The organism is Vicinamibacterales bacterium (genome assembly GCA_036496585.1).
Lineage (GTDB): Bacteria > Acidobacteriota > Vicinamibacteria > Vicinamibacterales > 2-12-FULL-66-21 > JAICSD01.
The window spans coordinates 1-87,214 of sequence record DASXLB010000017.1 but is presented as its reverse complement, the minus strand read 5'-3'; the positions used below and the strand labels follow the sequence as shown (position 1 = coordinate 87,214).

The 87,214-nt window shown below is 67.2% G+C and carries 90 protein-coding genes and 3 pseudogenes; 21 read left to right on the top strand and 72 right to left on the bottom strand.

The features are described 5' to 3' along the window. Together VGI12_05600 and VGI12_05595 are read left to right on the top strand one after the other, a co-directional pair. A partial coding sequence (locus tag VGI12_05600; GenBank protein HEY2432131.1) for an OmpA family protein occupies positions 1-527 on the top strand: 527 nt, incomplete at its 5' end. Positions 528-608: 81 nt separating this feature from the next. Next, positions 609-1,613: a HEAT repeat domain-containing protein gene (locus tag VGI12_05595; protein ID HEY2432130.1), complete on the top strand. Its 1,005-nt coding sequence runs from the start codon at positions 609-611 to the stop codon at positions 1,611-1,613. 80 nt (positions 1,614-1,693) lie between these two features. On the opposite strand, the gene proS is transcribed toward VGI12_05595, so the two are convergent. Beyond that, positions 1,694-3,166 carry a proline--tRNA ligase gene (proS, locus tag VGI12_05590; GenBank protein ID HEY2432129.1) on the bottom strand — a complete coding sequence of 491 codons (1,473 nt, stop codon included), beginning with the start codon at positions 3,164-3,166 and terminating at the stop codon, positions 1,694-1,696. 74 nt (positions 3,167-3,240) lie between these two features. On the opposite strand from proS, the gene aroB reads away from it, so the two are divergent. Continuing rightward, positions 3,241-4,281: a 3-dehydroquinate synthase gene (aroB, locus tag VGI12_05585; GenBank protein HEY2432128.1), complete on the top strand. Its 1,041-nt coding sequence runs from the start codon at positions 3,241-3,243 to the stop codon at positions 4,279-4,281. A 25-nt stretch (positions 4,282-4,306) separates the two neighbouring features. Here aroB and VGI12_05580 read toward each other — a convergent pair whose 3' ends face one another. From VGI12_05580 to VGI12_05470, 23 genes are all read right to left on the bottom strand, one after another. Next, a complete protein-coding gene (locus tag VGI12_05580; GenBank protein HEY2432127.1) occupies positions 4,307-5,680 on the bottom strand; it encodes a sigma-54 dependent transcriptional regulator in 1,374 nt (457 codons plus the stop codon). 8 nt (positions 5,681-5,688) lie between these two features. Continuing rightward, positions 5,689-6,270: a hypothetical protein gene (locus VGI12_05575; GenBank protein HEY2432126.1), complete on the bottom strand. Its 582-nt coding sequence runs from the start codon at positions 6,268-6,270 to the stop codon at positions 5,689-5,691. Between the two features lie 38 nt (positions 6,271-6,308). Continuing rightward, a complete protein-coding gene (locus VGI12_05570; GenBank protein HEY2432125.1) occupies positions 6,309-6,890 on the bottom strand; it encodes a hypothetical protein in 582 nt (193 codons plus the stop codon). Positions 6,891-6,893: 3 nt separating this feature from the next. Further along, positions 6,894-7,706, bottom strand: coding sequence for a hypothetical protein (locus VGI12_05565; protein ID HEY2432124.1), 813 nt, complete (start codon positions 7,704-7,706; stop codon positions 6,894-6,896). Then, complete coding sequence (locus VGI12_05560) at positions 7,703-8,119, bottom strand: prepilin-type N-terminal cleavage/methylation domain-containing protein (protein ID HEY2432123.1); 417 nt, start codon at positions 8,117-8,119, stop codon at positions 7,703-7,705. Before VGI12_05560 ends, VGI12_05565 begins: the two co-directional genes overlap by 4 nt. Positions 8,120-8,189: 70 nt before the next feature. Then, a complete protein-coding gene (locus VGI12_05555) occupies positions 8,190-9,461 on the bottom strand; it encodes an ATP-binding protein (protein ID HEY2432122.1) in 1,272 nt (423 codons plus the stop codon). Between the two features lie 109 nt (positions 9,462-9,570). Beyond that, positions 9,571-10,347 (bottom strand): prepilin peptidase, encoded by a 777-nt coding sequence (locus tag VGI12_05550; protein ID HEY2432121.1) that lies wholly within the window; start codon positions 10,345-10,347, stop codon positions 9,571-9,573. Continuing rightward, positions 10,344-11,174: a hypothetical protein gene (locus VGI12_05545; protein HEY2432120.1), complete on the bottom strand. Its 831-nt coding sequence runs from the start codon at positions 11,172-11,174 to the stop codon at positions 10,344-10,346. The genes VGI12_05550 and VGI12_05545 overlap by 4 nt, the downstream gene beginning before the upstream one ends. A gap of 110 nt (positions 11,175-11,284) precedes the next feature. Next, positions 11,285-12,091 carry an ABC transporter permease gene (locus tag VGI12_05540; protein ID HEY2432119.1) on the bottom strand — a complete coding sequence of 269 codons (807 nt, stop codon included), beginning with the start codon at positions 12,089-12,091 and terminating at the stop codon, positions 11,285-11,287. Further along, positions 12,088-13,032: an ABC transporter ATP-binding protein gene (locus VGI12_05535; protein HEY2432118.1), complete on the bottom strand. Its 945-nt coding sequence runs from the start codon at positions 13,030-13,032 to the stop codon at positions 12,088-12,090. The genes VGI12_05540 and VGI12_05535 overlap by 4 nt, the downstream gene beginning before the upstream one ends. Before the next feature lie 58 nt (positions 13,033-13,090). Further along, positions 13,091-14,281, bottom strand: coding sequence for a vitamin K epoxide reductase family protein (locus tag VGI12_05530; GenBank protein HEY2432117.1), 1,191 nt, complete (start codon positions 14,279-14,281; stop codon positions 13,091-13,093). Positions 14,282-14,301: 20 nt separating this feature from the next. Further along, entirely contained in the window at positions 14,302-17,100 is a 2,799-nt protein-coding gene (locus VGI12_05525) for a YfhO family protein (GenBank protein HEY2432116.1), read from the bottom strand. After that, a complete protein-coding gene (locus VGI12_05520) occupies positions 17,073-19,517 on the bottom strand; it encodes a YfhO family protein (protein ID HEY2432115.1) in 2,445 nt (814 codons plus the stop codon). The genes VGI12_05525 and VGI12_05520 overlap by 28 nt, the downstream gene beginning before the upstream one ends. Next, positions 19,514-20,032 carry a prepilin-type N-terminal cleavage/methylation domain-containing protein gene (locus VGI12_05515; protein HEY2432114.1) on the bottom strand — a complete coding sequence of 173 codons (519 nt, stop codon included), beginning with the start codon at positions 20,030-20,032 and terminating at the stop codon, positions 19,514-19,516. The genes VGI12_05520 and VGI12_05515 overlap by 4 nt, the downstream gene beginning before the upstream one ends. 91 nt (positions 20,033-20,123) lie before the next feature. Beyond that, positions 20,124-20,645, bottom strand: a complete 522-nt coding sequence (locus tag VGI12_05510; GenBank protein ID HEY2432113.1) for a prepilin-type N-terminal cleavage/methylation domain-containing protein — start codon at positions 20,643-20,645, stop codon at positions 20,124-20,126. Between the two features lie 296 nt (positions 20,646-20,941). Next, entirely contained in the window at positions 20,942-21,454 is a 513-nt protein-coding gene (locus VGI12_05505) for a prepilin-type N-terminal cleavage/methylation domain-containing protein (protein ID HEY2432112.1), read from the bottom strand. Positions 21,455-21,667: 213 nt separating this feature from the next. Beyond that, positions 21,668-22,183 (bottom strand): prepilin-type N-terminal cleavage/methylation domain-containing protein, encoded by a 516-nt coding sequence (locus VGI12_05500; GenBank protein HEY2432111.1) that lies wholly within the window; start codon positions 22,181-22,183, stop codon positions 21,668-21,670. A gap of 131 nt (positions 22,184-22,314) precedes the next feature. Next, a complete protein-coding gene (locus VGI12_05495) occupies positions 22,315-23,778 on the bottom strand; it encodes a sigma-54 dependent transcriptional regulator (GenBank protein ID HEY2432110.1) in 1,464 nt (487 codons plus the stop codon). Continuing rightward, positions 23,778-25,586: an ATP-binding protein gene (locus tag VGI12_05490; GenBank protein ID HEY2432109.1), complete on the bottom strand. Its 1,809-nt coding sequence runs from the start codon at positions 25,584-25,586 to the stop codon at positions 23,778-23,780. Before VGI12_05490 ends, VGI12_05495 begins: the two co-directional genes overlap by 1 nt. 25 nt (positions 25,587-25,611) lie before the next feature. Continuing rightward, on the bottom strand, positions 25,612-26,826 hold the full coding sequence (locus tag VGI12_05485) for a type II secretion system F family protein (protein HEY2432108.1): 1,215 nt from the start codon (positions 26,824-26,826) through the stop codon (positions 25,612-25,614). A 36-nt stretch (positions 26,827-26,862) separates the two neighbouring features. Beyond that, positions 26,863-27,999: a type IV pilus twitching motility protein PilT gene (locus tag VGI12_05480; protein ID HEY2432107.1), complete on the bottom strand. Its 1,137-nt coding sequence runs from the start codon at positions 27,997-27,999 to the stop codon at positions 26,863-26,865. Between the two features lie 39 nt (positions 28,000-28,038). After that, positions 28,039-29,847, bottom strand: a complete 1,809-nt coding sequence (gene pilB / locus VGI12_05475; GenBank protein HEY2432106.1) for a type IV-A pilus assembly ATPase PilB — start codon at positions 29,845-29,847, stop codon at positions 28,039-28,041. 69 nt (positions 29,848-29,916) lie between these two features. After that, positions 29,917-30,738 (bottom strand): hypothetical protein, encoded by an 822-nt coding sequence (locus tag VGI12_05470; GenBank protein ID HEY2432105.1) that lies wholly within the window; start codon positions 30,736-30,738, stop codon positions 29,917-29,919. Between the two features lie 160 nt (positions 30,739-30,898). On the opposite strand from VGI12_05470, the gene VGI12_05465 reads away from it, so the two are divergent. The 5 genes from VGI12_05465 (at position 30,899) to VGI12_05445 (ending at position 38,025) form a co-directional block, all read left to right on the top strand. Then, on the top strand, positions 30,899-31,630 hold the full coding sequence (locus tag VGI12_05465; GenBank protein ID HEY2432104.1) for a YIP1 family protein: 732 nt from the start codon (positions 30,899-30,901) through the stop codon (positions 31,628-31,630). Then, complete coding sequence (locus VGI12_05460; protein ID HEY2432103.1) at positions 31,627-32,982, top strand: efflux RND transporter periplasmic adaptor subunit; 1,356 nt, start codon at positions 31,627-31,629, stop codon at positions 32,980-32,982. The genes VGI12_05465 and VGI12_05460 overlap by 4 nt, the downstream gene beginning before the upstream one ends. Continuing rightward, a complete protein-coding gene (locus VGI12_05455; protein HEY2432102.1) occupies positions 32,983-34,209 on the top strand; it encodes an ABC transporter permease in 1,227 nt (408 codons plus the stop codon). Positions 34,210-34,236: 27 nt separating this feature from the next. Then, positions 34,237-35,541: an ABC transporter permease gene (locus VGI12_05450; protein ID HEY2432101.1), complete on the top strand. Its 1,305-nt coding sequence runs from the start codon at positions 34,237-34,239 to the stop codon at positions 35,539-35,541. 153 nt (positions 35,542-35,694) lie between these two features. Next, on the top strand, positions 35,695-38,025 hold the full coding sequence (locus tag VGI12_05445) for a glycoside hydrolase family 3 N-terminal domain-containing protein (GenBank protein ID HEY2432100.1): 2,331 nt from the start codon (positions 35,695-35,697) through the stop codon (positions 38,023-38,025). Positions 38,026-38,103: 78 nt separating this feature from the next. On the opposite strand, the gene VGI12_05440 is transcribed toward VGI12_05445, so the two are convergent. After that, positions 38,104-39,228 carry a glycoside hydrolase family 172 protein gene (locus tag VGI12_05440; protein ID HEY2432099.1) on the bottom strand — a complete coding sequence of 375 codons (1,125 nt, stop codon included), beginning with the start codon at positions 39,226-39,228 and terminating at the stop codon, positions 38,104-38,106. Positions 39,229-39,377: 149 nt separating this feature from the next. On the opposite strand from VGI12_05440, the gene fusA (VGI12_05435) reads away from it, so the two are divergent. After that, entirely contained in the window at positions 39,378-41,471 is a 2,094-nt protein-coding gene (gene fusA / locus VGI12_05435; protein HEY2432098.1) for an elongation factor G, read from the top strand. A 150-nt stretch (positions 41,472-41,621) separates the two neighbouring features. Continuing rightward, a complete protein-coding gene (locus VGI12_05430; GenBank protein ID HEY2432097.1) occupies positions 41,622-42,101 on the top strand; it encodes a GNAT family N-acetyltransferase in 480 nt (159 codons plus the stop codon). Here VGI12_05430 and VGI12_05425 read toward each other — a convergent pair. The 36 genes and pseudogenes from VGI12_05425 to VGI12_05250 all read right to left on the bottom strand — a co-directional run bounded on the left by VGI12_05425 (position 42,064) and on the right by VGI12_05250 (position 62,977). After that, a complete protein-coding gene (locus tag VGI12_05425; protein ID HEY2432096.1) occupies positions 42,064-42,531 on the bottom strand; it encodes a hypothetical protein in 468 nt (155 codons plus the stop codon). The two genes, VGI12_05430 and VGI12_05425, sit on opposite strands and share 38 nt — an antisense overlap. Positions 42,532-42,974: 443 nt before the next feature. Further along, positions 42,975-43,349 (bottom strand): annotated as a pseudogene (gene rplQ, locus VGI12_05420) (50S ribosomal protein L17). 1 nt (position 43,350) lies between these two features. Next, positions 43,351-44,334 (bottom strand): DNA-directed RNA polymerase subunit alpha, encoded by a 984-nt coding sequence (locus VGI12_05415; GenBank protein ID HEY2432095.1) that lies wholly within the window; start codon positions 44,332-44,334, stop codon positions 43,351-43,353. A 154-nt stretch (positions 44,335-44,488) separates the two neighbouring features. Then, the gene (rpsD, locus tag VGI12_05410; GenBank protein HEY2432094.1) at positions 44,489-45,118 is read right to left on the bottom strand and encodes a 30S ribosomal protein S4; all 630 of its coding nucleotides are present in this window, start codon (positions 45,116-45,118) and stop codon (positions 44,489-44,491) included. Between the two features lie 121 nt (positions 45,119-45,239). Next, the gene (gene rpsK, locus VGI12_05405; protein ID HEY2432093.1) at positions 45,240-45,695 is read right to left on the bottom strand and encodes a 30S ribosomal protein S11; all 456 of its coding nucleotides are present in this window, start codon (positions 45,693-45,695) and stop codon (positions 45,240-45,242) included. A gap of 51 nt (positions 45,696-45,746) precedes the next feature. Beyond that, entirely contained in the window at positions 45,747-46,121 is a 375-nt protein-coding gene (rpsM, locus tag VGI12_05400) for a 30S ribosomal protein S13 (GenBank protein HEY2432092.1), read from the bottom strand. Positions 46,122-46,159: 38 nt separating this feature from the next. Further along, positions 46,160-46,273: a 50S ribosomal protein L36 gene (gene rpmJ, locus VGI12_05395; protein ID HEY2432091.1), complete on the bottom strand. Its 114-nt coding sequence runs from the start codon at positions 46,271-46,273 to the stop codon at positions 46,160-46,162. 36 nt (positions 46,274-46,309) lie between these two features. Next, entirely contained in the window at positions 46,310-46,507 is a 198-nt protein-coding gene (locus VGI12_05390) for a translation initiation factor IF-1 (GenBank protein ID HEY2432090.1), read from the bottom strand. 25 nt (positions 46,508-46,532) lie between these two features. Beyond that, positions 46,533-47,300, bottom strand: a complete 768-nt coding sequence (gene map / locus VGI12_05385) for a type I methionyl aminopeptidase (protein HEY2432089.1) — start codon at positions 47,298-47,300, stop codon at positions 46,533-46,535. Next, a complete protein-coding gene (locus VGI12_05380; protein HEY2432088.1) occupies positions 47,297-47,992 on the bottom strand; it encodes an adenylate kinase in 696 nt (231 codons plus the stop codon). The genes map and VGI12_05380 overlap by 4 nt, the downstream gene beginning before the upstream one ends. Then, positions 47,992-49,386: a preprotein translocase subunit SecY gene (gene secY / locus VGI12_05375; protein HEY2432087.1), complete on the bottom strand. Its 1,395-nt coding sequence runs from the start codon at positions 49,384-49,386 to the stop codon at positions 47,992-47,994. The genes VGI12_05380 and secY overlap by 1 nt, the downstream gene beginning before the upstream one ends. A 55-nt stretch (positions 49,387-49,441) precedes the next feature. After that, positions 49,442-49,885, bottom strand: a complete 444-nt coding sequence (gene rplO / locus VGI12_05370) for a 50S ribosomal protein L15 (GenBank protein HEY2432086.1) — start codon at positions 49,883-49,885, stop codon at positions 49,442-49,444. Between the two features lie 74 nt (positions 49,886-49,959). Then, a complete protein-coding gene (gene rpmD / locus VGI12_05365) occupies positions 49,960-50,142 on the bottom strand; it encodes a 50S ribosomal protein L30 (protein ID HEY2432085.1) in 183 nt (60 codons plus the stop codon). 2 nt (positions 50,143-50,144) lie between these two features. Continuing rightward, the gene (gene rpsE / locus VGI12_05360; GenBank protein ID HEY2432084.1) at positions 50,145-50,660 is read right to left on the bottom strand and encodes a 30S ribosomal protein S5; all 516 of its coding nucleotides are present in this window, start codon (positions 50,658-50,660) and stop codon (positions 50,145-50,147) included. A gap of 58 nt (positions 50,661-50,718) precedes the next feature. After that, a complete protein-coding gene (gene rplR, locus VGI12_05355; GenBank protein HEY2432083.1) occupies positions 50,719-51,087 on the bottom strand; it encodes a 50S ribosomal protein L18 in 369 nt (122 codons plus the stop codon). A 119-nt stretch (positions 51,088-51,206) separates the two neighbouring features. Then, a complete protein-coding gene (gene rplF / locus VGI12_05350) occupies positions 51,207-51,746 on the bottom strand; it encodes a 50S ribosomal protein L6 (GenBank protein ID HEY2432082.1) in 540 nt (179 codons plus the stop codon). A 49-nt stretch (positions 51,747-51,795) separates the two neighbouring features. Then, on the bottom strand, positions 51,796-52,203 hold the full coding sequence (gene rpsH, locus VGI12_05345; GenBank protein HEY2432081.1) for a 30S ribosomal protein S8: 408 nt from the start codon (positions 52,201-52,203) through the stop codon (positions 51,796-51,798). Positions 52,204-52,239: 36 nt separating this feature from the next. After that, complete coding sequence (locus VGI12_05340; protein HEY2432080.1) at positions 52,240-52,425, bottom strand: type Z 30S ribosomal protein S14; 186 nt, start codon at positions 52,423-52,425, stop codon at positions 52,240-52,242. Positions 52,426-52,427: 2 nt separating this feature from the next. Further along, the gene (gene rplE, locus VGI12_05335; protein ID HEY2432079.1) at positions 52,428-52,970 is read right to left on the bottom strand and encodes a 50S ribosomal protein L5; all 543 of its coding nucleotides are present in this window, start codon (positions 52,968-52,970) and stop codon (positions 52,428-52,430) included. After that, a complete protein-coding gene (gene rplX / locus VGI12_05330) occupies positions 52,967-53,299 on the bottom strand; it encodes a 50S ribosomal protein L24 (protein HEY2432078.1) in 333 nt (110 codons plus the stop codon). The genes rplE and rplX overlap by 4 nt, the downstream gene beginning before the upstream one ends. A gap of 31 nt (positions 53,300-53,330) precedes the next feature. Next, positions 53,331-53,699 carry a 50S ribosomal protein L14 gene (rplN, locus tag VGI12_05325; protein ID HEY2432077.1) on the bottom strand — a complete coding sequence of 123 codons (369 nt, stop codon included), beginning with the start codon at positions 53,697-53,699 and terminating at the stop codon, positions 53,331-53,333. Between the two features lie 2 nt (positions 53,700-53,701). Beyond that, a complete protein-coding gene (gene rpsQ / locus VGI12_05320; protein ID HEY2432076.1) occupies positions 53,702-53,956 on the bottom strand; it encodes a 30S ribosomal protein S17 in 255 nt (84 codons plus the stop codon). Between the two features lie 3 nt (positions 53,957-53,959). After that, positions 53,960-54,151, bottom strand: coding sequence for a 50S ribosomal protein L29 (gene rpmC, locus VGI12_05315; protein ID HEY2432075.1), 192 nt, complete (start codon positions 54,149-54,151; stop codon positions 53,960-53,962). Further along, complete coding sequence (rplP, locus tag VGI12_05310) at positions 54,148-54,573, bottom strand: 50S ribosomal protein L16 (protein HEY2432074.1); 426 nt, start codon at positions 54,571-54,573, stop codon at positions 54,148-54,150. The genes rpmC and rplP overlap by 4 nt, the downstream gene beginning before the upstream one ends. A gap of 108 nt (positions 54,574-54,681) precedes the next feature. Further along, entirely contained in the window at positions 54,682-55,371 is a 690-nt protein-coding gene (gene rpsC / locus VGI12_05305) for a 30S ribosomal protein S3 (protein ID HEY2432073.1), read from the bottom strand. 145 nt (positions 55,372-55,516) lie between these two features. Then, positions 55,517-55,858, bottom strand: a pseudogene (rplV, locus tag VGI12_05300) (50S ribosomal protein L22). Beyond that, positions 55,858-56,178 (bottom strand): 30S ribosomal protein S19, encoded by a 321-nt coding sequence (rpsS, locus tag VGI12_05295; protein HEY2432072.1) that lies wholly within the window; start codon positions 56,176-56,178, stop codon positions 55,858-55,860. Before rpsS ends, rplV begins: the two are co-directional and overlap by 1 nt. 64 nt (positions 56,179-56,242) lie before the next feature. Further along, complete coding sequence (gene rplB / locus VGI12_05290; protein HEY2432071.1) at positions 56,243-57,067, bottom strand: 50S ribosomal protein L2; 825 nt, start codon at positions 57,065-57,067, stop codon at positions 56,243-56,245. Positions 57,068-57,145: 78 nt separating this feature from the next. Beyond that, the gene (locus VGI12_05285) at positions 57,146-57,436 is read right to left on the bottom strand and encodes a 50S ribosomal protein L23 (GenBank protein HEY2432070.1); all 291 of its coding nucleotides are present in this window, start codon (positions 57,434-57,436) and stop codon (positions 57,146-57,148) included. A gap of 39 nt (positions 57,437-57,475) precedes the next feature. Further along, the gene (gene rplD, locus VGI12_05280) at positions 57,476-58,117 is read right to left on the bottom strand and encodes a 50S ribosomal protein L4 (GenBank protein ID HEY2432069.1); all 642 of its coding nucleotides are present in this window, start codon (positions 58,115-58,117) and stop codon (positions 57,476-57,478) included. A 92-nt stretch (positions 58,118-58,209) separates the two neighbouring features. Beyond that, positions 58,210-58,920, bottom strand: coding sequence for a 50S ribosomal protein L3 (gene rplC, locus VGI12_05275; GenBank protein HEY2432068.1), 711 nt, complete (start codon positions 58,918-58,920; stop codon positions 58,210-58,212). A gap of 2 nt (positions 58,921-58,922) precedes the next feature. After that, the gene (gene rpsJ, locus VGI12_05270; protein HEY2432067.1) at positions 58,923-59,258 is read right to left on the bottom strand and encodes a 30S ribosomal protein S10; all 336 of its coding nucleotides are present in this window, start codon (positions 59,256-59,258) and stop codon (positions 58,923-58,925) included. 83 nt (positions 59,259-59,341) lie between these two features. After that, positions 59,342-61,462 (bottom strand): elongation factor G, encoded by a 2,121-nt coding sequence (gene fusA, locus VGI12_05265; GenBank protein ID HEY2432066.1) that lies wholly within the window; start codon positions 61,460-61,462, stop codon positions 59,342-59,344. Positions 61,463-61,519: 57 nt separating this feature from the next. Continuing rightward, entirely contained in the window at positions 61,520-61,993 is a 474-nt protein-coding gene (gene rpsG / locus VGI12_05260) for a 30S ribosomal protein S7 (GenBank protein ID HEY2432065.1), read from the bottom strand. Positions 61,994-62,030: 37 nt separating this feature from the next. Beyond that, positions 62,031-62,405 carry a 30S ribosomal protein S12 gene (gene rpsL / locus VGI12_05255; GenBank protein ID HEY2432064.1) on the bottom strand — a complete coding sequence of 125 codons (375 nt, stop codon included), beginning with the start codon at positions 62,403-62,405 and terminating at the stop codon, positions 62,031-62,033. Between the two features lie 368 nt (positions 62,406-62,773). Beyond that, positions 62,774-62,977, bottom strand: coding sequence for a CsbD family protein (locus VGI12_05250; GenBank protein HEY2432063.1), 204 nt, complete (start codon positions 62,975-62,977; stop codon positions 62,774-62,776). 260 nt (positions 62,978-63,237) lie between these two features. Here VGI12_05250 and VGI12_05245 point away from each other — a divergent pair, with 260 nt between their 5' ends. The 8 genes and pseudogenes from VGI12_05245 to VGI12_05210 all read left to right on the top strand — a co-directional run bounded on the left by VGI12_05245 (position 63,238) and on the right by VGI12_05210 (position 69,799). Continuing rightward, on the top strand, positions 63,238-63,837 hold the full coding sequence (locus VGI12_05245) for a bifunctional precorrin-2 dehydrogenase/sirohydrochlorin ferrochelatase (GenBank protein ID HEY2432062.1): 600 nt from the start codon (positions 63,238-63,240) through the stop codon (positions 63,835-63,837). Further along, positions 63,834-64,601: a uroporphyrinogen-III C-methyltransferase gene (gene cobA, locus VGI12_05240; GenBank protein HEY2432061.1), complete on the top strand. Its 768-nt coding sequence runs from the start codon at positions 63,834-63,836 to the stop codon at positions 64,599-64,601. The genes VGI12_05245 and cobA overlap by 4 nt, the downstream gene beginning before the upstream one ends. Then, complete coding sequence (locus VGI12_05235) at positions 64,598-65,536, top strand: pyridoxal-phosphate dependent enzyme (protein ID HEY2432060.1); 939 nt, start codon at positions 64,598-64,600, stop codon at positions 65,534-65,536. Before cobA ends, VGI12_05235 begins: the two co-directional genes overlap by 4 nt. Next, entirely contained in the window at positions 65,533-65,988 is a 456-nt protein-coding gene (locus VGI12_05230) for a M67 family metallopeptidase (GenBank protein ID HEY2432059.1), read from the top strand. Before VGI12_05235 ends, VGI12_05230 begins: the two co-directional genes overlap by 4 nt. Continuing rightward, positions 65,985-66,242, top strand: a pseudogene (locus VGI12_05225) (MoaD/ThiS family protein). Before VGI12_05230 ends, VGI12_05225 begins: the two are co-directional and overlap by 4 nt. Further along, complete coding sequence (gene moeB, locus VGI12_05220) at positions 66,243-67,424, top strand: molybdopterin-synthase adenylyltransferase MoeB (GenBank protein ID HEY2432058.1); 1,182 nt, start codon at positions 66,243-66,245, stop codon at positions 67,422-67,424. A gap of 56 nt (positions 67,425-67,480) precedes the next feature. Next, complete coding sequence (locus VGI12_05215; GenBank protein ID HEY2432057.1) at positions 67,481-69,310, top strand: nitrite/sulfite reductase; 1,830 nt, start codon at positions 67,481-67,483, stop codon at positions 69,308-69,310. A gap of 126 nt (positions 69,311-69,436) precedes the next feature. Then, positions 69,437-69,799, top strand: a complete 363-nt coding sequence (locus VGI12_05210) for a cupin domain-containing protein (protein HEY2432056.1) — start codon at positions 69,437-69,439, stop codon at positions 69,797-69,799. Positions 69,800-69,858: 59 nt separating this feature from the next. On the opposite strand, the gene VGI12_05205 is transcribed toward VGI12_05210, so the two are convergent. Beyond that, entirely contained in the window at positions 69,859-70,629 is a 771-nt protein-coding gene (locus VGI12_05205; protein HEY2432055.1) for a BON domain-containing protein, read from the bottom strand. Between the two features lie 156 nt (positions 70,630-70,785). Beyond that, a complete protein-coding gene (locus VGI12_05200; protein HEY2432054.1) occupies positions 70,786-71,421 on the bottom strand; it encodes an O-methyltransferase in 636 nt (211 codons plus the stop codon). An 84-nt stretch (positions 71,422-71,505) separates the two neighbouring features. On the opposite strand from VGI12_05200, the gene VGI12_05195 reads away from it, so the two are divergent. Next, positions 71,506-71,847 carry a PadR family transcriptional regulator gene (locus tag VGI12_05195; GenBank protein HEY2432053.1) on the top strand — a complete coding sequence of 114 codons (342 nt, stop codon included), beginning with the start codon at positions 71,506-71,508 and terminating at the stop codon, positions 71,845-71,847. Between the two features lie 4 nt (positions 71,848-71,851). Next, a complete protein-coding gene (locus VGI12_05190; protein ID HEY2432052.1) occupies positions 71,852-74,506 on the top strand; it encodes an ABC transporter permease in 2,655 nt (884 codons plus the stop codon). A gap of 16 nt (positions 74,507-74,522) precedes the next feature. Here the strand turns inward: VGI12_05190 and VGI12_05185 are convergent, their stop codons facing one another. From VGI12_05185 to VGI12_05145, 9 genes are all read right to left on the bottom strand, one after another. Then, the gene (locus tag VGI12_05185; protein ID HEY2432051.1) at positions 74,523-75,899 is read right to left on the bottom strand and encodes a pyridoxal-phosphate dependent enzyme; all 1,377 of its coding nucleotides are present in this window, start codon (positions 75,897-75,899) and stop codon (positions 74,523-74,525) included. A gap of 21 nt (positions 75,900-75,920) precedes the next feature. Then, complete coding sequence (locus VGI12_05180; GenBank protein HEY2432050.1) at positions 75,921-77,201, bottom strand: M20/M25/M40 family metallo-hydrolase; 1,281 nt, start codon at positions 77,199-77,201, stop codon at positions 75,921-75,923. 392 nt (positions 77,202-77,593) lie between these two features. Further along, complete coding sequence (locus VGI12_05175) at positions 77,594-78,013, bottom strand: hypothetical protein (protein ID HEY2432049.1); 420 nt, start codon at positions 78,011-78,013, stop codon at positions 77,594-77,596. A gap of 1,295 nt (positions 78,014-79,308) precedes the next feature. After that, positions 79,309-79,935, bottom strand: a complete 627-nt coding sequence (locus tag VGI12_05170) for an FISUMP domain-containing protein (GenBank protein HEY2432048.1) — start codon at positions 79,933-79,935, stop codon at positions 79,309-79,311. Between the two features lie 158 nt (positions 79,936-80,093). Further along, complete coding sequence (locus VGI12_05165) at positions 80,094-80,558, bottom strand: GNAT family N-acetyltransferase (protein HEY2432047.1); 465 nt, start codon at positions 80,556-80,558, stop codon at positions 80,094-80,096. Between the two features lie 17 nt (positions 80,559-80,575). Next, on the bottom strand, positions 80,576-81,058 hold the full coding sequence (locus tag VGI12_05160) for a nuclear transport factor 2 family protein (GenBank protein HEY2432046.1): 483 nt from the start codon (positions 81,056-81,058) through the stop codon (positions 80,576-80,578). Continuing rightward, entirely contained in the window at positions 81,055-81,990 is a 936-nt protein-coding gene (locus VGI12_05155; protein ID HEY2432045.1) for a DUF6263 family protein, read from the bottom strand. The genes VGI12_05160 and VGI12_05155 overlap by 4 nt, the downstream gene beginning before the upstream one ends. 3 nt (positions 81,991-81,993) lie before the next feature. After that, on the bottom strand, positions 81,994-84,945 hold the full coding sequence (locus VGI12_05150) for a M14 family zinc carboxypeptidase (GenBank protein ID HEY2432044.1): 2,952 nt from the start codon (positions 84,943-84,945) through the stop codon (positions 81,994-81,996). 116 nt (positions 84,946-85,061) lie between these two features. After that, positions 85,062-86,744 carry an HYR domain-containing protein gene (locus tag VGI12_05145; GenBank protein HEY2432043.1) on the bottom strand — a complete coding sequence of 561 codons (1,683 nt, stop codon included), beginning with the start codon at positions 86,742-86,744 and terminating at the stop codon, positions 85,062-85,064. Positions 86,745-86,862: 118 nt separating this feature from the next. Here VGI12_05145 and VGI12_05140 point away from each other — a divergent pair, with 118 nt between their 5' ends. Beyond that, complete coding sequence (locus tag VGI12_05140) at positions 86,863-87,132, top strand: hypothetical protein (GenBank protein HEY2432042.1); 270 nt, start codon at positions 86,863-86,865, stop codon at positions 87,130-87,132. Positions 87,133-87,214: the final 82 nt, after the last annotated feature.

The following is an 87,214-nucleotide window of genomic DNA, read 5'->3' as shown; positions in this document are numbered from 1 at the left end:
GCGACACGCTTCGTTATCGGTGGACGGCCCCGACAGGCGCGTTCGCCAACCAGACCGACCGCCAGACGCGCTGGACGGCCACGATGCAGCCGGGCCCGGTGGTCGTGACGGTGACCGTGGATGACGGCAAGGGCGGGACGGCAAGCGCGACGACGACGATTCAGGTGACGCCGCCGCCGCCGGTGGTCGAGCTCAACTTCGACGACGTCTACTTCGATTTCGACCGCTCGACGCTGCGTCCGGAAGCGCTGCGCATCCTGGACGACGCCATCACGAAGCTCTCGGCGAACCCGGCGAGGAACATCATCATCGAGGGCCACACCTGCAACATCGGCACGGCGGAATACAACCTCGCGCTCGGCGAGCGCCGGGCCAGCGCAGTGCGGGAATACCTCGCCAGCCGCGGCGTCGGCGCCGATCGTCTGCAGACGGTCAGCTACGGCGAGGAGCGCCCCAAGTACGACAACTCGCGCGAAGAGACGCGCCGGCTCAATCGCCGCGCGGCCCTCGTCGTGCGGGTGCAGTAACCGCCGGGAGCTGCCAGCTCCCGGCTGGCAGCTCCCGCCCGGAACCCGAATAGCCGGTAGCCGGTCGCGCTACCATCAGCCATGCCGATCCAGCGCTCCGCCGGAGACGAGATCCGGTCCCTGCTCGAAGCGCTCGCCGGCTCCAACGACACTCGACGCGAGTCGGCGGTCGCGCGGCTCGCCGTCATCGGACCGCGGGCCGTCGAGCACCTCCTGCAGGGATTTGCGGCGGCTGCTCCACAGACGCGCGCCGGAATCCTCCGCGCGCTGGAGGCCATCGGCGATCCGCGGGCGCTGCGCACCGCCGCCGCAGGACTCCAGGACCCGTCAACGGCCGTGCAGGCGGCCGCCATCGGGGCGCTGCGCGCGCTCGTCGCCGGTGATCGGGCATCCACGGCGCGGGAAGCGTTCGACGAACTGGTCGGCGTCGCGCTGAATCGGGAGCGCGGCGTCGACGTGCGCATCGCGGCGTGGGAAGCGATTCGCGACTCGGCGCAGGACGCGGACGCGGCTGTCCGCGCGGCGCTGGCAACTGATCCCAACCCGGCTCTCCGCGCCGCTGTCGATGGTCCGGCGGCGCCGGCGCCACTCGATGTCTGGAGCGATGCGATCGACGGGCGTCTGCCGCCCCTCGCCGATGCGCTCAGACTGGCCTTCGCCGAGCACCGCGGGACCGCGGGGCTTACCCAACTGCAACGACTGGTCGATCTGGTGCGCGCGCGCGAGCGTGAGGAGACCGATGCGGAGTCGCGCGAGCAGTGGCGCGCCGTCCGCGGCGCGCTGCATCTGGCGCTCGCCGGACGCGGGAGCCGCCTCGCGCTCTACGATTTGCGGGACAGTCTGTTCACCCCGGAGCGGCTGCCGGTGGCGTTTCTCGCCGCGCTCGAAGACGTCGGCGACGCGACCTGCCTCGATGCGCTCGCCGCCGCCTACGAGAGCTCCTCGCCGAGCGGCGACGCCTGGTGGCGCGAGCACCTCGGATCCGCGTTCCGCGCCATCGTCGGGCGCGAAGGCCTCACGCGGCGGCACGCGGTCATCAAGCGGGTGCTGGCGAGGTGGCCGGAGGCAGGCGAGCTGCTGCGCTGAGCCAGCAGTGAGCAGCTGACAGTCAGAGCCTGCACGCCTTTGAGCTGGCAACTGCTGCCGGGCGCGTGCTCACGAGCGCCTCAGTACGACTTTGCGAACCAGGCTTCGGCCGGTGACGGGTTCCCGCACTTCACACAGGTGCCGGTCACGTGCGCGCCAGCGAACGGGATGTTGCGCAGTGTCGCCTGCGTGTCGGTCTTGATCTGCGCCTCGCACTCGGCGCTGCCGCACCAGCCGGCGATCACGAACCCCGGACGCCCTTCCATCACGCTCTTGAACTCGCCATACGACGACACGCGGGTGGTGTGCTCGTCGCGGAATGTCCGGGCGCGCGCGAGGAGTGCCTTCTGGATCTCCTCGAGCTTCGCGGCAAGCACCGGCGCGAGCCCGTCCATCGGTATCGACTCCTTCGTCCGCGTATCGCGGCGCGCCACCATCACGGCGGATTTCTCGAGGTCCTTCGGGCCGATTTCGATCCGAAGGGGCACGCCACGCAGCTCCCACTCGGCGAACTTCCAGCCGGGCGTCTGCGAATCGCGGTCGTCGAGGAAGACGCGAATGCCGACAGCCTCGAACGCCGACTTCAGCTCCCGGGCCTTCGGCAGCACGGTCTCCTGCCAGTTGCCGCGCGGAATCGGTACGATCACCACCTGGTAGGGGGCAATGCGCGGCGGCAGGATCAGGCCGTTGTCGTCGCCGTGCGTCATGATCACGCCGCCGATCAGCCGGGTCGAGACGCCCCATGACGTCGTCCAGGCATGCTGCAGCGACTTGTCGCGTCCCTGGAACTGGATTCCGAACGCCTTCGCGAAATTCTGCCCGAGATTGTGCGACGTTCCGGCCTGCAGCGCGCGGCCGTCGCCCATCAGCGCCTCGATCGAATACGTGCGCGACGCGCCGGCGAACTTCTCGCTCTCGCTCTTCTGACCGTCCATGACCGGCATCGCGAGCTCGGTCTCGGCGCACTCCTTGTAGAGCGCGAGGATCTTCAGCGTCTCCTCTTGCGCCTCCTCGGCGGTCTCGTGCGCCGTATGGCCCTCCTGCCACAAGAACTCAGTCGTCCGGAGGAACGGGCGCGTCACCTTTTCCCATCGGACGACGTTCGCCCACTGGTTGATGAGCATGGGCAGGTCGCGCCACGACTTGATCCACTTGGCGTAGAGCGTCCCGACGATCGCTTCCGAGGTCGGACGAACGACAAGCGGCTCGGCCAGCTCCTCGTCTCCCCCCTTGGTCACCCACGCCACCTGCGGCGCGAAGCCCTCGACGTGCTCCTTTTCCTTCATCAGCAGGCTCGCGGGAATGAACAGCGGGAAGTACGCATTCACATGCCCGGTGGCCTTGAAACGCTTGTCGAACGCCTGCTGGATCAGCTCCCAGATCGCGTACCCGTACGGACGGATCGCCATGCAGCCCTTGACCTCGGTGTAGTCGGCGAGTTCCGCGCGCCGGACGACGTCGAGGTACCACTCGGAGAAGTTCTTCGACTGCGGGGTGATTTCCGTGACCCCGCCCTTACCGTCTCCCTGCCGCTGCTCCGCTTTGTCTGCCATAGCTCTTTGTCCGACGGCCGCCCCCCGATTATCGGGAAATCGGCCTGCAAATCTTTGTTATCGTATCACTCGCCGTGCATCCAGTTCACATCGCGCCGGGCGTCGCCGCGCGCCTGACCTCGCTGCTCGACGAAGTTCGCGTGCCCGACCGCCGGTTCATCGTCAGCAACGCCACCGTCTGGCGTCTGCATGAGGAGGCGTTCTCGGGGGTCACCTCCGAAGAGCCGATCCTGATCCCCGACGGCGAACGTTTCAAGAACGCGCAGACGGTCGGTCGCATCTACGACGCGCTGATCAAGGCGCGCGCCGATCGCTCGAGCGCGATCGTCGCGGTCGGCGGCGGCATCATCGGCGATATGGCGGGATTCGCCGCCGCCACCTATCTACGCGGCGTTCCGGTCGTCCAGGTGCCGACGACGCTGCTCGCCCAGGTCGACAGCGCGATTGGCGGCAAGGTCGGCGTGAACCACGCGCAGGGCAAGAACCTGATCGGCGCGTTCCACCAGCCGGCGTTCGTCGCGATCGATCCGACGCTGCTGGCGACGCTCCCGCGGCGCGAGTTCAGGGCCGGCATGTATGAGGTCATCAAGTACGGCGTCATCGCCAGCCGCCCGCTGTTCGAGCGTGTCGGGTCGTCGATGAAGGCGCTGTTCGCGCGCGACGAGCAGGCGCTGCTGCCGGTGATCCGGGAGTCGTGCGAGATCAAGCTTGCAGTCGTCGCCGAGGATCCGCACGAGCACGGCCGCCGCCGCATCCTCAATTTCGGCCATACAGCCGGCCATGCGCTCGAGGCGGTGACGCGCTATCGCCGGTTCCGCCACGGCGAAGCCGTGGCCTACGGCATGCTGGTCGCCGCCGAGATCGCGGTGACGCGCGGTGCGATGCCGGCCGCCGACCGCGACGCGCTGTCGGCGCTGATCGCCAAGATGGGGCCGCTGCCGGCGGTCGCCGACATACCGATGGCGGAGATTCTCGACGCGATCGGCCACGACAAGAAAGTCGTGGCGGGCACGCTTCACTTCGTGCTGCCGACGGCGATCGGCTCAACGGACGTGGTCACCGACGTCACGACAGACGAGATCGCGCGGGCGCTCACTCGCTGCTGCGGCCTGTGATCGAGCCGCGGCGTGGCGCGGCAGGCTACTCCAGGGCGTGCTCTTTGAGCTTGGCGAGCAGCATCTTGTAGCTGATCTGCAGCAGCTCCGCGGTGCGCCCCTTGTTGCCTTGCGCTTCGGCGAGCACCGCCTGGATCTTCTGTTTCTCGGCCTCGCGGGTGACGCGGCGGATCGCCTCGGCGAGCGTGCCCGAGAGATCGATCTCCTCCCACGGTGACGGCGGTGTCTCGCTCGTGAGCGGCGCCGCGAAGGACAGGTGCAGGTGCCGCGGAAACATCGCGTCCCCTTCGGCGAGGATGACCGCACGCTCGATGCAGTTCTGCAGCTCGCGCACGTTGCCCGGCCAGCCGTAGGTCTGCAACTGGTCCATCGCCTCGGCGGAGATGCCGAGCGGCTTCTTCTTCAAATCGCGGCAGAAGCGCTCCACGAAGTAGCGTGCCAGCACCGGGATGTCCCGCTGCCGCTCGCGCAGCGGCGGTACGGTGATCGGAAAGACCGACAGCCGGAAATAGAGATCCTCGCGGAACCGCTTCGCGGCCACCGCCGCCTTGAGGCCGCGGTTGGTGGCCGCCACCAGACGAACGTCGACCTGCACCGACGCGGTGCCCCCGACCCGCTCGAAGCGCTTTTCCTCGAGCGCCCGCAGGATCTTCGCCTGGAGCGGAAACGGGAGATCGCCGATTTCGTCGAGGAACAGCGTGCCGCGGTGCGCCATCTCGAACTTGCCCGGCTTGCGGGCGGCGGCGCCGGTGAACGCCCCTTTTTCGTAGCCGAAGAGCTCGGTCTCGAGCAGGTTCTCGGGAATCGCCGCGCAGTTGATCGCGATGAACGGCGCGTCGGCGCGCGGGCTCAGCGCGTGCAGCGACCGGGCGAAGAGCTCCTTGCCGGTGCCGCTCTCCCCTTCGAGCAGCACCGTCGCGTCGGTCGAGGCGGCGCGCTGGAGCGCGGCGAACACCCTGCGCAGGGACGGGTCGTCGCCGATGATCTGCGGCGCTCCGCGCCGGACCGCCAGCTCCTCCTTCAGGAGCAGGTTCTCGGCGATGATCCGCCGCTGCTCGAGCGCGCGCGCCACCAGCAACAGCAGATGGTCAGGATCGACGGGCTTGGCGAGAAAGTCCATCGCCCCTTCCTTCATCGCGCGCACGGCGTCCTCGATGCTGCCGTAGGCGGTCATCACGATGACGGGAATGTCGGCGTCGATCTCCTTGGCGGCGCGCAGCACGCCGAAGCCGTCGCCGTCGGGGAGGCGGAGGTCGGAAAGCACCAGGGCGGGTTGCGCCTGCTGCAGCAGCCGCACCGCTTCGGGCTGATCGCGCGCTTCGAGAACGGCGTGGTCCTGCCGCTCCAGCGCGTGCCGCAGCATCGTCCGGAGCGAGTCCTTGTCCTCGACGAGGAGAATCTGATCGCTCAGCGGAGCCAGCCTGCGGGAACGCTCGAACGCCGCGCGTCCTCCTCGATGTCCGCGATCGCCTTCCTGGCCTTCTCGAGATCCAGGTTGACGCGATCGAGTTCAGCCAGCGCCTTCTGGCGCTCGTCGCCGATCTGGGCGCGCTGATAGGGATCGTCGCGCGCCGTGAAATCAGCGGTCAGCCCGTTGATACGCGACTGCAGCGCCTCGCGAAACATCTCTCCCCGCCGCAGATCGTCGCGCGCGGCGGTGATCTTGGCGCGCCAGGCGTTCTCGTCCATCGCCGGCGCGTTGGCGTTCTTGCCGTCGGAATCCTTCGCGTCTTTCTGGTCCTTGGGGTCCTTGGGGTCCTTGACGCCCTGAGCGGACGTGGGGGCGGCCGCAGGCGTGGTCGCCTCGGGCGTGCTGTCGCCCGGAACGGCGATCTTCTTGAGGTCGTCGTTGGTATAGACCTTCGACGCCGGCGCCGCCGCCTTGCGCCGCTCCGCCTCCTTCTTCGCCAGATCACCCAGCGACTGCGCGCAGACGGGAACCGCCAGCGTCAACATCACGCCCGCGATTACGGCGCAAGAACCCTTCATGGACCTTTCTCCTTCGGTATCCATAGTTTAGCACGGCTCTACGGTGTCGCCCGGATCGCCTGCCGCCTCGCCCCGGCCACGCCAGGGCGTATCGACGTCTCGACGGACGCCCGGACAGAACCGGCGCCGAAGGCGGACGCGTGCAGCAGCACACGGCCATCGGGCCCGGCGGCGGTCCATACCGCAACGTAGAAAGGGTGCCGACGCGCGTCGGACGGCACCAGCCGGGATATCGGCCCGTACTCGAACAGGCACCACACCGGACCGGTGAGGCCCGCCGGCGCGGCGCTGTCGCTGTCGGTCTGGCGGCTCGCTGTCAGCCCGAGCAAGTCGATAGTCGAGCCGCCCCACGGGGCGCTCGGCAGAAGGGTCGCGTCGGTGAAGCCGCCCGGAACGGCGCACACCTCGGACAGCGGACCACCGCGTGCGGCACCACTCCAGTCGCCGCGAGTCCGCAGTTGTGCGCTGGACAGCACCACCGCCGCCTGCACCGCATACACCGCAGCCGTGGCCCGCTCGTCGTGCGCGGCAATCATCGACTGGACCGAGCCAAGCAGCGCCAGCGCCACCCCGACACACGTGAGCAAGAGCGCCGCGAAGATCGACGCGATGACCGACACGGGTCAGCCTCCCTGCAGGTTCCGGGGCGCCGCGTCGACGACCACGTCGAGGTCGGGCACGTGCAGCAGCGGGTTCGACGCGACGAACCGCAGGGTGACCCGAACGCGACGCACCCCCATCAACGCGGCATCAGAGGTTCCCGTCACCGTCGACGCGCCGGCCGGGTCGGCGAACAAGGCCACGCTCATCGAGGTCACCCCGTCGAGAACGGGCGCACTGTAGCCGCTCGACTCGTCGCGCCTGATCAACTGCCGCGACACGGGATCGACGCGGTAGGTATGCACGGTGCCGGCGGCGACAGCGCTGTCGGGATCGAGCGCGCACCCGGCCAGCGGCGCCGCCAGCTGCAGCGTGTCGCCGCTGACGCCCGCGACTCGCAGAGCGGTGCGGCATCTGCTGGGCGTGAACGCCATCGCGGATGTGCCCGAAACGAATCCGCAGGCGCTCTGGCCGGTGGGACAGACGGAAGAATCCTGGAGGGCCAGGCTCGTCACGCCCAGAGCAACAGCGAGCGCCGGCCGGCCCTGGGCATTGCGGCTGGTCGTCGTCCACATCGTGATGCCGCCGTCGGGCGACGGCGCGATGGGCGGAAACGTCCGGACGAGCGGCCCCGCCGCCTCGCCGAACTCGATGCCGGCGCCGCAATCCCGGAGTTCGCTCGCCAGCACCTGCAGCGCAACCCGCCCGCGCTGCTGGACGTCGAGGCTCTCGGGCTGACTGCGCGCCAGCGTCTGGCTGGCGAGAACGAGCGAGAGAATCGCGCCACTCAGCAGGACGCCGAGCGTCGCCGACACGATCAATTCGATCAAGCTCACGACGCACCCGCCTCGACGATGGTCGCGAGTTCGATCGTCGATGCCGCCAACGCCGCGGCCGGCAGAGCCCGCACCGTCACCACCGCCACGCCAGGGGCGAACGTCGTCAACGGCGCGATGAGCCAGCGCCGTTCCATCCTGACACCCGACACGGTGATGACGTCCGAAGAGCCGTCGACAGAACGATCGAGGGCGCCGGATGCGCCCGGTGGCGCCGTCCCTCCGGCAATGGTTGCGGCCAGTTCATCCAGCTTGGCCATCGCGGCGGACATCAGCGCGAGCTGCTGCCTCGAGGCGACGTCGTACCGCAGAGCCGCTATCAGGAGCTGCGCGCAGCCGGCCGCGACGGTCACGACGATCGCCGTCGCCACGAGTACTTCGATGAGCGTAAAACCCGATGCGTTGCGTGGCATGCGCGTGCGCCGCTGCAACGCACGCGCCAGCGGAGAATGCAGGACAGCAGAGGGCAGACGTGCGGGAGCGCTATCCGTCAACGTCCGCGAGCGGGAGCGTCACTGTGAACCGAGTGCCCGCGGCGGGTTCCGACTGCACGTTGACGCGGCCGTTGTGGATGACGACGATCTTCTGCACGAGCGCCAGGCCGAGCCCGGTTCCCCTCGCGCGCGTGGTGACGAACGGACGGAAGATCCGCGACGCGATTGCGGGATCGACGCCGGGACCGTTGTCGATCACCGACACGCGCACGAGATGTTGTGAGGGGTCGATCGCGCATTCGACGGCGATGTGGGGCTGCATGTTCGCGTCGACGCAGGCTTCGAGGGCGTTGCGGCACAGATTGCTGAAGGCCTGGCGCAGCAGCACTTCGTCTCCCTGCACCGTCGCGGCGGCGCCTTCGACGACGACGGAGCCGCCGTGCGCGGTGGCCTCCTGGCGGAACTCGTCTGCTGCGCGCTCGACGATCGACAACAAATCTACCGTCCCGAGCACGAGCTCGGCCGGCTTGGCGAAGTTGAGGAAATTGCGGACGATCGCGCCGAGCGCATCGGTTTCGTCGCGGATCCCGATCACGTAGGGGTGCATGTCCGCGGACAGCTTGGCCAGATCCAGCAGACGCGCATAGCCGTGGATCGTCGCCAGCCCATTGCGGAATTCGTGCGCGATGCCCGCCGTCAGCTCGCCGACCTCCGCCAGGCTCTCCTTCAGGCGCAGCTGTTCCTCGAGCTCGACGACGTCGGTGAGGTCGGCGAAGAGACAGATCGCGCCGCCGCGATCGGCCTGCGGATCCGTGATCGGCGACACGGTCACACCCAGGTGGGTCGGTCGCTCCGGGTCGGTGTCGATGCGCACCGTTCGGCGGCGCACCCCCTTCCTGGTGTCGAGGCACTCCTGGATCAGCGCGGCCAGTGGCTGCGCCGTCCGCAGGACGTCGGCGACGTCGCCCACCAGCCCGGCGTCGGACAGGCGAAGCAGCTTGCGTCCGAACGGGTTCAACGCCTGCACCCGCCTGTCCGGTCCGACCACGAGCAGGCCGGACGTGAGGCTGGCGATGATCTCGTCGCTCAGCCGCTCGGAGGCTTCGGCGCGCTCGGCCATCGCCTGCTCGCTGAGCCGCAGGCGGCCAAGCGCCTCCTCCATCGCCTCGGTCATGAATGCGGTTTCGCCGCCCTCCCCCCGGCGCGACTGCGCCAGCTGCCGCGCCGCGGCGAACACGCGCAGGACGGCGAACGCCAGCCCGCCGGCGAGGACGGCGACGATGGCCGTGAGGCCGATGAGGGTGTACGCGGAGATGTTCACGCGGCAGCGCGCGGGCCGGATGGCGGGCGCGCTCCCATTCTAGCGGTTCTCCGGCTGCTGACTGGTTCGGCCGCCGCAGCTGACGGCAGGTCAGCGTGCGACAACCCGATCACAGTTTCGCGAGATACCACGCCAGGATGACGTCGCCGTACAAGCTGGCGGCCAGCGCCGCCGCCGCCAGCATCGTCCCGAAGGGCACGGCGGTCGCCATATTGGCGCGGCGCGTCGCGATGAGCGCGACGGCGACGACCCCGCCGATCATCGTCGACAGGATGAACGTGAGCAGCACGAGCCGCAGTCCCAGCACCGCCCCCACCATCGCCAGCATCTTGACGTCGCCGAAGCCCATCGCCTCGATCTTGCGCAGTCGGAACCACGCCTCGGCAATCACCCAGAGAATCCCGCCGCCGACGACCATCCCGGCCAGCGACATCAGCGGACCGGGCGGCAGGAACAGACTGCTCGCGAACCCGACGACGATTCCCGGCAGCGTGATGCGATCGGGCAGGATCTGATGCTCGAGGTCGATCGCAAAGAGCACGATCAGCGCGCACGCGAACGGAAGGCGTATGGCGAGCAACGGATCCGCGCCGAAGACGAGGCCGTGCCACACGAACACCGCGCACGTGATCGTCTCGACGAGCGGGTAGCGGAGCGCGATCGGCGCCTGACAGGACCGGCAGCGGCCGCCGAGCAGCGCGTAGCTCACCACCGGGAGGTTGTCGCGCCAGGTGAGAGCGTAGCCACAGTGCGGGCAGCGCGAACGCGGGGTGACGACCGACTGCTTGAGCGGCAGGCGGTGGATGCAGACATTCAGGAAGCTGCCGACGCACAACCCGACTACGGCGAGCCCGAGGATCAGGACCGGCGTCTGCAGCGGCGTCATCGAGGCGCCTGCAGCTGCCCGGGCAGCGGGAAGAGATGCGATTCGCGCGCGACGGTGATGTCCCCCGTCGCCGGGTCGATGACGAACGGCGTGCCCGACGAATCGACGGGCAGGGCCGGATGCCGCCCGGCCGCCGTCGCGCGGCGCCACTCGTCCATCACGTCCATCGCGTCGAGCTGCGCGAGCCGCAGCCGCGCGGAATCGCGGAGCCACGGCTCGTCGGCCTGGGCGAGCTGTGTCCACAGGGCGCGCGAACCGGCGCGGTTGCCGCCCTCGGCGAGCGTCACCGCGGCAAGCGGGCGCAGCCAGTTCGGCGCACCGGGTAGCGCGGCGGCTCGCCCGAACAGGTCGGCGGCGCTGTGATAGTCGTGCAGGTGCCAGTAGTAGACGAACCCGAGGTCCTGCATGTACTGCCACTTGTCGGGCTGCGCCTTTAGTCCCTTCTTCAGCAGCGCGATCGCGAGATCCGGGCGTCCGGGGCCGCCGGGGTACGGCTCGCCCAGGAAGATTGCGCCGAAGCGATACGCGATGCCGAAGTACGGATCAAGCGTGGTCGTCAGATCGAGCAGCGGGTACAGCAGCGCGTAGGTGCGGACGTGGGTCGGCGCCGAGAGTCGCTCGCGCCCGAAGTGCTGCAGCGCGCGGATCCAGTACACGTCGGCGGCGAGGCCGCGATATCCAAACGCGAGACGCCTGGCGGCCGCGGGCGAGCGGACATAGAGCAGCTCCGGCTGGTCGGCCTCGGCCGGCGGCGACCAGCGATCCTCGTTGGCGTGCAACACGACCGCCGCCGCCAGACAGACCAGGGCGAGCGCGATCGGCAGCACTGCAGAGCCGACGCGAGTGCGCGCACCGGAGCTGGAGTTCGCGCCGGAGGCGGAGCTCCGGCCTCCACGTCCCGGGCGGGTCTGCGGACCCGGCGCGTCCCGCTCCGCCGTCACTTGAAGTCCCGCCTCGCGAAGATCGCCGAGGCGCCAAAGAGCAGCGCCGCGATGTAGACGAGGGCGTAGAGCGCGCTCGACGCGAGGTAGGCGGCGCTCACCGGCATGCCGTGAACGACCGCCAGCTTTACGTCGAATTTCGAGAAATCGGGCAGCAGATAGTAGGCCACGCGGGCAATCACCGACGCCGCCGGTGCACTGACGACGTCGTCGAAGTGGCGGAGGTCGGCGCTGAACTGTCCGGCGACGTAGACGCCGAGGGTGAAGATGGCCGACAGCATCGGACTCGAATAGCTGGAGAAGAAGACGGCCACGGCCGTGACGACGGCGATGTCGACATAGACGAGGGCCATCGCCTTCAGCAACGCCGGATCCATGGCCGGGGCGTCCCAGGCGCGCTGGACATTCGCCGGCACGCCGCGCGACAGCATGAACAGCACCGCATAGAGCGCGATGGTCATGACGACCGTGTTGACCAGCAGCGTCAGCAGCAGTCCGGCGTACTTGCCGACGATGAACTCGCCGCGGCGGATCGGCTTGGCGAGCAGCGGATAGGCGCTCCGCCGATCGACCTCCTTCGACACGAGGCTGATGCCGACGAAGACCGCGATGAACACGCCGAAGAGCGACGTCGCCGACAGTCCGAGGTCCTTGATGATCTTGACGTCCTGGCCGGCGGTCAGCTGGCCGATGACGATCGACGCGCCGATGAGCACCAGCGCAAACAGCGCCAGGTTGTAGAACACCTTGTCGCGCACCGACTCGCGGAAGACGGCGACGGCGACGACCGACGCCGTCTTCATCGCGCCCCCTCCCCTACTTCCGCGACCCGCCGCACGAACACGTCCTCGAGCGTTTCGCGCACCGGATTCAGCGACACCAGCGTGCAGCCCGCAGCGACCAGATCGCGGAGCATTTCGTCGGGCCGGCCGTCGGGCGCCAGGTCGATGACGTAGCGGCCGCCGGCGACGCCGACGACCTTGCGGGCACGCGCGCGAACCCGCTCGAGCGCCGGCTCCGGCACGTTCGCCATGACCAGTTCCCAGCCCTGGACCTCGAACGCCCGCATGTCGGCCAGCCGCCCCGCCGCCGCGAGCCGCCCCTTGGCGACGATCGCCACCTGGCTGCAGAGCGCCTCGGCGTCCGACAGGATGTGCGAGCTGAAGAAAATCGTCCGGCCGGCGTCGCGCAACTCCAGCATCAGCTCGCGGACGTCGCGGCGACCAAGCGGATCGAGGCCCGACATCGGTTCGTCGAGAAAGATGACGTCCGGCTCGTTGAGCAGCGCCTGCGCCAGCCCGACGCGCTGCAGCATCCCTTTGGAGAACTTGCGCAGCTGGAGACGGCGTTCGGCCCCGATGCCGAGGCGATCCAGGGTACGGCTGATGCGGGCACGCCGCTCGGCCGCCGGCATGCCGAACAGCCGGCCGTAATAGTCGAGCAGTTCGTCGGCGGTCAGGTGATCGTAGAAGTAGGGGTTTTCGGGAAGATACCCGATGCGCCGCCGAACGGCGATGTCGCCGACCGGACGGCCGAGAATCTCAGCTTCGCCGCTCGTCGGAAACACCAGCTGCATGAGCAGCTTGAGCGTCGTGGTCTTGCCGGCGCCGTTGGGACCGAGGAAGCCGAAGACCTCGCCCGCCCCGACCTCGATCGACAGGCGATCCAGCGCCCGGTACGGGCGGGGCCGCCAGAATCCAACGAGATAGTCCTTGGTGAGTTCGTGCGTCCGGATCGCTGTCATCGAGTCTGAACGCTTATCGGCGGGGGGCCGTCCTCGGTGTAACCCGGCGCGCCAGATCTCACTTGGCGCGGGAGAGCTCCAACTGGATGAGCGAATCGAGATACTGCGGCGCGATGCCGCCGGCCGGAAGCGCGCGTCCGTTGATGAAGAAGGTCGGCGTCGAATGCACGTTGAGCGACGCGCCGACGGCGGCGTCGGTCTTCACTTCCTGGATGGCTTTGTCGTAGCCGGCCTGAAAATCCGGGACCTTCGCCACATCGGCCGCCGCCTTGCGCACGGTGTCCGGGCTGAGCTCGTCCTGATGGACGAAGAACCAGTCCCTGATCGTTTCGGCCGTGCCGGAGCGCTTGGCGAGCACGTAGAGCGCCGAGGCGTCGCACGACGCGACGAAGTTGGCGGCGGGCACGCTCGCGTTGCAGTGCGAATTGAGCGGCCAGGTCTTGAAGAGGAACGCGACGTCCTTGGGGTCGCCGGTGTACTTGTCGAGCACCGGCTTCAGCGCGAAATAGGCGTCGCGGCAGTGCGGACACTGGAAATCGGCGAACTCGACGACGAGGACCTTCGACCCGTTGTTGTCATACGGGAAATTGGCGAGCTTTGGCTGGAGGTCCCACCATTTCGCCAGCTCCGTCTTCTGATCGTCGCTGAGCGTCGGGATCGGGCGCGCCTGCGGGCGGTCCGCTTCGCGCGGAAACACCGTCATGCCCCACGAGGCGCCGGCGATGAAGAGCACGGCAACCGCCAGCGCCAGCGGCGTGCCGACGAGCACGCGCATGTCGCGGAGCAACCGGGACGGCAACGAGGACATGGGCACCGAACTGGCTCCTCCGGCCACGACGAACACCCCGACGACGGCGATGTAGGTGGCGACGCATAGCGGGCAGACTTCCTTCAGGACGAAGAACGACGCGTAGGCGAGGTAGAGCACGACGGCCAGGCCGATGGTGGCGCCGGCAAAGACATAGGCGGGTGCGCTGTCCTTGATCGCGCTGCTGCGGCCGCGCGCCGCCCACAGCATCAGGAGCACCCACGTGAAGAACAGCACGCCGCCGACCGCGACCGGAACGCCGGCGACCGAACCGTAGCGGCTCAGATAGGCGGCGCGGCAGCTGACCGTCGCGCTGATGTCGCAGAAGCTGGAATAGTCCGGGTTCTCGATCAGGTTGTAGTGCACGTAGGTCGCCGCCGAGGAGGCCACCAGGCCCAGCAGCGAGAACGCCACCAGCAGTTTCCGGGCGAGCGGAGTCATGGGAACCGCGTCATTTTAGCCTATTTCAGCTCGCGGCCGTGGGAGGGGGCGCCCGACTCGGCCAGGTCCTCTCGAAACGACTTGTCGTCGTCGACGTAGAGGACGCGATCGGCGTTGATCCCGTAGAACGCCGCCCCGCTGGCGCCAGGCTTCAGGGGATCCGCGGTGGCGGCATACCCATCGGCGACCGCCGCGCCGTTGCAGGCGGGCGGCGCGTCGTTGAGCGGCTTGCCCGCCAGATGCAGGCTGTAGCCCGATTTCTCGATCGTCTCCGCGGAGGTCAGGTCCGGGCTCAGGAACGCCGCCCCGGTCACCGGCGATGGCTGCCCGAGCCCCGGCAAGGTGGCGGCGTATTTCAAGTTGCCGCAGGTCATCGAGAACTGCGCCTGCGCGGAGGCAATCGACCGCATCGAGGACAGCGCCGACGCCTCGTTGCCGCGCGCCTGCATGCCACGATATTCGTTGAAGGCGATCGCCAGCAGCACCCCGATGATCGCCAGCACGATCATCAGCTCGATGAGCGTGAAGCCGCGATTGCGGCCGGAATCTGAGGAGACCCCCGCCGGCGCCTGGCGCCGGCGACGCCGGGCCCCGACGAATGCCGAGACGACACCGATCACCGCCACCCCTGACATGGTAAGACCGACGAACAGCGCGCGCGGCCGGTAGCTGAAGCGCACGGTGTGGCGGCCCGCGGTCAGCGGCACCGCGCGGTAGATCGCCGCGGTACGCACGATCGGGACGGGCCGGCCGTCGACGTCGGCCTGCCAGTCGGCCGCGTAGGAATCCCTCAGCACCAGGAAAGATTCGCGCGACACGACCGCCTCGACCGTCACGCGCGACGGCGTGTCCTCCACGATACGCGCTTCACCGGCGCCGTCCGTGTCGGGCAGCCGCGGGTCGAAGAGCGCCTCCCGGTCGCGCGGCTCAGCGGCAAAGGCCACGCGCGCCGCATCGGGATGACACTCATAGACGCGCATGTTCCAATCAGACACGTCGGCGACGACCCGCCAGGACGCCTGGGCCGGGTAGTTGTCATTGGCCACCGGCAGCACGCACCAGCGGACGCCTGAGCGCCGGAGAAAGGCATCCCGCTCCTCGGCCGACGCCTGCTCGAAGCGGCGGACCGTACCCTCGTACTCGGCCGGCCACAGATACGGGAGATCATAGGAAAGCGCTTCGCGCACCCCCCATCCGGAGGGAGCCATCGGCAGGTTGGCGTTGAGCTCCATGCGCCCCTGCACGGCGCTGGCTTCCGCGGGGATCTGCCAGGTCGGCGCGGCGTCGGGATCGCCGGTGTTCATGTAGCCGCGCACGCGGCCGCCAATATAGACGCGCGCCACGCCAGAGGCGCCGGTAAACCAGGCCGGCGGCGTCAGGCGCGCCACTTCCAGGGTCGGGTTCAGACCGCCGTTGGTCACGAGCAGATCCATGCCCGCGACCGCAGCGAGCAGCCACCAGGCGTAGGGCCGGCGCCTGGCGAACGCGGTGAGGGCCGCGGCGGCAAGACACATCCCGCCGGCGCGCAGCGCGAGCGGCGGCGCCACGCGGGTCAGAAACAGGACGCCGGCGTCCACATCTTTCAGGTGCGTGTCGACGGCCAACCGGTAGCACAGGGCCTGCAGCATCTCGGGCCGCGCCAAGAGCGCCAGTGTCGCGACGACAAGCGCCGTACCGATCGCCGCCGCCAGCCAGACGCCCTTCGTGCCAGCCCGCCAGCCGTCGGCTGCCATCACCGCGACGGCAAAGACCGCGAACACGATGTACTTCACCGGGAAGCGGAAGTACATGAGCGGCGGTACGAGACGGCGCAGCAGCGGATAGAGCGGAGTGTAGCCGCCGAGCGCGGCGATCGTGAACGCGACGGCCACGACGATCCAGAAGCCGTTGCGCCGCCAGTCGGCCGCCCCCGCGCACGCCAGCAGCAGCACGAGTGGTCCCACATATAGCGAATAGAAGAAGGGGTCGCGGCCGAAGTTGAGCGCGCCCATCCACGGCAGATCGGCGAGGAAGGCGGTGTAGTAGTCGCCGAAGAGGTGCGGCGCTGCCGCCTCCCACAAGGACAACGGGTGCAGGGACCAGAAATCCGGGGTGGCCAGGGCCGCCCGATGCGCGCTCACGCTGGCGGCCATCGTCGGCACGAGCTGCACCGCCGCGAGCAGCGCGCCGAGGACGAGCCCCCCGAGACACGGGAGCGCGGGCCGCCGCTGCAGGGTCGCGGCCGCCGCCACCACGCCGGTGGCCGCCCACGTCACCGGCTCGCCGCAGAGTGCCTGCAGCCCGAACGCGATCGCGACCGCCGGGAACGATTCCGCGGCGAGCACCCATGGCACGAGCGCCACCGACCACGCGAGATTCGGCGTGTTGAGCATCGACACGACGGGCCCCGACAGCGCGAACGCCACGGCGCCGAATGCCGCTGCCGCGTCGTTCGGCGACGCCGCGCGCTGGAACCGGCGCCGCAGGAACACGAACATCCCGAGCGCGGCGATCGGGAGCGGCAGCGCGATCCAGAGATTGAAGGACACGACGTCGGAGGGAAGCAGCCGCACCGCGACGGTCACGGGCATCATCAGCTGATTCAGCGCATCGGCGATCGCCGACTGCCCCCCGGCCACATACGGATCCCACCAGGGCGCGTGGCCCCCGAACACCGTGTGGCGCAGCCAGAGGTGACGCGACCAGAAGAAGAACGACAGGTCGCGGACATAGAAAATGCGCGACGTCGTCCACAGCCCGAACACCGGCAGAAGCGAGACGGCGAGTACGCCCCACGCCCACCGGGATGGCTTCACCGGCGGCGCCGCTCCACCAGACATGACAGGCCCAGGAGCAGGGCGGTGACCGCGCTGATTTGCGCGCCCAGGTAGAACGCCGACGGGTGATACGTGAAGGAGACGACGTGTGAGCCGCGCGTCAGGTGAACGGCGCGGAACAAGCCGTCGGCGCGAATCATCGGCGCCGGCGTGCCGTCCACCGCTACCCGCCAGTCGGGATTGTAGGTGTCGAGCAGCGCCAGATAGCCGTCGCCCGGCAGGCCGGCGCGGATCACGACGCGGTTGAGGCCGTCTTCGAGGAAGTCGGCCGACTTGGGAACCGGCGCGCCTGGCATACCGGCCGGCGGCGGCGGTCGGTCGCTCACCAGCACACCCGTTGACGGGTCGAAACGCTCCTGGAACATCCCCTGGATCTGCCACTCCACGCTCGGCCCGAGCAGCGCGTCGCCGACGACATAGGCGCGTCGCGCACCGGGGAAGGCGTCGTAGAGATGTTCCTGTTCCGCGCTGACGAGCTGCGCCAGCGGTTTCGCTCCTGGATACGGCGGCGTCGGCAGGACGACGAACCGCGTGCCGACACGCTGCAGATAGCGGAGCCGATCCGCTCTCGGCGCGATCTGGAACCAGCCGCCGGCGCGGGCGAACTCGGTCGGCCACAGCACCGGCAGGTCGAAGGAGAGCGATTCACGGATCGCCGCCCCAGAAGGGTTGAACAGGAACTGGTTGATGATCAGAAAGCGCTGAGTCAGCTCGTCGTACTCGTCGAGATAGCGCGCATAGCGGGGCGCGTCGACGTCGGTGGTGTTGACGTAGCCTTCGAGACGGCCGCCGACGTAGACGCGTTCGTGCGAATCGTGCGGAATCTGTTCGGTCCAGGCAGGGGCGGCGATGAGCCGGGCGTCGATGGTGGGATTGACGCCGGCGTTCGACCCGAGCAGATCGACGACCGCCATCGCGCCGAGCACGCCCAGCGCCAGCCGCCACTCGCGGCGCGCCGAAGCCGCCACCCAGAGCAGGAAGGCGGTGCAGAGCAGTTTCAGCATCAACGCCGAGAACAGCGGCCGGGCGCGGTAGAGGACGAATTCCGCCCCCTGGATCGGGTTGGGCACGTGCGCCCACCGGGCGAGTTCAAAGCAGGCGCGGATCGGCAGCGCCGGCGCGATCAGCACCCACGCGACGAATCCATAGGCGAGCGCCGCGAGCAGGCACGCCGCGACCAGCACGCCGCGCAGCGGACGGCGCGGCACGTCGCGGTCGAGCAGCCATTCGAACGCGAACGCCGCCAGCGTGGCGATGCCGAACGCGCTGAGCGAGAGGTACTTGACCGGAAACCGGAAGCTGCGCAGCGGCGGAATCAGCTCGCGCAGGAGCGGGTAGACCGGCGTGAAGCGGCCGAGCGATGCAATCGCGCATGCCGCGATCACGGCGGTCCAGAAGATGGTGCGTGGACGCCGTGAGATCGCCGCCACCGCGGCCAGCATCGCCACCGGCACGCCGATGTACATGGAGTAGTAGAACGGATCGCGGCCGCTGTTCAGCGCCAGCATCCATCCCGTCTCGCGGAGGTTCGAGTGGAAGAAGTCGCCGAAGAAGTGCGGCACGGCGAGCTCGAAGAGCGCCAGCGGATGAAACGCCCAGAAGTCCACGTCGACCGCCAGCGCGCGCAGCGAGTGACGGCTGGCGTCGAGCAGCGGGACGTACTGAACGGCGGCGAGCAGCACGCCGGCCACTTCGCCGGCCGCGGCGAGCAGCGCAATCTGCGGCCGCCGCCATCGCCCCTCAGGCAGCGCCGCGTAGGCGCCGGCGATCACCAGCGTCGCGGCGAGCGTGACCGGTTCTCCCGCGAGCGCCTGCAGCGCGATCATCAGCGCAAACAGGGCCGTCGCTGCCGCGGTGCCGCGTTCGATCAGCCGCTCGAGCGCCCAGAACACGTACGGCACCGCCGCGACCGACCACGACAGATTCGGAAAGTTGGTCGACGAGACGATCGTCCCCGAGAGGGCGTAGGCGACGGCGCCGAATGCCGCGGCCGACGGTCTCGACTGCCGCCGCAGGAACGCGTACATGCCAAGCCCGGCGAGCGGCACCGGCAGTCCCACCCACAAGTTGTACGCGACCAGCTCCGGCAGGAGCAGCCGGATCGGCAGCGAAGGCAGGTGGAACAGCTGATACAGCGCATCGTTGACCGCCGGCTGCCCGTTGGCGACATAGGGATCCCAGAACGGAAACGTCCCAGACCAGACGGCGTGGCGGAGGAAGAAGAAGCGCGAGCGGAAGGAGAGGACGAGGTCGCGGACGAAGAAGACCCGCGTCAGCGTGAACATGCCGGCCACCGGCAGCGTCGAGACGACGAGCACCAGCAGGACGGGAAGCCAGGAAGCAGACGAGAGCGAGGAAGCGACGCGGCGTCCGTCCGGCGTGGCGTCCGATTGTGCCGTCGGCGTGTCGTGCCGGATCACTGGATGGGGGTGCCTCCTGAGGGAGCCCCCGTGTCGGTCCCGGAGGATCCCGACGCGGTGAGCTGCCACACGGTGCCGGTCGTGTTCGTGAAGAAATACCGGGTACCGGTGCTGGTCGACGTCGGATCGGCCCAGACGTGGAATCCGCTGGCGAGATTGGTCGCGCCGTTACAGGCCGTCAATCCCGAGAGGGTAGCGCCTGACAGCGTCACCGTGTACCCACTCTTGGTCACGACCGGTGCCCGCGCCAGATCCGGACTGAGGAAGGGCGCGCCCCCCGACGGCCCTGAGCCGAGGATATCGAGCGCCGCCGCGTACTTGCCGGCGGCGCAGCTCGCCGAGAAGGTACCTTCGGCACTGGTGACGGCGCGGAGCGATCCGATGGCCCACGCCTCGTTCCCCGAAATCCTCGCTCGCATCAGTCCCGGCACGGCAATCGCCGCAATGATACCGATAATCGCGACGACGATGAGGAGTTCGACGAGCGTGAAGCCGTTCGAGCGGCGCAGTCTCATGTTCGCGGCCAAAAAAAATGCGGACCCTCAGGTCCGCGGGACTCTTCGACTCTGGAGCGGCCCTCCGGTGAAGGCCGCTCCAGGCCTTATCCTACTGGATCGTCGCGCCGCCCGACGGAGACGCCGCGTCGGTGCCGCCGGCACCCATCGACGCCGTGCCCTGCCAGATCGTGCCGGTCGTGTTGGTGAAGAAGTAGCGGGTGCCCGTCGACGTCGAGAGCGGATCCGCCCAGGCGTGATAGCCGGAGGCGAGCGCCGTGGCTGCGTTACAGGCCGTCGCCCCGGTCGCCGCCGTGCCGCTCATCGAGACGCTGTAGCCGCTCTTGCTGACCGTGGTGCCGGAGCTGAGATCGGGGCTGATGAACGCCGACCCGCCCGCAGGACCGCTGCCCAGCGTATCCAGGCCCTGCGCATACAGGCCGTTGGCGCAGCTCGCCGCGAAAGTGGACTGCGCGCTGCTGATCGCGCGAAGTGATCCGATCGCCGATGCTTCGTTACCCGAGATGCGGGCCCGCAGCAGGCCGGGGACCGCGATCGCCGCGATGATGCCGATGATCGCCACGACGATCAACAGCTCGATGAGCGTGAAACCCTTCTGACTACGGACTCTCATTGTGTTGCTCCTCAATTTTGATGACCACGCAGATAACGGGAACGTTGCGCGTGTTGCCCATGGATGAGCAACCGGAGTGCCAGGCAGAGATTCAAGTGGGCATTACGTCCTAAATGACGCAATAACAATGTGTTAGCGCAGTCCTTCCGGACCGGAGCGCGGTGACGTTTTTCGGCGGGTGACAGAGATCGTCAGTTCCGTCTGCCAGAAAATTGTCGAGCCCAAAAGCAAAAGGCAGGACGCCCGCTCATGCGGACGTCCTGCCTCGGGATGACCTCCCGTGAACGCCGAACTGCTTACTGGATGGGCGCGCCGCCCGACGGTGAGGCGGCATCGTTACCGCTCGACATCGTCGCCGTGCCCTGCCAGATCGTGCCCGTGGTATTGGTGAAGAAGTAGCGGGTGCCCGTCGACGTCGACAGCGGATTCGCCCAGGCGTGATAGCCGGAGGCGAGCGCCGTGGCTGCGTTACAGGCGGTCGCCCCAGTCGCAGCCGTGCCGCTCATCGAGACGCTGTAGCCGCTCTTGCTGACGGTGGTCCCCGAGCTCAGATCCGGGCTGATGAACGCCGAACCCCCCGCAGGGCCGCTGCCCAGCGTATCCAGGCCCTGCGCATACAGGCCGTTGGCGCAGCTCGCCGCGAACGTCGACTGCGCGCTGCTGATCGCGCGGAGCGAACCGATGGCCGAGGCCTCGTTACCCGAGATTCGGGCTCGCAGCAGGCCGGGGACCGCAATCGCCGCGATGATGCCGATGATCGCGACGACGATGAGAAGCTCGATGAGGGTAAAGCCCTTTTGGTTCTGCATTGGTCTCTCTCTGTTCCTTTCGAAATTGTCGTTACGCAACAGGAAAGAGCAAGCAGGGTGCCGCCTCGACCATCCACGCCGTAAACGGTCAAACAGTTACGTATCAGCTGCTTAGCACACTAATTCCTTCGGCAGATCCTTCCTGAGTCGTGACGCAAACGGCAGAAGTGACATTTCGCGTCACGACCGCCGGCGACGAAATGTCACAAACCGCTACTGAATGACCGACCCACCGGAAGGCGTACCGGCGTCGGTGCCGGCGGCACCGAGCGAGCTCATGGCCTGCCAGATCGTGCCAGTAGTATTGGTGAGGAAGGATCGGGTGCCGCCGGAGGCCGAGGCAGGGTCGGCCCAGGCGTGAAAACCGGAGGCCAGGTTCGTCGCGCCGTTGCAGGCGGCCGAGCCGGTGGCGGCGGTGCCGGTCATCGAGATGCTGTAGCCGCTCTTGACCACGGTGGTACCGGTGCTCAGGTCTGGACTGATGAAGGCGGACCCGCCCGAGGGACCGCTGCCGAGGACGTCGAGGCCCTGTGCGTAAAGGCCGTTGGCGCAGCTCGTCGCGAACATCGACTGCGCGCTGCTGACGGCGCGGAGCGATCCGATCGCCGACGCCTCATTGCCGGAGATGCGCGCCCGGAGCAGGCCCGGGACGGCAATCGCGGCGATGATGCCGATGATCGCGACGACGATGAGCAGTTCGATCAGGGTGAACCCCTTCTGATTCGTCATGAACACCTCGAGAAATGGTGGAGAGCCCTGGGATCTGGGACGGGGCTCACGGGGCAAACGAGGTGCCGCGGGTGCCGGACGCGCGATGTCTTGGGAAGTGGCTGGAGCGGAGAGACTTGCGTGAACGGGTGTTACTTCAGGTTGTATTTCTTCATGTAATAGCGGAAGGATCGGAAGCTCATCCCGAGCAGCTCGGCGGCCTTCACCTTCACGCCGCCGGAGCGGCGGAGTGCTTCGGCGATGTACTCCCGTTCCACGTGCTGGACGTGCTGTTCGAGATCGAAGCCGTGGTCGAGCGTCGGCCGGCCGATCGGCGGCGGCGCGTCGGACGCGGCGGCCGCGGCGGCGCCGGCGGGCGAAATCACAGCCTGAGCGCGACCCCGCACGGTTTCCGGCAGGCTTTCCGGAAGAATCGACGCCGAACGCTCGAGCGCCACGGCGCGTTCCATCGCGTTCTCGAGCTCGCGGACGTTACCCGGCCACGCGTGGGCGGTCAGACTGGCCAGGGCCTCGCCCGAGATGCCGGTGATCGGCTTGTTCATCTGGGCGGCGAACTTGGCCACGAAGTGCTCCGCGAGCATCGCCACGTCGTCGCGCCGCTCCCGCAGCGGCGGCAGTCGAACCGGAATCACGTTGATCCGGTAATAGAGGTCTTCGCGGAACTGTCCCTCGGCAACCATCTTGGCGAGGTCGCGGTTGGTGGCGGCGATGATGCGGATGTCGGCGTCGATTTCCTCGTTGCCGCCGACGCGGCGGAGCTTGCGCTCCTGCAGCACGCGCAGGACCTTCACTTGCAGCATCGGGCTCATCTCGCCGATCTCGTCGAGGAAGATGGTGCCCTTGTCGGCGAACTCGATCAGCCCCTTCTTGTTGCCGTCGGCGCCGGTGAAGGCGCCGCGCATGTGTCCGAAGAGCTCCGAGTCGAGGAGCGTCTCGGTGAGGGCGCCGCAGTTGACCGCGACGAACGGACGATCGCTGCGCGGCGAGCGCACGTGGATCGCGCGGGCGACGAGCTCCTTGCCGGTACCCGACTCGCCGGTCACCAGAATGGTGCTGCCGGTGCCGGCGATCGTGTCGACCAGCTCGAAGACCTGGCGCATCGCGGCGCTGTTGCCGATGATGTTGGAGAACTGATGCGCCGTGTGCATGGCGCGCTTGAGCAGTCCGTTCTCCTGCTGCAGCCGCCGCCGATCGAGCTCCTTGCGGATGCGGAAGCGCAGCACTTCGGTGTTGAACGGCTTCTCGACGTAGTCGTTGACCCCGAGCTGGGCGACGCCGCGAATCAGATCCGGCGAGCCGTAGGCGGTCACCATGATGGCGATGATCGCGGGATTGACGCTGCGCGCGTGGCGCAGCACCTCGAGGCCGTCCACATCGGGCATGCGGGCGTCGGACACGATCAGATCGAATGGGCGCGCGTTGAGCAGGTCGATCGCGGTGCGGCCGTTCTCCGCAACGGCGACCTCGTGCCCCTCGCGCTTGAGGAGAATCGCCAGCATCTCGCGCATCGAGCGCTCGTCGTCGACGACCAGGATCCGGGCGGAGTCGGCCGGCTTGGAGTCGGCCGGGCGGACGGGCTCGGCGGTGCCGGCCATTACGCCACCCCCGGCCGGCCGGCGGCCAGCAGCTTGTCGTAGGCCGTCTCGGCCGCCACGAGCGGGAAGGCCACTTCCACGGTCGTCCCCTTCCCTTTCTGCGAGGCGACGCGGACTTCGCCCCCGTAGTCGGTCGCGATGCGATGCACGATCGAGAGCCCCAGGCCGGTGCCGCGCGCAAACCCGCCGCGGAACGGTTGGAAAATGCCGTCGAGCTCCTCGGCGGCGATGCCGACGCCGTCGTCCTGCACCGCAATCACCACTTCGCCCGCCGTTCCTGCGGCCCCGTCCGCCGTCTCGTTCCTGGCCGGGATGCCGGCCCGCACCGACAGCCGCAGCGTGCCGCCGTCCGGCATGGCGCGCAGGCCGTTGGTCGCCAGGTTCCAGACGATCTGGCGGATCTGCGCCTCGTCGGCGCGGAAGACCACCGGCTCCGCCGGGACGTCGACGACGATGGCGTGGCGGGCCGTGACCTCGGCGTTGTTCTCGAGCAGCCGGGCCGCATCCGTGACGCTGCGGCGCAGATCGAGGTCGTTCATCGCGTTCCGCTGCGGACGGGCAAAGGCCAGGAAGCTCCGGATGGTGTCGTTGAGCCGATCCGACTCGCGCAGCACGATGTCCATCAACTGGGACTGCTCCTCCGTCAGCGGCAGGTCGGCTCGCAGGATCTGGATCGACCCGGCCATCGAGGCGAGCGGATTGCGGATCTCGTGCGCGATGCCGGCGGCCATCTCGCCGACCGCCGCCAGCCGCTGCTGGACGCGCGCCTCGCGATCGCGCTTCCTCATCTCGGTGACGTCGCGGAACGTGAACAGGAACCCGCTATGGCCGCGCGGCGTGAACAGCGGCGCGGCGGTGATGCCGACCTCGATCTGCCGGCCCTCGGCGCGCTGGAACTCGTATTCCTGCCGCTGCTCGTGCAGCGGCCCGGGCAGCTGCAGCACCTCGAAGGCGTCGCCGCCGACGACGTCGGCGGCGCGCAGGCCGGTGATGGTCTCGGCGGCGCGGTTGAACGTGAGCAGCCGCCCTTCCAGGTCGCTGGTCGCGAGCCCGCTGGTCAAGCTGTCGATGACGTGCTGGTTGAACGCCTGCAGGTCGGCGAGCTGGGTCGAGGCCGCCTCGAGCTGGGCGCCGGTGCGGCGGAGTCCCTCGGCGAGGTAGCCGCTGAGCGCCGCGACGGCGAGATAACCGAACACGTTCAGGCCGACGGTGAACATGGCGACCCGCGGCGGCGGCAACGCGGCGTCGCCGGCCGCGTACTGTGCGATCACGACCCCGCCGAGCATGACCGAGCTCACCACGCCGACCAGCAGGCCGCCCCGCCACGACCGCACCATGCTGGCGGCGATGATCGGCAGCGCATAGAGCGACGAGAAGTAGCTGCTGACGCCGCCCGTCAGGTAGACGATCGCCGAGACGATCAGCGCGTCGCAGGCGACCTGCACATCGATCAGCCAGCGGTGGCGGTCGACGAAGCGCAGGGTCAGCGTCCAGGCGGCGGTCAGGGCATAGGTGAGGCCGATCAGCGCGAAGAACGGATCGATCGGAAAGGCCCCCGGGGTCCGATAGAGGATCAGGCTGGTCGAGCCGAGCAGGACGGTGATCACGGCGGCACGGCCGCCAATCAGCCACAGCAGCTTTCGCCGCAGCTTCATCTGCGCGGCCTCGTCGAGGCGTGCCGCAGGGCCGCGTCCAGCGTCGGGGAGCGCCCCGTACGGCGCGGGCGCCGGCGCGTCGGCGCCCGGACGCGGTCCCGCCGCGCCCCGCTCCGGTGCTGTCCCGCTGCCTACGCTCGTTGTGTCCGCCACTGGCCTCTCGTACTCCCGCCGCCCGCTACGTCAGCTTCGAGATGAGGTCGAAGATCGGCATGTACATCGCGATGACGATGCCGCCGACGATGCCGCCGAGGACCGCGATCATCAGCGGCTCCATCAGCGTCAGCAGGCCGGCGACCGCGGTGTCGACTTCCTCCTCGTAGAACTCGGCGATCTTGGACAGCATCGTGTCGAGCGCGCCGGTGGTCTCGCCGACGTTGATCATCTGCACGACCATCGACGGGAAGACGTTGGTCTCACGCAACGGCGCCGACACGGTCTCGCCGCGCTCGATGCTGGTCCGGGTCTTGAGGATCGCCTCCTCGATGACCGCGTTGCCGGCGGTGCGCGCCGTGATGTCGAGGCCGTCGAGGATCGGCACGCCCGACGACAGCAGCGTCGACAGCGTGCGGCAGAAGCGGGCGACCGCGATCTTGCGCAGGATCATCCCGAGGATCGGCGCCTTCAGCAGGATCGCGTCGATCTGGTGGCGTCCGGACGGCGTGCCGTAGTAGCGCTTGAGGGCGTAGCCCACCAGCCCGAGCGCGACCAGGATCACCGGCCCGTACGAAATCAGGTTGTTGCTCATCGCGATGACGATCCGGGTCGGCAGCGGCAGCTGCGCACCGAGGCCGGCGAACAGCTGCGCGAAGGTCGGGATGACCTTCCACAGGATCGCCGCGACGACGACCGCGGCGATGACGATGACCGCGATCGGGTAGATCATCGCCGACTTGACCTGCCCCTTCAGCTTGACGCTCTTCTCGATGTAGACGGCCAGGCGCTTGAGAATGGTGTCGAGGATGCCGCCCGCCTCGCCCGCCGCGATCATGTTCGAGTAGAGCGCGTCGAACGTCTTCGGGTGCTTCTTCATCGCGTCGGCCAGCGCCGCGCCCGATTCGACGTCGGATCGCACGGTCAGGATGACGTCGGAGAACCCCTTGTGCGGCTCCTGCTTGCCGAGGATGTCGAGACACTGCACGAGCGGCAGGCCGGCGTCGATCATGACCGAGAACTGCCGCGTGAAGATGGCGAGGTTCTTGGAGGGAGCGCTGGTCGCCTTGGCTTTCCCCTTCCCCTCGATCTTGGCGGCGGCCTTGGCCGGATCGATGCGCGTCACGGTGATCTGTTCGCGCCGCAGCGCCGTGACCGCCGCCTCGACCGTTTCGGCGACCCGTTCACCGGTGACCGCCTGTCCGCTCCGCGTTCGTCCGTTATAGGCAAAAGTCGGCATAGATTCTCCGATGTCCAGGGGCCTCGAGCCCGCGATTTACCTCGCCAACGGCGGCCGGCTTGGCAGGCCGGCGCCGGGCCGGTGCATTCCCGCCCCCGCCACCACGCCGGCGCCGCGCGCCATCATCTGCTCGAGCTCGTCTTTCAGCGACGACGCGCTCATCGCCGTCTCGAGCGTGATCAGGCGCTTCGAGTAAAGCGTCACCAGCGACTGGTTCATCGTCTGCATCCCGACCTTTTCCTGTCCGGTCTGCATCGCCGAGTAGATCTGGTGGACCTTGTCGTCGCGGACCAGGTTGCGGATGGCGGGCGTCGGCACCATGATCTCGAGCGCCACGACCCGCCCCTTCGCGTCGGCGCGCGGCAGCAGCGACTGACAGACGATGCCTTCCAGCACCAGCGACAGCTGGGTGCGGATCTGTCCCTGCTGGTGCGAGGGGAACACGTCGATGATGCGGTTGATCGTCTGCGCCGCCGAATTGGTGTGCAGCGTCGCGAAGGTCAGGTGTCCCGTCTCGGCGATGCGCAGCGCCGACTCGATCGTCTCGAGGTCGCGCAACTCGCCGATCAGCACGATATCCGGGTCCTCGCGCAGCGCCGCGCGCAGAGCCATGGCGAAGCCCTGCGTGTCCTGGTGCACCTCGCGCTGGTTGACCAGGCAGCCCTTGTGCTGGTGCACGAACTCGATCGGATCCTCGATGGTCAGGATGTGCTCGTGGCGCTCGGTGTTGATCTTGTCGATCATTGCCGCCAGCGTCGTCGACTTGCCCGAGCCGGTGGGTCCGGTCACCAGGACCAGACCGCGCGGGCGTTCGGCGAGCGTGGCGAGGACCGGAGGCAGCCCGAGCTCGTTGAAGCCCTTGATCTGCTCGGGGATCACCCGATAGACCGCGGCGACGGCGCCGCGCTGGTTGAAGACGTTGCAGCGAAAGCGCGCGATGCCGCGGATCCCGAACGAGAAGTCGAGCTCGAGCGCCTCCTCGAAGCGCTTCTTCTGCTGGTCGGTGAGCACGCTGTAGGCCAGCGACTTGGTGTCGGCCGGCCCCAGCGGCGGCAGGTCGAGCCGCCGCATGTGCCCGTGCACACGGATCTGCGGCGGCGTGTCGGTCGTGATGTGAAGGTCCGACCCGCTGTTCTCGACCAATGTCTGTAAGAGTTCCGGCAACGTCGCCACAATCGCTCCTTCGCTACGTCCTATGCCTGTGTCTGCGTGCTACTTGACCGTCTCCCGCGCCACTTCCTCAATCGTGGTGACCCCGTCCATCACCTTCATGAGCCCGCTGCGCCGCAGCGTGATCATCCCTTCGTCCACCGCCTTGCGCCGCAGCTCGAGCGCCGAGGCGCCGATTAGAATCAGCTCGCGCAGATCCTCGGTGATCTCCATCACCTCGTAGAGGCCGACCCGCCCCTTGTAGCCGGTGTTGTTGCAGCGCTGGCAGCCGCTGCCCTTCTTCGGCACGACCCGTTCGGCTTCCTCCTGCGTGAACCCGGCCTCGACCAGCGCCTTCGGATCGTGCGGGTGATCCTTCTTGCACTCGGTGCACAGGCGCCGCACCAGGCGCTGCGCGCAGATCAGGTTCACCGAGCTCGCCACCAGGAACGGCTCGATGCCCATGTTCATCAGACGGCTGATCGTGCTCGGCGCGTCGTTGGTGTGCAGCGTCGAGAGCACCAGATGTCCGGTCAGCGACGCCTTGACGGCGATTTCCGCCGTCTCGAAGTCCCGGATCTCGCCGACCAGGATGATGTTCGGGTCCTGCCGCAGGAACGAGCGCAGCGCGGCGGCGAAATTGAGGCCGATGTTCTCGCGCACCTGCACCTGGTTGACCCCGACCAGGTTGAATTCCACCGGGTCCTCGGCGGTCATGATGTTGGTTTCCATCGTGTTGATCTTGGCGATCGAGGAATAGAGCGTGTTGGTCTTGCCGCTCCCCGTCGGCCCGGTGACCAGCACCATCCCCCACGGCTTGCCGATCGCCGTCTCGAGCTTCTGCAGCGGCGCCGGCTCGAACCCGAGCTTGGTCATGTCGAGCATGAGCTTGTCCTTGTCGAGCAAGCGCATGACGATCTTCTCGCCGAAGAGCGTCGGCAGGATCGAGACGCGGAAATCGATCTCCTTGGTGCCGCCTTCGCCGTCGCCAAACCGGATCTTGATGCGGCCGTCCTGCGGCAGCCGCTTCTCCGCGATGTCGAGCTTCGCCATGATCTTGAGGCGCGAGGTGATGGCATCGCGGAACTTCATCGGCGGAGCCATGACGTTGTAGAGCAGCCCGTCGATGCGGAAGCGGACCCGGAACTCCTTTTCGTAGGGCTCGATGTGGATGTCGCTCGCCCCCTTCTGGATCGCCGACATCAGCATCAGGTTGACCAGGCGGATGACCGGCGCCTCGCCCCCCTGCCGCTCGAGCGTCGAGACGTCGATCTGCTCGATCTCCTCGAGCATCTCGACGTCTTCGTCCTCGACGCCGGTCGTCTCCTCGAGCGCGCGGGTCACCATCTCCAGGGTGGCGGCGTTGGTGAGGTTCGCCGCCTGCTGCGGCACGACCTCCTTCTTCTTCTTTGCTTCGGAGGGCGCCGGCCGCGGCGGCGGCGGCACGTTGGTCGGGTAGTACTGCGCGATCGCGTCGCTGACCGCGGTCTCCGAGCCCACCACCGGCTCGACGTTGTACCCCGTCATGAACTTGATGTCGTCCATGGCGAAGACGTTGGTCGGGTCGGTCATCGCGATCGTCAGCGTCGCGCCGGCCCGGCTGAGCGGCATGATTTGGTACTTGTGGGCCGTCTCGGCGGGGATCAGCTTGACGATGGCGGGATCGATCTCGAACTGCGCCAGATTGATCGACGGTACGCCGTACTGCTTCGAGAGGAGCGCCGTGATCTCCTCGTCCTTGACGAAGCCAAGCTTGACGAGGTTGTAGCCGAGCTTGCCGCCGCTCGTCTTCTGATACGTCAACACCTCCTGCAATTGCGCAGGGGTGATGCGCTTCTCCTTGAGCAGCAGCTCGCCAATGCGGACGGGCATCCTTCTACTTTCGCTGGAAGCGGCGCTGGGGGGAACGGTTATGGTAGCGCACTGACGATTTTTGTCAAGCTAATAGACGACGCCGATGCCGACACCCCACCCCCGATCACCGTGTGACGACCCGAAACTCGCCTGTCCATCCAGCCGAACCGGTCCAAGAATCCCGTAACTGCCTCCAACGGTGCCGATCGGCGCGGCCAGCGATCCCGCCGTGTCCCAGTGCAGGCCGCCTCGCAGCCACCCGCGAGCGACCGGATGGGCCTCCAGGCCCAGCGCCGCCTCGCGCCAGGCCCCCTCGACCGACGGCGTCTTCGACAAGTCCAGGTCAGCCGCCAGCGTGACGGCGTCGTGGAGGTGCAGCGACACACCCGCCCGGACCTGCCGCAGCAGGCGCACGTCCCCCAGCGACGGTCCCGCAAGGTTGTGCACCACGAGGCCCACCTTGACCAGCGAACCCGAGAACATGACCCCGGCATCCGCGCCGATACCCGTCGCGCCGTTCCCATGCACCACACCGAGTGTGGCTCCCACCGCAACACCCGTATCCCCAATCGACTGGTCGAGCGTCACCCCCCCGTGGTGGACCGGCAGGTTCCCTACGGCGCCGTTTCGGCCGGTCGCCGCCTCGACAGTAGTCACCGTCCGGAAATAGCTCACGCCGAACGGCGGCGAAGACAGCCCGCCAAATGCCGCGGTATGGCCGTCGAGGGTATTGAGATCGAAGGTGATGCCGACGAATGCCCCGGAAGCCAGCCCCGCTGGATTCCAGTAGGCCCCCGTGGCATCATCGGCGACCGCGGTGAACGCCCCACCCATCCCGGCTGCGCGCACGCCGACCGGTTCGGTCTGCGCGGACGCCGGACGCGGCAGCGCCAGGACGAATCCGCACATCAGCAGAGTTAAAGCCCGTCGTTGTCTCATACGTCTGCGCCGGCTGCAGTTATCGCTCTAAGTCTCACATCGCGTGAGAGTTCTGGCGGCCCACCCGGAAACTTTTCGTCCCAGCCCCTCGTATATCGCGTGGTACAATCGCTTGCTTCCATCCACACCCATGACTAACACAGCCCCAGCCACAGGCCTGGCGCCTGCCCCGAAGAATCTGTTCGCGCGATTCGTTGGCATGCTCTTTTCGCCGAGGGCCACGTACCAGTCACTCGTGCCGGCTCCTGTGTGGTTTTCAATGCTGGCGCTGAGCACCGTGCTCATCGCGGGCTTCCAGACCCTGCCGCTGACGACCCCAGCGGGTAAACAGGCAGCGCTCGAGCAGCAGGTGCAGCAGCGGCAGGCATTTGGTATCCAGACGAGCGACGAGGCATACGCGCAGATGGAGAAGATGCAAAACGTGATGCCATACATCACGGGAGGCAGCATCGTCGTCATCTCGCCGATCATCGTCCTGATTTTCACCGGAATCCTGTTCGCCGTCTTCAACGCCGCACTCGGCGGAGAAGCGTCGTTCAAGCAGGTGATGTCGATCGTCGTGCACGCGGGGGTGATCTCGACGGTGTCGGCGGTGCTCTCCGGGACCGTGAACTACTTCACCGGGCGCGTCGGCACGGTGACCAACATGGGGGCGCTGCTGCCCATGCTCCCGGAGAAGTCGTTCGGGTCGCATCTGCTCGGCGCGGTGGATCTCTTCCTCGTCTGGTGGATCATCGTCCTCGCCATGGGCCTGGGCGTGCTCTACAAGCGGCGCACGCAGCCGATCGCGATCTCGCTGCTGTGCGTCTACGCTGTCATCGCATTGGGGATCGCGCTCTTGAAGAGTCGTGGAGGCGCATGAGTACCGGCAAGAAAGTCCTGATCGGCGTGGGGATCGTCGTGATCCTCGGGGCGATCGTGTTCGCGAACGTGAAGTTCAAGCAGCAAACCGGCACGGCGGTCAACGTCGAGGCCGTGCAGAAGCGGGATCTCCAGGCGATCGTCTCGGCGTCGGGCAAGATCCAGCCGCACAATTCGGTCAACATCAGCGCCGACACCATGGGCCGCGTCACCAACCTCGCCGTCGACGAGGGCTACCGCGTGACGAAGGGGCAGTTCCTGATGCAGATCGATCCGAAGCTGCTGGCGATGTCGGTCGACCAGGGCGAAGCGTCGCTGGCGGCGGCGCGCTCGACGATGGAGCAGCTGCGCGTCGCGTCTGACAGCGCCAAGGCCGGGCTGAAGACCGCGCAGGACGCCTACGCGCGCCAGCAGCAGCTGTGGAAGGGCGGACTGACGACGAGAGAGAACCTCGACCTCGCCGAGAACACCCTGCACATGCGGCAGTCCGACGTCGCCTCCGCCGACAAGCAAGTCGAGACGCAGCAGATCCGCATGAAGCAGGAGCAGTCCTCGCTCGACAGCGCCAAGTACACCTTGAGCAAGGTCCGGATCGAGTCGCCGATCGACGGCATCGTCACCAAGCGCAACATCCAGGAAGGGGAAACCGTCGTCGTCGGGACGATGAACAACGCCGGCACGGTGCTGCTGACCATCGCCGACATGTCCGACATCGAGGCGCAGGTGGAAGTCGACGAAACCGACATTCCGAACGTCACGATCGGCCAGAAGGCGAAGATCACCGTCGACGCGATGAACGGCAAGTCGTTCACCGGCCACGTCGTCGAGATCGGCAACAGTCCGATCAGCACCACCGGTACGACGTCGGCGTCGCAGGCGACCAACTTCCTGGTCAAGGTGAAGGTTGACGACGCGATGCCCGACGTACGTCCGGGCTTCACCTGCACGGCGGAGATCACGACGGCGACGCGGAAGGACGCGACCAGCATTCCGATCCAGGCGACAACCGTCCGCGAGATGGTCGTCGACAAGGCGAGCGGCGCCATCGTCCGTGACGACGCCAAGAACGTGAAGGGCCGGGCCGGCGGCACCACGGTCCAGGCGCAGGAACTGAAGCCCGGCCAGGAGCGCAAGGAGCTCGAAGGCGTGTTCCTGGTGAAGGACAGCAAGGCCTTCTTCACGCCGGTGAAGACCGGCATCGCCGGCGAGAAGTATTTCGAGGCGCTGTCGGGCGTGAGCCCCGGCGACCAGGTGATCATCGGCCCGTTCTCATCGGTCCGCGAGCTCAAGGACAACGGGCCGGTGAAGGTCGAGGCGGCGGCGCGCGGCGGTTCGAATTCGACGACCAAATAGATGTTTTACTTCGCGGAATCGGCCGGCATCGCGCTGCGCGCGATCTGGGAGTACAAGCTCCGATCGTTCCTGACCGTGCTCGGGAACATCGTCGCGGTGACCTCGATCATCGCCGTGGTGTCGCTCGTCCAGGGGATGAACCAGTACGTCACCGACACGATCGAAACGAGCGTCGGCGTCGACACGTTCACGATCCAGCGCATGCCGATCATCCGCACGCAGCAGGACGAGGACCGCGTCCGTAACAACCCGCGCATCAAGATCACGGAAGCGGCGGCGATCAAGAAATTCAGCGACAACATCGGCGCGATTGCCGCGCAGGGGAGCTCAGGCGCGTCGATCGTCTTCCGCGGGCAGTCGGTCGACGGCGCGCAGGTGCAGGGCGTGTCGGCCGACTACATCAACTTCGCGACGTTCGACGTCGAGGAGGGGCGGCTGATCAGCCCGGTCGAGATCAACACCATGCGACCGGTGGCGATCATCGGCTGGGACATCGCCGACAAGCTGTTTGGACCGATCGATCCGCTCGACAAGGTCATCAAGGTCGGCAACTACCACTTCCGCGTCGTCGGCGTGCACAAGAAGAAGGGCTCGGCGTTCGGCAACTCACAGGACAACTTCGCGATCATTCCGCTCGGCATCTTCCAGGAGATGTTCGGGGCGCGCAATTTCGGCCTGCAGTTCATGGTCAAGCCGCGCTCGCCCGAACTCCTCAATGCGGCGATCGACGACGCCACGGTGGCGCTCCGCGTCGACCGCCGGCTGCGCCCCAAGGATCCCGACAACTTCGGCCTGTTCACCGCCGACACCTTCCTCGGCATCTACAAGACCGCGACCAGCGGCATCTTCGCCATTCTGATCGGCGTTGTCGCGCTGTCGCTGGTGGTCGGCGGCATCGTCATCATGAACATCATGCTGATGGTGGTCAGCGAGCGGACGCGCGAGATCGGGCTGCGCAAGGCGCTCGGCGCGCGCCGCCGCGACATCGTCTGGCAGATCCTGACCGAGTCGGTGACGCTGTCGACCTTCGGCGGCATCATCGGCACCCTGCTGGGCGCGATCTTCGCCATCGTCATCAGCAAGCTGTCGCCGCTGCCGGCATCCGTGCAGGCCTGGTCGGTCGGCATCGGCATCGGTATCACCGCCGTCGTCGGGCTGTTCTTCGGCATGTACCCGGCGATGCGGGCCGCGCGGCTGGACCCGATCGAAGCCCTGCGCCGCGAGTAGCGGCGCGCCAAGGATGGAGAGGGAGTAATGGCACCCGACCGCACCGGTCTCCTCGCGGAAGTCTTCGTCATGTCGTTCGACACGCTGCGCGGCAACAAGATGCGCAGCGCGCTGACGGTGCTCGGTGTCGTCATCGGCATCACGTCGATCGTCGGCATGACCTCGCTGATCCGCGGCTTCGATCAGTCGTTCCGCGACGCCATCAACACGCTCGGCCCAGACACGATCATCGTGCAGAAGATGGGGGCGCTGTCGTTTTCGTCGGGCAAGAGCTTCATCGAGCTGGGGCGACGCCCCAACCTGACGCGCGAGGACGCGCTCGCGATCGAGCGCGAATGCCCGTCGGTCGCGCTCGTCGACACCTGGCTGGGCGCGCAAGGGGGCTCGCAGTCGCGCATCTACTACGGCCACGAACGCACGCGGCAGGTCGCGATCATGGGGGTCACCGAGAACTGGTCGGCCGTCAACTTCGCCAAGGTCGAAGCGGGGCGCATGTTCTCGCAGGCGGAGATCGATCATCGCCGCCCGGTCATCCTGCTCGGCAACAGCCCGTGGCAGGCGCTCTTCCCCAATACCGATCCGATCGGCAAGATCGTCCGCGTCGGCTCCGAGGCGTTCACCGTGATCGGCGTCCTCGGGCCGCGTCCGAGCCCCGGCAATCTCGGCGGGGCCGACGATCTCGCGATCATTCCGTATTCCACCCACGAGAAGATCTACGGCAAGGTGCTGACCGGCTCGACCCGGTTCACCGGCGGCCAGTTCAACCCGAGCATGCTGCGCACGGCGATGATTGCCGTGGTGCCGCGGGAGGGCGAGCGCGATCAGGCGATGCGCGAAGTCGAAGCGATTATCCGCATCCGACACAACCTGAAGCTCGATCAGCCCAACGACTTCGACCTCGCGACGCAGGACGCGGTGCTGGCCGTGTGGGACCAGATCAGCCAGGCGACGTTCCTGGCGCTGGTCGTCATCTCGTCGATCGCGCTCATGGTCGGCGGCATCGGCGTCATGGCGATCATGATGATCTCGGTGACCGAACGGACGCGCGAGATCGGCGTTCGTAAGGCGCTCGGCGCCCGCCGCCGCGAGATCCTCTGGCAGTTCCTGATCGAGGCGGTGTGCCTGACCTCATTCGGCGGCGTGCTCGGCATCGTCTTCGGCAGCGCCATCGGCCTCGGGGTGCACGCGTTGTCGGGCTTCCCCGTTTCGCTGCCGTGGTGGTCGTTCGCGATCGGCATCGGCTTCTCGGCGAGCGTCGGCATCTTCTTCGGCCTCTTCCCGGCGTTCAAGGCCGCGCGGCTCGATCCGATCGAGGCGCTGCGCTACGAGTAGCCGGCCGCCCATCGCCGGTTAGCCTCGACGGGCCCGCAGCAGGGCGGATCCCGCCGCGCTTCATCGCCAGGCTCAAGCCGCAGCGGCCTGCGCTGGCCTTCGCTGAGTTGCAACTGGCAACCGGCAACCGGCTGCGATAGGCTGCACCCGTACATGCGCGCCCAATCCGCCGTCCTCGTTCTCGCTACCGCTGCGTCTCTGACGCTGTCCGCTCAGTCGGTGCCGCCGTACAAAGACGCCGCACTGCCCGTCGAACGCCGCGTCGAGGATCTCCTCAGCCGGATGACGCTCGAGGAAAAAGCCGCGCAGACGCTTGCCGTGTGGCAACAGAAGCGGCAGCTCGCGGATGCCGCCGGAAACTTCGATCCGGGCAAAGCGGCTCCGATCCTGCAGAACGGCATCGGCCAGGTCACCCGCGTCAGCGACGGCGTCGAGCGGGGCGGCAAGCGCCGAGGCCCGCGCGAGACCGCGGAGTTCGTCAACGCCATCCAGCACTGGGTGATGGAGCACACCCGGCTCCAGGTGCCGGTGATGTTCCACGAAGAGGCGCTGCACGGGCTGGCGGCGATGAAAGGGACGAACTTCCCCGTTCCCATCGCGCTCGCCAGCAGCTGGGATCCCGCGCTGGTCGAACGCGTGATGACGATCGCGGCGCGCGAGGCTCGGGCGCGCGGCGCGCAGCAGGTGCTGTCGCCGGTCATCGACCTGGCGCGCGACCCGCGCTGGGGGCGCACCGAGGAGACCTACGGCGAAGATCCGCATCTGGTCGGGGAGATGGGACTCGCCGCGATTCGCGGCTACCAGGGCCCGATGCCGCTGCTCACGGCCGGACACGTCTTCGCCACTGCGAAACACTTCGCCGCCCATGGACCCAACGAAGGCGGCATCAACACCGCGCCGACGCAAGTGCCCGAACGCGAACTGCGTGAGGAGCTGCTGTGGCCGTTCGAGCGCGCGATCAAGGAGGGCCACGTGATGTCCGTGATGCCCTCCTACAACGAGGTCGACGGCGTTCCCTCGACGGCGAGCCAGTTCCTCCTGCAGCGCGTGCTGCGTCAGGAATGGGGCTTCCAGGGCTTCGTCGTCTCCGACTACAACGCGATCGAGCAGCTCGCCAATCGGCACCATGTCGTCGGCTCGCTCGCGGAGGCCGCGAAGCTGGCGATTTCGGCCGGCGTCGACCTCGAGCTGCCGGATCGACAGGCCTACGCGACGCTCGTCGACGAGGTGAAGGCCGGGCGCATCGACGAACGCCTGGTCACCGACGCGGCGCGGCACGTGCTGACGCTGAAGTTCCTCGCGGGCCTGTTCGAACACCCGTATGCCGATCCAGACGAAGCCGAGCGCGTCACCAACACGCCGGACGCGCAGGCGCTGGCGCTGGAGGCGGCGCGGGCGTCGATGGTGCTGCTCAAGAACGACAACCACACACTGCCGCTCGATCGCTCGAAGCTCAAGCGGATCGCCGTCGTCGGGCCCAACGCCATCGACGTGCACCTCGGCGGCTACAGCGAACAGCCGGGCCGCGGCGTCAGCGTGCTGCAGGGGATCAAGGACAAGACCGGCGCCGGCGTCGAGATCGCGTCGGCGGAAGGGACGCGGATTACCGAGGAGCCGGCGAGCTGGGACCGCAACGAGATCGTCGCCGGGGACCCGGCGAAGAACGCGCAGCGGATCGCCGACGCCGTCAAGATCGCCAGGACCGCCGACGTCGTCGTCGCCGTCATCGGCACCAACGAGTCGACGTCGCGCGAGGCCTACGCCGACAACCATCTCGGTGACATGGCGACCCTGGATCTCACCGGCAACCAGCAGGAGCTCGTCGACCAGCTCGTCGCCACCGGCAAGCCCGTGGTCGTCGTGCTGATGAACGGCCGACCGCTGTCGATCACCAAGGTCGCCGAAAAGGTGCCGGCCATCCTCGAGGTCTGGTACCAGGGGCAGGAGGGAGGGACGGCGATCGCCGATGCCCTGTTTGGCGACGTGAACCCGGCGGGCAAGCTGCCGATCACGGTGCCGCGCACGGTCGGCCAGCTTCCGGTCTACTACGACCGCAAAGCGACGTCGTTCCGGGACTATCTGTTCGAGTCGCGCGCCCCGCTCTATCCGTTCGGTTTCGGACTGAGCTACACGACGTTCACGCTCACCGGGCTGAAGCTCGCCGACCCGACGATCGGTCCCGCCGGACGCACGACCGCGAGCGTGACCGTCACCAACACCGGCACACGCGCCGGCGACGAGGTCGTCCAGCTCTACGTGCACGACGTGATCGCGTCGGTGACCCGGCCGGTCAAGCAGCTCCGCGCCTTCCAGCGCGTGTCGCTGCAACCCGGCGAATCGAAGGTCGTGACGCTGCCGATCGGTCCCGAGGCGCTCTGGCTGATCGATCAGAACATGCAGCGCCGCGTCGAGCCCGGTGACTTCGACATCCTGGTCGGCGACAGCTCGAACACGACGCTCAAAGCGACGCTGACAGTCAAATAGCCACGCCTGTCGCGGCGCGCGGGACACACACGAGAGCCGTACACTCTGGCCTGAGCCTGCTGCGATCCTTCAGCGGCCTCACGACGTACGCACGACCGGCAGCCGCTGGGCCGCCGCCGGCAGCTGCGGAAAGTCGGTGAACGGATCGGTCTGATACCAGTAGGCGCACGAGAAAAAGTTGTCGCCGCGATCGTTGGCATGGCCGTGCTCCATCGTGTGTTTGAGCGAACGCTCGAAGGTCACCGGGTTGTCGCCGTGCCAGCGGTAACAGCAGTAGCGGCCGCCGGTGCGCTCGGCATTGACGATGAGCGGCGCGCCGTACATCTGATGGCCGAAGGGAATCGCGCCGTCGCGGCCGCCGAAGTCCCAACTGCCGAGAAAATAGTCTTCGCTGCCGGTCCCGACGATCGTCGGCTTGGCGCCCTCGTCCACGAAGATCATGTCGTCCCCCTCGCCCCACCAGCCGTTGGCGTTCTGCAGCACGCCAAGCGTCACGCCCATCAAGTGGCCGCGGCCGCGGGTCTCCATGTAGACGTAGTTCTTCGCGCCGTCGGGGTTGAGCTTCGGATCGGGGCCGGCCACCGGCACGCACGGCGCCGCCTGCCGGTATTGCGCGTGGAAGTAGAGGGCGTCTTCCGGCAGCCGCGGCACGCGCATGAAGTCGATGTTCGAGTAGAACGAGCCGACATCCTGGGTGCCTTCGTTCGTCACCGTGAAGCGCGCCGAGCGGCGATACGGCATCGCGAAGTACGCGTTGAGCGACTTGCCGGGCGAGCACGCCAGATAGCGTGACTCGAAGAGGACGTAGCTGCCGAGGTTGAGGCCGAAAAAATCGCCGATCGGCACCTCGACGCACGGTTTGGCGCTGCCGTCCCAGTAGCCGCGCAGCACCAGTTCCTTGAGATGGTCCCCGCTCCGCGCCGCGATCGTGAACCAGATGTGGGTGATGACGCCGGGCCCCTCCTGCGCGAACACCTCCCGCACCGCACCAGCCGGGATCGGCCAGCGGTCGCTGTTGCCGCCGGTGGTGTCATAGCTGGATTGTTTGAGGGAGCGATAGCTCTGCGCCCGCGCGTAGGCAGGGAGAAACGCGAAGTCTCCCGGTGTCTGCTGCGCCTCGACCATGCCGCGAAGGCCGGCCGCCACCCCTCCCGCCGCCAGCACACCCTGCAGGAATCCGCGCCGGTCGCGCTGCTTCGTCATGCGTCACCTCGCGACGGACACTCTACGCTACCTGCCGCCCGCCAGCCACGGGCTGCCTGGCAGCGGATCGCTTGATCCCGTCACGCGGCAGTCATACGATGGCCAATCGGCCGGTCGCTCCGGACCGGCCCCATCGGAGGGCACACCTTATGAAGGTCTATGACGCCGCCAGTCTGCGCAACGTCGCGCTGGTCGGCCACTCCGGTTCGGGAAAGACGCAGCTGGTATCCGCCCTCCTTTACGACGCCGGCGCCGTCAACCGCCTTGGCAAGGTCGACGAAGGGACCTCCGTCACCGATTACGACGAAGAAGCCATCGCGCGCAAGCACACGCTCTCGGCCGGCGTCGCCTACGCCGAATGGAATAGAGCCAAGATCAACTTCGTCGATACGCCAGGCATGGCGAACTTCCTCAGCGATGCCCGGGCCGGGCTGCGTGTCGCCGACGCCGCGCTGGTCGTCGTCGACGGCGTCGCCGGCGTCGAAGTCTCGACCGAGAAAGTGTGGGAGGCCGCGGACGAGCTCGCGCTGCCGCGCCTGATCGTGCTGAACCGAGTCGACCGCGAGCGCGCCAGCCTCGACCGCTCGCTGGTGTCGCTACGCTCCGCGTTTGGCCGTACCGTGATCCCGATTCAGCTGCCGATCGGCGAGGAGAAGCACTTCAGGGGCGTCGTCGATCTGGTGGCGATGAAGGCGCTGACGTTCGCCAACGACGCGAGCGGCAAGCCGGTCGACGGCGCGATCCCCGGTGACATGCTCGGCACCGCCGAAACCGCGCGCGAGGCGCTGATCGAGATGGTCGCCGAAGCCGATGACTCGCTGATGGAGAAGTTCTTCGACGCCGGCACGCTCTCGCAGGAGGACCTGACCGCAGGACTCAAGCGCGGTATCGCGGCGGGGAAGATTTTCCCGGTCGTCCTGACCTCGGCGACGGCGAACGTCGGCATCCAGCCGCTGCTCGACACGATCGTCGCGTGCCTGCCCTCGCCGGCCGAGCGCGCGCTGAAGGCGAAGACGGCGACGGGCGACGAGATCGAGATTCCGGCGCGGGACGGCGGCGCCACGGCGGCGTTCGTGTGGAAGACCGTGGCGGACCCGTTCGCCGGACGGATCACGTTGTTTCGCGTCCTCTCCGGCACGCTCAAGGCTGACGCGACGGTGCACAACGTCACCAGGGACACCCCGGAGCGTCTCGGCCACCTCGCCGTCGTCCAAGGCAAGACCCAGACGAACGTGCCCGAGATCCGGGCCGGCGACATCGGCGCGGTCGCCAAGCTGAAGGAGACGCAGACGAGCGACGTCTTCGGTGAGAAGGGAGCGACAGCGGTACCGCCGATCAGGTTTCCGGAGCCGGTCATCTCCTACGCGATCGAGCCGAAGAGCCGCGGCGACGAGGAGAAGATCAGCACGGCGCTGCACCGGCTGCAGGAGGAGGATCCCACGATCAGCTACACCCGCGACCAGCAGACGAAGGAACTGCTGCTCGCGGGACAGGGGCAGTCGCATATCGAGGTCACCGTGGCCAAGCTGAAGCGCCGCTTCGGCGTCGAGGTGATGCTCAAGCTGCCGCGCATTCCCTATCGCGAGACGATCAGGGCAGCGGTCGAAGCGCACGGCCGGCACAAGAAGCAGACCGGCGGGCACGGCCAGTTCGGCGATTGCAAGGTCCGCTTCGAGCCGCTGCCTGCGGGCAGCGATTTCGAGTTCGTCAACGATATCTTCGGCGGCTCCATTCCGCGCCAGTTCGTGCCGGCAATCGAGAAGGGCATCCAGGACTCGCGGATGCGCGGCTTCCTGGCCGGCTACCCGATGGTCGACTTCCGCGCCAGCGTCTTCGACGGATCGTTCCACGCGGTGGACTCGAGCGAGATGTCGTTCAAGATGGCGGGCTCGCTCGCCTTCAAGGACGGCATGGCCCGCGCGCGCCCGACGCTGCTCGAGCCGGTGATGAACGTAGAGGTCTATGCACCCTCGGACTACGCGGGCGACTTGATGGGCGATCTCAACTCCCGCCGCGGCCGCATCGGCGGCATGGACACGCGCGGCGCCTCGACGATCATCCGCGCCAAGGTGCCGATGTCGGAGATGCTGACCTACGAACAGCACCTCACCTCAGCCACCGGCGGCCGCGGCTCGTATCACATGGAGTTCAATCACTACGAGGAAGTGCCCGCGCACCTGCACGCCAAGATCATCGCGGCGAGCAAGGCCGAGCGCGGCGCGGAGCTGCCGGAAGAAGCCTGATCTCGAGCCCCCGGGCTGTGCTGGCTTCGGCATTCCGTCAATGACGAATGGCGAATGCTGAACGACGAATGACGAATGGGAGGTGCTGAGAGCCGGACCGGAGGGCGATTGGCCTGCCGGGACCGCGGCGATCCGTGGGAGGCTGCGGGCATGACGATCGAGCGTGCCGCCTCACACGATGCGTGGGCCGCTGCGGAACTGCTGATCCGCGAGTATGCCGCCTCGCTCGGCGTCTCGCTCGAGTTCCAGCATTTCGACGACGAGATCACCCATCTCGCGCGAGAGTACGGGCCGCCGCACGGCCTCATGCTGCTGGCGCGCGGGGACGGCGACGATCTCGGCTGCGGCGCTTTGCGCGGGCTCTCCGACGATGCGTGTGAGATGAAGCGGCTCTACGTGCGGCCGGCCGCGCAGTGCCGCGGGATCGGCCGCGCGATCGCGGCGGCGCTGATCGACGAGGGCCGGCGTATCGGCTACCGCCGCATGCTGCTCGACACGCTGCCGTCGATGCACGGCGCGCTGGCCCTCTATCGATCGCTTGGGTTTCGCGAAACCGAGCCGTACCGCTACAACCCGATCGCCGGCACCGCCTTCATGGAGCTGCGTTTCGAAGACGGCCGGGACGGGTGAACACCAGATAGGCCCAGAAGCCCAGCGCGACGATGTTGACGCCGGCGATCCAGCCATGCGCGGCCGGTGACAGCAGATTGAACGACGATCCGATGTCGAAGCCGAATCGGCGCACGGCGTCGCCGGCCAGCAGCCGCGCGCTCGTGCCCATCGAAAACTCGTAGCTCACGCGCCCGGCGCCGGCGATGGGAATCTGGAATGCCAGCAGGCGCGTCACCCAGGACCGGCCGTTCGGCCGGCCGCGCCACAACTGAATAGCTGCCCAGGCGAAGAGCGGCAGCGACAGCGCCGCGGTCGTGTAGGTCGCCGCCTGACCGAGACGCCACGCGCTCGCGGCCAGACGCCAGTTGCCGATCAGGCCGACCACCGATCCGAAGACCAGTATCGCCGCAATAACCCGGGGGGCCGCTCGCCGCGTCTCTTCTGCCATGGGCAACTCTCCGGGAGACAAACCCTGGAGCGCGCGGAAAGTTGCGGAACGGGACAAGAAAAGGCCGGCCGCGCGACGCGCAACCGGCCTCAATGATCAATCGAACAATCCAATCGCCCCTCAGCGATCGCCCGTCCGTGAATCGGCAATCGCCAACGGCAACCGGCAGCCGGCAGTTACGAACCGCCCGCCTTCCGCGGCGCGGTGGTCTTGGCGCCCTTGCCGCGGGTGTCGGCCCTGCCGCCCTTGCCGCGCTCGGGACGAGGAGCCTTCGCCTTCTTGGCCGTCGTTCCTTCGCCGCCTTCGTCCCCTTCGCCGCCTTCGGCTTTCTTGCCGCGCAGGCGATCTGCCGCCGCACGCAGCCGGCCGCCGACGCCCTTCGGCTTCTTCTCCTCGGCGGCGCCGGCCTTCTCGGTCTCCGCGTTGGGGTTGAATTCGCTGCCGACGAGCTCGATCTGCGCCACTTCCGCGCTGTCGCCGCGGCGGTAGCCGAGGCGCAGGATGCGCGTATAGCCCCCCGGCCGCGCCTCGAACCGCGGCGCGATCGTGTCGAACAGCTTGGCCACGACGTCGCGATCCTGGATGTCCCGGAGGACGAGCCGGCGCGCGTGCAGGGTCTTGCCGTTGGCCTCACCGGCCGCGAGGCCGCGCTTGGCGATGGAGATCAGCCGTTCGACGAACGGCCTGAGTTCCTTCGCCTTCGGCACCGTCGTCTGGATGTGCTCGTAGCGGATCAGCCGCTCCGCCTGGCTGCGCAGCATCGCAATGCGATGCTCGGTGACGCGGCCGAGTTTCCGATGTCCAACTCTGTGTCGCATGTTATTCCTGCGAGGCGGCCGCCGGCTGATCCAGGCGCAGGCCGAGGCTCAGCCCCATCGTCGCCAGGATCTCCTTGATCTCGTTGAGCGACTTGCGGCCGAAGTTCTTGGTCTTGAGCATCTCGCCTTCCGTCTTCTGGACCAGCTCGCGGATCGTGCGGATGTTCGCGTTCTTGAGGCAGTTATAGGAGCGGACCGACAGCTCGAGCTCCTCGACGCTCTTGTCGAGGTTCTCGTTCGAGGTGGCCGATGACGTTTCGCTGCCGCCCGTCTCCGACAACTCGGCCGCATCCTCGAGATTGATGAAGATGTTCAGGTGGTCGCGGATCAGCTTGGCCGAGAGCGACACGGCGTCGCGCGGCGTCACCGAGCCGTTGGTCCAGACGTCGACGGTCAGCTTGTCGTAGTCGGTGTTCTGGCCGATGCGGGCGGCCTCGACCAGGTAATTGACCTTCTTGATCGGCGAATGAACCGAGTCGACCGGAATCCACCCGATCCCGAGATCCTCGTCGAAGTTCTTGTCGGCCGAGACGTAGCCGCGGCCGCGCTTGACGCGCAGCTCCATGTGCAGCTTGCCGTGATCCGCCACCGTCGCGATATGCGCGTCTGGCTCGAGGATCTCGATGTCGCCGTCGGCCTCGATGTCGCGGGCGCGCACCTCACCGGCCTTGTCGACGCGCAGATAGAGCGTCTTGGTGGTGTCGGTGTGCAGCTTCAGCGGGATCTGCTTGAGATTGAGGATGATGTCGGTCGCGTCCTCGACCACGCCTGGGATCGGCGAGAACTCGTGCAGCACCCCGTCAATCTTCACCGCAGTGACGGCAGCCCCTTCGATCGACGAGAGCAGCACGCGGCGCAGCGCGTTGCCGACCGTCGTGCCGAAACCGCGCTCGAACGGCTGCGCGTAGAACCGGCCGAATCTGTCCGTCAGAGTCTCGCGCTCGAACTCGAGCCGCTTCGGACGCTGAAAACCTTTCCAGAGCATGGTGACCTTACCTTCATGTATTCGGCCGTCCGATGTTGAACGGCCGCCGGATCTGTCGTCAGCCCCTGCCTCCCACCACAGATCCGGAACGGCTGCGGGCAAGGGCGCTGATCAGTCGGCAGTGGTTGCACTGCCGACTGAAGACTGCCACTGATTACTTGCTGTACAACTCGACGATCAGCTGTTCCTGCACCGGCAGGTTGATCTGCTCGCGCGTCGGCAGCGAGGCGATCCGGCCGCTCATCGTGCCGGCGTCGAACGACAGCCACTCGGGGATGCCGCGTCCCTTGACCTCTTCCATCGCGTGCTGGATGGTCGGGTTCTCCGCGCTGCGTCCCTGCAGGCCGATCACGTCGCCGGCCTTGACGGAGTACGACGGGATGTCGACCTTCTTGCCATTGACGGTGAAGTGCCCGTGGCGCACCAGTTGCCGCGCCTGCGCCCGCGACGTCGCGAGGCCGAGGCGGTAGATCACGTTGTCCATGCGCCGCTCGAGCAGCTGCAGCAGCGTCTCGCCGGTGATACCGCGCGTCCGCTCCGCCGTCTCGAAGTAGCGCCGGAACTGGTTCTCGAGCACCCCGTAGATGCGCTTCACCTTCTGTTTCTCGCGCAGCTGCAGCCCGTAGCCGACCAGCTTCGCCTTGCGCAGCTTGCCGTGCTGCCCCGGCGGCAGGTTGCGCTTTTCGATCGCGCACTTCTCCGTGTAGCAGCGCTCTCCCTTGAGGAAGAGCTTCATGCCTTCGCGCCGGCACAGCCGGCAAACCGCTCCGATGTAACGTGCCATTCTGTTTGTTCCTGTCGCTACCAGTTACCAGTTCGCAGTCTGCAGTCGCCGTTGCCACTCGGATCAGCCGCCTGGACTCATTCCAGCTGCTGACCGGCCCCCGCGAACTGTCAGCCCGAGGTCAGACACGCCGCCGCTTGGGCGGCCGGCATCCGTTGTGCGGAATCGGCGTGACATCCCGGATCGACTTCACGTCGAGGCCAATCGTCTGCAGCGCGCGGATCGCCGATTCGCGTCCGGCGCCCGGGCCCTTGACACGCACTTCCAGCGAGCGCATGCCGAAGGCCTTCGCGGCGTTGCCCGCGGCAATCGCCGCCTGGGTGGCCGCGAACGGCGTGCCCTTCCGCGAACCCTTGAAGCCGATGCCGCCCGCGCTCGACCACGCCACCACGTTCCCCTCGGGATCGGTGATGGTGATCGTCGTGTTGTTGAACGACGCGTGAATGTGCACCAGTCCGTGATGGATGATGCGCTTCTCGCCGCGCTTCTTGAACGTCTTCTTCTTCGGACGCCCGGCGGCCTTCTTGCCGCCGCCTTCGGCGGGAACGTTCGGATCGGCTGCTTCTTGTTTGGCCATAAATATCGTTTTCCAGCTACCAGCTACCAGCTTCCGACTGCCAGCGGGCTCTTACACCGTCTTCTTCTTGGCGATGGCGCCCTTGCGCGGGCCCTTCCGCGTGCGCGCGTTCGTCTTCGTGCGCTGCCCGCGCACCGGCAGGTTGCGGCGGTGCCGCATGCCACGCCAGCTGCCGATTTCCATCAGCCGCTTGATGTTCATCGAGATTTCCTTGCGCAGGTCCCCTTCGACCCCGCCTTGTTCCTCGATGACCCGGCTGATCTTGCGAACGTCGTCTTCCGACAGATCCTTGATGCGCACGTCGGGGCTGACCCCTGACGCGGTCAGGATGTCATTCGAGCGCTTGCGCCCGATCCCGTAGATATACGTCAGACCGACTTCGATCCGCTTGGTCCGCGGCAGATCCACTCCAGCAATGCGAGCCATAAAACACCGTCTCCAGTTACCAGTTTGGCAGTCTGCCGTTATCCCTGACGCTGCTTGTGCTTCTGGTTCGAGCAGATCACCCGCACCACGCCGCGGCGGCGAACGACCTTGCACTTGTCGCAGATTCTCTTGACCGACGCTCGTACCTTCATTTCGCAATCCTTGCCGCCAGGTCCGACGACCCTGGCTTACAGCTTCTCGACAATCCTGCCACGCGTTACGTCGCGCGGGCTCAGCTCCAGGCGAACCCGATCGCCGACCAGCACGCGGATGTAATTCTTCCCCGGCCCGCTCGGCGTATGCGCCGTGATCTGCCGCGGACCCTCGATCTCCACCCGATACTGCCCATAGGGCAGGCTTTCCCGAACGATCCCGACTACCGTCATCGTCGCGCCGGGTCCAGGGACCCGGCTACGGGGTCCGGCCGACCGGCTGCCGCGCCGTCAGAATATCCGGCCCGTTCTTGCCCACGGCGACCGTGTGCTCGAAGTGGGCCGACAGACTGCCGTCCCGGGTCACCGCGGTCCAGCCGTCCGGCAGCACCTTGACCGCGGCCTTGCCCATGTTCACCATCGGCTCGATCGCCAGCGTCATTCCCTCGGCGAGCCGCACCCCGCGGCCAGGCTCACCGTAATTGGCGATCTGCGGCTCCTCGTGCAGCGACGCGCCGATGCCGTGCCCGACGAACTCGCGCACCACCGAAAAGCCGTGCGCTTCCACGTGGCTTTGAATCGCGTGCCCGATGTCGCTGATCCGGCCGCCGACGCGCACCTGCGCAATCCCCTTCTCCAGCGCCTGCCGGGTCACCTGCAGCAGCGCGCTGACCTCGTCGCCCACCGCGCCGACCGGCACCGTGATCGCCGAATCGCCGAAGTAGCCTCCGAGCTTCACTCCCATGTCGAGCGAAATGATATCGCCCGCCTTGAGCGGCGCCCGGTTCGGGATCCCGTGGATCACCTGCTCGTTCGCCGACGCGCACAGCGTCGCGGGATATCCGCGGTAGCCCTTGAACGCGGGCTCGGCCCCGGCCGCCCGTACTTTCTGCTCCGCCGCCGCGTCGAGGTCCGCCGTCGAGATGCCCGGCTCGACCATCGCCGCGAGTTGTTCGAGGACCTCCGCGACCAGCTGGCTGGCGGCGCGCATCTTCTCGATCTCCGCCGGCGATTTGCAGACGATCACAGCGCCGCTCCCGGCGTGATCTTGACCGGCGCCGGCGCCATCGACGCCTCGCGGATCGCCGCCGCCATCGCGACCGTCACGACGTCGGGCGGCAGGTTGCCGTCGATGCGCCGGAACGTCGGCCGCCCGCTGTAGAAGTCGACGATCGGCGCCGTCTGACGGTGGTAGACTCGCAACCGCTCGCTCACCACACCCCCTTCGTCGTCGGTCCGGTGGACCAGCGGCCCGCCGCACTTGCCGCACGCCGTCGTCCACTCGATGAGCGCGTTGACACCGCACTCGCCGCAGATCCGCCGCGCCGCCAGGCGCCGCAGCAGCACCTCTTCAGGCACCACGATGTCGACGACCACCAGCGGCCCGCGTCCCTCCACCATCCGGTCGAGCGCCTCGGCCTGCGGCACCGTGCGCGGAAAGCCGTCGAGCACGAATCCGCGTTCGGTGTCGGTCCGGTGCAGCCGCTCGCCGACGATCCCGTTCACCACCTCGTCGCCGACCAGCTCGCCGCGATCCATCGTCTCGCGCGCCGCGCAGCCGAGCGGCGTGTGCGCGTGCACCGCCTCGCGCAGGATGTCGCCCGTCGACACTTTCGGCAGCCCGTGCGTCCGCGCGAAACGTTCCGACTGGGTGCCCTTCCCGGCCCCGGGCGGGCCGAGCATCACCACGTTCAGCGCGCTCCCGCGCGGCTGGATCACTACTGCCCCCGCCGTCCACGGATGCGCGACTTCTTCATGAAGCCGTCGTAGTGGCGCATGATCAGCTGCGACTCGATCTGCTGCACGGTGTCCATCGCCACGCCGACGATGATCAACAGCGACGTGCCGCCGAAGAAGAACTGCACGTTCATGCCCTGCGTGATGAACGTCGGCAGGTAGGCGTCGAGCGCCGGACCGATGAACGGAATCGGCGCCACCTTGAGGCCGCTGATCAGGAACTGCGGCAGCAGCGCGACGATCGCCAGGTAGACCGCCCCGACCAGCGTGATCCGCGTCAGGATCGTGTCGATGTACTCGGCCGTCCGCTTGCCTGGGCGGATCCCCGGAATGAAGCCGCCGTACTTCCGCATGTTCTCGGCGACGTCATCGGGGTTGAAGATGATCGCCGTGTAGAAATAGCAGAAGAAAATGATCCCGGCCAGATACAGCAGGTTGTGCAGCGGCATGCCGTAGTCGATCTGGTCGACGGCGCGCTGCAGAAACGAGCCGGGCGCCGCCATGCCCTTGATCACCAGCGGAAAGGCCAGGATCGACGAGGCGAAGATGACCGGAATGACCCCGCCGGTGTTGACCTTCAACGGGATGTGGGTGCTGGACCCGCCGTACATCCGCCGACCGACGACCCGTTTGGCGTACTGCACGGTAACGCGCCGGTGGCCGCGCTCGACGAAGATGATCGCCGCCACCACCAGCACCATCATCACCACTAGGATCAGCAGCCGGATCAGGCCAATCTGTCCGAGCCGCATCTGCTCGACCGTCGCCAGCACCGCGTGCGGGAAGTTGACGACGATGCCGGCGTAGATGATGAGCGACATGCCGTTGCCGATACCGCGCTCGGTGATCTGTTCGCCCAGCCACATGATGAACCCGGTGCCGGTCGTCAGCGTCAGCACGGTCATGAACCGGAAGAACCAGCCCGGGTTGTAGACGAGCGGCAGTCCGCCGGCGACGTTCGTCTGGTGCTCGAGATAGAGCGCGATGCCGAGCGACTGCACGACGCTCAGGACGATCGTGCCGTAGCGGGTGTACTGCGTGATCTTTCGGCGCCCCAGCTCCCCTTCCTTCGAGAGACGCTCGAGATAGGGCCAGACGACCGTCAGCAGCTGCAGGATGATCGACGCGCTGATGTAGGGCATGATGCCCAGCGCGAAGATCGTCATCTGCGACAGGTTCTTGCCGGAGAACATGTCGTAGAGGCCGAACATCGAATTCTTCGCCTGGTCGGCGAGCAGCGTCAGCGCCTCGGAGTTCACCCCTGGAGTCGGGATGTGGCCGCCGACGCGATACACCGCGAGCAGACCGAGGGTGAACAGCATCCGCTTGCGCAGATCTGAGACCGCGAAGATGTTCTTGAGCGAATCAGCGAGCATATGAGCTCCGCCGGGTATGAAGACCCGGCCTGCGGCCGGGTTCAACTCCCCGAGCCTACGCCAACACCTCTGCCGTACCGCCGGCGGCGACGATCTTCTCCGCCGCCTTGCCGCTGAACTTGTGCGCGCGCACCGTCAGCTTCTTGCTGATATCGCCGCGCGCCAGGACCTTGATGCCGCCGCTGCGGCCGGCGAGACCGTGCTCGCGCAGCAACTCCGGCGTGACCTCGGTCCCCGCCTCGAACGCCTCGGCGAGCACGTCGAGGTTCACCACCTGATACTCGACGCGGAAGGGATTGTGGAAGCCGCGCTTGGGCACGCGTCGATGCAGCGGCATCTGGCCGCCTTCGAAGCCGCGCTTGTGCTTGAACCCCGACCGCGATTTCGCACCTTTGTGCCCGCGGCTGGCCGTCTTACCGTGGCCAGACCCGTGCCCACGGCCGACCCGCTTCTTGGCATGCTTGGCGCCCTTGGGCGGCCGAAGATTGCTCAGATTCATAGTTGTCTACCCTGTCAATTCCGTGTCCCAATCTACCCCTTCGACGTCGGGCCGTGGGACTCGGGCGTTGGGTGTTACCCCTTTACCTCAACCAGGTGCCGGACCTTGAGAATCATGCCGCGGGTCGCCGGCGTGTCGGCCAGCTCCACGGTGTGATTCAGGCGGCGCAGCCCGAGCCCTTCGACGACTTGCTTCTGCTTCCTGTCGAAGCCGATGGCGCTCTTCTTGAGCGTGATCGTCAGCGTCTTGCCGGCCATCGCTAAACCGCCTGTTCCTGCGGATTGTCGACACCGCGGAGCTTGAACACCGATCCCGGCTCACGCATTTCCTTGAGCGCCTGGAACGTCGCACGCACCACGTTGTGGTGGTTGGCCGAGCCGATCGACTTGGTCAGGACGTTCTGGATGCCGGCCGACTCGACGACCGCGCGGACCGCCCCGCCCGCGATGATCCCGGTCCCGTCGGGCGCCGGCTTGAGCAGCACCTGTCCGGCTCCGAACCGTCCGAGCACCGGGTGCGGCACCGTCGTGCCCTTGAGGGGGACGCGGATCAGCGACTTCTTCGCCGCCTCGATCCCCTTCTTGATCGCCGAAGGCACTTCCTTCGCCTTCCCGACGCCGAAGCCGACCACGCCGTGGCCGTCGCCGACGACGACCAGGGCGCTGAAGCTCAGGTTCTTGCCGCCCTTGACGACCTTGGTGACGCGGCTGATGTTGACCACCGTGTCCTTGAGGTCGAGCTGCGACGCGTCGACTTTTTCTCTCGTTTCGAACATGTAAGTGTCCAGTTTCCTGTTACCAGCTACCAGCTTCCAGCGTTCGGCGAAGCGGGACTCAGAACTCGAGCCCTGCTTCCCGGGCCGCCTCGGCGACCGCCTTGATGCGACCGTGATAGAGGAAGCCACCGCGATCGAACACGACCCGGGTGATGCCCTTCTCCTGCAGCCGCGAGGCGATCGTCTTGCCAAGCGCCTGGGCGCCCTTCAGGTTGCCGCCCTTCGTATCGCTCACGAACATCGGCTTCAGCGACGGCTCGGTGCTGGCCGCCGAGACCAGCGTCGTCCCGCTCATGTCGTCGATGACCTGGGCGTAGATGTGCGACACGCTGCGGAAGACGCGCAGCCGGGGCCGCTCCGGCGTACCGGCGATGCGCTTGCGCTGGCGGAGCGCGATCCGAACTCGGCGGTCTTTCTTGGTCTTGATCTTCATCGTCGTCACCGCCGGACCTCGAGAGCCCGGCCTACATCTTCCTCACCACCGGACCCACACGGTCCGACCTACGCGTATCTGCCGGCCGGGTCTTCAGACCCGCCGCACGAACGCTACTTCGCCCCGGTCTTGCCGGCCTTCTTCTTCAGCACTTCACCGGTGTAGCGGACGCCCTTCTGCTTGTACGGATCCGGCTTGCGCAGCGAACGGATGTCGGCGGCGACCTGTCCGACCAGCTGCCGGTCGATACCGGTGATGGTGACGTGGGTCTGCTTGTCGATCGCGACATCGATGCCGGTCGGCACGTTGAACACCACCGGGTGCGAGTAGCCGAGCGCGAAGTGCACCTGCTTGCCCTTCAGTTCGGCGCGGTAGCCGACTCCAACGATGTCGAGGTCCTTGCGGAAGCCTTCAGTTACGCCCTTGACGGCGTTGGCGACCAGGCTTCGCGCCAAGCCGTGGAACTTGCCGAGAGCGGGATCCTCGCGCAGGGGCTTGGCCTGCAGCTCGTCTCCCGAGAGCTCGAAGCCGATGCCGGGCGGCAGCGCCTGCAGCAGCTTGCCTTTCGGCCCCTGCACTTCGACGGCCCCCTGCTGGACGTTGATTTTCACGCCCTTGGGAACCGCGATCACTTTCTTACCGATTCGAGACATGGTCAGTTACCAGTTCGCAGTTGGCGGTTGGGCGGTTGGCGGCTCGCCGTTACCAGACATTGCAGAGCACCTCGCCGCCGACACCCGCCTTGATCGCGGCCTTGCCGGTCATCACGCCGCGCGAGGTGGTCAGGATCGACGTGCCGAGGCCGGCCAGTACTTCCGGTACTTCGTCGCGGGCGGTGTAGACGCGGCGGCCGGGGCGGCTGACCCGCTGGATCCCGGTGATGACGCGCTCGCCGCGCGGCCCGTACTTGAGGAAGAGGCGCAACGATCCTTGCGGCTCGCCCTCCTTGGGCTCGTTCACCTTGAGGCCCTGGATGTAGCCTTCGCTCTCGAGGATCTTCGCGATCTCGACCTTGAGGCGCGAGAGCGGCATATCGACACGCGGATGACGCGACTGAGTCGCGTTCCGGATGCGGGCGAGCATGTCTGCGATCGGGTCAGTCATAAAAATCAGTATCCAGTTGCCAGTTTGCAGTGCAGTCGGCCGTTACCAGCTGCTCTTCGTCACGCCGGCAATGTCTCCCTCCAGCGCGAGCTTGCGGAAGCAGAGGCGGCACAGGGCGAACTTGCGCAGATAGGCGCGCGGGCGGCCGCAGCGGCGACAGCGGTTGCGCAGCCGGACCTTGAATTTCGGCGACTTCGACTCTTTGGCGATCTTTGCGGTAGTAGCCATGGTTAGTTCGCTCTGAACGGCATGCCGAGAAGCTGCAGCAGCTTGCGCGACTCCTCGTCGGTCTTCGCCGTCGTAATGACCGAGATGTTCATGCCGCGCGCCTTGTCGACCTTCATGTAGTCGATTTCCGGGAACAGCAGCTGATCCTTGAGACCGAGCGTGTAGTTGCCGCGGCCGTCGAAGCCGCGCGCCGACACGCCGCGGAAGTCGCGCACGCGCGGCAGCGCCACCGAGATCAGACGGTCGAGGAATTCCCACATCCGCTCGCCGCGCAGCGTGACCATCGTGCCGATCGGCTGGCCCTTGCGGACCTTGAACTGCGCAATCGATTTCTTGGCGCGCGTCACCACCGGCTTCTGGCCGGTGATCTTGGTCACCTCGTCAGTGCCGGTGTCGATGATCTTGGCGTTCTGCGTGGCCTCGCCGAGGCCCATGTTGACGACCACCTTCTCGATCTTGGGGATCGCCATCACGTTCGTGTAGCCGAACTCCTTCTTGAGCGCCGGTACGACGTCGCTCGCGTATCGCTCTTTCAGGCGGCTCATTTGTCTACGACTCCCTCGCACTTACGGCAGATGCGGACCTTGCGGCCGTCGCCGAGGATCTTGCGGCCGATGCGCGTCGCCTTGCCGCACTCGGGGCAGACGACCTGCACGTTGCTCGCGTGCACCGGCGCCTCACGCTCGATCACCCCGCCCTTGATCTGGCGACCCGGGTTGGGCTTGGTGTGACGCTTGATGATGTTGACGCCTTCGACGACGACGCGGTTCTTGAGCGGCAGGACCTTCAGCACGCGGCCGCGTTTACCGCGGTCCTTGCCGGTCGTCACCAGGACGTTATCGTTCTTCCTGACGGGTGTTTGCAGTCGCGACATAACTTGATTTCCACGAGCCCGCAGGCCAGGCCTAGAGGACCTCCGGCGCGAGCGAGACGATCTTCATGAACTTCCGATCCCGCAGTTCGCGGGCCACCGGGCCGAAGACGCGGGTCCCGATCGGCTCCTTCTGGTCGTTGATCAGCACGGCGGCGTTGCGGTCGAATCGGATGTAGCTGCCGTCCTTGCGGCGCTGCTCCTTGGCCGTGCGTACGATCACGGCCTTGACCACGCTCCCCTTCTTGACGTTCGACTCAGGCGTCGCCTCCTTCACCGAGGCGGTGACGATATCGCCGAGCCGCGCGTAGCGGCCGGTCGAGCCGCCGATCGGGTTGATCACCGCAATCTTCCGCGCGCCGGAATTGTCGGCGACGTCGAGGATCGATCGCATCTGGATCATGGCTAGATCTCCTTCGCCTTCTCGACGATCGAGGTCACCACCCAGCGCTTGCGCGCGCTGAGCGGACGGCTCTCGACGATCGCCACCCGGTCGCCGACCTTGGCCTCGTTCTTCTCGTCGTGCGCGAGGAAGGTCGAGGTCCGCTTCTGTGTCTTGCCGTAGAGCGGGTCGCGCACCTTGCGCTCGATCGCGACCTTGACGGTCTTGTCCATCTTGTCGCTGACCACGACGCCCGTGACGCTAGCCTTCGCACCCATGGCCTACACCGACTCCTTCTCGCGCAGCACCGTCTTGACGCGGGCGCGATCGCGGCGCAGCGTCTTCAGCTTGGCTGCGGCCTCGAGTTGCCCCATCGATTTCTGAATCCGCAGCCGGAACAGCTGGTCGTCGAATTCCTTCTCGCGCTGCCTCAGCTCGTCGGCTCCCAGATCGCGGAACTCGCCGATCTTCATACCGCCTTCTCCTCTGCGAACCGCGTCGCGAACTTGGTCTTGATCGGGATCTTCGCGGACGCCAGCCGCATGGCCTCGCGCGCCTCCTGCTCGGTGACCCCCTCCATCTCGAAGAGGATTCGACCGGGGCGAACGACGCAGACCCACTGCTCAGGCGCGCCCTTGCCCTTGCCCATGCGGGTTTCCTGCGGCTTCTTGGTGATCGGCTTGTCCGGGAACACGCGCACCCAGATCTTGCCGCCGCGCTTGATGAAGCGGGTCATCGCGACGCGCGCCGCCTCGATCTGGCGATCCGTCAGCCAGCACGGCTCGAGCGCCTTCAGCCCGTAGTTGCCGAACGACACGTCCGACCCCCGCCAGGCCTTGCCGGCCATCCGGCCGCGCTGCTGCTTCCGGTATTTCACTTTCTTCGGCATCAACATAGGTGGTTCCTTGCCCTGTCAGCTCTTCGTCCCGACGTCCACTCCCAGGCGTTGCGGATGTCGCGGACGACAACGCAGACGCGGAATCGGCCGTTGGGCCGCCGGGCGCTAGCCGCGAGCTCCTCCGCCGGCCCGGCGAGGCGTCCGATAGTCTTCCTCGCGACCAATGCGGGGAGCGAGTCGCTCGCCCTTGTACAGCCACACCTTGACGCCGATCGCGCCGTAGGTGGTGAAGGCCTGCGCGAAGCCGTAGTCGATGTCGGCGCGCAGCGTCTGCAGCGGCAGCTGGCCGTGCAGATACCACTCCGAGCGGGCGATTTCGGCGCCGTTCAGGCGTCCCGACACGCGCACCTTGATGCCGCGCGCGCCGAAGCGCAGCGCCGATTCCACCGCCTTGCGCATCGCGCGGCGGAACGCGACGCGCTTCTCGAGCTGCATCGCCACCGATTCGCCGATGAGCTGGGCGTCGAGCTCGGGCTTCTGGATCTCCTGGATGTTGATGAACACCTCGCGGTTGGTCCGCTTCTGGATCTCCTGCTTCAGCTTGTCGACCTCCGTCCCCTTGCGGCCGATGATGATGCCCGGACGCGAGGTATAGATGTCGATCTTCAGCTTGTTGGCCGCGCGCTCGATCTCGATCTTGCTGACGCCGGCGTGCGCGAAGCGCTCCTTCAGGCTGTCGCGCAGCTTGAGATCTTCATGCAGCAGCTTCGCGTAGTCCTTGTCGGCGTACCAGCGCGAGCGCCAGGTCTTGTTGAACCCGAGTCTGAAGCCGTGCGGATGGACTTTCTGACCCATTGAAAATCAGTCTCCAGTTACCAGTTACCAGTTAGGCGGTGGCGCGCGCCGCGCGCGTCCGGGGCTTCTTCGCGGGGACGGCCCCCTTCCGGCGAGGACGCGCCGGCTCTTCACCCGGGGTCGCCGCCACCGACACTTTCGACGGCCGTTCCGCCACCTTCACCGTCAGATGCGCGGTCCGCTTGACGACGCGAAAGGCGCGGCCCATCGGAGCCGGGCGGATGCGCTTCTGCGACGGGCCCTGATTGGCGAAGCAGGCCGTCACGTAGAGCCGATCGACGTCGCCGCTGAAGCCATCCTTGCTCTGCGCGTTGGCGATCGCCGAGCGCAGCACCTTCTCGATGTCCTTGGCGATCCCCTTGCGCGCGAAGCGCAGGGTCGCGAGCGCGTGGTTGACGTCGTGGCCGCGGATCAAATCCAGCACCAGCCCGGCCTTCTGCGCCGAGGTGCGCACGTACTTGGCTGTCGCATGCGCTTCGATCGCCATTACGCGCCCGCCTTTCCGGCGCCGGCCGGCGCCGGGGCCGCCACCGCCGCCGCCTTGTCGGCCTTCGTCGTGTGTCCCTTGAACAGCCGCGTCGGCGCGAACTCGCCGAGCTTGTGCCCGACCATGTTCTCGGTGATGTACACCGGGATGAACTTCCTCCCGTTGTGCACCGCCAGCGTGTGCCCGACCATCTCGGGGATGACCGTCGAGCGACGCGACCAGGTCTTGATCACCTTCTTCTCGCCGCCGCGATTCATCACCTCGATCTTCTCGAGGAGCGGGACGTCGACGAAAGGACCCTTCTTGAGTGATCTACCCATGTACTCTCTCCACCACCGACAAATCCGCAGTTCCTGCCGCCAGCCGCCGCCTGCCCACGGCTGGCTACTTCTGTCTCCGCTGCACGATGAACCGATCGGTCCGCTTCGCGTTGCGGGTCTTGTATCCCTTGGTCGGGATACCCCACGGCGTCACCGGGTGGCGGCCTCCCGACGTCTTGCCTTCACCGCCGCCGAGCGGATGGTCGACCGGATTCATCGCGACACCGCGGACATGCGGGCGGATGCCGAGCCACCGGCTGCGGCCGGCCTTGCCGATCGACACGTTCTCGTGATCGAGATTGCCGACCTGGCCGACCGTCGCGTAGCACTCGACGTTGATCTTGCGGGTCTCGCCCGACGGCATCTTCACCGAGGCGTAGTCCCCTTCCTTGGCCACCAGCTGCACGCCCGATCCGGCGCTGCGCGCGATCTGGCCGCCGCGCCCCGGCCGCAGCTCGACGTTGTGGATCAGCGTGCCGAGCGGAATGTTCTTCAGCGGCAGCGCGTTCCCCGGCAGGATGTCGACGCTGTCGCCGGCGATGATCGTCGTCCCGACCGCGAGCCCCACCGGGTGCAGGATGTAGCGCTTCTCGCCATCCGCGTAGGTGAGCAGCGCGATCCGCGCCGACCGGTTCGGGTCGTACTCGACCGTCGACACCGTCGCCGGGATGTCGCGCTTGTCGCGGCGGAAGTCGATCACCCGATAGCTGCGCTTGTGGCCGCCGCCGCGCCACCACGACGTCAACTCGCCGTGATTGTTGCGGCCGCCGGTGCGCTTGAGCGGCTCGACCAGCGGCTTGTGCGGCTCGGTCGCCGTGATCTCGTCGAACGTCTGGACGGTCTGGAAACGGCGTCCCGGCGACGTCGGGTTGTATTTTCTAATCGGCATAGCAATCCGTCGTGCCACTTCCCTGTCCAACCGCCCGATCCCGATACCGGGACCCTGGCGCTGGGCATCGGGACGTGACTACGCGCCCTCCAGGAACTCAGGAATCTTCTCGCCCTCGCGCAGCTTCACGTAGGCCTTCTTCCAGTCGGACCGCTGACCGGAGAAGCGTCCCTGGCGCTTCACCTTGCCGTGCGCAATCGCGGTCCGCACGGCTTCCACCTTCGAGCCGAGCAGCTTCTCGACCGCGCGCTTGATGTCCACCTTCGTCGCGCCGGGCGCCACCTCGAACACCAGCGTGCGTCCGCCTTCGCGGAGCAGCGTGGTCTTCTCGGTGATGAGCGGGCGGCGGATGACGTCTGTCTGCTTCATGTCAGTGTTCCAGCTTTATCGCGTCCGGCTTCCGGCCGTTCAGCCGAGCGACGTCTCCAGCCGCTGCAGGGCGTCGCGCGTCACGATCACCCAGTCGGTGTCCATCACGTCGCGCGCCGTCAGCCGGCCGGTCGCCACCAGCCGCACGCCGGCGATGTTGCGCGCCGAGAGCAGCAGGCCGTCGGCGTGATTGACGTCGATCACCAGCGTCTTGCCCGACGCGCCGAGCGTCTTGAACATCGCCGCCGTCTGCTTGGTCTTCAGGGACCGTGGCGCGGTGTCGGCGCCGCCGAGGCCGAGCGCGTCGACCACCGTCAGCGTGCCGTCGGCGAGCTTGGCGGCGAGCGCCGCGCGCAGCGCCCCCGACTTCACCTTGCGCGGCAGCTGATACTCGTAGCTGCGCGGCTGCGGCCCGAACACGGTGCCCCCCTTGCGCCACAGCGGGTTGCGGATCTCGCCCACCCGCGCGCGGCCGGTGCCCTTCTGGCGCCACGGCTTCTTGCCGGAGCCGCTGACCAGGGCGCGGTTCTTCGTCGCGTGGGTGCCGCGGCGCTCCGCCGCGTTCTCCTGCACGACGGCTTCCCAGATGAGATCGGACTTCACCCGGCCGCCGAATACCGCGTCGTTCAGCTCGAGGCTGCCGACCGTCTCCTTGTTGCTGTTGACCACGTCTATCTTCATCGCATCACCTTGCCGGACCTGAAGGTCCGGCCTACGTCGCAGGCAGGTCCGGCCGACATCGCCTGCAGGCCGGGCTCGACACCCGGCAGACGTTACTTCTTCGGCTTCTTCGCGACCGCGACCTTGGCCGCCTTCTCCACCTGCGGCACGACTTCCTTCTTCGCGGCCACCGCTTTGCGCACCATGACGTAGCTGCCCTCGACTCCCGGCACCGCGCCGCGCACCAGCATCAGATTCTGCTCGCCGTCGATGCGCACGACCTTCAGGTTGCGCACGGTGACGCGGTCGCCGCCCATCCGGCCCGCGGCGCGCATCCCCTTGACGACGCGCGAGGGGAAGGACGACGCGCCGATCGAACCGGGCGCGCGATGGAACATCGAGCCGTGCGTCGCCGCGCCGCCGCGGAAGTTGTGGCGCTTGACGACACCCTGGAAGCCGTGCCCGCGGCTGAGGCCGATGACGTCGACCCGCTCGCCGTCCTTGAACACGCCGCCGACCAGCACCTGGTCGCCGGCCTTGAGCGCCGCCGCCTCACCGCCCGCCACCTGCGTGAATTCGCGGCGGACCCGGCTCGGCGGCACGTTGCCCGCCTTCTTGTAATGGCCGGCGATCGCCTTGTTGACCTTGGCCGGCTTCTCCTCGACCAGGGCGAGCTGGACTGCCTCGTAGCCGTCGCTCTGGGCGTTCTTCGACTGCAGGACGACGCACGGACCCGCCTTGATCACGGTGGCGGGCGTGACCGTGCCGTCCGGCGCGAACACCTGGGTCATCCCAACTTTGCGGCCGATGATTCCGTTGACCATGGCTATTTGTGTTCCTTGCCGAACGCCTTGATCTCGACATCGACACCGGCCGGCAGGTCGAGCTTCATCAGCGCGTCGACCGTCTGCGGCGTCGGTTCGAAGATGTCAATCAGACGCTTGTGGGTGCGCAGCTCGAACTGCTCGCGCGACTTCTTGTCGACGTGCGGCGACCGCAGCACGGTCCACTTGTTCTTCTCGGTCGGCAGTGGAATCGGGCCGGCCAGCCGGGCGCCGGTGCGCCGCGCCGTATCCACGATCTCCGTCGTCGACTGATCCAGCACCCGGTTGTCGTAGGCCTTGAGGCGGATGCGAATCTTGTCGCTAAAGGGTGATGCCATTTCTCGAAATCCTTGTCAGCGTTCGTCTCGACCGGCGGCAACGGCTCGCGTCCTTGAGTGGCGCGGGCCCGTTGCCACCGAAACTAGGTCTTCCCCTGTACCCGCGCCACGACTTCCTCGCTCACGTTGTTGGGCGCCTGCTCGTAGCGATCGAAGTGCATCGAATACGTCGCGCGGCCCTGCGTGCGCGAACGGAGGTCCGTCGCATACCCGAACATTTCCGACAGTGGCACGCGCGCGTTGATGATCTGGGTGCCGCCGCGATCTTCCTGCGACTGGATTTGCCCGCGGCGGCTCGACAGGTTGCCCATCACGTCGCCCATGTGCTCCTTCGGCACGACGACCTCGACGCGCATGACGGGCTCGAGCAGCACCGGCTTCGCTTTCTTGGCGGCGTCCTGGAACGCCATCGAGCCGGCGATCTTGAACGCCATTTCCGACGAGTCGACGTCGTGGGACGAGCCGTCGTACAGCTCGATCCGGACGTCGTCCACCGGATAGCCGGCGAGCACGCCGCGCGTGAGCGCTTCCCGGATCCCTTCCTCGATCGGCTTGATGAACTCCTTCGGAATCGAGCCCTGCGTGGTCTCGTTCTCGAAGATGTAGCCGGTGCCCGGCTCGCCCGGGAAGAGATGAATCTTCACGTGGCCGTACTGGCCGCGGCCGCCGGTCTGCTTGGCGTACTTCATCTCGCCGTCGGCCGGACGGGTCAGCGTTTCCTTGTAGGCCACCTGCGGCTTGCCAACCGTCGCCTCGACGCTGAACTCCCGCTTCAGCCGGTCGACGATGATCTCGAGGTGCAGCTCGCCCATGCCGGCGATGATCACCTGGCCGGTCTGCATGTCGGTCTGGACGTGGAAGGTCGGATCTTCGGCCCGCAGCTTCTGCAGCCCGGCGCCGAGCTTTTCCTGGTCGGCCTTGGTCTTGGGTTCAATCGCCAGCGAGATGACCGGCTTCGGGAAGTCCATCGCCTCGAGCACGATCGGCTTCTTCTCGTCGCAGATCGTGTCGCCCGTCGACACACTCTTCAGCCCGACCGCCGCCGCGATGTCGCCGGCGTAGACTTCCTTGATTTCCTCGCGCTTGTTGGCGTGCATCTTCAGGAGCCGCCCGATGCGCTCGCTCTTCTGCTTGGTCGAGTTGTAGACCGTCGTGCCGGCGGTGAGTACGCCCGAATAGACGCGGATGAAGGTCAGCTGGCCGACGAACGGGTCGGTCATGATCTTGAACCCGAGCGCCGCAAACGGCGCGTCGTCCTTCGCCGGGCGCTCGATGATCGCCTCGGGGCCTTTGTCGGGGTCGAAGCCCTCGATCGCGGGCACGTCGATCGGCGACGGCAGGAAGTCGACGACCGCGTCGAGCAGCAGCTGCACGCCCTTGTTCTTGAACGCCGAGCCGCAAATCACCGGGACGAAGGCTGGCTCCGCCTTGTCGCCCTTGGTGTGCACCGACGAGTTGACGCGCTTGCGCAGCGCGGCCTTGATCTCGTCCTCGGTCACCTCTTCGCCATGGAGATACTTCTCGAGGATCTTGTCGTCCGCCTCGCTGACCTTTTCGATGAGCTGCTCGCGGAAGCGCTTGGCGTCTTCCATCATGTCGGCGGGAATGTCGCCGACGATGAAGTCGGCGCCCATCGTCTCGTCCTTGTAGGTGACCGACTTCATGCGAATGAGGTCGACCACGCCCAGGAACTTGTCCTCGCTGCCGATCGGCAGGTGGAGGGCGACGGGGTTGCCACCGAGCTTGCTGACGATCTGCTCGAACGTCCGCTTGAAGTCCGCGCCGATGCGATCCATCTTGTTGACGAAGCAGATGCGCGGGACGCGGTACTTGTCGGCCTGGCGCCAGACGGTCTCGGACTGCGGCTCGACACCGGCGACCGCGTCGAACACGGCGACGGCGCCGTCGAGCACGCGCAGCGAACGCTCCACTTCGGCGGTGAAGTCGACGTGGCCGGGCGTATCGATGATGTTGATGCGGTGCTCACGCCAGAAGCAGGTCGTCGCCGCCGACGTGATCGTGATGCCGCGCTCCTGTTCCTGCTCCATCCAGTCCATGACCGCCGTCCCCTCGTGGACCTCACCGATCTTGTAGGTGATGCCCGTGTAGAAGAGGATGCGTTCGGTCGTGGTGGTCTTGCCGGCATCGATGTGGGCCATGATGCCGATGTTGCGCGTTTTGGCGAGCGAGGTTTCCCGGGCCATTTCTCAGTTACCAGTCAGCAGTTAAAGTTCGCAGTCGCAGTTCAAAGCCGGCCGTGTCTACCAGCGGTAGTGCGCGAAGGCCTTGTTCGCCTCGGCCATCCGGTGCACGTCTTCGCGCTTCTTCACCGCGCCGCCGCGCAGATTGGCCGCGTCCATCAGCTCGTTGGCCAGCTTCTCGGTCATCGTCTTGCCGTCGCCGCGGTCGCGCGCGAACCCGACCAGCCAGCGGATGCTGAGCGAGAGACGACGGTTCGGATTGACCTCCACCGGCACCTGGTAGTTGCTGCCGCCGACCCGGCGCGACTTCACCTCGAGCGCCGGCTTGACGTTCTCGACCGCCTTCTTGAAGACCTTGAGCGGATCGTCGCCGGTCTTCTCCTGGATGGAGGACATGCTGCCGTACATGATCTTCTCGGCCGTGCTCCGCTTGCCGTCGCTCATCAGCGTGCTGATGAACTTGGTGACCAGCGAGCTGCTGTAGATCGGATCCAACGGAACGTCGCGCTTCGGGATTTCTCTGCGTCTCGGCATATCGTTTTCTTTTCGTGTAGGCCGCTGCTTCTGAGCCCTACGACTTCGGCCTCTTGGCTCCGTACTTCGAACGCCCCTGCTTGCGACCCTGCACGCCGACGGCGTCGAGGGTGCCGCGCACCACGTGGTAGCGCACGCCGGGGAGATCCTTGACGCGGCCGCCGCGAATCAGCACGAGCGAGTGCTCCTGCAGGTTGTGGCCGACGCCGGGGATGTAGGTCGTGACCTCGATCCCGTTGGTCAGACGCACGCGGGCCACCTTGCGCAGCGCCGAGTTCGGCTTCTTCGGCGTCTGTGTGAAGACGCGCACACACACGCCGCGCTTCTGCGGGCTGTTCTGCAGCGCGGGGCTCTTCGTCTTCGTCAGGACCTTCTCGCGTCCCTTGCGCACCAACTGGCTGATCGTCGGCACAGGTACTCCGTCAAAAAAAACACACATCGAAAGAAGGGACGCCCCTTCTTTCAGAGGTTTTGTTGCTCCAGGCCTAGGGCGCCGCATACGCGGCCCGGCACCTGGAACTGACTTACCCTATAAGGTTGAAAGTTGCCCGCCCGGCAATGGGCGAAGCCGTCTGGGATGGGGCTCTAGATAGGGCGTCCTAGAGCCGACCAGAACCTGGGAAATATAACAAACCTCGCCACGGAAGGCAAGCGAACTCAGGGGAAAGGGGCTGGAGCGGCAGGAACGGGGCGGGTGAAGCGACGAGCACAGGACGGGGGCTGGGAGGAGCGGGGGCCCAACCAAGGCCCACCCTTGCCCCCCAGCCCCCTGGTCGCAGCTCAATCCTTGATCTTGTGGGCAACCTCGTGCAGCGCGTCGCCCACCTTCCGGCGGGCTTTTCCGAAGCCTTCCTCGACGTTTCCGGCCGCCTGGTCGGCGATGCCCTCGCCGCGCAGGTCGTCGTCGTCCGTAGCGTTCCCCACGCCTTCCTTGATCTTGCCCTTTAGCTGGTCAACTTTACCGTTGAGTTCGTCTTTGTTCATGCGTCGAACCTCCGCTGACTCTGGTATTCAAACGGCACGACGTCAGCCATATGCGGTGCGAATGGCGTGTTGACACGGGCCGCCGGCTCCTGTACAAGAAAGACAATGCGTCTGGTGGTCTGCGGGGTCTGCTGTTGCTGTTGTTGTCGGGGAGCCGACAGCTTCCAGCCCAGGAGTCCGCACACGCGCTGACGTTTCAGCACCCGAAGGATTCAAACGGCCCGGAAGCCTCATGGTTTCCGGGCCATTTTTTTGTGCACATGACTCTGTTTCCGTTGTTTCTCAAGCTCGAAGGGCGCCGCGTGCTCGTGGTCGGTGGCGGCCCCGTCGCCGCCTCGAAGCTCGCCTCGCTGCGCGCCGCCGGCGCCGACGTGCTGGTCGTGGCGCCGGAGGTCTGTGCGTCGATCCGCGAGACCGACGTCCAGATCGCGCAGCGCCCGTTCGAGGACGCCGATCTGGACACGGCGTGGCTGGTGGTGGCGGCGGCTACGCCGGCCGTCAACGCACGCGTGGCGCGCGCCGCCGAAGAGCGGCAGATCTTCGTGAACGCCGTCGACGATCCGGCAAACGCCTCGGCCTATCTGGGCGGCGTCGTGCGGCGCTCTGGGGTGACGCTGGCCATTTCCACCTCAGGCGAGGCGCCCGCGCTTGCCGGCCTGCTGCGTGAAGGCCTGGATCGGCTGCTGCCCGCCGATCTCGATCGCTGGGGCGAGGCCGCGCGCGACGCCCGGCGCGACTGGAAGGCCGGCCAGGTCCCGATGGCGGACCGGCGGCCCCTGCTGCTCGACGCACTCAACGCGATCTACGACCGTGACGCGGCGTTGACGCCGGCGGCCGGACGCGAGCGGAGAAGCCGATGAGCGGCATCGTGTCGCTGGTCGGCGCCGGCCCGGGCGATCCGTCGCTGCTGACGCGGGCTGCGCTGGCGCGGCTGCGCAAGGCCGACCTCGTGCTGTACGACGCGCTCGTCACGCAGGACGTGCTGCGGCTGGCGCCGCGGGCCCGCCGGTTCCCCGTCGGCAAGCGGGCGCGGCGGCCGAGCATGCGCCAGTCGACGATCAACGCGCTGATGATCCGCGCGGCGAAACGCGGCCAGCGCGTGGTGCGCCTCAAAGGAGGCGATCCCTTCGTGTTCGGCCGCGGCGGCGAGGAGGCGCTCGCCCTGCGCGCAGCCAACATTCCATTCGAGGTCATCCCCGGCGTCACGAGCGCGGTGGCGGCGCCGGCGCTCGCCAACATCCCGTTGACGCACCGCGGCGTGTCGTCGGCGTTCACGGTGATCGCCGGCCACGCGCGCGAGAGCTATGAACCGGTGGTCGCGGCGATTGCGCCGGGCCCGCTGACGCTCGTATTCCTGATGGCGGTGGCGGAACAGCGCGGCATCGCCGAAGCGCTCGTCGTCCGCGGCTGGCCGGCGTCGACGCCGGCGGCGCTCCTCTTTGCCGCGTCACGCGACGAGGCGGAGACGTGGACCGGCACGCTGGCGGATCTGGCCGGCGGCAGGGGCCTCATCGATCGGGAGCGCCCCGGCATGATCGTCGTCGGCGACGTGATCAATGTCCGCGGTCAGCTGGGCTTCCGCGCCACCGACGACGCGATGGACGCCGTGACGGTGCGCCGATGAGCACCGCTCTTCCGATTTCACGTCCATCGGATCTCGGTCATCGGGCATCCGTGCTCGATCTCATCGGTGACACGCCTCTCGTGCGCCTCGAGGCGCTGGAGACCAACGGCTCGCAGATTTACGCGAAGCTCGAATGGCAGAACCCCGGCGGCTCGGTCAAGGATCGCGCCGCGGCCCGGATGATCGTCGAGGGGGAGCGCAGCGGCGCGCTGAGGCCTGGCGGCACGATTCTCGATGCCACGTCGGGAAACACGGGCATCGCTTACGCGATGATCGGCGCGGCGCTGGGCTACCGTGTCCGGCTGTGCGTGCCGGCCAACGTCACGCCGGAACGGCTCCGCATGCTGCGGGCGTTCGGCGCCGATCTGGTGCTCACCGATCCGATGGACGGCTCGGACGGTGCCATCCGCGAGGCGCGCGCCATCCACCAGCGCGAACCGCACCTGTTCTATCCCGACCAGTACAACAACGAGGCCAACTGGCGCGCCCACTACGACACGACGGGCCTCGAGATCTGGCGTCAGACCGAGGGCGCGGTCACCCACTTCGTGGCCGGCCTCGGCACGAGCGGCACTTTTACCGGCACGACCCGCCGGCTGCGCGTTCTGAATCCGGCCCTCAAGGCCTACTCGGTGCAGCCAGACGGGCCGCTGCACGGCATCGAAGGCCTGAAGCACATGGCCACCTCGATCGTCCCGGGGATCTACGACGAGCGGCTCGCCGATGAAGACCTGCGCATCGCCACGGAAGACGCGCACGCGATGACGCGCCGGCTCGCCGCCGACCTCGGCTGGTTCGCCGGCATTTCGAGCGGCGCGGTCGCGGTCGCCGCGGCGCGGCTCGCCTCGCAGCATCCGGGGGCCGTCGTCGTCACCATCTTCCCGGATGGCGGCGCCCGCTATCTGTCGGAACCCTTCTGGAGCGAGGCGCGATGAGCGAGCAGCGAGCGGCGGCGACGGTGTCGAGAACCGGGGTGCAGCTGAGCGGACGCGTGCTGGACGCGATCCGGCGTCACGCGGCGGATGCCTATCCCCACGAATGCTGCGGCGCGCTGATCGGCGCTGCCGCGGGCGACGACCTCGTCGAGATCGTCGACGCCAAGGCGCTGGACAACGTCACCGACGAAGGTCCGCGACGCCGCTTCCGCGTCAGTCCTGCCGACTACCGGCAGTCCGAGGCGCGCGCGCGCGAGCTCGGCGCCGAGCTGGTCGGCTTCTATCACTCGCATCCGGATCATCCGGCGCAGCCGTCGCAGTACGACCTCGATCACGCGTGGCCGAACTTCAGCTACGTGATCGTCGCCGTCGCCCAGGCCACGCCGGGCGACCTGCGCTCGTGGCGCCTGCGTCCGGATCGCTCGCAGTTCGACGAGGAGACCGTGCTATGACCCCGATTCTGATTCCCACGCCGCTGCGCGCCTACACCGGCAAGCAGGACACGGTCCGTGTGCCGGGGGCGACAATCGGCGAAGCGCTCGCCGCCCTGACCACCGAGTTCGGCGACCTCCGGCAGCACCTCTTCAACGCCGAGGGCAGGCTGCGCAGCTTCGTCAACATCTATGTCAACGACGAAGACATCCGCTATCTGCAGAAGGAAGCGACGCCGCTCAAGCCCGGCGACACCGTCAGCATCGTCCCGTCGGTGGCCGGAGGCTCCGGCGCCGCCGCGCCGGCGGCGAGCGCGGAGCTGACGCCGGAGGAGATCAAGCGGTACAGCCGTCACCTGATCCTGCCCGAGGTCGGCCTCGCCGGACAGCAGAAGCTGAAGGCCGCGAAGGTGCTGCTCATCGGCGCCGGCGGCCTCGGCTCCCCGGCCGGTCTGTATCTGGCGGCCGCCGGCGTCGGCCGCGTCGGGATCGTCGACTTCGACGCCGTGGATTTCAGCAACCTGCAGCGCCAGATCCTGCACGGCACTGCCGATGTGGGGCGCTCGAAGCTGCACTCGGCGGCCGACCGGCTGCGCGCGATCAACCCGGCGATCGAGATCGACACCTACGAAACGGCGCTGACCTCGAAGAACGCGCTCGACCTGTTCAAGGACTACGACGTCATCCTCGACGGCACCGACAACTTTCCGACGCGATATCTGGTCAACGACGCCTGTGTGCTGCTGCGCAAACCGAACGCCTACGGCAGCATCTTCCGGTTCGAGGGGCAGGCCTCGGTGTTCGGCGTTCCCGGCGGTCCCTGCTACCGCTGCCTGTACCCCGAGCCGCCACCGCCCGGGCTCGTGCCCAGCTGCGCCGAAGGGGGCGTGCTCGGCGTGCTGCCTGGGGTGATCGGCACCATCCAGGCGACCGAGGCGATCAAGCTCATTCTGGGCGTTGGACAGACGCTCAGCGGCCGGCTGTTGCTCTACGACGCGTTCAACATGCGCTTCCGCGAGCTGAAGCTGCGGCGCGATCCGGCGTGCCCGGTGTGCGGGGATCACCCGACAGTCACGGCGCTCATCGACTACGACCAGTTTTGCGGGGTCGCCCCGACGGGAGCGGCGTCGGTCCCGGAGACGACGTCAGCGGAGCTGAAGGCGCGGATCGATCGCGGCGACCGCCCGTTCATCCTCGACGTGCGCGAGCCCAATGAATTCCAGATCTGCCGCATCCCCGGCTCGACGCTGATTCCGCTCGGCGAGCTGCCGCGCCGCCTCGACGAGCTGCCGCAGGGCCCTGGAGCTCCCGACATCGTCGTCCACTGCAAGATGGGCGGCCGCAGCGCCAAGGCAGTGCGGACCCTGACTGAAAAGGGATTCACGCGCGTGCAGAACCTCAAGGGCGGCATCCTCGACTGGATCGACACGATCGATCCGACGCAGACGAAGTACTAGAAGCCGGGCTCGTCGGCCGGGTCGTCGGACCCGGCAGCGCCGGTGGGAGAACCTCGATGTCAGTAGTGGACGATCCGAAGACCTACGGCCGCGCGCGACTGAGCTTCGCGAGCGAAGCCGACATCGACGAGTTCGCGTCGGTGCTGGGGCAATTCGAGCGCGGTGAGATTGGCCCCGATCAGTGGCGCGGGTTCCGGTTGCTGCGCGGCACCTACGGGCAGCGCCAGGCGGAGGACGCGCAGATGCTGCGGGTGAAGATCCCGCAGGGCGTGCTCACCGGACCGCAGCTGGAGGCGCTCGCCGACGTCGCCGATCGCTACTCGCGCGGCTTCGGCCACATCACCACACGCCAGAACATCCAGTTCCATTTCGTGAAGCTGCACGACGCCGAGCCGGCGATGCGGCGGCTCGCCGACGACGGGTTGACGACGCGCGAGGCCTGCGGCAACTCTGTCAGGAACATCACCTCCTGCCCGTACGCCGGCGTCGCCGACGATGAGCTGTTCGATGTCACGCCGTATGCCGAGGCGCTGACGCGCTACCTGTTGCGCCATCCGTTGAGCTCGAAGCTGCCGCGCAAGTTCAAGATCGGCTTCGAAGGCTGCGCCGAGGATCACACCAAGGTCGCGATCAACGACCTCGGCTTCCGAGCCACCGCCTCGGAAGACGGCGCGCGCGGTTTCCGCGTCACGGTGGCGGGCGGCACCGCCATTCTGTGCCGCACCGGCGCGGTGATCCACGAATTCATCCCGACCGGCGAGATCTACGACGTCGCCGACGCGGTGATGCGGGTGTTCGCCGAGTTTGGCGACTACCAGCACCGCCAGCGCAACCGCTTGAAGTTCCTGGTCAAGAGCATGGGCTGGGATCGCTGGCTCGAGGAATACCGGCGCGCGCTCGCCGGCGTCCGCGCCGAGCCCCGCCGGGCTCGCCCGTTCGACGCGGATCACGCCGAAATCGAAGCGCCGCCGGACTGGCCGGCCCCCCAGGCGCCTGACCCCGTCGCGATCGAGGCGCGAGCCAACGCGGCCCATCTGCGCGGCGCCGGCACCCGCCCGTCGCTGCTGCCGATCACCAACGACTCGGAAGAGCGCTGGCTGCGCACCAACGTGCGGCCGCAGAAGCAGCGCGGCTACGCCATGGCGATCGTGACGATTCCGCTCGGCGATCTCACGGCGCCGCAGTTCCGGATCGTCGCCGATCTCGCGGCGGCCTACGGGGACGGTAGCGTGCGCGTCACGGTCGAACAGAACCTCATCATCCGCTGGGTGAAAATGGACCGGCTCCACGACTTGTACGTGGCGCTCGACGCGGCCCGGCTCTCCCACTCAGGGCTCGGCACGATCGCCGACGTCGTCAGTTGCCCCGGCGCCGAGACCTGCCGGATCGCGGTCACCCAGTCACGTGGCCTCGGGCATCTTCTCGGCGAGCACCTGCGCGCCAACCCCGAACTGGCGGCGGCAGCCGGCCCCGGTGACATCAAGATCAGTGGCTGCCCGAACGGATGCGGACAGCATCACATCTCGGCGATTGGTTTCCAGGGCAGTATCCGGAAGCTCGGCGCGAGAGCCGTCCCCCAGTACTTCGTCATGGTCGGGGGCGGCGTCGACACCGACGGAGCCGCGTTCGGCCGCATCGCGGCCAAGATCCCGGCGCGCCGCGCGCCCGAAGCGGTCGAACGCCTGATCGCGCTCTATCGTGCCGAACGCCGCGACCGCGAGCTCCTCTCGGATTACTTCCGCCGCGCCGATGCCGTCCGGGTCAAGCAGGTGCTGGCGGATCTCGAGAGCCTGAGCGACGCCACCGCGCGCCCCGAGGACTTCATCGACCTCGCCGAGGATCAGGAGTTCGCGCCGGTGATCCTCGACGGCGAGTGCAGCGCGTAACGCGACGGTCATCGCCGATAGCCGCTGCAGGCCGCATCTGCAGTTCCGGCTCGCGCGGCCGCATATAATGCGGCGGATGTTCCTCGCCGAACCTCGCAGGCCGGGCCGTCAGGTCCAGGGAGAGCCATGCCGAAACTGATCGAGAAGCCGACGGTCATCGACTGCGTCGGTACCAAGCCGAAGCAGATTCAGGAATATGCGGGCCGGGTGAATTCGGGCCATGCGGGTGTCAGTGTGGCGCGGATGATCTCGCCGAGCGGATGGGAAGAGCCGGGCCAGCGGCCGGAGTTCGAGGAGATCACCGTCGTGCTGAAGGGCACGCTGCGCGTCCAACACGAGAACGGCGTACTCGAGGTAGGAGCGGGCCAGGGGATCGTCACCAGTCCAGGCGAGTGGGTTCGTTACAGCACGCCTGGACCGGATGGTGCGGAATACGTCGCCGTGTGCCTGCCGGCGTTTTCGCCGACGACGGTCCACCGCGACGAGTAGCGCGGAAGGAGGCCCGACCCGGAGGGTCATCTCCAGAGCCCGGCCTCCAGCTTCGCTGCCTACTTGACGGTCAGGGCGTTGTTCACGCTCTTGACGCCGGTCGTCTTCTCCACCAGCTCCCCGATTCTCGCCCGATCGGCGCCGGTCGGCACGGCGCCCCCGATGGTCACGACGCCGTTCTTTGTCGAGACGTCAATCGACCTTCCGCGCGCGGCGGTATCCGACATCAGGCGCGTCTTCACGGCGGTGGTGATGGAGGCGTCGCTGATCGCATCACCCGTCTTCTTCGCCGCGTCTTCGCTCTTGTCGGCGGCGCTCCGCCCCTTCTCGGCGGCGTCATCCTTGACGACGACCTTGCTGTCGTCGGTCTTGATCGCGACCGCTCCGGAATCATCCTTCACCGCGACGCCGTCGTGCCCGCTGGTGCCAGCGGCAACGCCGACCGTCAGGTTGTTCTGGACGCTTTTCACGCCGGTCGTCTTCTCCACCAGCCGGCCGATGCGGGCCTTGTCGGTCGCGGTCGGCACGCTGCCGGCGATCGTGACGACGCCGCTCTTGGTGTCGACGTCGATCTTGTTGGCGCGGCCAGCCTTGTCCTTCATCAGCCGCGTTTTGACCTCGGTCGTGATCGACGTATCGGTCACGGCCTTGCCGGTCTTCTGTGCGGCTTTCTCGGTCTTGTCGGCGGCCTGCTTCGATTTCTCGCCAGCGTCGTCCTTGACGACGACGGTCGTTTCCTTGGGTTTGTCCTGAACGGGCGGTCTCGCGAATGCGGTCCCGGCGACCGACCACGCCGCGACCGTCGCGGCAACGATGAACGTCTTCCTCATGTACGAAGTTCCCCCTTGCTTACTGGCTTTGGATTCGAGCGTCGTCCTGTCGATGACGCGGGTGACATCAGTGCGACGGCGGCAGCGCCGCTCACGACGCTGAGCTTGCTTCGCATGCCGTCTCCCTCCTGGTGAGGGAGCACGATCCGTACCGGTTCAGCTCTTCAGGGCGATGAGCAATCCGTCGCGAACGGGAATGAGCGAGGTAATCCACGGCTGACGCTGCAGCAGCCGGGTCAGCTCCCGAACTCCCTGCGTATCGGCAGCCTGGTCGATGCCGTCGAGGACGCGACGGCTCCACAGCATATTGTCGACGATGAGCACTCCTCCGCGCCTGAGCTTGTCGTCGATGACCGGAAGCGATGCCGGATAGTCCTTCTTCATGATGTCGTTGAAGATGAGGTCGAACGGCCCGGCCGTTTCCCGCAGGGTGGCGACCGCCTCGGCGGCGTGATAGTGCACGACGTCGTCGAGCCCGAGCGCCGCGAGGTGACCGCGCGCCTTCTTCGAGAGGTCCTCGTCCCAGACGACGTGGTGCACTTCCCCGCCGCCGTTTTCCTTGACGGCTCGGGCGAAGAAGGCGGTCGAGTAGCCGTAACCGGAGCCGAGCTCGAAGATGCGGCGCGCGCCGATCATGCGCGCGATCTGATAACAGACGTGGGCGCACGCCGGCCCGACGATCGGGAAATCGTGTTCGGCCGCGTAGGCCTCCATGGCGAGAAGCTCGGGGTGTCGCGCGGGCACGAGCGAATCGAGGTACGCGGTCAGCGACGGGTCGAGGACGTCCGGCATCCCGCCATGATAGTCGACGGCAGCACTCTCCTTGACAACTTAGGAGAACGAGCGCACCATGCCTAATGCACTTAGGAGAATCCAATGGCTGAACAGGCGGACCTGCTGCCCGGGACGCTGGACATGCTGATTCTGAAGGCGGTGTCGCTTGGCGCCCTGCACGGCTACGGCGTGCTGCTGCGCATCGAGCAGATGACGCGCGGCGCGCTGCAGATCGAGCAGGGGGCGCTCTATCCGGCGCTCTACCGGCTGGAGCGGCAGGGGCTGCTCGACGCCGAATGGGGGACGTCGGACAACAACCGGCGCGCGAAGTTCTACACGCTGACGGCGGCGGGCCGAAAACGCCTGCGTGAAGAAACCGACAGCTGGAACCGCGCGGCCGCCGCCGTCGCGACGGCGCTCAAGGCACGCCCGTCGGAAGGCTGACGCGATGCTGGCCCGATTCCGCTCGCTCGCGAGGCACCTGCGGCGCCGAAGCGCCTTCGAGGACGCCATGGACGCCGAGATGCGGTTCCATCTCGAGAGCCGCACCGCCGATCTGGTCGGACGCGGTCTGCCGCCAGCCGAAGCCGCCCGTCAGGCTCGCCTCGAATTCGGATCGATCGAGAAGCAAAAGGACGAAGCGCGCGCCGGCGCCGGCTTGCGCCGGCTCGACGAGCTGGGCGGCGACCTGCGCTATGCCTGCCGCGGCTTCAGGCGCGACAAGACCTTCGCCGCCACCGCGATCGTGACCCTCGCGCTCGGCATCGGCGCCAACGCGGCGATCTTCACCCTGATCGACGCGCTGGTCCTGCGCGCGCTGCCGGTCAGCCGGCCCGGCGAGCTCGATCAGCTGGCGCTCGGGTCGAAGATCGATCAGCGCGGCGATCCGAGCTTCTCCTATCCGATGGTCCTGGCGCTCGACCGCGAGCGTGAGGTCTTCACCAGCGTCGCCGGCTTCAGCGGATTCTCGTTCTCCGAGGGCAGCGGCGCGTCGCCGCAGCGGGTATCCAGCGCCGTCGTCACCGGCCAGTTCTACGAGACGCTCGGCCTGCAACCGGCTGCCGGCCGTCTGCTCGAGGCCGCCGACGACCAGCCGGGCGCGCCGCTCGTGGCCGTGGCGAGCTTCGCCTATTGGCAGCGTGAGCGCGCCGGCAACCCGGCGGCCGTCGGCCAGCGCCTTCTGCTCAACGGCGTTCCCGTCGAGCTCGTCGGCGTCAGCCCGCGCGGGTTCACCGGCGCCAACGTCGGCGCCATGGCGGACATCACCGTGCCGGTCGCCGCGATCGCGCGGCTGACGCCGGCCATGTCGACACTGCTCGGCACGGGCAACACCTGGCTGCGCGTGCTGGCGCGGCGCCGCGGCGGCGTCACGCAGGAGCAGGCCGCGGCGCGACTCGCCGCCGCGTGGCCGCGCATCGCCGAAGCCGCCATCAATCCCGCGTGGTCGGGGGCCCGGAAGCGATCCGTGTCCGAGGCGATCGTGCGGTTCGGACCTGGCGCGACCGGATGGACGTACCTGCGCGAGCTGTATGTCACGCCGCTGCGCGTGCTGATGGCCGCGGCCTCGCTGGTGCTGCTTATCGCCTGCGCCAACGTCGCGAGCCTGCTGCTCGCACGAGCCTCGAGCCGCCGCCGGGAGACGGCCGTGCGCATGGCGCTCGGCGCCAGTCGCGCCCGGGTCATTCGGCAGCTTCTCGTCGAAAGCCTGATCCTGGCGCTCGTCGGCGCGGCGGCCGGCGTCGTGCTGGCGTGGGACGCGAGCCGGCTGCTCGTCGGCCTCATCTCCAGCGGCGGCTCTCCACTCGTCTTCGATCTCACGCCCAACTGGCGTCTGCTCGGCTACACGACGGCGGTCGCCTCAGGCACGGCGCTCCTCTTCGGCATCGCGCCGGCTTTTCACGCCACGGCGTGGGGCGCACATGCCGCCCTGAGAGACGACGCGCGAACCGGGAGCGCCCGCCAGCGGCTGCTGCCCTGGCTCGTAGCGGCGCAGATCGCGGTGTCGCTCGTGCTGCTGGTCGGCGCCGCGCTCTTCATCCGCACGCTGCGCAATCTGCAGACGCTGGATCCCGGCTTCAAGGCGGAGGGCGTCCTCTTCGTCGAATTCGAACGCGGTCCGGCGCGGGTACCGTCTACCGCGCTCGACGCGGTGCGGGCGATCCCAGGCGTCGTCTCCGCCAGCGTCGCGACGCACACGCCGCTGAGCGGCGCCTCTTGGGGGGATCCGCTGGTCCCGGCAGGCCAGCCCATTCCGGAGCGCGACACCGCCCTGCTCATCGGCGTCGCGCCCGGCTTCTTCCGGACGCTCGACATGACGCTCACCGCCGGGCGCGACTTCACCGATCGCGACCAACGCGAGAGTCCTGGCGTCGCCATCGTCAATCAGCGCTACGCCGATGCCTATTTTCCGCACGAGAACCCGATTGGCCACCACCTCGCGGGCACGGTCAATGGCGCGGCCCGCGATCTCGAGATCGTCGGCGTTGCACGCAACACCAACACCGGCAGCCTGCGGAGCACACCGCCGCGTACGGTGTATCTCCCCTACGCGCAGGTGATCGGAGCCACCTCGACAAACGTGGTCGTCCGCGCGACGGGATCGCTGATCGACGTCGCCGCAGCGCTGCGGCGGACGCTCCAACCGCTCGCGCCGGTGACGCCGCTCGAGGCGCGTCCGCTGTCGGACCAGGTGCGGGACGCGATCGGGCGCGAACACCTGATGGCGGTGCTTGCCGGCGCCTTTGGCGCGCTCGCGCTGACGCTGGCCGCGGTCGGCATCTACGGGTTGCTCGCGTTCGCGGTGGCGCGCCGCACCCGCGAGATCGGCATTCGCGTGGCGCTTGGCGCCAGGCGCGGCAGCGTCATTGCGCTGATGCTCCGTGCCGCGCAACTGCCGCTCGTCGCCGGCGTCGCGATCGGAGCGGTGGCGGCGTGGATCGCCGCGCGCGCCGTCGAGTCGATGCTCTTCGGGCTGACGCCGCACGATTCGCTGGCGCTGGGCGGCGCGATCGCCGTCCTGCTCGTCGTCGCCCACGTCGCCGCCTATCTGCCCGCGCGCCGGGCGGCGCGCGTCGATCCGCTCGTCGCGCTCAAGAGCGAGTAAGCCCTCGCCGCGTGCGCTATACGAGCACGCGAATGATGTCCGAACGCGTGATGATGAAAGTCTTGTCGGTCTTGAAGTCGCGGACCAGCACCGCCGGCATCGACGGCGTGATCATCGTGGACAGCAGATCGAGCGGCGTCGAGACGTCGACGAACGGGAATGCGGACTGCATGATCGATTCAACCGGTTCGGTCTTGATCTCGGAGTTCTTGACCAGCTCGCTGTAGAGGTGGGTCTCGTTGAGCGAGCCAACGAGACGGCCGTCGTGGGTAATCGAGATCTGCGAAAAATCGTGGTCGGCCATCAGCCGCACCGCCGCGTCTACCCGCTGGTGCCCTTCGATCGAGAGCAGTTCTCCCGACATGCCCGACGCGACCAGATCGCGCGCCGTCATGCCGCTCTTCTCGAAGAAACCCTTCTGGCGCATCCACTCGTCGTTGAACATCTTGCCCAGGTAGCGCGAGCCGTGATCGTGGAAGATCACCACGACGAGGTCCTTTTCCGAAAAGCGATCCTTGAGCTGCAGCAGCCCCGCCATCGCCGAGCCCGCCGAATTGCCGGCGAAGATGCCCTCCTCCCGCGCGATCCGCCGCGTCATCAAAGCCGCGTCCTTGTCGGTCACTTTCTCGAACGCGTCGACCACCGAAAAGTCGACGTTCCTGGGCAGGAAGTCCTCGCCGATGCCTTCGGTGATGTACGGATAGATCTCGTTCTTGTCGAGGATGCCGGTGTCCTTGTACTTCTTCAGGACCGAGCCGTAGGTATCGATACCCCAGACCTTGATCGCCGGGTTCTTCTCCTTCAGGTAGCGCCCGACTCCGCTGATCGTGCCGCCGGTCCCGACGCCGCAGACCAGGTGTGTGACCCGGCCTTCGGTCTGCGCCCAGATCTCTGGACCCGTCTGTTCGTAATGCGCGGCGGTGTTCGACAGGTTGTCGTACTGGTTCGCCTTCCAGGAGTTGGGTACCTCCTTCACCAGCCGCGACGACACCGAATAGTACGAACGCGGATCATCGGGATCGACGTTGGTCGGACAGACGATGACCTCGGCGCCGAACGCGCGCAGCGCGTCCGCCTTTTCGGGCGACTGCTTGTCGGTGGTGGTGAACACGCACGTATAGCCTTTGATGATCGCGGCAATCGCCAGGCCCATGCCGGTGTTGCCGGACGTCCCCTCGATGATCGTGCCGCCCGGCTTGAGCGCGCCGCTCCGCTCCGCGTCCTCGATCATCTTCACCGCCATGCGGTCCTTGATCGAGTTGCCGGGGTTGGTCGTCTCCACCTTGGCGTAGACGGCGCCGCGCACGCCCGCCGTGATGCGATTGATGCGAATGAGCGGCGTGTCGCCGATCGCCTCGAGGATGCTGTCGAAGACGCGCTTCTGCCTGTTCACGCTAACAGGATATCCGGCTTTCTAGCGCCGCGTGGTGAGCCGGTAGAGCAGCAGTGCGGCCCGCTTGGTCTGGCTGGGCAGCGTCGCCAGGTCCGCCGTTTCCTGCGGCGAGTGATCGTCGGTTCCCATAAGGCCGATGCCGTCGATGACGCTGTTCACCTGCGCGGAGATGAACGACACGTCGGCGGCGCCGGCGCGGTCGGGGCTGACCGCGGTCACACGGCCGAGGCCCAGGTCCTGGCTCGCCCGGTCGTAGTCGACGAGCAGCGCTTCATTGCCTGGCGTCGGCGCCAGCGCCGGGTAGCCGTCCGCGAAGGTCAGCACGGCCTGTGTCTGCGCCAGCGGCGCATCGGCGACGACCTGCTTCATGGCGTCGCGCGCATGCTGCAACTGTGTGGGCGACAGCGTGCGCAGATCGCCGATCGCCACCGCATGCTGCGCGATGACGTTGGTCTTGCCCGACGCGGTTCCCTTGGCCAACACGTCGTCGACATCCGCGGCCGTGCCGCCGGCGATCAGGCTGGGATTGAACGTGAGGTGCGCCTCGCCGGCTAGGTTGGTCCTGAAGCCGTCGACGATGCGCGCCAGCTCGTAGTTGGCGCCATAGCCGATGTCCGGGCGGAAGATCTGCGACGAGTGGCCGGTCTTCGCGGTGACGTCCAGCTTCCACGAGGAGGTGCCGCGCCGCGCCGTGACGGCATACTTCGGGTCGCCGGGGCCGTCCTCGAAGCCGAGCGCGTACTGCGCTCCCTGTGCGGCGTCGACCAGCGGCTTGCGGGCCAGCGCTTGCGGATCGCCCGCGTCCTCTTCGTCACCGGTCATCACCACGGTCACGTTCATCCGGTCGAGCGCGCCGGCCGCCTTCAGCGCCTTGAGCGCGAAGATGATGACGACGTCGCCACCTTTCATGTCGATGACGCCAGGGCCGCGGGCTTTGTCGCCGTCGAGACGCTGGAACTTCTGGAAGGGACTGTCAGGCTCGAACACGGTGTCGAGGTGGCCGATCAGGAGGATCTTCGGTCCGCCGCCAGGGTGCTCCGCGACGAGATGCCCGGCGCGCTTGAACGGCGTCCCGTCGACCCACGTCGTCGTGAAGCCGAGGCCGTCGAATTCCTTCCCGAAGGCGTCGCCAACCGCGCGCACGCCTGCGAAGTTGTGGGTACCGCTATTGACGTTGACGACCTGCTCGAGGAGTGCCAGCGCCGCCGGGTTGTTGGCGTCGACGGCCGAGACGATCGAACGCTCCGCCGGCGCCGAAATCTGCAGCGCCGCAAGGGCGACCGCGCCGGCGATCCACTTCATGTCGACGAGTGTACTTCGAAGTAGCCGGCCTCCTTGCGGTTCTCACTGGGTGCAGTGGCTCTGTGGGCGTTTGCGGTCCGACACGGGTTCGAATCCCCTTGGGGCCGCCACATCTTGTATGCGGGAGTAGAATCCGCGAATGCGAAGAGCCGGTCTCGTCCTTATCGGAGTCATCGCGCTGGGCTGCGTCACGTTTGCGAATCCCCTCGACGGTAACGTGCTGGGGTTTTGCCCTGTGTCTGAGGGGCCTAAGGCTATCGCCGTCGATACGATCGTCGGGTTGATCGATGCCGTGGCTGTCTGGTTCGTATACCGCGGCCTTCGCGGTTGATCCCAGCGTCCGCTACGCCGCCGGCGGCAGCGTGAACCGAATACATCTCTGACGGCTCCGGTTACCGATGTCCTTCAAACTCGAATACGTGCGTAAGCTCGTGCGTCAGCGCTTTGTCTCGACCACTACGCGGTTCGATGGGCAGCATGATGTGGTTGCGGTCTGGCGCTCGGGTTGCCCGAACAATTACGACCGCTTCTTGCTCGTTTTGTGGCAAATCGTGAGTGGTCGGCAGCAGAATAATCGGCACTTTGCCAGACACTTGGCGCTGCATATCGTGGCTGACGCGCTCGTAGGCCTGCTCTGCCTCGCGAGAGATTGAATTCAGATCGGGAGTTTTCGTGTAGTAAATCTCAAAGTGATCGGTCGATCGGACGTGCCACTCAGCGGTCGAGGCATTGAACTGAACCGCGACGAGACGCGTCGGCCCGCACAGCACGACGCCGAGGCCTAACACGGCCGCGTGGCGAAATCGAACCATAGAGCACCTCCATCGGCGCGACGTCTACAACTGCGCCGCGACGACGCGCGTAACGTCGATATCGTAGCGGCTACGCGGCCAGCGGAAACGTGAATCGAATACATCTCTGGCGCGACCCGTTGAAGCAGCGAACCCGTCGGGAAGCAGTCCGGTTACTGGCGCTGAAGCTGGAAATCGATGGTCGCCGGTGGCCCACTAAACGTCAGCGTGACGTCACGTTCCAACGGCTGATAGCCACCGGCCTGAATCAGGAGCCGATTCGTCCCTGGTGGAATCCCATACAGAACGAAAGTCCCGGCCGCAGGAGCGGTGGGCGGCGTGCACCACCCGCTGACTGGAAAGGCTGTGCCGGTTTGGGCGATGAAACCAGCGCTCAATCCGCTGATGACTTGAATGGTCGCTCCGTTGATGGCGCCAGCCACAGGGTCCGACCCAGCGTAGACGCGTCCCACCAGCACAAATGTCGGTAGCGGTGACGAGACACCCGGAAACACGCCGACCCCCTGACATCCGCTCTCCATCTGTGGAACCTGTGCGCGAAGATTCGTGTAGCTCCCTGTCAGAAACGTCTGCGGCGCAACGACGCTGCCAGGCGCTACGAGCTGCACGATGGAGCTATCGACGGACCACGTCGCGCTCGCGGTGACGTCCGTGGGCGTCCCGGCACACGGAGAGGCGCCGCATGACACGGAGGCCCTGCACTTTAAGGTCGAGTCTGTCGGCGCGTCGCATGCGATCGCAATGGACGGCACGGGCGTCTTGTCGGGGCCGGTGGACGGCGCTCCGCCGCAACGAGCGGCCGCAATTGCGCCCAGGAAAACGACGACAAATCGACGGAATTTCGGCATATCCCGATCGACGTACGCTATCGGCCAGCGTTTTGCGCAGAAGGCCATAGCCTCACCGTCGGCAATCGATCACCGACCTTTAGAAGTGCGGATCACCCAGCCGAACCACACGAACATCGTGGCCATCAGGCTGAGACGGTAGGCTGGGCGACTCCACATGCCCATACTGGACAGCCAAAGCAGCCCGCCCAGAACGAACGTCGGCCCCAGAAGCGCGAAACGGTGGATCGTCTACCTCTTTCGTCGGGTCACCCCGTGCGGGGCGCTGCCCGCACTCTACCACCGAGCGCCCACCACCGCAGTCGCTACGCCACCAGCGGCAGCGTGAACCGAATACATCTCTGGCGCGACCCGTTGGGGACGCCAAACCTTATTCGGTCCGTTCTTCGGGCTCCCCACGCACAGTCAGGCCGCCGCGTTTCTCCATTCACGAGTGGGCGCGCCCCGTTAATCCTTCACACAACGGGCGGAAATGGCGCTCTGCTTCTCGCCAGCCGCCTGACGATAAAGCGCTGAACTGCCCTTGCCAAAGTTATAGAAAGGTGCGGTGGCCGGGTCATTTTCGGATGCCGTCCAGTAAAATCCGTGCGCCTCCAACCGTGAGTACGTTCCATCAAGCTCGCGGATGCCACCCAGCACGGCGTCGAAACCCGACGTGCCTCCACTCGAGAGCACGGTGTACGACGCGTTGCCCTTGTCAGCCGAATCGTTGCCGAGCCCACCATAATGCGTCGCCATCTGCCGCCATTCGTCGTCGGTCGGCAGCCGCCATCCATCTCCCAATGATTGACATGCTCGGCGCGCCGACTCCCACGTGTACAACCGGCCGTACCGACGGCAATTCCGTTGCGCATCGTCATAACAATAGGATGGCGACGTGTCGACGTCCAGATTCGCAGCCGTCCACTCTTTGCCGTCGGCCATTCGCTTCGAGGAGTGCATCGTGCCAACTCCGCTGCCGGCCATCTGGTCCTGCGCCGACACGCGCACCAGCGAGGCGGTGACAGATCCGAAGGCCACACTCAGCACGATTAACGCGGCACGAACGCGAATCGGCCTGATCCCGCCCTTCATGCCCGTCATATACCCTCCATCAGAAGCTACTATGCAGCCGCCCAGCCTTCGATGAAATGGTCGATCTCCCAAGCGGCCTCGACTGCCTACCAATCTCACATCCCCTTGAAGAGGCCACGTTCGATGGGAAGCAAAGGCCGGCGTAGCACGCTCAGCGCTCAATCGAGACGTTTGACGTAACGGACGGTCTCGACCGCGAATCCGCCGCGCTCATACGCACGCCGCGCTCGGTCGTTCCCTTCGAACACGTTGAGCGTCAGCGCCGGGTAACCCTGGGTGCGCGCCCAGTCCTCCGCCGCCCGCAGCAATGCGGCACCGATGCCGCGCCTCTCGGCCGCCTCGATGACCGCGATCATCCCGAGATGCCCGTGGCGCTCGCCGGTGAAGTAGTCGGTGTGATGTTCGAGAAACGCGAAGCCGGCGGGACGGCCGTTGAGCTCGCCGACGAGCAGCCCGGCGCCCTGCATGCCGCCGTCGAAAAACTCGTCGAGGCAGCGGACTTCGCCCGCGACGACCTCCGCTGCCGTGCGCCACGCCGGCGGCCCGAAGTCGGCGAAGCGGCGCGCCGTCTCGACGACGAAGTCGCGATCGGCGGCCGTGCCGCTCCGAACGGTAACGATCACCGGGCTGAAAAGCCGGCCTACTTCTTGGCCGGCGCCTGGCCAGGCAACGGGTTGTCGCTGTTGTAGATCGCGTGCGTAATCAGCCAGCCGCTGGCGTCCTTCTTCAGCAGGACGATGTACTTGCCCGTGTCGTCGATCATGCCGCCCCCCTTCATCACCATCAGCGTCTGCTTGTAGGTGCCGATCTCGTAGGCGGTGTCGCCGAGCACTTTCGTCTCGGTGGCGGCGAGGGAGAAGCCGTGGTTCATGAACTGCTGCGCGAACGACTTGTGGAACGCCTCGATCGCGGCGCGCCCCTTCGCGGCCGGCGCATTCGGCGGCATCTCCGTGCCATCGGCGGTGAAGAGTTTCGCGATCGCCGCGGCGTCCTGGGCGGCGACAGATTTCTCGAACGCGGTGCGCGTCTTCGCGATGCCGGCCGTTTCCGGGTTCGCCTGCGCGGAAGCGCCGGTGGCCGCCAGCGTCAGCGCCGCCAGGGTGAGAGTGAGGTTCCGAATCACTTGATCTCCTCCATTGTCATCGAAATCCTGGTCGTATTCTTGATCGTCGTCGGGCGCCCGTCGGGCCCCGACGCGGTCATCGTGGACGCCAACTCCGTGATCATCGAGGCGGAGCGGATGCGCCCGGCGGCAACGTCGAAAGTCAGCGTTCCGGATCCGTGGCTGTCGCCGAGCTTCATCGTCATGCCGGAGGGCCCCATCGGCGGGGAACTCTCCTGCTTCAGCGCAAGTGCGACGTCGATCGTCGCGACATCTCCCTCGATGCTCTTGAGCGTCAACGTCTGTGTTCCGGCAATCCTGCCGGTCGCCTCACTGCCGAGGCTCACCTGTGCCGTCCACGATTCGCCCGGCTTTACCGACTGAGACGGCAGGCGGGGGAAGCTCTGCTCGAGCGAGGAACGGATGGCGCCCTCACTCAACACCGCTCTCAGCGTCTGCGCCGCCTGCGCCGACGCGCGCTGCTGCGGCGGCAGGTTCTGGACGATCTTGTCGAGCGCCTTCTGGACGCCGTCGATCCGCTGCACGGCGCCGTCTGGCGCCACCGTGACGCTCAGTGTCGCGCCGACGATGCCGCCAAACACGGTCGCCAGCGGGGCCGACGACTCGTCCGGGGTGGCCTGGGGAACGGCGCTGTCGTAGGCCGCCTTCCCCATTGGCGTGGTCATCTCGACTTTCACGGCTTCGATGGTCTGCTGCAGTGTGGTGGTGCCGTCGGGCGCCACCGCGGCCGGCAACAGCCTGACGCGCTGGGTCATGGTCTGCCCCAGCGTCACGTCGCCTGCGCCCGGCATGCCGCTCATCGTGCTGTCGGTCTTGAGATTCGTTTCGTACGCGACGGGCTCACCCTGCTTCCAACGGTACTGCAGCGTCGTCTGCGCCAGTGCGAGCAGCGGCGCCACGACGAGCGCGACACCGGCGATCCACGTCCGCACGGCCTACCGCTCCTGCTGCGGACTGGTCGTCGGGGCGCGCGGCGCCTGGCGGCCGGCGTCCAGATCGTTCCAGTTCAGGATGGTGTTGAAGCCGAGAAAGAAATTTCCCTGCGTCTGCCACCGCCAGTACGGACGGTTGGCGAACATGACGACGTGCCCCTTGCCGATCGGTGCGTCGACGACCACCGCGCGTCCGGCGAGCGCCTGCCCGCCGACGAGCACGCCCGACAGGAGCATGTCGTTCGGGTCGGTCGGAAACGACAGCAGCACCCGGGGCGCCGCCGTGGTCGGCGCGCCGCCGCGGCCACCGAATCCGCCGCCCCCGCCGCCGCGCCCGCCACCGCGGCCGCCGCGGCCGGCATTCTCCGCCACCGCTGGCGTCCCTGCCATCGTCGGCGCGCCGCCTTCAAGCGTCGTGAGCTTGGGCGGAACGGATTGCGGCTGCATGTTGAAGCTGCCAGGCCCGCCGTCGACGGCCGCGCCGCCGCGTGCGCCGGCGCCACGGCCGCCGCCCGCCACCGCGAGCACCGGCGCCTGGTTGAAGTACACCGCGAGCGCGTTCTGGTCGTACCCGTAGGTCACGGGACTCGTCTTGTCGGCGACGATCGCCTTCAGCACTGAGCCGCGAACGAAGAGTCCCTCAGCGGGCTCGACCGTCACCCCCGGCGTGAGGTTGAAGTCGGGAAAGATGGTCGACGTGCCCCCTTCGGTGATCAGCACGCCCCCCTGTTGCACGAACTTGTAAAGCTCCTGCAGGCCGTCGTAGCCAAGGCCGCCTCGCATGTCGTCGGTGGAATCCTCGATGCCGAGGTGCGGCGTGTCGTCGGTCTTCTTGTACGGCCGCGGCTCGTTGCCGCTGACGCCGCCGTAGACCAGCGCCTGGCCGCTGCCGCCGGCGTGCGGGAAGATGACGACATCGTACTTGTCGCGAAGACCGCCCTGACGCACCAGGTTGTCGCCGAAATAGGTGTAGGGCACCTTGAACTTGTCGAGCGCCATCCGGACCCAGCCCTCGTCCTGCGTGCTCGTCCAGGTATGGATGTAGCCGATGCGGGGAACGTCGAGGTCGTGCTGCGCCACGGCGGGCGCTGCCGCGACCGCGAACGCCGACAGTCCAAGCTCACGGATCGACGGCTCGAGCGCCGCGCGATCGGCGTTGGCGATGATGAAGCTGCCGGCGGAGAAGTGGTGGCCGCCGGCCTCGAACGGCTGCTCGGCGGCGGTCATCTTCAGAGCCGCGTGCGTGAAGCGGAACGTCACCAGGGTGTTGTCGGTGTTGTTGTCGACGATCAGCACCGGGCCGGTACCGCTGATCGCGCCCGGCACGGTGAAATCGGCGGCGGCCAGCGTCATCGGCTGCGACAGGATCGTCTTGTCGGCGACGGCGGTCGCCTTCACGTTCCTGAGCAGCGGAATCGCCCAGCCGGTGTCGTCGTAGGGCCGCGGGTTGTCGGGCGAATAGAACTGCACGCCGAGCAGCGTCTCGACGATCGCGCCGTACGGCTGGTCGAGGCGGACGATATAGTCGCCGGGCGCCACCTGGAGATTGCCAATCGCAAACGCGCTGTTCGCCGTGTGGACCTCGGCGCCTTCGCGGCGAACCAGGTTCATCAGCTCGGCCGCCTCGACCCGGCGTCTTTGAGCGGCCGGCACCACGTACGCGTAGGGCGCTTTCGTCTGGCCGCGCTCGATCGTGTGCTTGTTCTTCAGGTAGTAGTTCTCGAGGAACGTCTCTTTGTTCTTCGCGACGTTGTTCATCGTGATCAGGATGGCGCTCTCCTGCATGTTCACGTTGGCGCGCGGCCCCCACATGACGTCGTTGGGCGTCGGGTTCGGGCGGTACCACTCGCGGCTCTGGTTCGGCGAGACCGTGTAGTTCTGGCCGTTGAACGACTGCGTCTCGTAGAAGCGGCCGATCGAGTTGTGGGTGACGCCGATCCAGAACATGTAGTTCGGGACCCAGCCGTCGTAGTAGTTGTAGGTCCACACGCCCGGCACGTTGCGCTTGGCCATCTCCATCATTTCGTTCTGGGCCAGCAGCCACCATTCATTGATCTGAATCGGGTCGACCACCGTGTTATAGGGGCCGGTGCCGGTCGAGACATAGAGCAGCGTCACCGACTCGTGCAGGTCGTGGAACACGGTCGGGTGCCAGTCGAGAAAGCTCTTGAGGATGTTCTGCGTCAGGTGAAGGCCGACGCCGATGCCGTCGCGGTTGTTGTCGTGCTGCACGTACTGGCCCCAGTAGACGAGGCCCGGCTGCGGCTTGCCTGGGTTCTTGAGACTCCAGTTGAAGTTGTCGACGACCTTCTCGCGGCCGTCCACTTCGGTCGCCGGCGTCAGCACGACGATGGCGTTGTTGCGGATTGTCTGGATGAAGGCCGATTCCTCCACCGCCAGGCGGAACGCCAGCTCGATCAGCATCTCGGGGCTGCCGGTCTCTGGCGTGTGGATGCTGCCCGTTGCGTAGTAGATCGGCTTCCCGGTCGCGATCAGCTGCTTCGCCTCGGCGTCCTGCAGCTTGCGCGGGTCGGTCAGCTTCGCGGTGATGGCTTTGTACTTATCGAGCTGCTTGATCGTTGCGTCGTCCGCAATCGCGAGCGCGACCATCTCGCGACCCTCTTCGCTCTTGCCGAGCCTGAAGAGTTTTACTCTCGACGACGCTTTTTCCAGCGCTTCGTAGTAGCGGACGATGTCGGCATGGTAGGAGAGGTGACCGGGCTCGCCGGGCACGTAACCGAAGAACTTCAGCGGTGAGGGGACCTTGTCGGACACCGGCATGTGATCGACCAGCTCGGTGATGATCCGCGGATCGGACGTCGCCTTCTTGATCCGGGCGGTGTAGTCCTCGTCGATCTTCTGCGGCGTCGCCGTGACGCGTGGGCCCTGTGCGAACGCGGGCGCCGTGATCGCTCCTGCCAGCAGCACACCGCCGGCGAGTGCCTTCAACCTCATCGCTGTCCTCCACGAAAACCGTGGAGGAGTATATCGCGCAGCGAGCGGACGGGAGGCTCGGCGGCAGTCCCGCTGGGACCGCCGCCGTCATTGAATCGTCCGCGAATGGTCCGCGCTCAGCGGACCCTGAGCGACTGGATGTTCCCGGCCGACAGGTTGCCGCTGACCTGCGCGACGACGCTGCCGTCGGGCGCCGTGACGACCACCCTGAACGTGTCCGCGCGGCCAGGTTCCCCGGCATCGACGGCGAAGACCGAGTAGCGGTAGCCGCCGTGTCCCTTCCAGGCGCCCGTGCCCGTGAACTGAACCGTGTCGGCCAGCGGCCGCCGCGAGTGCCCGGGCTGGACGTGCGGATCGTCGGTGAAGGCGACGGCACCGATCGTCAAGCCGACGAAGGCGCTGGTGCTGCCGTGTGGACCGTTCACGGCGAAGGCGAAGCCACCGCCGTCGCGCGAGCCGTGCTCGAAGACGTCGAACGCGAACTCATAGCGTGTACTGCCCTGGTCCACGCGCCCCGCACCCCGCATGTGGCCCGGTGTCGACGCGGCCGCCGAGACGCGCACGACGAACGACGCGGCGCGCGCATTGCCCCGGCTGTCAGACGCCGTGCACGTGACGGTCGTGTCGCCGACCGGGAACAGCCCGGATGGCGCGCAGGACACCGGACGCGACCCGTCGACGGCATCGGTCGCGGTGACGGGCGGCAGCGGAACGACCGCGCCCGACGGACTCGTCGCCGTGGCCGTGATCGGCGCCGACGGCACCCCGCCGAGGACGGGACCGGTCGTGTCGGTGACGGTCAGCGACACGTTGGCGGTGGCGGTGCCCCCTCTCCCGTCGCTCACCGTGACCACCGCGAGGTAGGTCTGAGACGTGGCCCCCGCCGGCGGCGGCAGCGTCACGGTCAGCGACGAGCCCGTGCCGCTGACCGCGCCGCTCCAGGTCAGCGTCAACGGGTCGCTGTCGGGGTCGGACGCGGACGCCGTGACCGTGAACGTCGCGCCCGCGGCGCTGGTGGCCTCGGCCGTCTGTGCCGGTCCCGTCGCGACGGTCGGCGCCCGATTGGCGGAGCCCGGCGCCACGAACTGCAGCGCGTTGGCCATCAGCCTGGCGCCGTCGGTCGAGGCGTCCCAGAAATCCTGGCGCGCGTCGCTCGACGGCGGATAGAAGTTCAAGCCGACGGTCAGCGCCTTGGGCGGGCAGCCCACCACGACGAGAGGCACGCCGTTGCTCCAGTGCGCCACGACCTGCCCGCATGGGGGAACCGTGATCGCCGAATGGAACAGGATGGCGGTCCCGCCGTTGAAGCTGGCCACGCCGGTCAGAAGGGGATGCGCCGGGACGTCGGCGACGAGCGTCAGGCCCGCGTCGAATCCGGAGTCGGCGCTGGTGAAGGCCGCGTAGCCGCCGGATTGCCAGCGGCCGGCCAGCCGCAGCTCGGCGAAGGGACTGCCGCTATAGAACGCGAACTCGGCCTGCACGACTCCCTTGCCGAGGTCCGCGTAATCGGCGAGCACGTCCCCGAGTGCATCGGCGTCCAGGTAGGACGAGTTCGACCACGTCAGCACGGCGTCGTAGGGCCTGAGCTCGTCGAGTGTCGGCGTCGCCACGCTCGCGTCGAACACGTCAACAGCCGTCAGCTGGTGGGTGTTCACGAGCTTGGCCCGCACATCAGTCACGAATGCGGGATCCTCGGCTGCGACGATCAGGACCTTCTGCGCGAACGCGTCGGTCGAAGCCGCGATGATAGCCGCGATGGTTCCGCAGACGATGAGGCCGGTACGGAAGAACGCTTTCATGATGGTGCTCCTTGCGCCATGCTGGGGACCTTTATGATACGTGAACGTCCATTAACGTCAATAGATTTCTAAACACTTACAAAGATGAATGACTATGACGGACTTGGAATTACGATGTGTGCGGTCGCGGCACACGCGGGTGACGATCCGCACCGACGTGGCCCATCAGGTGAGGCAGCGGGAGACGCCGCCTCACCTGATGGGACGCATCGGCGCGACGTCGATGTCGGTGATATTCGTCGGCCAGCTGCTCGGCCTCGTGCTGTCGGGGATGCTGGCGCAGCGGATTGGTGTGCGCGACGTGTTCTTCCTGTGCGCGCGGCTGGGGCTCGTGCTGACCGGCGCTGGCAAGTGGCTGCGCGGCACCGAGCGCCGCGCGGCCACGTGAGAGGACGTCCGACTCAGTACTTCTTCCAGCTGAAGGATGTCAGCAGCGGATTGCCGGTGCTCTCCGATGAAAACATCGACGA

Bases quoted from the DNA above. Each gene is read 5' to 3' on its own strand.
- VGI12_05595 (HEY2432130.1), top strand. From the start codon at position 609: ATGCCGATCCAGCGCTCCGCCGGAGACGAGATCCGGTCCCTGCTCGAA.
- proS (HEY2432129.1), bottom strand. From the start codon at position 3,166: ATGGCAGACAAAGCGGAGCAGCGGCAGGGAGACGGTAAGGGCGGGGTC.
- VGI12_05575 (HEY2432126.1), bottom strand. From the start codon at position 6,270: ATGAAGGGTTCTTGCGCCGTAATCGCGGGCGTGATGTTGACGCTGGCG.
- VGI12_05560 (HEY2432123.1), bottom strand. From the start codon at position 8,119: ATGCCACGCAACGCATCGGGTTTTACGCTCATCGAAGTACTCGTGGCG.
- VGI12_05550 (HEY2432121.1), bottom strand. From the start codon at position 10,347: ATGACGCCGCTGCAGACGCCGGTCCTGATCCTCGGGCTCGCCGTAGTC.
- VGI12_05540 (HEY2432119.1), bottom strand. From the start codon at position 12,091: ATGAAGACGGCGTCGGTCGTCGCCGTCGCCGTCTTCCGCGAGTCGGTG.
- VGI12_05535 (HEY2432118.1), bottom strand. From the start codon at position 13,032: ATGACAGCGATCCGGACGCACGAACTCACCAAGGACTATCTCGTTGGA.
- VGI12_05530 (HEY2432117.1), bottom strand. From the start codon at position 14,281: ATGACTCCGCTCGCCCGGAAACTGCTGGTGGCGTTCTCGCTGCTGGGC.
- VGI12_05525 (HEY2432116.1), bottom strand. From the start codon at position 17,100: ATGTCTGGTGGAGCGGCGCCGCCGGTGAAGCCATCCCGGTGGGCGTGG.
- VGI12_05515 (HEY2432114.1), bottom strand. From the start codon at position 20,032: ATGAGACTGCGCCGCTCGAACGGCTTCACGCTCGTCGAACTCCTCATC.
- VGI12_05510 (HEY2432113.1), bottom strand. From the start codon at position 20,645: ATGAGAGTCCGTAGTCAGAAGGGTTTCACGCTCATCGAGCTGTTGATC.
- VGI12_05505 (HEY2432112.1), bottom strand. From the start codon at position 21,454: ATGCAGAACCAAAAGGGCTTTACCCTCATCGAGCTTCTCATCGTCGTC.
- VGI12_05500 (HEY2432111.1), bottom strand. From the start codon at position 22,183: ATGACGAATCAGAAGGGGTTCACCCTGATCGAACTGCTCATCGTCGTC.
- VGI12_05495 (HEY2432110.1), bottom strand. From the start codon at position 23,778: ATGGCCGGCACCGCCGAGCCCGTCCGCCCGGCCGACTCCAAGCCGGCC.
- VGI12_05485 (HEY2432108.1), bottom strand. From the start codon at position 26,826: ATGCCGACTTTTGCCTATAACGGACGAACGCGGAGCGGACAGGCGGTC.
- pilB (HEY2432106.1), bottom strand. From the start codon at position 29,847: ATGCCCGTCCGCATTGGCGAGCTGCTGCTCAAGGAGAAGCGCATCACC.
- VGI12_05470 (HEY2432105.1), bottom strand. From the start codon at position 30,738: ATGTGCGGATTCGTCCTGGCGCTGCCGCGTCCGGCGTCCGCGCAGACC.
- VGI12_05465 (HEY2432104.1), top strand. From the start codon at position 30,899: ATGACTAACACAGCCCCAGCCACAGGCCTGGCGCCTGCCCCGAAGAAT.
- VGI12_05460 (HEY2432103.1), top strand. From the start codon at position 31,627: ATGAGTACCGGCAAGAAAGTCCTGATCGGCGTGGGGATCGTCGTGATC.
- VGI12_05455 (HEY2432102.1), top strand. From the start codon at position 32,983: ATGTTTTACTTCGCGGAATCGGCCGGCATCGCGCTGCGCGCGATCTGG.
- VGI12_05450 (HEY2432101.1), top strand. From the start codon at position 34,237: ATGGCACCCGACCGCACCGGTCTCCTCGCGGAAGTCTTCGTCATGTCG.
- VGI12_05445 (HEY2432100.1), top strand. From the start codon at position 35,695: ATGCGCGCCCAATCCGCCGTCCTCGTTCTCGCTACCGCTGCGTCTCTG.
- VGI12_05440 (HEY2432099.1), bottom strand. From the start codon at position 39,228: ATGACGAAGCAGCGCGACCGGCGCGGATTCCTGCAGGGTGTGCTGGCG.
- fusA (HEY2432098.1), top strand. From the start codon at position 39,378: ATGAAGGTCTATGACGCCGCCAGTCTGCGCAACGTCGCGCTGGTCGGC.
- VGI12_05430 (HEY2432097.1), top strand. From the start codon at position 41,622: ATGACGATCGAGCGTGCCGCCTCACACGATGCGTGGGCCGCTGCGGAA.
- VGI12_05425 (HEY2432096.1), bottom strand. From the start codon at position 42,531: ATGGCAGAAGAGACGCGGCGAGCGGCCCCCCGGGTTATTGCGGCGATA.
- VGI12_05415 (HEY2432095.1), bottom strand. From the start codon at position 44,334: ATGCTCTGGAAAGGTTTTCAGCGTCCGAAGCGGCTCGAGTTCGAGCGC.
- rpsD (HEY2432094.1), bottom strand. From the start codon at position 45,118: ATGGCACGTTACATCGGAGCGGTTTGCCGGCTGTGCCGGCGCGAAGGC.
- rpsK (HEY2432093.1), bottom strand. From the start codon at position 45,695: ATGGCCAAACAAGAAGCAGCCGATCCGAACGTTCCCGCCGAAGGCGGC.
- rpsM (HEY2432092.1), bottom strand. From the start codon at position 46,121: ATGGCTCGCATTGCTGGAGTGGATCTGCCGCGGACCAAGCGGATCGAA.
- rpmJ (HEY2432091.1), bottom strand. From the start codon at position 46,273: ATGAAGGTACGAGCGTCGGTCAAGAGAATCTGCGACAAGTGCAAGGTC.
- VGI12_05390 (HEY2432090.1), bottom strand. From the start codon at position 46,507: ATGACGGTAGTCGGGATCGTTCGGGAAAGCCTGCCCTATGGGCAGTAT.
- secY (HEY2432087.1), bottom strand. From the start codon at position 49,386: ATGCTCGCTGATTCGCTCAAGAACATCTTCGCGGTCTCAGATCTGCGC.
- rplO (HEY2432086.1), bottom strand. From the start codon at position 49,885: ATGAATCTGAGCAATCTTCGGCCGCCCAAGGGCGCCAAGCATGCCAAG.
- rpmD (HEY2432085.1), bottom strand. From the start codon at position 50,142: ATGGCCGGCAAGACGCTGACGATCACGCTCAAGAAGAGCGCCATCGGC.
- rpsE (HEY2432084.1), bottom strand. From the start codon at position 50,660: ATGTTCGAAACGAGAGAAAAAGTCGACGCGTCGCAGCTCGACCTCAAG.
- rplF (HEY2432082.1), bottom strand. From the start codon at position 51,746: ATGTCTCGAATCGGTAAGAAAGTGATCGCGGTTCCCAAGGGCGTGAAA.
- VGI12_05340 (HEY2432080.1), bottom strand. From the start codon at position 52,425: ATGGCTACTACCGCAAAGATCGCCAAAGAGTCGAAGTCGCCGAAATTC.
- rplE (HEY2432079.1), bottom strand. From the start codon at position 52,970: ATGAGCCGCCTGAAAGAGCGATACGCGAGCGACGTCGTACCGGCGCTC.
- rplX (HEY2432078.1), bottom strand. From the start codon at position 53,299: ATGTCGCGACTGCAAACACCCGTCAGGAAGAACGATAACGTCCTGGTG.
- rplN (HEY2432077.1), bottom strand. From the start codon at position 53,699: ATGATCCAGATGCGATCGATCCTCGACGTCGCCGACAATTCCGGCGCG.
- rpsQ (HEY2432076.1), bottom strand. From the start codon at position 53,956: ATGGGTGCGAAGGCTAGCGTCACGGGCGTCGTGGTCAGCGACAAGATG.
- rpmC (HEY2432075.1), bottom strand. From the start codon at position 54,151: ATGAAGATCGGCGAGTTCCGCGATCTGGGAGCCGACGAGCTGAGGCAG.
- rplP (HEY2432074.1), bottom strand. From the start codon at position 54,573: ATGTTGATGCCGAAGAAAGTGAAATACCGGAAGCAGCAGCGCGGCCGG.
- rpsC (HEY2432073.1), bottom strand. From the start codon at position 55,371: ATGGGTCAGAAAGTCCATCCGCACGGCTTCAGACTCGGGTTCAACAAG.
- rpsS (HEY2432072.1), bottom strand. From the start codon at position 56,178: ATGGGTAGATCACTCAAGAAGGGTCCTTTCGTCGACGTCCCGCTCCTC.
- rplB (HEY2432071.1), bottom strand. From the start codon at position 57,067: ATGCCGATTAGAAAATACAACCCGACGTCGCCGGGACGCCGTTTCCAG.
- VGI12_05285 (HEY2432070.1), bottom strand. From the start codon at position 57,436: ATGAAGCAGACAGACGTCATCCGCCGCCCGCTCATCACCGAGAAGACC.
- rplD (HEY2432069.1), bottom strand. From the start codon at position 58,117: ATGAAGATAGACGTGGTCAACAGCAACAAGGAGACGGTCGGCAGCCTC.
- rplC (HEY2432068.1), bottom strand. From the start codon at position 58,920: ATGGTCAACGGAATCATCGGCCGCAAAGTTGGGATGACCCAGGTGTTC.
- rpsJ (HEY2432067.1), bottom strand. From the start codon at position 59,258: ATGGCATCACCCTTTAGCGACAAGATTCGCATCCGCCTCAAGGCCTAC.
- fusA (HEY2432066.1), bottom strand. From the start codon at position 61,462: ATGGCCCGGGAAACCTCGCTCGCCAAAACGCGCAACATCGGCATCATG.
- rpsG (HEY2432065.1), bottom strand. From the start codon at position 61,993: ATGCCGAGACGCAGAGAAATCCCGAAGCGCGACGTTCCGTTGGATCCG.
- VGI12_05250 (HEY2432063.1), bottom strand. From the start codon at position 62,977: ATGAACAAAGACGAACTCAACGGTAAAGTTGACCAGCTAAAGGGCAAG.
- VGI12_05245 (HEY2432062.1), top strand. From the start codon at position 63,238: ATGACTCTGTTTCCGTTGTTTCTCAAGCTCGAAGGGCGCCGCGTGCTC.
- cobA (HEY2432061.1), top strand. From the start codon at position 63,834: ATGAGCGGCATCGTGTCGCTGGTCGGCGCCGGCCCGGGCGATCCGTCG.
- VGI12_05235 (HEY2432060.1), top strand. From the start codon at position 64,598: ATGAGCACCGCTCTTCCGATTTCACGTCCATCGGATCTCGGTCATCGG.
- VGI12_05230 (HEY2432059.1), top strand. From the start codon at position 65,533: ATGAGCGAGCAGCGAGCGGCGGCGACGGTGTCGAGAACCGGGGTGCAG.
- VGI12_05215 (HEY2432057.1), top strand. From the start codon at position 67,481: ATGTCAGTAGTGGACGATCCGAAGACCTACGGCCGCGCGCGACTGAGC.
- VGI12_05210 (HEY2432056.1), top strand. From the start codon at position 69,437: ATGCCGAAACTGATCGAGAAGCCGACGGTCATCGACTGCGTCGGTACC.
- VGI12_05205 (HEY2432055.1), bottom strand. From the start codon at position 70,629: ATGAGGAAGACGTTCATCGTTGCCGCGACGGTCGCGGCGTGGTCGGTC.
- VGI12_05200 (HEY2432054.1), bottom strand. From the start codon at position 71,421: ATGCCGGACGTCCTCGACCCGTCGCTGACCGCGTACCTCGATTCGCTC.
- VGI12_05195 (HEY2432053.1), top strand. From the start codon at position 71,506: ATGGCTGAACAGGCGGACCTGCTGCCCGGGACGCTGGACATGCTGATT.
- VGI12_05190 (HEY2432052.1), top strand. From the start codon at position 71,852: ATGCTGGCCCGATTCCGCTCGCTCGCGAGGCACCTGCGGCGCCGAAGC.
- VGI12_05180 (HEY2432050.1), bottom strand. From the start codon at position 77,201: ATGAAGTGGATCGCCGGCGCGGTCGCCCTTGCGGCGCTGCAGATTTCG.
- VGI12_05175 (HEY2432049.1), bottom strand. From the start codon at position 78,013: ATGGTTCGATTTCGCCACGCGGCCGTGTTAGGCCTCGGCGTCGTGCTG.
- VGI12_05170 (HEY2432048.1), bottom strand. From the start codon at position 79,935: ATGAAGGGCGGGATCAGGCCGATTCGCGTTCGTGCCGCGTTAATCGTG.
- VGI12_05150 (HEY2432044.1), bottom strand. From the start codon at position 84,945: ATGAGGTTGAAGGCACTCGCCGGCGGTGTGCTGCTGGCAGGAGCGATC.
- VGI12_05145 (HEY2432043.1), bottom strand. From the start codon at position 86,744: ATGAAAGCGTTCTTCCGTACCGGCCTCATCGTCTGCGGAACCATCGCG.